General features: G+C 57.9%; 90 protein-coding genes and 1 pseudogene (2 of these 91 running past the window's edge). 38 read left to right on the top strand and 53 right to left on the bottom strand.

The window, feature by feature from the left end; genetic code table 11:
* Positions 1-1,001: the 5' portion of a sugar ABC transporter substrate-binding protein gene (locus ACR2R1_RS08635; protein ID WP_210023862.1), read on the bottom strand. Its footprint begins 253 nt before the window's first position; the window shows 1,001 of its 1,254 coding nt (coding positions 1-1,001); its start codon is at positions 999-1,001; its stop codon lies beyond the left edge, outside the window.
* A gap of 974 nt (positions 1,002-1,975) precedes the next feature.
* Between ACR2R1_RS08635 and ACR2R1_RS08630 the strand changes: the two genes are divergently transcribed.
* A complete protein-coding gene (locus ACR2R1_RS08630) occupies positions 1,976-4,237 on the top strand; it encodes a TonB-dependent receptor family protein (protein ID WP_077728878.1) in 2,262 nt (753 codons plus the stop codon).
* 732 nt (positions 4,238-4,969) lie between these two features.
* On the opposite strand, the gene ACR2R1_RS08625 is transcribed toward ACR2R1_RS08630, so the two are convergent.
* Both ACR2R1_RS08625 and ACR2R1_RS08620 read right to left on the bottom strand, forming a co-directional pair.
* Complete coding sequence (locus ACR2R1_RS08625; RefSeq protein ID WP_434113617.1) at positions 4,970-10,114, bottom strand: hypothetical protein; 5,145 nt, start codon at positions 10,112-10,114, stop codon at positions 4,970-4,972.
* A gap of 13 nt (positions 10,115-10,127) precedes the next feature.
* Complete coding sequence (locus tag ACR2R1_RS08620) at positions 10,128-10,817, bottom strand: hypothetical protein (RefSeq protein WP_077728880.1); 690 nt, start codon at positions 10,815-10,817, stop codon at positions 10,128-10,130.
* Between the two features lie 1,134 nt (positions 10,818-11,951).
* On the opposite strand from ACR2R1_RS08620, the gene ACR2R1_RS08615 reads away from it, so the two are divergent.
* The 7 genes from ACR2R1_RS08615 to ACR2R1_RS08585 all read left to right on the top strand — a co-directional run bounded on the left by ACR2R1_RS08615 (position 11,952) and on the right by ACR2R1_RS08585 (position 20,002).
* Positions 11,952-12,491 carry a copper resistance protein NlpE gene (locus ACR2R1_RS08615; RefSeq protein WP_077728881.1) on the top strand — a complete coding sequence of 180 codons (540 nt, stop codon included), beginning with the start codon at positions 11,952-11,954 and terminating at the stop codon, positions 12,489-12,491.
* A 614-nt stretch (positions 12,492-13,105) separates the two neighbouring features.
* A complete protein-coding gene (locus ACR2R1_RS08610) occupies positions 13,106-14,221 on the top strand; it encodes a TolB family protein (protein WP_434113613.1) in 1,116 nt (371 codons plus the stop codon).
* Between the two features lie 928 nt (positions 14,222-15,149).
* Positions 15,150-15,458 (top strand): hypothetical protein, encoded by a 309-nt coding sequence (locus ACR2R1_RS08605; protein ID WP_077728883.1) that lies wholly within the window; start codon positions 15,150-15,152, stop codon positions 15,456-15,458.
* Between the two features lie 112 nt (positions 15,459-15,570).
* A complete protein-coding gene (locus tag ACR2R1_RS08600; RefSeq protein ID WP_139841096.1) occupies positions 15,571-15,936 on the top strand; it encodes a hypothetical protein in 366 nt (121 codons plus the stop codon).
* A 1,006-nt stretch (positions 15,937-16,942) separates the two neighbouring features.
* The gene (locus tag ACR2R1_RS08595) at positions 16,943-17,662 is read left to right on the top strand and encodes a TorF family putative porin (protein ID WP_156880432.1); all 720 of its coding nucleotides are present in this window, start codon (positions 16,943-16,945) and stop codon (positions 17,660-17,662) included.
* A gap of 328 nt (positions 17,663-17,990) precedes the next feature.
* The gene (locus tag ACR2R1_RS08590; protein WP_434113608.1) at positions 17,991-18,698 is read left to right on the top strand and encodes a zf-HC2 domain-containing protein; all 708 of its coding nucleotides are present in this window, start codon (positions 17,991-17,993) and stop codon (positions 18,696-18,698) included.
* Positions 18,695-20,002, top strand: coding sequence for a S8 family peptidase (locus ACR2R1_RS08585; protein WP_077728887.1), 1,308 nt, complete (start codon positions 18,695-18,697; stop codon positions 20,000-20,002). The genes ACR2R1_RS08590 and ACR2R1_RS08585 overlap by 4 nt, the downstream gene beginning before the upstream one ends.
* Before the next feature lie 71 nt (positions 20,003-20,073).
* Here ACR2R1_RS08585 and ACR2R1_RS08580 read toward each other — a convergent pair whose 3' ends face one another.
* The 3 genes from ACR2R1_RS08580 to ACR2R1_RS08570 all read right to left on the bottom strand — a co-directional run bounded on the left by ACR2R1_RS08580 (position 20,074) and on the right by ACR2R1_RS08570 (position 24,467).
* Complete coding sequence (locus ACR2R1_RS08580) at positions 20,074-20,703, bottom strand: RNA polymerase sigma factor (RefSeq protein WP_434113605.1); 630 nt, start codon at positions 20,701-20,703, stop codon at positions 20,074-20,076.
* Positions 20,704-21,358: 655 nt separating this feature from the next.
* On the bottom strand, positions 21,359-22,408 hold the full coding sequence (locus tag ACR2R1_RS08575; protein ID WP_086134540.1) for a hypothetical protein: 1,050 nt from the start codon (positions 22,406-22,408) through the stop codon (positions 21,359-21,361).
* Positions 22,409-23,567: 1,159 nt separating this feature from the next.
* Complete coding sequence (locus ACR2R1_RS08570; RefSeq protein ID WP_086134539.1) at positions 23,568-24,467, bottom strand: LysR family transcriptional regulator; 900 nt, start codon at positions 24,465-24,467, stop codon at positions 23,568-23,570.
* A 136-nt stretch (positions 24,468-24,603) separates the two neighbouring features.
* Here ACR2R1_RS08570 and ACR2R1_RS08565 point away from each other — a divergent pair, with 136 nt between their 5' ends.
* The 4 genes from ACR2R1_RS08565 to ACR2R1_RS08550 all read left to right on the top strand — a co-directional run bounded on the left by ACR2R1_RS08565 (position 24,604) and on the right by ACR2R1_RS08550 (position 27,705).
* Positions 24,604-25,149 (top strand): carboxymuconolactone decarboxylase family protein, encoded by a 546-nt coding sequence (locus tag ACR2R1_RS08565; RefSeq protein WP_086134538.1) that lies wholly within the window; start codon positions 24,604-24,606, stop codon positions 25,147-25,149.
* Positions 25,150-25,297: 148 nt separating this feature from the next.
* Complete coding sequence (locus ACR2R1_RS08560) at positions 25,298-26,581, top strand: pyridoxamine 5'-phosphate oxidase family protein (RefSeq protein ID WP_434113600.1); 1,284 nt, start codon at positions 25,298-25,300, stop codon at positions 26,579-26,581.
* A 13-nt stretch (positions 26,582-26,594) separates the two neighbouring features.
* A complete protein-coding gene (locus ACR2R1_RS08555; RefSeq protein ID WP_086134536.1) occupies positions 26,595-27,200 on the top strand; it encodes a glutathione S-transferase N-terminal domain-containing protein in 606 nt (201 codons plus the stop codon).
* A gap of 31 nt (positions 27,201-27,231) precedes the next feature.
* Complete coding sequence (locus tag ACR2R1_RS08550) at positions 27,232-27,705, top strand: DUF1348 family protein (protein WP_086134535.1); 474 nt, start codon at positions 27,232-27,234, stop codon at positions 27,703-27,705.
* Between the two features lie 668 nt (positions 27,706-28,373).
* Here the strand turns inward: ACR2R1_RS08550 and ACR2R1_RS08545 are convergent.
* Positions 28,374-28,844 (bottom strand): hypothetical protein, encoded by a 471-nt coding sequence (locus tag ACR2R1_RS08545; protein WP_434113037.1) that lies wholly within the window; start codon positions 28,842-28,844, stop codon positions 28,374-28,376.
* Positions 28,845-29,189: 345 nt separating this feature from the next.
* A complete protein-coding gene (locus ACR2R1_RS08540) occupies positions 29,190-30,146 on the bottom strand; it encodes an IS110 family transposase (protein WP_434110321.1) in 957 nt (318 codons plus the stop codon).
* A gap of 936 nt (positions 30,147-31,082) precedes the next feature.
* Here ACR2R1_RS08540 and ACR2R1_RS08535 point away from each other — a divergent pair.
* The 5 genes from ACR2R1_RS08535 to ACR2R1_RS08515 all read left to right on the top strand — a co-directional run bounded on the left by ACR2R1_RS08535 (position 31,083) and on the right by ACR2R1_RS08515 (position 37,389).
* Complete coding sequence (locus tag ACR2R1_RS08535; RefSeq protein WP_434113595.1) at positions 31,083-32,831, top strand: hypothetical protein; 1,749 nt, start codon at positions 31,083-31,085, stop codon at positions 32,829-32,831.
* A 30-nt stretch (positions 32,832-32,861) separates the two neighbouring features.
* Complete coding sequence (locus ACR2R1_RS08530; protein WP_434113592.1) at positions 32,862-34,271, top strand: APC family permease; 1,410 nt, start codon at positions 32,862-32,864, stop codon at positions 34,269-34,271.
* 522 nt (positions 34,272-34,793) lie between these two features.
* Entirely contained in the window at positions 34,794-35,675 is an 882-nt protein-coding gene (locus ACR2R1_RS08525) for a PEP-CTERM sorting domain-containing protein (RefSeq protein WP_168175353.1), read from the top strand.
* 25 nt (positions 35,676-35,700) lie between these two features.
* Positions 35,701-36,372: a phage tail protein gene (locus ACR2R1_RS08520; RefSeq protein WP_240502412.1), complete on the top strand. Its 672-nt coding sequence runs from the start codon at positions 35,701-35,703 to the stop codon at positions 36,370-36,372.
* A gap of 6 nt (positions 36,373-36,378) precedes the next feature.
* Entirely contained in the window at positions 36,379-37,389 is a 1,011-nt protein-coding gene (locus tag ACR2R1_RS08515) for a tetratricopeptide repeat protein (protein WP_434113588.1), read from the top strand.
* Positions 37,390-37,793: 404 nt separating this feature from the next.
* On the opposite strand, the gene ACR2R1_RS08510 is transcribed toward ACR2R1_RS08515, so the two are convergent.
* On the bottom strand, positions 37,794-38,744 hold the full coding sequence (locus ACR2R1_RS08510; protein ID WP_434112355.1) for an IS1595 family transposase: 951 nt from the start codon (positions 38,742-38,744) through the stop codon (positions 37,794-37,796).
* An 841-nt stretch (positions 38,745-39,585) separates the two neighbouring features.
* Between ACR2R1_RS08510 and ACR2R1_RS08505 the strand changes: the two genes are divergently transcribed.
* From ACR2R1_RS08505 to ACR2R1_RS08495, 3 genes are read left to right on the top strand one after another with little or no spacing between them, the layout of a single operon-like run.
* The gene (locus ACR2R1_RS08505; RefSeq protein WP_434113585.1) at positions 39,586-40,179 is read left to right on the top strand and encodes a TetR family transcriptional regulator C-terminal domain-containing protein; all 594 of its coding nucleotides are present in this window, start codon (positions 39,586-39,588) and stop codon (positions 40,177-40,179) included.
* A 58-nt stretch (positions 40,180-40,237) separates the two neighbouring features.
* On the top strand, positions 40,238-40,495 hold the full coding sequence (locus tag ACR2R1_RS08500; protein WP_434113582.1) for a hypothetical protein: 258 nt from the start codon (positions 40,238-40,240) through the stop codon (positions 40,493-40,495).
* On the top strand, positions 40,492-41,679 hold the full coding sequence (locus ACR2R1_RS08495) for a YncE family protein (protein ID WP_434113580.1): 1,188 nt from the start codon (positions 40,492-40,494) through the stop codon (positions 41,677-41,679). The genes ACR2R1_RS08500 and ACR2R1_RS08495 overlap by 4 nt, the downstream gene beginning before the upstream one ends.
* A gap of 260 nt (positions 41,680-41,939) precedes the next feature.
* On the opposite strand, the gene ACR2R1_RS08490 is transcribed toward ACR2R1_RS08495, so the two are convergent.
* On the bottom strand, positions 41,940-42,665 hold the full coding sequence (locus ACR2R1_RS08490; RefSeq protein WP_077728905.1) for a S1 family peptidase: 726 nt from the start codon (positions 42,663-42,665) through the stop codon (positions 41,940-41,942).
* A gap of 1,276 nt (positions 42,666-43,941) precedes the next feature.
* Between ACR2R1_RS08490 and ACR2R1_RS08485 the strand changes: the two genes are divergently transcribed.
* The 6 genes from ACR2R1_RS08485 to ltrA all read left to right on the top strand — a co-directional run bounded on the left by ACR2R1_RS08485 (position 43,942) and on the right by ltrA (position 50,992).
* Positions 43,942-44,139, top strand: coding sequence for a hypothetical protein (locus ACR2R1_RS08485; RefSeq protein ID WP_086133405.1), 198 nt, complete (start codon positions 43,942-43,944; stop codon positions 44,137-44,139).
* 11 nt (positions 44,140-44,150) lie between these two features.
* The gene (locus tag ACR2R1_RS08480) at positions 44,151-45,023 is read left to right on the top strand and encodes an EcsC family protein (RefSeq protein WP_077728908.1); all 873 of its coding nucleotides are present in this window, start codon (positions 44,151-44,153) and stop codon (positions 45,021-45,023) included.
* 632 nt (positions 45,024-45,655) lie between these two features.
* Positions 45,656-46,273, top strand: a complete 618-nt coding sequence (locus ACR2R1_RS08475) for an ATP-binding cassette domain-containing protein (RefSeq protein WP_210023880.1) — start codon at positions 45,656-45,658, stop codon at positions 46,271-46,273.
* Between the two features lie 11 nt (positions 46,274-46,284).
* On the top strand, positions 46,285-47,523 hold the full coding sequence (locus ACR2R1_RS08470; RefSeq protein ID WP_347258822.1) for a hypothetical protein: 1,239 nt from the start codon (positions 46,285-46,287) through the stop codon (positions 47,521-47,523).
* 776 nt (positions 47,524-48,299) lie between these two features.
* Positions 48,300-48,833: a hypothetical protein gene (locus ACR2R1_RS08465; RefSeq protein ID WP_077728911.1), complete on the top strand. Its 534-nt coding sequence runs from the start codon at positions 48,300-48,302 to the stop codon at positions 48,831-48,833.
* 824 nt (positions 48,834-49,657) lie between these two features.
* A complete protein-coding gene (gene ltrA, locus ACR2R1_RS08460) occupies positions 49,658-50,992 on the top strand; it encodes a group II intron reverse transcriptase/maturase (RefSeq protein ID WP_205780748.1) in 1,335 nt (444 codons plus the stop codon).
* A 682-nt stretch (positions 50,993-51,674) separates the two neighbouring features.
* On the opposite strand, the gene ACR2R1_RS08455 is transcribed toward ltrA, so the two are convergent.
* Entirely contained in the window at positions 51,675-52,487 is an 813-nt protein-coding gene (locus tag ACR2R1_RS08455) for a hypothetical protein (protein WP_434113573.1), read from the bottom strand.
* 449 nt (positions 52,488-52,936) lie between these two features.
* Between ACR2R1_RS08455 and ACR2R1_RS08450 the strand changes: the two genes are divergently transcribed.
* Positions 52,937-53,917: a fascin domain-containing protein gene (locus tag ACR2R1_RS08450; protein WP_347259209.1), complete on the top strand. Its 981-nt coding sequence runs from the start codon at positions 52,937-52,939 to the stop codon at positions 53,915-53,917.
* Between the two features lie 593 nt (positions 53,918-54,510).
* Here ACR2R1_RS08450 and ACR2R1_RS08445 read toward each other — a convergent pair.
* The 31 genes and pseudogenes from ACR2R1_RS08445 to ACR2R1_RS08295 form a co-directional block, all read right to left on the bottom strand.
* The gene (locus ACR2R1_RS08445; RefSeq protein WP_434114315.1) at positions 54,511-54,687 is read right to left on the bottom strand and encodes a hypothetical protein; all 177 of its coding nucleotides are present in this window, start codon (positions 54,685-54,687) and stop codon (positions 54,511-54,513) included.
* Between the two features lie 127 nt (positions 54,688-54,814).
* Positions 54,815-55,303: pseudogene (locus tag ACR2R1_RS08440) on the bottom strand (isochorismatase family protein); the annotation flags it as partial.
* A gap of 254 nt (positions 55,304-55,557) precedes the next feature.
* Complete coding sequence (gene epsL, locus ACR2R1_RS08435; RefSeq protein WP_347259015.1) at positions 55,558-56,772, bottom strand: XrtB/PEP-CTERM-associated polysaccharide biosynthesis outer membrane protein EpsL; 1,215 nt, start codon at positions 56,770-56,772, stop codon at positions 55,558-55,560.
* 148 nt (positions 56,773-56,920) lie between these two features.
* Positions 56,921-58,126 carry a glycosyltransferase gene (locus ACR2R1_RS08430; RefSeq protein ID WP_077728916.1) on the bottom strand — a complete coding sequence of 402 codons (1,206 nt, stop codon included), beginning with the start codon at positions 58,124-58,126 and terminating at the stop codon, positions 56,921-56,923.
* Positions 58,127-58,136: 10 nt separating this feature from the next.
* Positions 58,137-60,146, bottom strand: a complete 2,010-nt coding sequence (locus tag ACR2R1_RS08425) for a heparinase II/III domain-containing protein (protein ID WP_434113567.1) — start codon at positions 60,144-60,146, stop codon at positions 58,137-58,139.
* Between the two features lie 16 nt (positions 60,147-60,162).
* On the bottom strand, positions 60,163-61,545 hold the full coding sequence (locus ACR2R1_RS08420) for a polysaccharide pyruvyl transferase family protein (RefSeq protein WP_434113564.1): 1,383 nt from the start codon (positions 61,543-61,545) through the stop codon (positions 60,163-60,165).
* Positions 61,542-63,005, bottom strand: coding sequence for a lipopolysaccharide biosynthesis protein (locus ACR2R1_RS08415; protein WP_434113561.1), 1,464 nt, complete (start codon positions 63,003-63,005; stop codon positions 61,542-61,544). The genes ACR2R1_RS08420 and ACR2R1_RS08415 overlap by 4 nt, the downstream gene beginning before the upstream one ends.
* A gap of 9 nt (positions 63,006-63,014) precedes the next feature.
* Positions 63,015-64,271, bottom strand: a complete 1,257-nt coding sequence (locus ACR2R1_RS08410; protein WP_434113558.1) for a glycosyltransferase — start codon at positions 64,269-64,271, stop codon at positions 63,015-63,017.
* Positions 64,268-65,410 carry an esterase-like activity of phytase family protein gene (locus ACR2R1_RS08405; RefSeq protein ID WP_168175422.1) on the bottom strand — a complete coding sequence of 381 codons (1,143 nt, stop codon included), beginning with the start codon at positions 65,408-65,410 and terminating at the stop codon, positions 64,268-64,270. The genes ACR2R1_RS08410 and ACR2R1_RS08405 overlap by 4 nt, the downstream gene beginning before the upstream one ends.
* Positions 65,411-65,418: 8 nt before the next feature.
* Positions 65,419-66,321, bottom strand: a complete 903-nt coding sequence (locus tag ACR2R1_RS08400) for a glycosyltransferase family 2 protein (protein WP_434113554.1) — start codon at positions 66,319-66,321, stop codon at positions 65,419-65,421.
* On the bottom strand, positions 66,318-67,532 hold the full coding sequence (locus ACR2R1_RS08395; protein WP_434113551.1) for a glycosyltransferase family 4 protein: 1,215 nt from the start codon (positions 67,530-67,532) through the stop codon (positions 66,318-66,320). Before ACR2R1_RS08395 ends, ACR2R1_RS08400 begins: the two co-directional genes overlap by 4 nt.
* A 77-nt stretch (positions 67,533-67,609) precedes the next feature.
* Positions 67,610-68,080, bottom strand: coding sequence for a DapH/DapD/GlmU-related protein (locus ACR2R1_RS08390; RefSeq protein WP_156879756.1), 471 nt, complete (start codon positions 68,078-68,080; stop codon positions 67,610-67,612).
* A gap of 59 nt (positions 68,081-68,139) precedes the next feature.
* Entirely contained in the window at positions 68,140-69,333 is a 1,194-nt protein-coding gene (locus ACR2R1_RS08385) for an O-antigen ligase family protein (protein ID WP_139841059.1), read from the bottom strand.
* Positions 69,334-69,374: 41 nt separating this feature from the next.
* The gene (epsG, locus tag ACR2R1_RS08380) at positions 69,375-70,250 is read right to left on the bottom strand and encodes a chain length determinant protein tyrosine kinase EpsG (protein ID WP_086134096.1); all 876 of its coding nucleotides are present in this window, start codon (positions 70,248-70,250) and stop codon (positions 69,375-69,377) included.
* A gap of 114 nt (positions 70,251-70,364) precedes the next feature.
* Positions 70,365-71,771 (bottom strand): chain length determinant protein EpsF, encoded by a 1,407-nt coding sequence (gene epsF, locus ACR2R1_RS08375; RefSeq protein WP_077730538.1) that lies wholly within the window; start codon positions 71,769-71,771, stop codon positions 70,365-70,367.
* A 67-nt stretch (positions 71,772-71,838) separates the two neighbouring features.
* On the bottom strand, positions 71,839-72,636 hold the full coding sequence (gene epsE, locus ACR2R1_RS08370) for a polysaccharide export protein EpsE (RefSeq protein WP_077730539.1): 798 nt from the start codon (positions 72,634-72,636) through the stop codon (positions 71,839-71,841).
* Between the two features lie 84 nt (positions 72,637-72,720).
* Positions 72,721-74,100, bottom strand: coding sequence for an undecaprenyl-phosphate glucose phosphotransferase (locus tag ACR2R1_RS08365; RefSeq protein WP_156879760.1), 1,380 nt, complete (start codon positions 74,098-74,100; stop codon positions 72,721-72,723).
* 50 nt (positions 74,101-74,150) lie between these two features.
* Positions 74,151-74,687 (bottom strand): hypothetical protein, encoded by a 537-nt coding sequence (locus ACR2R1_RS08360; protein ID WP_434113546.1) that lies wholly within the window; start codon positions 74,685-74,687, stop codon positions 74,151-74,153.
* A 111-nt stretch (positions 74,688-74,798) separates the two neighbouring features.
* Positions 74,799-75,734, bottom strand: coding sequence for an EpsD family peptidyl-prolyl cis-trans isomerase (locus ACR2R1_RS08355; RefSeq protein ID WP_086134097.1), 936 nt, complete (start codon positions 75,732-75,734; stop codon positions 74,799-74,801).
* 1,020 nt (positions 75,735-76,754) lie between these two features.
* On the bottom strand, positions 76,755-78,548 hold the full coding sequence (gene aspS, locus ACR2R1_RS08350) for an aspartate--tRNA ligase (protein WP_133718126.1): 1,794 nt from the start codon (positions 78,546-78,548) through the stop codon (positions 76,755-76,757).
* Positions 78,549-78,615: 67 nt separating this feature from the next.
* Positions 78,616-78,903, bottom strand: a complete 288-nt coding sequence (locus ACR2R1_RS08345; RefSeq protein WP_077730544.1) for an FmdB family zinc ribbon protein — start codon at positions 78,901-78,903, stop codon at positions 78,616-78,618.
* Positions 78,904-79,068: 165 nt separating this feature from the next.
* Entirely contained in the window at positions 79,069-79,302 is a 234-nt protein-coding gene (locus ACR2R1_RS08340; protein WP_077730545.1) for a DNA gyrase inhibitor YacG, read from the bottom strand.
* Positions 79,303-79,311: 9 nt separating this feature from the next.
* Entirely contained in the window at positions 79,312-80,106 is a 795-nt protein-coding gene (zapD, locus tag ACR2R1_RS08335; RefSeq protein WP_347257479.1) for a cell division protein ZapD, read from the bottom strand.
* Between the two features lie 120 nt (positions 80,107-80,226).
* Positions 80,227-80,820 carry a dephospho-CoA kinase gene (gene coaE / locus ACR2R1_RS08330; RefSeq protein WP_156879762.1) on the bottom strand — a complete coding sequence of 198 codons (594 nt, stop codon included), beginning with the start codon at positions 80,818-80,820 and terminating at the stop codon, positions 80,227-80,229.
* Between the two features lie 9 nt (positions 80,821-80,829).
* Positions 80,830-81,711, bottom strand: coding sequence for a prepilin peptidase (locus tag ACR2R1_RS08325; RefSeq protein ID WP_347257478.1), 882 nt, complete (start codon positions 81,709-81,711; stop codon positions 80,830-80,832).
* A gap of 16 nt (positions 81,712-81,727) precedes the next feature.
* Entirely contained in the window at positions 81,728-82,942 is a 1,215-nt protein-coding gene (locus ACR2R1_RS08320) for a type II secretion system F family protein (protein WP_077730547.1), read from the bottom strand.
* Positions 82,943-82,947: 5 nt separating this feature from the next.
* Positions 82,948-84,663 carry a type IV-A pilus assembly ATPase PilB gene (pilB, locus tag ACR2R1_RS08315; RefSeq protein WP_077730548.1) on the bottom strand — a complete coding sequence of 572 codons (1,716 nt, stop codon included), beginning with the start codon at positions 84,661-84,663 and terminating at the stop codon, positions 82,948-82,950.
* 113 nt (positions 84,664-84,776) lie between these two features.
* Positions 84,777-86,273, bottom strand: a complete 1,497-nt coding sequence (locus tag ACR2R1_RS08310; RefSeq protein ID WP_434113539.1) for an HDOD domain-containing protein — start codon at positions 86,271-86,273, stop codon at positions 84,777-84,779.
* A gap of 14 nt (positions 86,274-86,287) precedes the next feature.
* A complete protein-coding gene (locus ACR2R1_RS08305; RefSeq protein WP_434113536.1) occupies positions 86,288-89,140 on the bottom strand; it encodes a valine--tRNA ligase in 2,853 nt (950 codons plus the stop codon).
* 91 nt (positions 89,141-89,231) lie between these two features.
* Positions 89,232-89,672 (bottom strand): DNA polymerase III subunit chi, encoded by a 441-nt coding sequence (locus ACR2R1_RS08300; protein ID WP_077730551.1) that lies wholly within the window; start codon positions 89,670-89,672, stop codon positions 89,232-89,234.
* On the bottom strand, positions 89,669-91,156 hold the full coding sequence (locus tag ACR2R1_RS08295) for a leucyl aminopeptidase (protein WP_156879765.1): 1,488 nt from the start codon (positions 91,154-91,156) through the stop codon (positions 89,669-89,671). The genes ACR2R1_RS08300 and ACR2R1_RS08295 overlap by 4 nt, the downstream gene beginning before the upstream one ends.
* 89 nt (positions 91,157-91,245) lie before the next feature.
* Between ACR2R1_RS08295 and lptF the strand changes: the two genes are divergently transcribed.
* The gene (lptF, locus tag ACR2R1_RS08290; protein WP_077730553.1) at positions 91,246-92,388 is read left to right on the top strand and encodes an LPS export ABC transporter permease LptF; all 1,143 of its coding nucleotides are present in this window, start codon (positions 91,246-91,248) and stop codon (positions 92,386-92,388) included.
* A complete protein-coding gene (gene lptG, locus ACR2R1_RS08285) occupies positions 92,385-93,455 on the top strand; it encodes an LPS export ABC transporter permease LptG (RefSeq protein WP_077730554.1) in 1,071 nt (356 codons plus the stop codon). The genes lptF and lptG overlap by 4 nt, the downstream gene beginning before the upstream one ends.
* Positions 93,456-93,469: 14 nt before the next feature.
* Here lptG and ACR2R1_RS08280 read toward each other — a convergent pair whose 3' ends face one another.
* Positions 93,470-93,982, bottom strand: a complete 513-nt coding sequence (locus tag ACR2R1_RS08280) for an NUDIX hydrolase (protein ID WP_347258381.1) — start codon at positions 93,980-93,982, stop codon at positions 93,470-93,472.
* 121 nt (positions 93,983-94,103) lie between these two features.
* On the opposite strand from ACR2R1_RS08280, the gene ACR2R1_RS08275 reads away from it, so the two are divergent.
* The 4 genes from ACR2R1_RS08275 to ACR2R1_RS08260 all read left to right on the top strand — a co-directional run bounded on the left by ACR2R1_RS08275 (position 94,104) and on the right by ACR2R1_RS08260 (position 96,615).
* A complete protein-coding gene (locus tag ACR2R1_RS08275; protein ID WP_434113530.1) occupies positions 94,104-94,847 on the top strand; it encodes an ABC transporter ATP-binding protein in 744 nt (247 codons plus the stop codon).
* Between the two features lie 20 nt (positions 94,848-94,867).
* Positions 94,868-95,659, top strand: a complete 792-nt coding sequence (locus tag ACR2R1_RS08270) for an ABC transporter permease (RefSeq protein ID WP_205780779.1) — start codon at positions 94,868-94,870, stop codon at positions 95,657-95,659.
* A gap of 71 nt (positions 95,660-95,730) precedes the next feature.
* Entirely contained in the window at positions 95,731-96,225 is a 495-nt protein-coding gene (locus ACR2R1_RS08265; RefSeq protein ID WP_156879767.1) for a low molecular weight protein-tyrosine-phosphatase, read from the top strand.
* A 222-nt stretch (positions 96,226-96,447) separates the two neighbouring features.
* Positions 96,448-96,615: a hypothetical protein gene (locus ACR2R1_RS08260; protein WP_166642625.1), complete on the top strand. Its 168-nt coding sequence runs from the start codon at positions 96,448-96,450 to the stop codon at positions 96,613-96,615.
* Between the two features lie 274 nt (positions 96,616-96,889).
* Here the strand turns inward: ACR2R1_RS08260 and malQ are convergent, their stop codons facing one another.
* Together malQ and glgC are read right to left on the bottom strand one after the other, a co-directional pair.
* Positions 96,890-98,392, bottom strand: coding sequence for a 4-alpha-glucanotransferase (gene malQ, locus ACR2R1_RS08255; protein WP_434113526.1), 1,503 nt, complete (start codon positions 98,390-98,392; stop codon positions 96,890-96,892).
* Positions 98,393-98,818: 426 nt separating this feature from the next.
* The gene (gene glgC, locus ACR2R1_RS08250) at positions 98,819-100,090 is read right to left on the bottom strand and encodes a glucose-1-phosphate adenylyltransferase (protein ID WP_077730559.1); all 1,272 of its coding nucleotides are present in this window, start codon (positions 100,088-100,090) and stop codon (positions 98,819-98,821) included.
* A 167-nt stretch (positions 100,091-100,257) separates the two neighbouring features.
* Here glgC and glgB point away from each other — a divergent pair, with 167 nt between their 5' ends.
* From glgB to ACR2R1_RS08235, 3 genes are read left to right on the top strand one after another with little or no spacing between them, the layout of a single operon-like run.
* A complete protein-coding gene (glgB, locus tag ACR2R1_RS08245) occupies positions 100,258-102,444 on the top strand; it encodes a 1,4-alpha-glucan branching protein GlgB (protein WP_077730612.1) in 2,187 nt (728 codons plus the stop codon).
* Positions 102,441-103,922, top strand: coding sequence for a glycogen synthase GlgA (glgA, locus tag ACR2R1_RS08240; RefSeq protein ID WP_434113522.1), 1,482 nt, complete (start codon positions 102,441-102,443; stop codon positions 103,920-103,922). Before glgB ends, glgA begins: the two co-directional genes overlap by 4 nt.
* A gap of 15 nt (positions 103,923-103,937) precedes the next feature.
* Entirely contained in the window at positions 103,938-104,756 is an 819-nt protein-coding gene (locus tag ACR2R1_RS08235; RefSeq protein ID WP_133718142.1) for a hypothetical protein, read from the top strand.
* A gap of 6 nt (positions 104,757-104,762) precedes the next feature.
* On the opposite strand, the gene ACR2R1_RS08230 is transcribed toward ACR2R1_RS08235, so the two are convergent.
* The 4 genes from ACR2R1_RS08230 to egtB all read right to left on the bottom strand — a co-directional run bounded on the left by ACR2R1_RS08230 (position 104,763) and on the right by egtB (position 110,688).
* Positions 104,763-107,270 carry an FtsX-like permease family protein gene (locus tag ACR2R1_RS08230; RefSeq protein WP_434113519.1) on the bottom strand — a complete coding sequence of 836 codons (2,508 nt, stop codon included), beginning with the start codon at positions 107,268-107,270 and terminating at the stop codon, positions 104,763-104,765.
* The gene (locus ACR2R1_RS08225) at positions 107,267-108,010 is read right to left on the bottom strand and encodes an ABC transporter ATP-binding protein (RefSeq protein WP_434113516.1); all 744 of its coding nucleotides are present in this window, start codon (positions 108,008-108,010) and stop codon (positions 107,267-107,269) included. Before ACR2R1_RS08225 ends, ACR2R1_RS08230 begins: the two co-directional genes overlap by 4 nt.
* Before the next feature lie 411 nt (positions 108,011-108,421).
* The gene (gene egtD, locus ACR2R1_RS08220; RefSeq protein ID WP_434113514.1) at positions 108,422-109,393 is read right to left on the bottom strand and encodes an L-histidine N(alpha)-methyltransferase; all 972 of its coding nucleotides are present in this window, start codon (positions 109,391-109,393) and stop codon (positions 108,422-108,424) included.
* Complete coding sequence (gene egtB, locus ACR2R1_RS08215; protein ID WP_434113511.1) at positions 109,390-110,688, bottom strand: ergothioneine biosynthesis protein EgtB; 1,299 nt, start codon at positions 110,686-110,688, stop codon at positions 109,390-109,392. The genes egtD and egtB overlap by 4 nt, the downstream gene beginning before the upstream one ends.
* A 175-nt stretch (positions 110,689-110,863) precedes the next feature.
* On the opposite strand from egtB, the gene ACR2R1_RS08210 reads away from it, so the two are divergent.
* Positions 110,864-111,385 (top strand): helix-turn-helix domain-containing protein, encoded by a 522-nt coding sequence (locus ACR2R1_RS08210; RefSeq protein WP_434111134.1) that lies wholly within the window; start codon positions 110,864-110,866, stop codon positions 111,383-111,385.
* Positions 111,382-111,921, top strand: a complete 540-nt coding sequence (locus ACR2R1_RS08205; protein ID WP_434111136.1) for an IS630 family transposase — start codon at positions 111,382-111,384, stop codon at positions 111,919-111,921. Before ACR2R1_RS08210 ends, ACR2R1_RS08205 begins: the two co-directional genes overlap by 4 nt.
* Before the next feature lie 364 nt (positions 111,922-112,285).
* Here ACR2R1_RS08205 and ACR2R1_RS08200 read toward each other — a convergent pair whose 3' ends face one another.
* The 4 genes in view from ACR2R1_RS08200 to ACR2R1_RS08185 are tightly spaced (each overlapping or abutting the next) and all read right to left on the bottom strand, a layout consistent with a single transcriptional unit that may run on beyond the window.
* Positions 112,286-113,431, bottom strand: coding sequence for a hypothetical protein (locus tag ACR2R1_RS08200; protein WP_434113508.1), 1,146 nt, complete (start codon positions 113,429-113,431; stop codon positions 112,286-112,288).
* A complete protein-coding gene (locus ACR2R1_RS08195) occupies positions 113,421-113,690 on the bottom strand; it encodes a phosphopantetheine-binding protein (RefSeq protein ID WP_077730566.1) in 270 nt (89 codons plus the stop codon). The genes ACR2R1_RS08200 and ACR2R1_RS08195 overlap by 11 nt, the downstream gene beginning before the upstream one ends.
* Positions 113,666-114,199, bottom strand: a complete 534-nt coding sequence (locus ACR2R1_RS08190; protein WP_133718148.1) for a GNAT family N-acetyltransferase — start codon at positions 114,197-114,199, stop codon at positions 113,666-113,668. The genes ACR2R1_RS08195 and ACR2R1_RS08190 overlap by 25 nt, the downstream gene beginning before the upstream one ends.
* Positions 114,177-115,343: the 3' portion of an amino acid adenylation domain-containing protein gene (locus ACR2R1_RS08185; RefSeq protein ID WP_434113506.1), read on the bottom strand. 438 nt of this gene lie beyond the right edge of the window; the window shows 1,167 of its 1,605 coding nt (coding positions 439-1,605); its start codon lies off the right edge, out of view; the stop codon is at positions 114,177-114,179. Before ACR2R1_RS08185 ends, ACR2R1_RS08190 begins: the two co-directional genes overlap by 23 nt.

The raw sequence follows: 115,343 nt of genomic DNA, 5'->3' as shown, positions 1-115,343 counted from the left end.
GCGGGGAGGTCGCCGGTCAGACGGTAAAAGGCAAGCTGTTGTTCGGGTTCGGAGAGAAATTCGATCAGCTTCCAGGCTTGATCTTTACGGCTGGAACTTCGGGCGATCGCGAGACTGGCGCCGCCGGCCAGTGAAACGCCGGGATAACTCTCATCGGGAGCCGGCATCGGCGCGGTGGCCCACCGGCCTTGCATGGACTTCGGAAGCCGGTGTTCGAACTCGACGATATTCCAGGGCCCGGTGACATACATCGCGAAATAGCCGCTGGCGAATTCCTGATAAAGATTGGCGATCTGGGCTTCCGATACGGCGGGTGCATACCCCCGGCGGAAGATGTCGAGATAAAAACGAAAAGCCTGGCGAAAGGCATCGCTCCGGAAATTGCCGAACCGGGCCTCGTCGCGGAGCAGTTCTGACCCCATTTGCAGCGCGAGGATCACCGGGACCTGCCATTCGTTCATGGGCAAGAGCAGCCCGTAGCGGTCTCCACCGGGCAACGCCGCGATTGCCGCCATCGCCGCGAGCCATTCGTTCCAGGTCTTGGGCGGCGCCGAAAAACCGGCCTTGACCAGAATATCGGTACGGTAGAAGAGCAGGCGGGTATCGACATACCAAGGCAGACCGTGAAGCCGTCCGTCGATTTCGTTGGTTTCGATGATGCCCTCGAAATAATCCTCCCGTTGTTGGGCCGTCAGCCTATTGTCAAGACTGTCGACGGCTTTCAGAACGACGAATTCCGGAATCCAGGTATTGCCCAACTGAAAGACATCGGGCATCGCGTCGCCCGCATAGGCGGTCAACAGCTTTTCGTGAGCCGCGCTCCAGGGAATTTGCTGAACCTTGACTTGAAGTTCCGGATGGAGCCGCTCGAATTCGGGCATCAGAGACTGAACCACCTCGCCTTCTTGCCCCATGGCCCAGAATTCGAGAACGGTTTTTTCCCTGTCCCCACCGCACGCGCCAAGCAGGGCGGGCATCAACAAAAAACCGATCAGGCGCACGTAAGGTTTTCCGGCAGGTGTCGAGACACGGTATTCATTGTTTGTTTATTTATCGCGGGAAAACCCCCGGCTCTGCCGCAATGCCATTAAGTTAAGCCGTCATTCCGGCAGGGATTGCCGAAATCCAGTGCACAAGGAAGTGAGAGGCCTTTGCCGTCCTTGGCGTCTGGACCCCGGCATTCCCTGCCGGGGTGACGTCATTCGTCTTAACTTAACGGCAGTGCGGCTCTGTCGGGGGACTCGCAGAGTTTGACATTTCCGGGAGTCAGGTATTGTCCCAATTTCGCTGGGCCGTCATTCCAATCGCAAACGGGCGTTCTGGGAGCGCCAGAACGCCCCTTCCGGCAGGGATTGCTCACCCCGTCCTTGGGGTTCGTCCTTCGGACCGTGCTGCGCACGTCCAAATTTGCTCCGGGCAAATTTGTGCCGGACAAACCGGCAGGACAGCCGGTTTGCACGCATCGCGCCCGAAGGGTGCCGGGCAGGATCGCCCGGCATGAATCCAGTTCACAGGGATTGTGAATGGTCGAAACCATCCGTGGTCACTGGACCCCGGCACTCCAATCGCAAACGGGCCTTTAGTCGACCCCTTCCCTGCCGGGGTGACGACATGGCTTTTGCCCGATGGCGGTCAGGCCCCTTTGAGGGGCCAGCCGTCGAAAGCCACCGGCTTTGCCGGTGGATCGTTACTTTTAGAAAGCAGCCGATCGTCAATTTACCACAGCACCAGGCCCGCACGGCGAGACGGTTTGCCCCCGACAACTTGCCGAGTTTCGGCATAGCCCGCGCGTGTGCCGATTGAGGAACGAGGCCGGAAAAAGCCCCCTTCTCCGATCAGAGATTGATTTACTGTTCAACGTCGTAATAGTTCTCAAAAAGAGATTGATTATCATTAATCTTAGATATACAGTGAAGCCATGCCGTTTAAGCGAGTTTCTTAGCGCAGGCACTGATTAAAACCTTTGGGGGAAGGTATGTTGCTATCCAAGCGAATCGTTGGGCCATTGTCATTGGCCTGTCTTTCGGTGAACCTGGCGTCACAGGTTCAGGCAGATGATCAAGCTGCGCCACCGGCAAGCCTCGGCACGATCCAGGTCGTAGGCAGCGAGGAGCAAGCCAGGGATATGCCGGCTTCAGCGCAATACATCGACACTTCGGAAATTCGCGATCAAAGTTACAGCGACGTCAACCGCATTTTACGTCGCGTGCCCGGCGTCAACATCCGGGAGGAGGATGGTTTCGGATTATTTCCCAACATCAGTTTCCGCGGCGTCGACACGACCCGAAGTGCCAAGATTACCGTGATGGAAGACGGTGTCTTAACCGCGCCGGCACCTTATTCCGCACCCGCCGCATATTTTTCGCCCGCTGCCGGACGCATGAGCGGAATTGAAGTCTTGAAAGGCTCGAGTCAAATCAAATACGGTCCGCATATCACCGGCGGGGTGCTCAACTATTTGTCAACTCCGATTCCGGACAGCGGCAAGGCCTATCTGAAATTTCTCTACGGCAGTTATAACGAAGTCAGAACGCACGGTTTTGTTGGCGATACCTTGAGCACGGAAAACGGCCGTTTCGGTTACTTGGTAGAAGGCTTTTACCGCGGTTCGGACGGGTTCAAGACTATTGATGAAACACCCGATTTCCGCAATGGCGACGAAACCGGATTTCAACAGGTCGAGCCGATGGTGCGTTTGTCCTGGGAACCCAACACGGATATCTACCAAAAGCTCGAGGTCAAGTTCGGCTATTCGAATATGGATGCCGATGAAACCTATCTCGGCTTGAGCGACAACGATTTCAGGAAAGATCCTTATCGGCGGTATTCGGCCTCGCGCTTCGATAATATAGAAACCGAGCACTTTAGAGGATTTGCTCGTTATTTCATTTCTCCGACCGAGAATTTGGATATTGTCACGACGGCTTACTACAGCGAATTCAACAGGAATTGGCAAAAGTTGAACGATCTCAGGGGCGGGGTAACGGGCAATATGGATCTATCCGCCGCCCTGGCGGGCGCCAGGAACGGTCTGGGTCTCGACTGTTTGAAAGGGAACATCGCGTGTAATTTGAGAGTGCGTGACAACAACCGCAGTTATTATTTGGGCGGTGTTGAAACAGTTGCGAATTATCGTCTTGATTTAGGCGCCACACATCACGAGCTCAGTGGGGGATTCCGTTATCACGAGGACCAGGAAACCCGGTTTCAGCACGATACTCTCTATAACCAGGCGGCGGATGGAACGATTATCGGCAAGACCGTCGGTGCGCCGGGAAGCCAAGACGACAGAAAAGGCTTGACCAATGCTTATGCCTTTTTCCTGAAGGACCGCATCGAGTGGGGGAAATGGGGTTTTACTCCGGGTATCCGTTACGAGCACTTGTATCAGACATATAAGAACAACCTGTCGCCTGCGAATAACGGCAGCAGCTCTCTCGATATGTATGCCGGAGGCGCGAGTCTCGATTATCGTTTTAACGAAGACTTCATGATGTTCACTAGTGTTCATCGTGGGTTTTCGCCGCCAGGTCCCCAGGATGCCGTGGTTGACAAGCTTAAGGAAGAAACCAGTAACGCCTATGAACTCGGTGGACGCTATACCCACGGTGCGTTCTCCGCCGAAGTTATCGGATTTTATACGCAGTTCGAGAATTTATTGGTTATCGACAGCATAGGCGGCACCGGCAGCGATGCGAATCAAAACTTCGGCAAAGTCGACAGCCGCGGCGTCGAACTGGCTCTGAATTTCGATGCCGGCGACGCTTTCGCATGGGGTTTCCGCAATCCTTACTTTTTGTCATTCACTTATACCGACGCGGTGCAGCTGAACGATGCCGCCTCTACCAACCCGGAATCGATTTTCAGCTTCGGCAAGGAAGGCAACCGCGTACCCTATATTCCCGAGTACACGCTCAGCTTCGGCAGTGGCCTGCACTTCGACCATTGGGGGGTGGACGTCGTAGTTAACTATGTCGGCGAAACATACACCAGCGCGAGCAACACCAGCGAACAAGTCAACGGCGCAGGCCAACCGGATGCCCGCTTCGGCAAGACCGACGACTTTGTCCTTCTCGATATCTCCGGCTACTATCAACTCACCAAGGGCGTAAAGGTGTTGGCAGGCGTCCAGAATGCGACGGACGAGGAATACATCGTGTCACGACAGCCGCACGGTCCACGCCCCGGCATGCCTTTATTCGCCTACGGCGGCTTCGAGCTGGATTTCGACATTTAGAGCATTTTGCGGTTCGGTGTGTTAGCAGGCCGGGAAGCCTTTTCCGACGAAACCGAGCTTCACAGACCCGCGCATTGGCAAGGGATTGCCGGCCTACTGCTTATTCCTGCCTTCATGTTTGTGGCGCGGGGGAGTCTTCGGACCAAAAGGATGCCATAGGGGGTACGCAGAGCGGACATAACGACGGGATCCGTGCAGCCTGCCGCGAAATCGCGGCAAACTGGCTTGAATGCCCCGCCGTCGCTTCCCGTCAAAAGTACAATGAATCGCGCATCCGGCGGCAATTACTCCGCCGGGGTCTCCATTGCCACGGCTCGTTCGCTTACAGTCAAAGTCCAGCGAAGGGGGAGTCGTAGGTTTATCTCCGAAGCACGCCAAGGCCGTGTCCGAGCCATCGCAGGTGGTCCGTTTCCCAAGCTCCGCGGCAGGGGGTAATGCCAATGCATCACGATCCTGCCGCTATCCCGCGCCATTTCGTCAAACTCCTTTCCGCTGCCACGACCGCTCCTTAGAGCGTTTTTCATCCCGGTGTACGGCTTCGTGTCGGGCGGGAAGAACGTAGGTCGGCAATCCCTTGCCGACTTATCGGCTCGGCAAAGGATTTTGTTGGAAGGGTCGCGACTAAAGCGACCGTTTGCGATTGGAAGGGTCGCGACTAAAGCGACCGTTTGCGATTGGGAAGGGATTGCCGACCTACCTATCGGGCGCTCTGACACCGAATCGGAAAATGCTCTAGTCCCTGACCACCAGCCGCCCCCAGGTACCCCCGGCGAACAGATGAGCCGGACCGTCCCGATAGAGCCAAATTCCGGGCTTCGCGCGTTCGACTTCCGCCGTGAGCGTCACCCCGGGCGTCACCAAGCGCGACCAGGGGGAACCGAAATTCGGGACGTCGTCCTTGAACGAATGCCCGTACAGTTGGAAGCTGTGCTGACGGGCGCGGCCGGCCGGATGGACCACGTGGAAACGCAAGCGCTCATCCGCTTTGGCTTCGAAATCGACGAAGGCTAAGGGTTGCCGATCATCGGTGAAGAAGTCGTTCGCGAAGACGTTGTCATTGAGGTCCTGGGTTTCCTGACCATGCGCATTCGGGTGTGGATCCAGTCCCATGCGCACCCAGAAAGGCGCACTGTGGTAGTTGATGCCTTGCTCGCCGAGATCATAGGAATCGTCGCAGATGCGGCAGTCGGGAACGGGCTGTCCGTTCTTGTGCAGATTCAGCCCGTCTTGATAGACCACGACGAATTCCCGCGCATAGTTCTTGGTGTCATCCTCCCAGACCACGGCCGAGAGACCGGAGGCTCGTTCGAAAGGAATTTCGGTACCGTGGGGCCGGCCTCGCGAGTCCACGTAAAAATCCTCGGGGTCGAACAACTTGGCGTCGGCCGGTTCGATAATGAGCGCGCCGATCAGACCGTGCGTGCCATGGCCGATGACGTCGCCGTGGGAATTCAATCCCGCCGCGAGCGGTTCATTGAAGGGTTCGATGACGAGGCTTTCGACCTTGCCGCCCTTCCGGTCGATATTCACCCGGCCCGCGAACCAGTTGTAAGTTCGCGTTTCGCCTGGGACCGCCAGCGCTTTATCGATGCGGTTGAAACCCGCGACTGCGCCGTTTCCGGCATTGACGTCCACGGCCACCAGCTGCGGATGGAGCGAGACACGGTTTGACGGCGGCGCGTCCAGCAAGCCCTCGTTGTGCTCGTCCACATTGATTTGAGTGATGCGCGGCATGAGTGCGTCGCCCGGACGGTCCGACAGGCGCGTCCCCAGGTGATTGGTCAGCTTCACCACCGCGCAATGTCCTGCCTTGACCCGAAGCACGAGTGGCGTCAAAGGCTTGCCGTTGCGAATCGCTTCGACATCGCCAGCCGGAACGAAAACCAGACCGTCCGGGTCATCCAGGCCGTGGACATCGTCGTAGCGCATTCCCCTCTCGCCCAGCAGGTCCTTCACTTGCCAAGCTTCTATAGCGTATTCAGACCGCGGTGCATTCCGGGGACAACCGTCACCGGCCACCAATTGTCCCGCTTGGGGATCGCTTATCCTGCCGTCGGTATTGTCGTCCAGAACCGCCAGCGCGCAATGATCGTCGCTACGCCCGCCGTCCGGGCAACTGTTCGGCCCGTCGAGGTGCTGCCGCGCGACCGGCTGGGCGGCGCAGCCGGCCTGCCGGAGTTTGTCAATGAAGGGCTTGCGCTGTGCCGCATCCTTGTCCGGCGCGCTGGCTTCGAGCAAATCGACTTGTCCGACTTTCAGCACGCCATGCTCGTCCTCGCATGCCGCCGGGTCGAAAACTTCAGGGCTGGCGAAAGCGCGCAACAGTCCCCAACTGCCGTTCCACAAGTCGTCCTGAGTGCCGAAGTGGAAGAGGTAGTCGGCGGTACCGAGTCCGGCGCCGATGTTAGCCAGATTGACCGTGTCCATCTCGAAATGTTCGGAAATTCCGATTTCCTGGGCATTGATCCAGGGGGCAGTCGGGTTCTTCGCTTCCCTTCGCCAGGCCAGCCCGTGTACGGTGAAACCGTGCTGGACTTCCTGCGCCCCCTGGATTACGCGCAATTGAACCCGGTCGCCCTCATAGGCCCTGAAGGGCTTCAGGAAGGGATCGCCATGCGGTGCCGAGGAGCTAAAGACATAAGCCAGATCGCTGGGGCGACACAGCGCCGGGCGCGCGCTTTCGGGGTCGTCCAGATGCCCTGCGCATTCGCCGGGCTTGAGCTTTGAAAAATGACTGCCGCTTGCGGGGCTGTCGCGTTCGCCGATACGCAGCGGGATGGGCTCGTGTTTGTAATTGACCAGATAGGGATTGTGGTGGTCGGTGGAAATCGCCTCGGGCATGGCCGGCGGATCGACGGGATAGCCGTGCAGCTTGCGGTAGGCGACGTAATAGTCCTCCACCGTGGTGTTCACCTTGCCCGCCATGCCTTCCGGCAGAGCCGGACCTTGCGTTTGCCCGGCATCGTAGAGCAACGCGAAATCGGCGATGGCCAGGGCGAATTCGCGCGTGTCGGGATGCTTTTCCCTGGCTTCCGCCTTGACCACCATGCCGCGCGAGCCGACCGCGAAAGATTCGCGGCATGTACGCTCCGGTTCGGTGACGGGGGCGCGGCAGGCAATATCGCGGCTGGCGCCGGCGACGTTCTGCTCATTTCCGCCGGGTAATCGCCGCTTGCCCGTTTTCATGTCGGTACCGTCCGGGGTACGCCAAACCGAGCCCTTGGGTTCGACCAGCATGGCGTTGTAAAACCCGTGATGCTGAATCGAGGACGGCGCGAAGTGATCGTGCGTGAATACCGTGCCCAGCGTGCCGTCGCCGTCCTTATGGTCGTGGGCATCCGCCCACCAGCGCTGGATGGTGGTCTGAAACACCGGACGGCCCTGCTTGTTGGTCTTGGCGCGAGGCTTAGGCTTGATTTGGCCGAGGTGATCCTTCACCACGCCGAAGCGGCTGGCTTCGGACAGCTCCTTGATCGCTTCCCAGGCCAGTGTGCCATCCTCGTAATTGAAGCCGTTGCCCGAGCCGTCCGCAGCGAGGACATCGAATTTGACCAGATGGATGTGTTGACCGATGGTGTCGGTAGGCGTGGCGACCTGGAAATCGTCGCGTCTCACCGTGGCACCGGCACGGTTGGTATGCAGGAACTCCACGCACTCGCCCGATTCCACACGGAAGAAGAATGGCTCGGCCGCGGCGGTTTTTTTGCCTTCGTAACGAGCAACGTCCCGGTCCAGAACATTGATGCGTGACTGCGGGTCATGCCAGCCGTGTTCGTTGGTTTGAATGTCCAGATCGATCACCGAAGCGCGGTAACGCCGAATCGGCGCCGTGGGATCCTCGCCGCACGGGTCGGCGAAAGGCGCGCCGGGCCGCCGCGCTTTGCCGTTGACCCGGAATACCGCATCCCGGCCCTCCGGCGTCCGGCTCGGGTAACCGGCGGCGTGTTCATGGAAAGCCATCGCCGCTTTTTCCAATGCGGTGCCCGCTTCGGGCAACAGAATTAGATTCGCGCGGGTGATATGCGCGGTCATGTCGGCGTTCGCCAACTGTTCCGCGGCGGTTCGCCCGCCGTTGAATTCCCGCTCGCCGCCGGTTACAAGGTGCCGCCCAAGACCGCCGTTTTCGACGATGTCGAGCGGAGGCTGCGGCGCACGGTGTCCGGCCTGACCGGGAATGTAAAAAGGGAAGCCTGGAAAGGATTGGGCTATGCGCTTGCTCGGATCGGGATCTTCCGCATAAGTCGGAGCGGGCGCGATGGCGAGCTCAGGCAAGGGAATCACTGCCGGAATAGGGGTGCCGCCCGTGGCGACGCCGGTTCTCGGATCGGTGCCGGGTCCCCGTTCTCCATCGGGCAGACGGCGCGTGCCGTCCTCGAAAACGTCGTGGACGCGCCACAACCCCCACATGCCTTGAGCGAAATGCGGGTAGAGATGACAGTGGAAGATCGAATCGCCCGGCGCCAGATTGCGGTTGCCGCTGGCCTCGTGCGCGATGGCGTAGGCAAAGCTTTGTTGCGGTGCGATGGTCTGCGAATCGAGATAATTGGAATACCCGCTTCGACTGGATTCCCATTGATGTGCATGCAGGTGGAACACATGGGTTTCCTTCGGGCCGGCGTGCGAGTTGCGGAACAGCACGGGATCGCCGAGATAGCTGTGATGGACGTTGGACGGATCGTCCTCGTACTGAGGCAGCAGCGCGGGATCGCCGTTTGCCCAGGATTGCAGGAAAAATTCTTCGTAAAGGCAGTCGACGCAATCCTTGGCCGGTCCTTTGCCCAGGCGGTTGGCCAACAAGATGGTGCCCATGCCGCTCGCGCCGTAGTTGATGGCAAATCCGTCTCGCACCCCCGCCAATTGCGGGTTGGTGGCGAGAATGCGGAAGTCCTCGGGATAGACGGTCTTCAGTTCATCATGGAAGGTGACCGTGAATTCGCGGCCGCTCTTGCCGCTGTCGTGATCGACGATGATGGCGTCCAAGGGACTGTGGATCAGTTCGAACCGGTCGTTGCCAAGCGGCTTGAGCAGGTTCAGGACGGGATCGCCGTGCTCGTCGAGCGCTTCATACTCGATCAGCGCGGGTGCCTTGGCCTGCCGTTTCGCTTCCTTGAGTTCGTCGGCGCGGACCGCGCTGCGATACCAGGTGCTGCGTTCCGGTTCCACCGTCACCGTGCCGAACAGGCCGTGTACCAGCGAGCCGCCGTCGCCTTCGCCCCCGGACGGCGCGGCGAGACTGGCGAACAAAAAGGTGCCCTCGCGCTCGGCGCGCCAACGGTAGGTGATTGTGGCCCCCGGAGGAATGCCCTGCAAACCGGTTGCGGCAGGATCGTGGCCATCGGCTTCGACCCGCAGACCCGAAAGTGCGATGGAGGCGCAGCGGGTGGTTGGGGTATTCCCGTGCGGCGGCGGCGTGCCGGCTGGCGCGCACGGGTCGGAATCAGTCCGATGCGCCGATACGACCTGGTTGGCCGCATGGCCTTTTTCCTCGATCGCCTCTTCCTCGATATCGTCGGGATGTCGCTTGGGCCGTTCGGGGCTCAGCAAATTGGTGAAGGTCACTTCGAGAATGTCTCCCTTGTGCGCCCTAAGTGCCAAAGGCCGGGCCCGCTTGACCGACTTCAGCCTGACCTTGCCCGGCCGCAGTTCGGGCTGTCCATCGCTGCTTTCCACATCGCGCTCAAGGGCGTAAATCATGCCGTAGGGGTTGTGGGAACCGAAGCGGTTGTACTGGATATCGTGCTCGATTGCGACGACATCGGCGTGGATGACTCGGGTGTGACGGGCGTCCCCGCCGTTGTCTTTCGCGGGGCGGCAACCGACACCCGCGAGGGTGGTCAGGATGAGAGCGAAAATTGTGATAACGCGTCCGACTTTCATGACGGCATCCCCCCTAAATCAACCAAATTCCGTCTACCAGCAACCCGCTGGGGAACGCTCGCCCTTGCACTCTCTGCAAGGGATCGGGGCCGGACAGGGGATTGAAGGTGTAGCCGTTGCTGACGACGATGCGAAACGTCACGCGCACGGAGCTCGACGTTTTCCAGGAATAAGGCATCCAGCCGCTCGACCAGCGGATCGAGCCGTCGGGACTCTTCAAACCTTGGCTTTGCACCAGGAGTTTTTGTTCAATCGTCTGTCCGGTTTGCTCGTCGATCAATTCGGCCAAGGCAAAGTCGTTGATATCGTCGCGCTGGTCGTAAACCAGAAAATTCCAGCGCGTCATGATGCCTTCGCCGGGCTTGAGGCTGATGCCCTCCACCGCAAGACTGGCGCCGTCGATACCGCGCGTTTTCTGCGACAGCAGATCGATGAAATCAAGGTCCGAGGTGTCCAGTGGATCACGGCTGGCTGGCGCGGTCAGATCGGATGACAGTATTTGGCTGGGCGGCAGGCGGGTTCCGTTGGAGAGATCGATAAGATTCGGATCGTCGAGGATGGCGAAATGCTTACCAAGTCCGGGCGACACCGAGCGGTTTTCCCAAGCATGTCGAAAATCCCGATCCACTCGCGCTCGCCCGCGGACGGCGAAACCTTCGAATGTGCCCTTTTGAAAGATGTTGTTATCGGCTGGAAAGGACATGGCGCCTCCTCGTTTTTGTTATTACGTTGTTGTTAAGGGCGTGAGCAAACTGTTTATCCGCAATCCAGGATGTTTTCCCGCTATTCTCCGCTCGGGTATGCCTATGCTGTCAAGTTAAACCTTGAACTGTTTAATAGTATTGAAAAAGCGGTTCTTAATGCTCTTCAACGCCAGAATCTCTGGTGCCGATATTCAGCCGCATTTGAGGCAGAATTTCTAGAGAGGCGGCAAATTCAAAGAAGTTTTCGATAACCCGTGGTTCGAGATAATCGGCATGAATTTGAATCGACTCGATTTGGGTTACATAAAACCGATTATACTTTCGATCCCCTCTGTCGAAAGGTTATACGGCGCTTATTCATCAACGGGTTATTGCCAATCACTGCTTGCAAGGTTGCCGTCCACTCTGTGCTGAAGGCGCAATGTATTTCATACGACACAACAAATCCTTTTCAGCACATCACAAAACCGATTTGAGCAATAAAGTAGAACGGCTACGAGATTTTGTCGGCAAAATATAAAGTCTGACGAAATATCCGGGCGAGTCTTTTAGGTCTTCAACCAAAGAACTGATCCGGCACTCAAACTCTCAAATTCATTCCTCTTACCTGGGAGGAAGCCAGTCCTGCAAAATCAAGCCATGTGTATTATTTGCTAGCCATGAGCCTTGCTACGAAGTGAATCTTCTGGATATACGTTAAGCCGAGGTCCGTTTGTATTAGGCGATAGGTATCTTGTGCCGGAGCGTGCACGCTCCGACAAGGATTCGTCTGTGAAAAATTACCCTGGCACGTACAATTTGTCCCTTGTTTGGTTTCGAAGCGGTTAACTGTGTTGGAATGTAAGAACTGCCCCCCTTTCGCCCGTGCTCAAGATTCGCCTCGATCGTCTCAAGATCGGCCTCAACGGGCGTTCACCTCTGCCGATACCGGCCTTCCCGAGCGTCAGCTCTCTTCGAGACCGAATCGGTGGTTCGTTCCCAAAGGCGCCATTGAATACGCGATTCCAGTTGCCGGCACACGACAAGACAGAACGTGAAGTCAAATTAACACGCCCTCGGTGGCGTACAATATCACACGCATATCCGCCTCATGGGCTACGCTGGTTTCGGACATAGAACACGAGAAATCCCTTATGAAAGCATCGAACAGGAAAATGACTCAAAAGGTGTTAGTCATTGTTTTCGGCGCATTGCTGTCCTCGCTTAACCCCGCTTGGGCAGAAACCGATAAGGAAATCCAAGAGAAAGCGCTCAAAGCTCGCGAACAGAGCCAGCACGGTGCCATGGATCATTCGGCTCATGCCAGCCCCGAGGGAGCGGCAGGCAAATTTCGGGGCGTCTTTTACGGCTACCTGCCGTGTCATGAAGAAGATTGCAACGGTCTGAAAATGACCCTGTCCTTGAATGCCAAGAACAACTATCTTTTGGTCATCCAACCCGCAAAGCCGCAAAACCGAGAGTCCTTCGAAAAAGGAAAATACGAATGGAACGACACCAAAGGTGTCGTCTTGTTGACCCCCAACAAAGAGGCCCCTCAGCGTCGGCTCGCCATTAAAGATGAAGGCACTTTGCTCTATCTAAGCGACGACGGGGCGCCATTGCCTGGAGACCAGGACAGGTATCTGCTGCAACGGAGCGACAGGGCCGGCAATCGGGAAATGCACATCCATTGACGAATACTGCGCCAAAGGACAATTGGCGAAGAATTGAAGTTCAAACGAGCTCCGATAGTTTGTTTTCGGGTGGGTAGTTTTCGGCCTCAACGGCCATTCGTCCTTCCAAGGCCCGCCATTCCTGAGCGGCCGCTTTTCCAAAATCGAGCGAGTCGTCAGTGCCCAAAGCTACCGGTCGCCACTCTGCGGATTCAAGGGCGGGTTACCGAGTGGAGTGGTCATTCGCGTCCACAAGCCGACAGGCTGCTGAGGCAATGATCGACAGTGACTCTCGCCGAGATCCTGCACGCACGAGCGAGCTTTGCGGAAAGCGGCCGCCCCACACATGGATGCTAGGTGTGGCGACCTGAAATCATAAAGCGCTGGAAGAGCAAGCGGCTGCATTCGTACCCGGGCTATCAGAGCTCGGATCAATTTGAGATAAATGGCCGAATGGCCAAATGGCCAATGCGGCTTGACTGGGGTGTCCCTTTCTACTTGACCATGTCAAACATTAAAACATTAGAAACTTCTCATTGACCACGTCAAACATTAGACATAATCTGACGCCGCAACGACAGATAAGGAGGGGCTTATCGCAAAAATTGCGATGCGGTGTAGCATAAGCTTTGTTTATGAAAAACAGTACGAAGTATTATCCATCTGAAATGACGGGGCGGGGTATGAAAGAGAAATGCCTTATTCTAAGGCTCTGTTCCGTGGCGCCGGTACTCATCCTGGCGCACGGGGTTTGTGATGCGATGCCGGGTATGGACATGCCGGGTAACGAGAGCGCCAAAGCGATTCCGCCAATATCGAAAAGTATGGGCGAACCACTCAACTCGGCTGGTGCGGACTTCGAGATCACCTACAGCGCCGACGGGAAAACCGCCGTCTTTACCTCCACCCGTCCGGGCAGCGTAGAGTCGTCTGGGACCCCCTACAATTTCGACATTTGGATGTCCCACTATGAGAATGGCGCCTGGCAGGAGCCCGTCCATTTGGGACCGGAGGTTGATCCCGCTGTAGGGCCGAACATCAACACGTCCGCCTGGGAACTGGAGCCGAGTTTCTCCGATGACGGAAATGTCATTTACTTCACGAGATACGAGCCGGGTAATCTGTCCACCGGCGATCTCTACGTCACTCAAAAAGTCGATGGCGTCTGGCAGCCGGCCAGAAACTGGAACGAAGTTCCCGAGCTGCCGCACATCAATACGCCGACTGGCGAGGAGCACTGCCCAATCATCGCTTCCGACAGCCTGATTTACTTCAGCTACCAACAACCGGGAGTAACGCAAGATAGCGACATCTGGAAGGTTGAGAAGAAGGACGGCGTCTGGCAGAAGCCGCAGAGCCTCGGTCCGAGGATCAATTCGCCGTACCGCGACCACCTGCACTGGACCGGACTGTCAAAGGACGGCAAGAGCATAATCGTTACCAGCACGCGGCCTGACCTCGGCTCGCGGGGCGGACATGATGAGTGGATCGCATACCAGAATCCGAAAGGTGAATGGCAGGAACCATTGAACCTCGGTGATACCATCAATACCGCCGGCGAAGACATGTGCTGGAGCTTCACGCCCGATGGCGAGAAGTTCACTGGAGGTTGGGGGCAGCCGGGTACCTACGATCTTGACCTCAGGTGGGTCAACAAGGATGACATTCCTCTGCTGAAGAACTTCAAGCCGATCGGTCCGCCGCCCAACCTGCTCGCCAGCAGCAGGACAAAGCAGAAGAATATCAGGTAATTGCTGTAGCCCTATATCAAGAACCAGACTGTCTCAGCGGCGCATTCTCGAAAAGGACAAAGGGACGGCGGTTTGCCTATGAATATGAAACGGAGAGGGTCTGCGAGAATCCTCTCCGTTTGTTTTTTCCTTGAGTTTCGACCGCTTGGATTATCGGCTGGGTGAAATCGGCGCATGTGAAAGCCGATTGCCATTTGAAATTGCGCCCTGGCACCAATGTGGCGCTGATCAATGCCTTGGCGCGTGTGATCGTTACCTATAAGGACCGGCGAATGACGCTTCGCGCTGGAGCGCTTCGAACCGGCCTCCTACGAGAAATGGCAGGCGCTCGTCAGCGAAGAGCGTGATTCGCCCGAGGCTACCGAGTCGGTAACCGGGGCAGACCCAACACGCCTGTCGCCGGCCGCCATTTAAGCCTGTCGATTGTCGCTCCGTGCCGGTTCCGATCATTCACTCAGGGCGGCCACGGCGACCGGAATTCGGCCATTTCTGCCATTCGCACTTATTAACCCGGCCTATAAATATAGGCCGGGTTAATCCGGGGCAGGGATGCCCCGGCGCGGCGACAAGCCGCGTGAGCCCAGGCCGGGCGTGTACCGGCCTGGGCGGCGGCCCGAAATACCAGGAGGGAATTTACGGGCCTGATTAATAGTTTTCAGCGGGCTTGGAATGTCGGCTTCATGGAACCATGATCGAATTGGTACTTTGGCCGATCTTAAGACCGTTGGGACGCGCGCCGTGAGCGTCCGCGGCTGGCCGCTCGCCGCCGGACCGTAGAAGGCAGAGCCTCCTTTTCAGACCGCCGCGACATCCCGCGGCAAAAAATCCTGACGGCGGTGAACCTTTCCGAATTTCCCGACATTTACAGTAAAAGTAAGGAATGCGATGGTAGGGGAGGCGTTAACCCTGTAACACAAGGAGTTCGATCATGAAATCTTATGCAATAGCGGCAGTACTATCTTCGGTGATGATGGCCGGGCCTGCAATGGCCGATAACGACTTCCGGGCATTGGGCAAGGTGTCCAGCTTGAAACCGATGACCGAAGGGCAACTCTCTGCTGTCGAAGGCGGGATTTTGTTCCCGTTTAAGAAAGATCACGATCGTAAATTAAACGTTGGTAACGTTAACCAGAACATAGCCGTAACCACGATAACCGCGGTCAACCTAGCCTTGGGCAAGGGCGGCGCCAATCAGAATATTGTGGCGGTCACGCAGCAGAGCATTGGCGGTAAATAACGCGAAGCCCATGGCCCATATCGAATGCTGATGAGGGCCGGAGAACCAGGCGGGGGAACGGTCATACGATCCCCCGCCTTTTTGCTTCAATCAGAAAAGTATGGAGCGGCCGATGAAAACATCATTCACATGGGGCGGTCTGCTACCGCTCGCTCTCTTATGTATGGCTGCGGCCTCCGCTGATTCCCAGTTTCACGCCTTGGATAATCTGTCCCAGCAAGAAACGGGTACTGCGTTGTCTCGGCTGGACGATAGCGCGCTCGATCGAGTGGAAGGCGGGCTGGATATTGCGTCCGGTTCGGTCGATCTGGCATCGCAACAAGCCGTGATGCAAGCGGTGGTGCTTGAGAGCACAATGCAAGCAGCCAATGGCACTGTGACTGAAAAGCGGGTCGATCGCGCGACCTCGCTGTTTCAGGTTTGCAGCTCGCCACCCTGTACCCAAAGTTGGCATCTTACGACGTCTTCGCATCTTTAAAATTGTGTCATAGCGATCGACGTCCGCCGGCGTATGGATTGAGGAGCATGGATTGGCGCATCAATCCGTACACCGGTCGTCAGTCGGAAACAGTTTTCAAACGCGGGAAGGGGGGCTGCGAAGCATGGGAGAAATCATGGTGATCCGAATAAAGCCCTTTGAGGCGGCGGAGTGTATCTCGCAATCTTTGCTCAAAAGGTATCGACCGCGATAGGCCGGGTTGCGGCTCTTCACCCTCTTGCCGGCGTCGTAACTCGCGATTTCCTCTTTTTTGCACAGTCCTGGCAGACAGCTTTTTCGGCCTTGTGCTTCCGGTTCCGGTCCGCGTGTGTGGGGCGGTTAGAGACACCCAAGGTCAGATTTCTCGATACCAGCCCGACACTGTCAGTAGAAAACCTTCTTTGCCCTCGAACACCCGTCCTAGTCGCATGAACCGAATACGACGAAAGTCGATAGGATGCTTGAGCGGACGGGAGGTTTTACAAACGACGGACTGCCTATAGCTCGGGAAAGGTGTGCCGTGCTGACTCTTTCGGGCTTGCTGTGTATCCTTCAGGTTGAAAGGTATCCGCCGCAAGAATCTCGGAGGTGGGTTGAACTTTCCAATATTTGGACCGACTCCAAGTAGTATTCCTGGCGGACCGCCGTTATCTTTTTGGTTCCACAACTTGGCATAGCCAGTGGATAGGCATTTGCGCGACTCGATCGCCCAACTGACTCAGGAGGAGTTTCCTATGACAGCCCAACGCCCAACTCCCGGAACCCGCGCTGCTCAGCCCCCGTGCGAGCCTTCTGCCGTGCGCCTTCGCTATGCGCATCACCGGAGTTCCGTCCCTATCCGAGGCCGGACGTGTGAACGCCTGCCGTCCGTCGTCAGCCGAAGATGTGTCGGTCGGACGAATTCTCTCATGGCGAGCTGAGTTCACGCTTGTCGACATCGGATCTCTCCTGATCGTTCCCGGAGAGAATGCGGTGATATCCCTTGCCGAAACCGATAAGAGCTTTCATGAATCGTAGGCTTTCGTGGCTACTGCTCGCCTTGTTCAGTGTTCCGGCGCTTGCCGACTTCAAGGGATCCGTGAGCTTCGCAACGGATTATGTTTATCGGGGCTACACAAAGAGCAGAAACAATCCCGTCGGCCTGGGGAATCTGGAATACGAGCATGAACTCGGCTTGTATGCCGGCCTCTGGGTGGCACCGGTGAGTTTCGACGATGAATACTATGATGACCGAGCCCGTGTGGAAATCAATCCTTATCTGGGTTGGGCGACCAAGTTTGCCAAGAACTGGAAGCTTGATCTCGCGGCTAGCCGGTATCTATATGATGGCAAAGTGTTCGGCCAGGACTCGGACTATAACGAACTCTACGGTTCGCTCCATTACCGCGATCTTCTGAGCGCTCGGGTGGCTTTCGCCTACGATACCTATAACCGTGGCGCCAAGACCTTGGCCTATGAACTGGTCGGCCGCTATAGCCCGGTGGATCGGCTGCAACTGTCCGCGGGCGTAGGCTTTCATCAGGCCGGCGAACTGGCGCACTACGACTACTTTTTCTGGAATGCCGGAGTGACCTGGTACGTGAATCGGTATATTTCGGTCGATTTGCGCTATGTGGATACCAAGTTGCCTTATTACGAGCATCACGAGGACGAGCCTGAGAATGGATCGATATATCTCCAGCCGCTGGATGACCGCTTTCTATTTTCCCTCTCTGTCGGCTTTTAGTGAACTTTTGGCCTGGCCGCGGAATAAATAGAGTAGAACCGCGGATTGACAGGTCCTCTTGTAGGCGATTTATCGCTTACTAGCCGGATAGCCGAACGGTCAAAAGAGCACGGTCGACCTTGTCCGGGTCCAATGGTTTTGTAATGACGACAGGTCGAGTTTCTTTTGAAGGACGCCCCCTAGAATGCAGGCTTATGGGCTAGACCTGTTCGACAGTGGTGTAGCGTTCGAGAAGCGCTGAACGTATGTCTCACATTTGCAAATAGCTCGAGCTCTTCTTGGATGATGGGATGCCTAAGTTGGATGCTCTTATTGTTGGAGAAGCGTGATGAATCTGAGTAAGCCATGCCCGCCGGACCGTGAGCACGATGATGTGTTTTCACTGTTGCCCTGGCATATAACCGGAACCCTACAGAGCGAAGAGCAGGCGCGGGTGGAGGCGCATTTGAGCCGTTGCCTGATTTGCCGACGTGAACGGGTGAAGCTTTACGCGCTTTCGGAGCGAATCTCTCACACGCCTTGTCCGAATCTGGATCCGCAGGCCGGATACTCTCGCCTGCTCGCCACCATTCGGCAGCGTGAACGATCCGAATCGGCGGCGTTGCACTTCGATCGATTTGGCCGACTTCGAACCTGGCTCCGGCATTTTCCGGTCATCGTAAGCAAGCCACTGACCCGCGTGGCTCTGGCGGTGGTGCTTTTGCTGCTGATCGTCCCCTTGAGCTGGCGCCAGTGGGATCAACTAACGGAGCCCCGGTTTCGAACTTTGGCCGACCCCGCTTCGACCGCAGCCTCGAATCAGGGGGATCTGCGCCTGGTGGTCGAACCGAGTCTTGGCGCCGAACATGTTGATGCGCTCTTGAAAGCAGTCGACGGGAGCCGAGTCGACATGCCCGGTTCGGCGGACGTTTATACGGTCCGACTGGCCGACGGCAGAGACAAGAATGCGAGGATCGAAGCGGCCTTGGCCTACCTTCGGCGCCAACCGGGTGTATTGCTGGCAGAGCCGACAACCGGGCCTTCTTCGGCGCCATGACGTTCAGCTTGATCGCTTTAGTCTTGGCGCTCCTGTTGCAACTGACCGGATGCGTGACGGACCGTGATTTTCCAAGCATCGGTCCCACGGCCGATCCATCGATTGAAGAGCGGCGCATCCTGGTGACTTTCACCGATTCGAGCATCGGACGCAAGGTGCCGGACAATATTCTGGATCGTTATCGCGCACATGGCCGTTACATGAGTTCTGCCTGGAGCACCCGCGTCGCGGTAGATTTGGCGGAGCAGTACGGGCTGAAGCTGATGGCGGAATGGCCTGTTACCATTTTGAGAGTAGTGTGCGTGGTGTACGAAATTCCTGTCGGTCAAATCCCCGCCGATACTATCAAGACCATCGCGCAGGATCGCCGGGTCGAATCCGTACAGATCATGCGGACCTTCCGGGCTTTAGTAAATAATGCGTCGGCTTCCTTCGGCAGTGATCCTTATTTTCGACTGCAAAAAAACTTACAGCGCATGCACATCGAGGAAGCCCATCGTCTGACGACCGGACGGGGCGTTCGCATCGCGCTGGTCGATACCGGTGTGGATGATACCCATCCCGACCTCAGGGGCCAAATCGCTGTCTCTAAAAATCTGGCATCATCGAATCACGATAAACCGACCGATGATATCCACGGGACGGCTGTCGCCGGCATAGTCGCCGCTCACCGTGGAAATGGAATTGGTATTGCGGGAGTTGCGCCCGATGCCAAAATCTACGCGCTTAAGGCGTGTTGGCCGGAGCGCTTCGGTTCCGTCGCTGCAGTGTGCAACAGCTTTACGCTCTTGGCGGCGCTCAATGAAGCCGTGCGTCTTGGCACCCATATCATCAATCTGAGCCTGACCGGGCCTGATGATCCGCTGGTCGGACGGCTTCTTCGGGCGGCGATCGATCAGGGTATCCTCGTGGTCGGCGCGGACGCCCGTGAAAACGGATCGATCGCGGGCTTTCCCGCCAATCAGACCGGAGTCATTGCGGTCCGAGCCGCCCAGGTGGATCGCAAGCCGGAAGCGGCCGCCAACGATGGGATCCATGCCCCCGGTACCGATATTCTTACGACACTGCCGCACGGGAGGTACGACTTCGTGTCCGGTAGTTCCTTCGCCGCTCCCCATGTCACGGGCCTGTTGGCCCTGATGCGGCAACTCAAGCCCAGCTTGACCTCGCCTGAGGCTATAGAACTCCTACACGCGTCGGCGGCGACCTCCGCGCAAGCTCCGAATCCATTGGACCGGATCGTCGATGCTTGCCTTGCACTCGCGCGATTGCTCGGTATCCCTGATTGCGGAAAGCCTTCGTAGCCGATCTTCACGTTCCCGAACCGCCGCTTCATGACTAGGTGGAGAGCTTTCTATCGCGCGAGCAGCCGGCGTCATGACATATCCTCTTCGGAAGGATCCATGAGCTCCGGTGTCAGCTCGTTAAATAAGGTCTGAAGCCTCTTGCGTGCATGAAACATCCGTGTTTTCACCGTATTTTCCGGACAGTCGAGGATGGCTGCGATCTCCTGATAACGAAGTCCATGGCCAAAGGTCAACTCGATAACGGCGCGTTGCTCCTGCGGGAGCGAGTCCAAAGCAACGGAGAGCAGATCCTCGCCTTCCACCTGCCGTGCCGGTGACGCTCTGTTATCCGCCAATTCCTCTCCGAACTCGTCAATAGGCACGGCATGGGCGGATCTGGCCTGCTTCGCCGAGGCCTTAAGCGCCTTTCGATAAGCAATACCGAAAATCCAAGTTGATACCTTACATGTGTAATCAAAGGTCTCGGGCTTTTCCCACACGACTAGCATCGTTTCATTGATCACATCCTCCACCATATCCGGCTGTCGCGTCGCCTGAAAAATAAACCTGGACAAGCGATGATAGAAGGCCGAATACAACATCTCGAAAGCACCCACATCGCGCGCCTGGATACCGGTCATCAGTTCCCGATCCCGATGATCATCGACGCATGAGGCGGTTTGTCTATCAGGCAGGATTAGCGTGGGATCGACGGTCATAGGCAATGAATCGGTACCATGGTTGGTTTTTCCGAAGCAGGAATAATCCGAGTCTAATCTGTAGATTTCGGGAAATTCCGAAAAGGTTCACCGCCGTCAGGATTTTTTGCCGCGGGATGTCGCGGCAGTCTGAAAAGGGGGCCGCTGCCCAATAAGGAGCCGGTCGAACCCGATTTCTGGGTGACAACTCACTATCCTTGGGCGGACAGCCGCCTCACAAAAAAGATTCGGGCGCTGACACTACAGCAGACTCTTCAGCGGGCTAGAGCATTTTCATACCGACTGTACGGGCACTCACGAGTAGGTCGGGAATCCTTTCCCGACGCCACGTCTCGGCCGCGCATCTTCGTCGGCAAAGGATTGCCGACCTACGAATGCTTGAATCCATTCACCCGAGCCGAAGGCGCCAACGACTCCTGCCAAGCCGGTTTTGCCGTACGAGCGAGATGAAAACGCTCTACGTACATTCAGGGAAGTCTTGCGGCATAGGCAACCTGCAGGACAACCCCGCCAATCAAGCCAATCAGTCGAGATTCCGCAAATATTTGCGGAATGTACTTAGTAGTAGCTCCTTCGAACATTTGAGGGACGTCGCTCCACGCGACGCCCCTCCCGATCGGCGAGTGTGCGATTGGGTTGGCACACTCGTGGGTTACTAGAGCTGGCCGATATTTGTATACAGCCAATGGTCGGTGCCTCTAACGCCGCACAATACCTGAGTGCTACCAACCAAAGTGCAACTGGGGTCGCCGTAAATATTCAAAAATGTTGTACGTTGATACCCGGTCCAGTTACTGCCGTTAAAGGTGTTGACGAACAGATTACTATCCGTGCCCTTAACAGCGCAGAGCGCCCTTGGGGTTGCTGACAGCACGTTGTAAGGCGTGCAACTTGGACTCGAAGTCAGAATGCCTCCGAGGTTTTCAAACGCGCTCCACGCGGAGCTATCGAAGCGAGTGACGTAAAGGGCGCTGTTCGTGGCTCTGACCCCACAGATAAACTGGTTCTCATCGACAAAAGTACAGCTTGGATCGGCTGTGATGGAGCCATCGGCGCTTAGGATCGTTTCCGTGCCCCAGCTCGTGCCATCAAAGCGTAATACCCGGAGCTCGCCCGTCGTGGTAACCGCACCACAGAGGGCTCCGCCTATAAAATCGTCGGTGCAAGTCGGATTGAATATGTGCGCTCCACCGAGGCTTACAAACCCGGTCCAATTGGTGCCATCGAAGCGATTCGCCATAAGGGTACCGTCCGCGTCGATGATGGCGCAAATAGCCTGATTCGTCCCAAAAATCCCCGTACAAACCGGGTTGGAAATGCTGACACCGCCTAACTGTTGGAAACCGCTCCACGAGGCACCGTTATAGCGATTGACGAAAACGGTGCTATCCGTGCCGATCGTGGCGCATAACGCCTGATTATTGCCCACATACGTGCAACTGGGTTTTCCTATGATTATCCCGTCCAGTTCCGTAAATCCGCTCCAGCTGCTGCCATTAAAGATGTTGACGATCAGCGTTCCTGCGCTGCTCACCGTTCCACAGATAGCCTTGCCATCTAACATCAAGCTGCAACTGGGATCTGAAACCACGACTCCACCCTGATTCTGGAATCCGCTCCATTGCGCTTGCACGGCTGTCGGTGGGCAAAGCAGTGAGAATGTGATCGCTGTCGCGCTGATCAATGTTCTGATTGAATTTGTCATGTCAAAACTCCTTTTCGATGTCGGGGGAGCTCCAGATATTAACCAGGCCCGTAAATACCCTCCTGGTAATTCGGGCCGCCGCCCAGGCCGGTACACGCCCGGCCTGGGCTCACGCGGCTTGTCGCCGCGCCGGGGCATCCCTGCCCCGGATTAACCCGGCCTATATTTATAGGCCGGGTTAATAAGTTCTCTCCTTTGGGGCCAAATACGCCGGGAGCGAATCTGGCCTAGCGGAACTCACCCGGGGATGTCGGACAGGAAAGCCCGATGACATTGGGTGAGGGTCTTTTAGCTGAGACAGTTACCCACATCATTTAATCCGAACACGGAGATGTTCGAGTAATCACACTTGATCGCGTGTTCAAGCGTGTATTCACAAACCAGCATTCCCTTCGCCGCACCTATCGACTCGGCAATATGCACGGACGTGGAAAGGTGGGTTCAGTCGATGACGGGCCCGGACCACGCGCGATATGGAACCCATTCGATGTGGCGAACCAAGGCAACCTTGGTGTATCGGCGCACCGGGAATCTTCGGGCGGTGCGATTATTGCTTGGCCACAGCGACCGGAATGCACGGTTCGTTATCTCGGAATCGAAGTGGACGATGCCTTGGAAATTTCCGAACAAAACGGAAGTCTGATCGGACTCGATGACGTTTGCCTGAACGGTCGCTTAGGTCGGGCGTTCGGGCACTTTGTGGAGTACGAACGACCCAACTCAGCCGCCGGCCCCTGAAATATCATCTGGGGGCTTGCTGATTTCTTAGGAGTAGTCCCTTCGCGCTGCTCGAAAAGACAGAGTTTGGCCGATCGATTCGAAAACGACGAATGGGTACTATTCGGCCATACCGGCCATCCAACATTCTCGACACCAGTCATTCCTGAACGGCAGCTTCCTCGAAAATCGAGCGAGTTGTTCGTGCCCACTTCTGCAGATAGGCCAGACAGCCGATCGCGAGCTTTAGTAGCTGAGTCACCGGCAAACGATCGGGAGGGCTGAGCGATGACCCTGGCTGCCGGCGGCAAGGCCCATCTCGCGATAGTGTCGCTGGAGGTGAAGGCGGATAAATGTGCAGCGAGGCAATGGATGGAACTCAACGACTCAGCTCAGCCGGCGCCCGGCGCCGCGGCAGAAGCACCCGGCAGGCGCCAATCGATCAATTCAGTGACAACTCCGTCCGCAAACGCTCTGCCGTCATATCGACGAACGAACGGACTTTCGCCGACGAATGGCGACCTTCGCGGTGCAGGATATGGACCGGAACCGGTGGGCTTTCGAATTCGCTGAGAACGATTTTCAGCTTGCCAGTCTGTAGCGGCTCGGCAATTTGGTAGGACAGCAAGCGGGTAATCCCTAAGCCGGCCATCGCCGCACTGGCCGCCGAGTCGTTGTCGCTGACGCTCAAGATCGGTTGTAACTTGAGCGTCCGCGGCAGCCCGTCGCGCAGGAAGCGCATTTCATTATTCGGATTTAGGCCGCGCGCCAGGATGATTTGGTGCTTGAGCAAATCGTCCGGCGTGTGCGGAACGCCGTGCGTTGCCAGGTAGTCCGGCGATGCGCACAGTACCTGTCTTACCGAGCCGACTCGCAGTGCCCGGTACGATGAATCGGGCAATTCGGCAATCCGGATCGCCACGTCCACGCCTTCCTCCAGCATGTTGACAACCCGGTCGACGAACAGCGCATTGACTTCCACCGCCGGATAGCGGCGCAAATACTCGACGATGCCCGGCATCACATACAAGCGGCCGAACAAAACCGAGGCGGTAACGGTCAGTTGGCCGCGCGGTTCGGCGTTGATGCCCAGTGCAGCGTTGTCGGCTTCATCGGCCAAGGCGATGATGCGTTTGGCGTCCTCGTAGTATTTCTGGCCGGCCTCGGTCATCCGCACGTAGCGGGTGGTGCGGTTCAGCAATTTAACGCCTAATCGCTCTTCCAACGCCGCCACCGCACGCGTCACGGCCGGTGGCGACATGTGAAGCTTGCGGGCACCGCCGGCAAAACTTTCCGCTTCGACCACCGCGACATACACGGTCATTAAATGGAGACGATCCATTAATAATTCCAGTTAACGGAATTTAAAATTGATATTTTTGACGATTCTTTATTCTATCGCAACAAGACAGACTATATCCGCCTGCCGAATTTCACGCGGGCGTATGACAAACCCTTTCATCATCTGGAGAACCAACATGAGCCGTATCACCACCGTCAGCAACGAAAGCGCCAACACCGAACAACGCAGCCTGTTGGATGCGATCCAAAGCCAGTTGGGCATGGTGCCTAATTTCCTGCGGGTGTTCGCAAACTCGCCGGACGCCCTAAAAGCCTTCCTTGGCCTGCATCACATCGCCAACCACGGTTCACTGGACGCCGCCACACGCGAGCGCATCGCGCTGGCGCTGGCGCAGCAGAACGAATGCGAATACTGCCTGTCCGCGCACACTGCCATCGGCCGCAAAGCCGGTTTGAACGGGGCGGAAATCGAAGCCAACCGGGCCGGTTCCAGTCAGGATGCAAAGGCGGCAGTGGCGGTTCGATTCGCCCGCGCCCTGGCCGAGCACAAGGGCGAGGTCACCAACGCGGAACTGCAGGCCATGCGCGACGCCGGATTTAGCGAGGCGGACATCGTCGAGGTGATCACCCATGTTGGCATGAACGTGCTGACCAATATCCTGGGTAAAGCCAGTCGGGTTGAAATCGACTTCCCGAAAGTGGCCTTAAAACAGGCGGCCTAGTATTGACCCGGGCCAAGTACAAGGACGGACTTGTGCCCGGACTCTTGCGCTGAATGGAATAAAGTCTTGCAGATTACGGCTATTCAATACAGTTGGCGGCTGTGTCACGGTAAACGCCAATGTTTCCAACCCAATCAGGAGCAAGCTCATGGCCCGCGCTTTTGCCAAAATCAGTTTCACACCCGACGTGCAAGCGGTACAAACCGAAATGGGCAGCCGCACGGCCTATCGGGCGGCCGAGCTCGGCGAGGCCGAAGAGGTTGTACTGGGCGGCGCCGAGCAAACCTTTATTGCCGAGCGCGACAGCTTTTATCAAGCCACGGTGAGTCAAACCGGCTGGCCCTATGTGCAGCATCGCGGCGGGCCGGTGGGATTCTTGAAAGTGTTGGATGACCGTACCCTTGGTTACGCCGATTTCAGCGGCAACCGCCAATACATTTCGGTAGGCAATTTACGCGGCGACGACCGGGTTAGTTTGTTGCTGATGGACTATCCGCAGCGGCGGCGCTTGAAAATCTGGGGTCGGGCACGAGCGGTGGACGAACGCACCGAGCCGGCATTGCTGGCGAAACTGGAATCGCCCGACTTTCGCGCCCCCGTCGAGCGCGGCATCGTTATCCGGGTCGAAGCCTTCGACTGGAATTGCCCCAAGTACATCACACCACGCTACAGCCAACGCGAAGTCGAAGCGCTGATCGAACAAGCCCGCCGCCAACCCGTAGCGGTGGATAAACCAGTCCCTCGCTCATTGGGCACTGGCGCATTGCCCTTGACCATTACCGGGATTCGGCAACTGACGCCGCGCATTCGCGCCTATGAATTGCGCCATGCCGATGGCGAGCCCCTGCCTGGCTATCGGGCCGGGGCGCATATCCGCGTGCCGATTGAGCTGACCAACGGCGACATCACCAGCCGCGCTTATTCGCTGACCGACGCGCCGGACGATCCGGACTGCTACCGCATCGCCGTGCTAAGAGTGGACGCAGGAGAAGGCGGCTCGTCGGCATTGCACGCCGGCTGGCAACTGGGAACCCGCCTCAACCTCGATCCGCCGGACAACTATTTTCCACTGCACGACGACGACCGCCCGGCATTGTTGATCGCCGGCGGCATCGGTATCACCCCGTTAAAAGCGATGGCCGAGGCATTGGCCGCACGGGGTGCGGATTTTCAACTGCATTACACCGGCCGTGCGCCGCAGGAAATCGCCTTTGTCAAAGACTTGCGACGGCAGTTTCCCAATCGATGCCGGTTTTATTTCAGCCAGGTGCAAAACCCGACTCGGCTGGACGTGTCGGCCCTGCTCGCTAACGTCTCGGCCGATGCCGTCATTTACGTCTGCGGCCCAACCCGCCTGATCGACGCCGTGCGCCAAACCGCCCGCCAACTCGGCATCGCCGAACAGCGAGTGCAATTCGAAAGTTTCACTTAGCCAGGAGAGCATCATGATGACCCTGTATGACGTGCCGCTATCGGGCAATTGCCACAAGGTTCGATTGTTGTTGAGTTTTCTGTCGCTACCGTACCGAACCCAGGCGGTCAATCTAGTCGGCGGCGAACAACGCAGCCCGGATTATTTGCAACTCAATCCGTTCGGCCAAGTGCCGGTATTAGATGACGACGGCTTGACCATCCGTGACAGCCAAGCCATTTTGGTCTATTTGGCCAAACGCTACGGCGGCGAACAATGGTGGTCGGACGATGCCTTCCGCTTGGCGCAAATCGCCGCTTGGCTATTGACCGCCGCCAATGAAATCTTCCACGGGCCGGCCATGCTGCGCGTACACCACAAATTCGGCCGCGCCATCGATACGGCAAAAGCCCAGCAAACTGCCGAAAAAGTACTGGGTATTATCGACCGCCACCTGGAAAGCCGCGATTGGCTAGCCAGCGACACAGTATCCATCGCCGACGTTGCCGCCTATCCCTACGTGGCGCTGGCGCCGGAAGGCGGCATCGACATCGGCGCTTACCCGAAGATCGTCGCCTGGTTTCAGCGCCTTCGAGCCTTGCCCGGTTATGTTCCGATGCCGGGAATGTGGCAGGCTTAACTCACTCACCCTTCAGTGACGGAGAATAATCATGTCCGAGGAAATCAAACCGCCCGTTCCGCCATTTACCGCTGAAACCGCGGCGCAGAAAGTTCGCATGGCCGAAGACGCCTGGAACTCGCGCGATCCGGACCGCGTCGCACTGGTCTATACCGAAGACACACTCTGGCGCAACCGCGTCGAATTTCCGCGCGGCCGCGAGCAGGTGCGGCAATTTTTGCAACGCAAATGGGCCAAGGAACTGGACTATCGCTTAATCAAGGAATTATGGGCGTTTACCGACAACCGCATCGGCGTGCGCTTTGCTTACGAATGGCATGACGATTCCGGGCTATGGTTCCGCAGTTACGGCAACGAAAATTGGGAATTTAACCGACAAGGCTTCATGGAACGGCGCTTCGCCAGCATCAACGATCTGCCAATCAAGCCAGAACAACGGTTGTTCCACTGGCCTCTGGGCCCTCGTCCCGAGGATCACGCCAGTTTGAGCGATTTGGGGTTATGAATAGCGGCTTGGCGGATAACCGTCCGGCGCTGGACGGTTACGTAAAAATAGACTGTAGACGTAGACTGCTTCGGCCGCTCTGGCTTGCTGACAGAGGTTCTGGAACCGGCGTTAATGACTTAGGGGCCCCAGCACACGCGCGATAGGAAAAATATCGGCTTTCACGCCAGAAAATGGTCAAGCGCTCTGGGTCGATCACACTAAGCGGCCATTCGGGCAAATCAAGAAATGGCCACCACCGTCAGCAAAGACCGAAAACCACCCACTCGAAAACAAACTTCCGGAGATCGTTCTTGGCCGTCATTCAACATTGAAACAGCAAAGCGTCGAGGTAAAGGATCGGAAAAACACCGGCGAGTCCAAGACGGACCAGGCTGCCGCCGAACGTTCGGGTTCCAGACGGACTTCGGTGCTCGCGGATTCACGGGCAGCCCCAAACGAGGCGCTGCCCGTGACGTTTTTGCCGAATGGCGGCGAGGCGTCGTCCGGTTTATCCAGTCGGATCATCGACCGGTGCCGCCACCTTACAGCGCGCGACTACGGGCGTGAATCTCGTTGTCTCGCCGAACCGCGGATGGCCTCGGGTCGAGACTCAGCGGCTCGAACGCGGCCTCCGACAACAACCGCTCGATGCCGGAACGCCTATCGCCGCTCGGACGCAAGCCAGCCTAAAAATAAACCATCGAAGCCGTGCAGGCGAGATCGATGTATTTGGAAGGATTGACCACCCCCTCAAAGGGCGTGGGGATGAACGGCGTGTTCACCGTGGTCAGGATAAGCTGGCTCTTGAAGGTGACCGGCGACTCTCCCAACGAGACGGATGGAATCACCACGGACGCATGTTTAATGTGGAGGTCCGGTATGTGTTCCAACACCACCTCCCAAAGATCGCCAATCAGGGTTGACTCGGTGACGATGTCCGATTCCTGAAAGCGATAGCTTTTTTCGCCCAATTGCAGATTGAGGGTCGTTTGCGTTGGGAGAATGCCAACTTCTGCCTGGCTGCCCACCACCAGGGTAAGGCTGACGTGCCGGCCGGTGCACTCGTAGAAGTTGGGCGTTTGCGCGGCGTCTGCGACGGTCTGCAGCCCCAGTCCGAGCCCAATGGCTCCCAATAGGGACTTGTTCAGGTGCTTCATGCGAATATCCTCCTAAGTTGATGAGAGAGGGCGGTTTGAATCGCCGACCGAAAATGTCACCGGCCAAACCGTAAGATCTGCCTCAAATCGAGGCGGTTGCTATGATGAGGCGATAAGTCCATTCAGGCTGTTAATTAATTCACACGCTGGACACGGCCAGCGCTCTTCAAGATTTCGGTCCGTCGACGGTTCAGCGGTGACTCGCCGGTCGTCGGCCATTCCGGTCATTCGTCCTGACCGATACCGGCCGTTAACTTAAGACAGCATTCTGAGAATCTAGGGCGTTTTTCATCCCGGTGTACGGCTTCGCGTCGGGAAGGAAAAACGTAGATACCGTCTTAGAAATCACGATGCAAGCCCATGATTGGGATCGAACGGTCGGCCGGACTTAAGGACGCCGTAGGCCAGGACGAGGAGCTTGCGCATGGCGGCGCCGACGATGAGTTTGCCGTTCTTGCCTTGGGCTTTAAGGCGTTCGCAGAAGGCCCGGATCAGTGGGTTATGGCGCCAGGCGACGATGGCCGGCATATAAAGGGCCTTGCGGAGCAAGGCATCGCCGGTCTTGGACAGGCGGGTGTGGCCTTTCCACTTCCCGGACTGGTGCTCTTTGGGCGAGAGGCCCGCAAAGGCGGCGACGCTGCGCGCGTTTTCGAAGCGGTGAACGTCGCCCAGGGCGGCCAGCAGCACCGGGATGGTGGCGTCGCCTAAACCGGGGATGGTGTCGAGCAGGTCACGCCGTTGGCGGAGGTCCGGATCGTGGTCGATGTGCTCCCGGATGCGTTGTTGGGTAGCGGCGATCTCGGTGTCGAGGGTGGCGAGCACGGCTTCGATGGAGGCGCGTACGGTGGGGTCGGCCCCGTCCAGGCGGTTTTTTTCCATCTGCCGCATCTCGAGGAGGCTCTCGAGCCGACGCACTAAGGCTTGTAATTGGCGCACGGCCGGCGGAGGCGGCTGCCAGAGCAGAGGCCGTTGGCTGAGACAGAAGCGGGCGATGCGCTTGGCATCGCTTTTATCGGTCTTGGTGCGGCTCAGTTCGGCTTGGCCGAAGGCGTGGATTTGGGCGGGGTTGACCACGCTGACGGCGAGGCCGTGGTCGACCAGGAACAGGGCCAAGCCCTCACCATAGCGGCCGGTGGCCTCCAGGCATACGTGGGGCGTTGGGAAGGCTTGCAGCCAGGCCAGGAACGCCTTAAACCCTTCGGGCGTGTTCTGGAAGACCTTGGTTTTGTACTTGCCGTTGCGTAGCGCGGCGGCGTCGAACTTGGCTTTGGCGATGTCGATACCGATGGGGCTGAACGTCATAGGGTCTCCTGGGTCTGCGTTGACGATGGGGCAAAGTGCTGACCGATCGAAACCGCTCCTGCCGGGTTCAGCCTTATCCATCCAGGGTGTTGCCCAAGGCAGCCCTACGATACCGTTCGAACTCTATGGCGAGGAAGGGACGCTGGGGGACGATCTACGGCGCGGGCTTCAGGCCCAAGGTCGGCAACGTCTTGCCCAGCGTCTGGGTCCGATGATCAGTCGGAGATTCTGCCTCTTGTGGAATCCAGAATCGAGATATAAGGTCGGCAATCCTTTGCCGACACACCGAGTTGGCGAAGGGCTTTGTCGGAAGGGCAGCTCTGGCGCTCCCGGAGACGCCGTTTGCGATTGGAAAGGATTGCCGACCTACCTATCGGGCGCTCTGACACCGAATCGGAAAATGCTCTAGGGAATGAATATTACCGGCTTGAATTTGCCGGTGAGCGACAAACTCTCGAACCCGCTTAGGGCGATGCGATAGTGACATAATGAGCTCTCAGCGTTATAGATCATCCAGCGGGCTGGGTACTCCGTGCCCGCCTCGGTTAAGGATGCTGGTTCGGCATCGTGCTCGATTCAGCGGCGAACGACAGGGCCTCGTGTGGCCTTTCGGAAATTGGACAGCCGGCGAGTCCGGTACGTGTCCTCGGGGATCTCCACCGACGAGGAATGCCAGATCGCCCGGGAAACCTGGCCATCGTGCACGGCAGATCGGGCGGGGCGGGGCGGGGCAGGGCGTTAGGCGATACGATAGACAATGTTCTTATGCATATGGGTGCAGCATACCTAGACCCGAGTAAGGCGGCAGCAGTCTCCGGCGATGGCGGCGGAAGTGCCGGATGCGCTTTGCTTAATCCGGCCTACGCGTCCGCAGGGATATTTTTTCCGGGAAATCTCCTAAGGGGTATATTGCTTCTCGCCATCGGCATGGCAACGATGTTGCCGGCACTCTGCCGGGCACTGGACGGAGCAGATGCCGAGCCGTGCCCGGAGGGCGGGGCCGCGTCCGTTTGGACATCGCCGGAAAAGCCGGTGATCGGCGAGCCGCTCAAGCTCATGGTCGTGGCGACTGACGGGCCGGTGAGCGAACTGAGAGCCTTCGCGCCGGATGGCGCTGAACTAGCCTTGGCCGTCACCTGGCGGGGCGGACCTCCGTGGAGCGCGGCCTCCTTCATCGATCACGCCGTCCCTGGAGCCTACCGCATCGAAGCGCGGAGACAGGGCGAGATGGTCGCATGCCGCCGCCTGATCGTCGGCAACGACGCCGAGGCCGGATCGGAGCGCACCGGAGCCGAATGGGACCGGCGGCACGAGGGGCTATATTCCGCCTGGATCGAACGCCTTTTCGATGCGCCGATCGAGGAAAACTACACACTGCCCTCTCTCGAACCGATCCTCAGGAACCCGGAGCGGAACTTCCTTCACGATCACTTCGGCCAGGGCGAGGACGAGAGGCTTCCCGCCACGCCGGACTGCGCGGACCTCCCGTATTTCCTCCGCGCCTACTTCGCCTGGAAGATCGGATTGCCGGTGGCGTTTCGCGCCTGCGATCGAGGAACTTCGCTCAGGCCGCCGCGCTGTGGAACGGCCATCATCGACCAGCGCTTTTCGGCGAAATCGGCACCTGCTTCGGTCTTCAGAGATCTGTCCCGGCGGCTGATGGATACGGTTCACTCGGGGAATGCCCGAACGGCACTCGAAGACGACGGCACGGACTTCTACCCGGTCGAGCTCAAACGCGAAAACCTGTGGCCCGGCACGGTCTACGCCGATCCCTTTGGGCATATCCTGGTCATCGTGAAATGGGTCCCGCAAACGGGCGATCAGGCCGGATTGCTCCTCGCCGTCGACGCGCAGCCGGACAACTCGGTCGGCCGCAAACGCTTCTGGGAAGGCACGTTTCTTTTTGTCGATGACGTGAAGAGCGCGGGTCCGGGCTTCAAATCCTTTCGGCCGCTCGGGAGAGAGGGGCAGGGGCCTCTGCGCCTCCAGAGCAACGCGGATTTGGCGGAGCATCCCTTCATCGCACCCTATTCGGCGGAGCAGGCCGAGCTTCCGGCGGAGGATTTCTACGCGCGCATGATGCGGCTCATCGATCCTGAGGGGCTGGACGCCGAAAAAGCCTACGAATCCGTGCTCGACGCCTTGGTCGAACAATTGGAGACACGAGTTCACGCCGTCGAGAACGGCGAGAATTTTCAGAGGCATCATCCAGGGGCCATCATCCCGATGCCGACGGGGCCTTCGATCTTCGAGACCGTCGGACCCTGGGAGGACTATTCGACGCCCTCCCGGGACATGCGCCTCCTGATCGCCATGGACGTGCTGACACGTTTCCCGGAGCGCATCGTCCGTTATCCCGAGCTTTTCGTGCTCGGCGGACGGGTGCCGGAAATCGTCAGGGAAGAGATCGAGCAACGGCATCGGAAGCTGATACAAGAGCGGCAGGTTGCCTATACCCGGAGCGACGGTTCGACCTGGCGATTGACGGTCGCCGATATCCTGGCGCGGCGGCCGGCGTTCGAGACGGCTTACAATCCCAACGACTGTCCGGAATTCCGCTGGGGCGCCGAACCGGGAACGGCCGAATATGCCACCTGCGTGCGGCGTGCGCCGGCCGATCAGCGCAATCGCATGGAACAGTACCGTCGCTGGTTCCATGAAATGCGCAGACCTCCACGTTAAGGTTCCACATGGCGTTGGATACGGAAATCCATGAACCTCCCCGCTAGGCGCCCCGAACTGGAGCGGGGGATCGGATGGCTTGGCACGGGGGCGATCCTGGCGGGCACCGTGATCGGCACCGGCATATTCCTGGTGCCTTCGACCATAGCCCGCGAGGCGGGCACGGTCTGGGCGGTGTTCCTGGTCTGGCTGGCCGGAGGGCTCCTTTCGCTCGCCGGGGCGCTCAGTTATGCGGAGCTCGGCGCCACCTTCCCGGAAGCCGGTGGGGAATATGTCTTCCTGCGGCGTGCCTATGGCCCCTTATGGGGATTCCTCTTCGGCTGGCAACAGGTGGTCATCGGCAAGACCGGATCGATCGCCAGCGTCGCCACGGCGTTCGCCATCTTTCTCGGTTTCTTCATCCATGATCTCGATCAACCGGTTTGGGGGTCTTCCGTCGCCGGCCTGGATTTCACGCTCACCGGCGTCCAGCTCGCGGCACTCGCCAGTATCCTGGTCTTCACCCTCTTGAATTACGGCGGCGTCGTCCTGGGAAGCGAGGTACAGACCGTCCTGACGCTGCTGAAGGTTGGCGCCATCGTGGCCTTGGCGGCCCTGGGCCTCGCGAGCGGCGAAGGCTCGTGGGAACACTTTTCCGGTGCTGCCACGGCTTCGACCCGGAACGGCATCGAATTCTATGGCGCCGCGCTGGCGGCCGCATTGTGGGCCTACGATGGATGGAACAACGTGACCATGATCGGGGCGGAGATCCGGAATCCTCAGCGCACGATCCCGCGCGTTCTGATCTTCGGCATCATCGGCGTGATGGCCGTCTACCTCTTGATCAACCTGGCCTATTTCTATGTCCTGCCGCTAGCTGCGGTTCAGCAATCCGGGCGCTTGGCCCAGGACATGGCGTCCTCCGCCCTGGGGGAGTGGGGCGGCAGGGCGATCACGGCGGCGGCGATCGTGTCGACCCTGGCTACCCTGAACGGCGCCATCCTGAGTGGCGCCCGTGTGTCCTACGCGATGGCCCGCGACGGGCTGTTTTTCCGGCACATGGGGGAGGTAGATCCCGTGCATCGGACGCCGGCCAAGGCCTTGATCGTGCAGGGCCTCGCGGCGGGCGGCTTGATCCTGGTATTCGGTCGAGACGAGCGGGCCTTCGAGCACCTGTTCAATTACGCGATCTTCGGCATGTGGGCGTTTTACGGCATCACCGCACTCGCCGTGATCGTGCTGCGCCGCCGTCAGCCGGCACTGCCGAGACCCTATCGGACCTTGGGCTATCCCTGGGTGCCCTTGGCGTTCTTTCTGGTGGCGGGTGCATTCTGCACCAGCCTGGCAATGCATAATCCGCGGGAGACCGGGCTGGGCTTGGCGCTCCTGGCTGGCGGATTGCCTTTTTATGCCTATTGGCGGTTCAGAATGAACGCCGGTTCGGGCGCGGGTCTTGAGTGACGCCGGTGAGCCCGCTCATCCATACCAATGCGATGAACGAACATCATGAACGGATGATTGAAGACCCGGCCGATCTGCTGGGGCCTGGATCTCGTCTTGAGTCGACGGCCCATTCGAGCGCCGACATTTCCTTAATCCAGGAAATAGCCGCCGAAAGGTTCGGGTATGCGGCCCGAGGGCGGGGCAGTGTCAGATTTTCTTACACCTGATTGGGGGTACCAACGCAATAACGGTAATAATCGAGTTTTCTCTCAACTTTCTGCTTCTGTGGTCCCTAGGGATTAGGCGAAACGGAGCGCTGGGAGGGGAATGTCATAGTAACAGTGTCAGGAATTTTTACGGTTTCATCCCCGTTGGCGTGGGCGGGCGTAGGATTAGCGAGGACGGAATGAACGTAACTAATTGGTTGTGAAGATAATTCTTCCTGATGGACGTGCTCTTGAGATGATCGGCGCGAATATTGCTGCGCTCGAAGGTCGGCCATTCCGGTTGTTCTTTACCAATCCAGAGGAGAATAAGGACATGTTCCAGCATTCCGTCATGCGATTCCCGGCGGCAACCTTGCCCAGATTTATCGTGCTGGCTTGCTCCGTCGCGCTCTTCCTGAGCGGGGAGGCGTCGGCCGTACCGTTCGATCCCAACATTTCCATCACGGCCACGGTCGACTTGGATGGTCTCAGTTCTTCCGCGCCGGCGGGATCCACCCAAACCGGGACTTTTTCCCAGGTGATCGGAGGCTCCCTGACGACCTCGACCGTGGACAGCGGTCTCAATCTCACCGGAACCCTGCCCTTGGGCGGCGCCCTGACCGATATCAATGACAGCGTCGGCATCAGCTTCACCGGCACCGGCAACTCCGCTGGCGGCTCCGGATCCTCAGACTTTTTCGGAAATTACGGCGTTACCCTGAGCAATGCCTCGGCGACCGATACCTTCCAGATCACCCTCGGCCTCCAATTTACCAATCAGGTCGATGCCAATGGAGACGACGTGGGCATCGAAGGGGACATCTTTCTGAATGATGGCGTGACGGAAATCTTCTTCAGCGATCTGATTTCCGACACTTTTTTCGGCGACTCAGCCGGCGGCTCGAACGACGGGACCACAGTGGATACACCTTTCGGGCCATTGGGCACCTTCGGTGCGTCCTTGTCGGACAGCGGCACCGTATTGCTCGATTTCCTTCTCAGCCCGGGCGCCATAATAAATCTGACCGGAGAGAACAATATGTTTCTGGCTCTGTTCGATGGCACTTATAGCGCCACCGTCGAGAGCCGGCTCTTTGTCAGCAGCGTGGTGAACCAAACCACGCCGCCGGCCGTTCCCGAACCCGCCACGTTCTGGCTGATCGGAGCAGGCTTAATGGGACTGCGGGCGACACGCCGATCCATCAAAGCAGATTAGACACTCAATCCTGCGAGAACCAACGATGAACACTCTGCACAACAGAATTCGCTCGGTATTGAGAGTCATCCTGTTCGGCGGCATGCTGTCGACCGCCATTTCGGCTTCGGCGGCAGGATCCGAGGACTATCTCGGCTCCATCGACTTTGTCGGTTTCAACTACGCGCCACGGGGTTGGGCCACTTGCGATGGACAACTCCTGTCCATCGCCCAGAATTCAGCGTTGTTTGCGCTGTTGGGCACCACTTACGGCGGCAATGGCCAGACCACTTTCGCCCTTCCCGATTTGCGGGGACGAGTTCCCATGCATATGGGCCAGGGGCCAGGATTATCCAACCGCATTCTCGGTGAAAATGGAGGTTCGGAAGCGGTGACTCTAAACGTCGGCCAGATGCCTGCGCACAGCCACCCCGCAACAACGACAGTTGATACGTCCGGGTTGAAAATCCGGGCAAACACCGGCCAGGCCGCCACCCCCAACCCGGCAGGGAATGCTCTGTCGTCGACCGGCCGTAATAACACCTACAACACGGCCGCGCCGGATGTCGACATGGCGGCGAATTCCGTCGGGGGTACGGCATCCGCGACAACTACCATCGGCACAAGCGGCGGCAGCCAGCCGGTCCAGATCATGCCGCCCTATCTGGTGCTCAACTGCATCGTTGCCCTTGAAGGTCTTTTTCCTTCGCGCAACTGACGTCCGATGGACAGGCGATTCGTTTTCAAGGTGCTTGCAAAAACCCCGGTTCGCCGGGGTCTTTGCTTTGTGGCCGGGTGGTTGGCCGTTTCGACATCCGTTTCTCTCGCGGCGGCCGAAGACTGGTCGGCCCAACTGAAAAAGGCCCAGGAATTGTTGGCCCGGCAGGATTATTCAAGGGCATATGCGGAATATCGGCGACACGCCGAAAAGAAAAACAACCCCCTGGCTCAGTTCACCCTAGCGCTGTTTTACGATCTTGGCTGGGGCCGCCCCAAGGACGCCGCAGAGGCGTGCCGCTGGTATGAGCGCGCGGCCAAGGCCAGGCTGCCAACCGCCCAGCATTTCCTGGGCGACTGCTTGGTGAAAGGCGTTAACGGTCCGACCGACCCGGCCCGCGCGGCCGTCCTCTACGAGGATGCTGCCCAGGGCGGGCACTGGATTTCCCACTGCGCGTTGGCAGAGCTATACCTCCGCGGGACAGGTGTGCCCAAGGACCCGGCCAAGGGCGTCGCGTTGTGCGAACAAGTCGCGGCTCGAGGTATCGTCAAGGCGATGTACGCGACCGCCTTGCTTTACCTGGAGAGCGACCCGGCCGTGCAAGATTCCGCCAAGGGAAGGGCCTGGCTTGAGCAGGCGGCGCAACGGGGCTATGGGGAAGCTCAATATCGGCTCGGAATGATCGAACTCGCCGGCGGCCAGCAGCCAAAAAGTCCGGAGAAAGCCCGCTACTGGTTCGAATCGGCGGCCTCACACGGTTACGGCCCGGCTTACTTCCCAACCGCAGAATTGTATTTCACGGCGCCTCGCGACCCCGCCACCGGCAATTTGGCTCCCGAATTTCTCGCCAAGACGTATATGTGGCTTTCCGCCACCCTCCGGCGGGCGCCTGGTCCTGAAGAAGTGCGACGCGCTTCCGAGATGCTGGAGCAAGTGAACGCCGTTATGCCGGAGACATGGAAGCCCGAACTTGACGAGAAATTAGCCCGCCACTATGCCGCCTTTCCTCCCCCTTGAGTCGCCCGAGGGTAAAGCAGTCGTTCAGAAATGGCCGGTATCGGCGAAGGCGAATGACCGTTCAGGCCGGAGGCTGTGTGAAAACGCAAAAATTGAAAATCGGGTGGAGAGGTTCCGCCGAGTTTTGCCTAACGTTCCTGCCGACGTGGAGTTATCGATTCAGAATTTGCTTGTTAGTGACGGATGAATGGAGTGAATTCCATCTCGAGTCGGTTCGCTCGTGAGTTTTCACACAGCCTCGCCGAATTCCTGCCGTTGATCTGTACGAAGTGCGTGGCGGAAAGTGCGGCTCATTGCTGGTGGAATCAGTCAATCCGAGCGGGAAGCGCCCACAACGAGAATTCCGCGCGCCAAGTGCACGTCCTGAGCACGCTCTCGCCTTTGTTAACCATAACGCGTCCTGATTAGCGATGAACTTCAGCCAAGCGAATTTGCCACTCGGGTCGAGGCTTAGCGAACGCCGCGGCGCGCGCCAGCCGTTGAAGCAGGGTTTTGAGATTGAAACGCCGATTGAAGCGGTATTGGAACTCGGCCAGGTACCGCTGGGCGTATTTCTCGAATTTGAACGCGTGATAGGTGCCGGAAATGGCTGTCTTCAGGTTGCTCAACATCGTATTTACCCAATGGAACTCCGGATGTTGCGCCGACTGCCGCCCAGAGCCCAGGATCAGGCGATGATGGCAAGCGACGACCTGGTGCAGCCTCCGAAACCCGCTCAGGCCATCGGTGAGTGCGTAGGTCGACGGGGCCAAGGCGCGTTTGGCCCAGTCCGCGATAGCCTGCTGCGTGAACGGCAGGGGATCGACGCGCAGGAACAACGGACGCCCGTCGTCCGTGGTTTGCACCGCCATCACAAAGGCCGACTTGTTTTCGGAACCACGCCCCGGTTTCCCCGGCCGCTCACCGCCCAGGTAGGCATCGTCGATCTCGACCCGCCCGGCCAGCTGCCGATCCGTTTCCCGCTCCGCCATCACCTGGATCAACTTGTGCTTCACCAGCCATGCCGTGCGATAACACACCCCGAGATGGCGCATCAGTTCCAGTGCCGAGACATTGTTCTTGGCCTGGGTCAGGAGATACATGGCCAGAAACCAGGTGGTCAGCGGCAGCTTGGTCGCTTGGAAGATCGTCCCGGCGATCAGCGTCGTTTGGCTCCGGCAGTGTCCGCATTGCCAGTATTTCCGCCCGGTCCGTTCGAACACCGTGTGGCGCGCGCCGCCGCAGACCGGACAGCGGAAACCGTCCGGCCAGCGCAGGGCCTCCAGTGCCGCTTCGCACTGCGCTTCACTGCCGTATTGCGTCAGAAACTCGGCCAACGACAAACCCTTTTGAAATTGCACCCGGTTCATAGGCATGGGACACCCCGCTTGTGATAGATGCCCATAGTCTAAGGACCCTAGTGGCTCACTATGTGAGCCTGTACTGAACTTCGTCGCTAATCAGGTAACGCGTTGCTAGTCGTTTTCCGGTTACAGCCATTGCCAGGCGAATTTTGGGCTAAGTACATTCCGCAAATATTTGCGGAATCTCGACAGATTGGCTTGATTGGCGGGGTTGTCCTGCAGGTTCCCTATGCCGCAAGACTTCCCTGAATGTACTTAGAGCATTTTCATACCTATTGTGCGGGCACTCGCGCGTAGGTCGGGAATCCCTTCCCAATCGCAAACGGGCCTTTAATCGGCCCCTTCCAATCGCAAACGGCGTCTTCGGGAAGGGCGTGGCCGGCGCTCCCGGCCAGGCCGTTTGCGATTGGAGCTCCGAAGCCGCCCTTCCCGACGGTGCCGTTGGGCCAACGGGTTCGTCGGCAAAGGATTGCCGACCTACGACTGTAGCACCCTGTAGGTCGGGAATCCCTCCCAATCGCAAACGGCGTCTTCGGGAGCGCCGAAGCCCCTCTTCCCGACGCCACGTCCCGGCCGAGCGTCTTCGTCGGAAGGGTCGCGACTAAAGCGACCGTTTGCGATTGGGAAAGGATTGCTGACCTACGAATGCTTGAATCCATTTACCCGAGCCGAAGGCGCCAACGACTTTCGCCAAGCCTGTTTTGCCGTACGAGCGCGATGAAAACGCTCTAATGCTGCCGCTTGCTTCTGATCATCGTAAGCAAATCAAGCCTGCAAACTTGCCGACAGACGACAAAATTCCTCAAGAAGCCCCATTGACAAATAAGACGACCGGTCATATTGTTCATGCCCCATGAGAAAACGAGATTCCGCCGAAGTCCGAGAAAAGCTGCTCGACCATGGCGTCATGCTTCTTATGGAGCAGGGCTACCATGGCACGGGAATCCAGGAAATCGTCGAAAGCGTCGGCATGCCGAAGGGGTCTTTCTACAACCACTTTCCCAGCAAGGAAGCCTTCAGTGCAGAGGTGGTCCAGCACTACATCGAGCCGTTCATCAAGCAACTCGACGGACACCTAAATCGCAGGAATGTCAGTGCGGAGGCGGCGCTGAAAGCCTATTTCAAAGAACTCATGGAGGAGACCGAGCGCAGAGATTTCAAAGGCGGGTGTCTGCTCGGCAACCTCATCGGAGAGATAGGCGAAACGAGCGATCTTTGTTCTACCTCGCTGCGCGACGCCGTCCACCGTTATCGCGACAAACTGAAAGAAGGTATCGCTCGCGGGCAAGCGGAAGGAAGCTTCCGAAAGGACCTGACAGCCACGTTCATGGCCGACCTGGTGCTCAATCTCTGGCAGGGCGCTTTGCTTCGCATGAAAATCGAACGTTCGGTTCAGCCTCTAACGCAGGTCTTCGAGTTTCTCCTCGACGATTACTTCAAAGCCTGATTTTTTTGCCCGTTGAAAAAACGACCGGTCATCTTGTTTTCGTGTCGAGACTGAGAGAATGGAGAACCGAGATGCTTTATTGACTGATCAAAAGAGAAATGCGCAGAGCCCGAAAACGTTTACCCGACGAGAGTCGATCGATGTCGAAGAAATCCCGCTCCGTCATCCGAAATCTCGGCCCCGATCCGTGACGGGCCCGAAGCCATTGACCGGCGACACGGTCCATGGCGTCTGCATCGCCTTAGACGAAGAGATCGTGCGCAAGCGATGCCCAGCCGAACACATGATGAAAAATTCACAGGAGAAAAAAGCATGAAATGCCATCGCTTCACCCGCGCCTCTTTACGAGCATTGAGTTTGAGCGCCCTGAGCGCCCTGAGCGTCTTGGTACCGGCCACGGCAAGCGCTGAACTGCTCGCCATGCTCAACTATGAAAGCAAGGTTGGGCAGCCGAATCGCAGAGAGGGTATTGCGGTCATCGATGTGGACCCGAACTCGCCCACATTCAACCAGATTGTCAAAGATACGCCCTTGCCCCCGGATTTCGTGGCACATCACATCTATTACAACAAAGACGTGACCAAGGCATATGTCACGTCCCTCGGGCATACCGAGCTCTATGTTTACGACCTCTCGAAATTCCCCGAAGAAAAGACCGTCGTAGCCGTCCCGGATTGCAAGGTGGGAGAGGACATAACGTTCTCGGACGATCGCAAGCACTGGTATCTCAGCTGCATGGGGTCCAACAACGTCATCGTTGGCGACGCCCGGTCGGATAAGCCGATTGCAACGATCGGGAACGACGGAGCTAGCGACAAGTTCATAAAGTATCCCCACGGCGTGATGCTCAATGACGAGCTCGACCGCATCTTCGTGACAAGCACGGTCAACCCCAATGATCTGAACGATGCCGGCGAGACGGTCTCCGTCATACAAGCGTCTACCCGGAAAATTCTTTCGACCCACAAGCTTTCGTATAAACCCTCGCCTTCCGGGGAAGCGCCGGTCGAAATTGCCTTCATCCCCCATCGCAAGCCCCAGATAGCCTACATAAACAATATGAATGGCGGAGCCTTGTGGACTGCGACCTGGCGTTCGGAGACCGAGGACTTCAGATTTCAGAGGGTATTTGACTTCGCGGAAACCGGCCAAAGTATCCCGCTGGAAATGGGCTTCAACGAGGAAGTCGACCGCCTCTATATCACTACAGCCAAGCCCGGCGCTTTCAACATTTTCGACATCGCCGATCCTTATAAGCCAAAACTGCTGTCGACGATCCCGACTGCCGGCGGCGCGCACCACTTCGTGCTCTCGCCCGATCATCGCTACGCCATCGTTCAGAACAGCTTCATCAATTTGCCGGAGATGGACGACGGTTCGGTGAGCGTTATCGACTTGCACCAGAACAAGGTGGTCGCGACGGTCGATGTCCTCAAGAAGGCTGGCCTAACGCCGAACTGCATCATCGCGATGCCCAATTGGTATAAGAGCGATCACTGAGACGAATACGACGCAACTCTATGCGGATGGCCTATTCCGGGGAATATGACCGCTAAGCAGACGCGGACATCCGAATGAGGTTTAACCGGGGAGAGCCGTGGGTTCTCCCCGTTCCATACGGGTAGGCGAGGAGAGGAGGGACATCGGGGAGCAGTCCTCGCGCGCCGACACATGCCGGAATTCGAGAACTGCCCCCATTCACCTGCGGAGGAAGAGATCGACCGTCAAGGCCGCAAACCATGGGCGCGCCTGATTCGCCTTCAGCGGGATTGCGGAGGCGAGCTCGGCGCAGCGGACCGGTCGCCGTTTCTTTTCAGAAAATCCGGGAGCGCGGAGGTGTCTTCCCAAAACAGCAAACCGGACAAGGGCCTGATCGGCTGGGGGTCTGAGGCCATGAGACCCGGGATCCAGTCCGCGGGAATGGCATAGTGTCCGGTCTTGCCGCCCGCGGAGAAGAATGTGGCGAGACCGACCAGGCGGCCGTCCTGGTCGAATATCCCGCTGCCGCTCGCGCCCTGGACGAAACCCGCGGTGGTTTCGATGACCAAGCTGCCGTCATAGGGATGCAAGCGTTCGACACGGCCCTCGGCGAAAGCGATGCCGATAGCTCGGGGATAACCGTACATATAGATCGTTTCGCCGACGGAAAGTACCGATGTGGTGCCCAGACTCGCAACCGGTAGCGACATTCCCGGCGCTTCAAGAATGCACAAATCGTGTTTCAAATCGGCGCGCTGGCTGGCTGCGCGATAGCGTAAAGCGCCTTTCCCGACGACGATCGAATCGGCGTGCCGCGTGACATGGCAGTTGGTCGCCACGCGATCGTAATCGACGACGACACCGGAGCCGACAAAAGCCCTGCCGTCCCTTGGATAGGCCTGGACCTGAACGACGCTGAGCGCAAGCGTGTGATTCACTTCTGCCGCCCAGGCGATGTTTAACATCCAAGGTCCGAGCACGGTAACGATTAATGTGATCTGGCGCATGGGTTTCTTCCTGTTTCCCAGTACTCCGAAGGGAGCCTTTCTGTTTCGAACGTTCGAGCGTACCGGAAGTTTATACGGTTTCCTTTGCCTTTATATCGCCAACGGTTCCCGTGACGGCGACGCGGAAATCGCGTGATTTGGCTCCGAACAGGGGACGATCGTGGCTGCGCTGTTCCAGCGGCGCGTTTCACTGAATGTGGGCTGCGACATCGTTACGCGCTTCGGCATATGCCGGCAAGCTGCCACTCCCTCGCCGGAGGCGCACCAGCAAGTAGCCCGGATGAAACGCAGTGGAATCCGGGAGACTCGATGCACCGATCGTCCCGGATTCCGCAAAGCTCCATCCGGGCTACGCCGGCATCACCAAAAGACGGGAAGCGGGGTGACGAAGGAATGCTTGACCAAATAATGAGAATCATTATCATTCGTATCATGGAGGATGCGTCATCATGGGTTCCATAACTCCCCCGTTGAACGAGAAAGACAGCGTCAGGCTTCGAATCAGCGTCGACAAGCTCTCTGAGCTCATTGAAACAGGGAGCCTTTGTGCGACCGATTTTTCCTGTCTCGATCACCAATCCAAAACCACGATACAGGGCTTATTCCTGCGGTTCTGTCTGCATGGATGTCACGCCCATCGAAACGTGCGGGTTGGCCGACCGCCACCCATGACCGATTCGCCCAGTTGAGTGCCGGTCCCGGCAGACCTCGGAAACCGTTCGACCGACGTGTTCCGAGCGAAGGTGAGGGCTTGGGGGAATGGTCGAGCGTGATCGCCCGCAAATGTCCGGGACACGACCAACTTTGGCCAAAGCCGGGGCCATTGCGATAGAGATCGAGATTTGCGCCCGCTTTTACACATGAACGCCCGTGCGTTCCATAACTTGAGGAGAGACCCGTGCAACGAAAAGCTTGTAATACCGAAACCTTGGCCCGGAGCGAAGTCTGCTCGGTCGAGTACTGCCGGAGCTGCGCCGTGTTCCATGTCAATGTCGGCCCCGTCACGGTGCATTTCCGGCCGTCCACTTTCCGAATGTTGTGCACTACGCTGAACGCAGCACTCGCCCGATTTCGACACGTTCGTCCGGTATTGTCGTCCTGTACCGCAAATCAAGACGAGATCATCGATCGTAGTCCGTGAGGAGCAAGCAAACAATCAATACGAAGTAGCAAGGGCGGCGAGAGGAGCGCCATGGACGAAACGATGAGCGGAGTAGGGGCGACTTGGGCGGACGCATCCGTGCTGGAAGGCGTTCGGCGGTAGAGAGCCGAGCCAATGCAGCAGACCGGCACGGACTTCGGCGCCGCCGTCATACACCACGTTCAGCGAACAAGTCCGGCGATTGGTCCGGACCGTCCTCACCCCGTCCAGATCCGAGACACGGGCTTCGAACTCATCGACGGCGAAACAAGGATGCGCAAGCCGGGCGAGCCGCAGCCGAAACCGCCGGTAGGTATTTTCAAGAACTTCTAGGTGACACGACAATGAAGCTTGAACACGACTCATCTTCGCCCGGAGCGGGCGTCATCGAACTGGCGGATGAGGACCGTCGCCGACTGCGAGACGCTTTCCGCCAGCTCGAATATCCCAGCTTTGCCGCCCATCTGGCCCACGCCGTCGGCACTCCCGTCGACAAGGGGCTCAAGCTGATACCGCCGCGCTGGCATCGTCGCTTCTCCGGACACTTGCAGGCGGGCATCGGCCGGCTTCTGGAAGCCGCGGTCACCCGCCTCGGGCAGGGGCAGCCTCGCAGCGAACGCTTCTACCGTCGCATGGCGCGGAGCACGGGCGCGATTGGCGGATTGTTCGGCGGTTCCGCATTGCTGGTGGAACTGCCGCTCACCACGTTGATCATGCTCGCGGCCATCGCCGAAATCGCCCGCAGCGAAGGCGAGGATTTGAACCGGCCGGAAACCCGTCTGGCCTGTCTCGAAGTTTTCGCTCTGGGGGGACGCTCGAAGGCCGATGATGCCGCCGATACCGGTTATTACGGTTTGCGCCTGGCTCTCGAAGCCGCCGTCAAACAGGCGTCACGCCACATTGCCGAACAGGGCTTGAGCCGGAACGGAGCGCCGGCCATCAGCCGCATGATAGTCATCGTATCCGAGCGTTTCGGACTGATACTGTCGGAGAAAGCCGCCGCGGAAATGCTGCCCTTCGCCGGCGCGGTCGGCGGCGCCTTCATCAACGACTTGTTCGTCCGGCATTTTCAGAGCATGGCCCGCAGCCATTTCGTCATGCGCCGGCTGGAACGCCGCTACGGGCGGCATTACATCGAGGCCGAGTATCGGAAGCTGAAATCGGTTCGGCATGAGCGCCGGGCAGACCCGCCGGCCATGATGGCGCGGTCCGCATGATGCCAATGAGGACGATTCTCGGAAAATGGTCAAGCATTCCTTCTCGCGCCCGCTTTCCGGTCTTTTGGCAGAGCCTATCCCGGTAAGCCGTTCGCGCTGAGCCCCGTCGAAGGGCCTGTCCTGAGCGGAGTCGAAGGGTTTTGGGACCTACTGAATTCGTTCTACCGGGACCACGTTAGGTGCACCTGAACAGGGTCAAATCGCAAGCCCGCCTGCGGTATCCGATCCGGCGATCAAGGTAACGGCAACCGTTTTTTCGCCGAGTATCATCGGAACCTGTCGATCTTCCGTTGTATGCCCGTTTGGGTTATTCACTCTCGGTGCTCACGAGGACCAGTTTTCGGCCGTTCCGGTCATCCGGTCTGACCAAAATCCGCCGTTCAGGAATGCTGCTTTCTTCAGAGGCGGGGGAGTAGTCCGTGACCGAAGCGGACTGTCGCAAGCAAGTCAAGTTATCGACCGCCGCCACACTGTTACATACCTGTCCATGCCTCAATTTAGTCTGTGCTATCTGGGCTTCATTGCGCACTGAATTCCGCATCTTTTATCCTTTCGCCAGCATACTACCGGCGACATCGCCTCCGGTCGCTGCGAAATAGGTGGTGCCACTTGCTCACAGGATATACGACAACGTGCTGACAGCAGTCGAACTCTCCAAGCGATACTCCGGTCGGCCGGTCATAGACGGCTGGTCGTACGAATGGCCCAAGCCGGGCGTCCATCTGATCGCGGGTGCGAACGGCGTGGGTAAATCGACTCTCCTCGGCATGCTCGCGGGCGCCCTGGTTCCCGATGCCGGTGAAGTTTGGATCCGCGGCGTGAGCCTTAAGGCCCGACCGGCCCGCGCCCTCCGTTGCTTGGCTTATTGCCCGGCGGATTGTCCGGTCTTCCCCTTTCTGACTGGTGAGGAGTGGCTGGCCTTCGTCGGTTCTGTTCGGGGCGGCTGGGATACCGAGACCTTGGATCAGCTGACCGAATCGTTTCGGCTACACGCGTATTTGAAGACGAACTTCGGCCACATGTCGTTGGGTACGGCAAGGAAGTTTCTGTTGCTTGGCACTGTCGCCGCGGAGGCGGATGTCCTCATCTTGGACGAGCCCAGCAACGCGCTCGACGCCGCCTCGCTTGCGGCCTTGCAGGCGACGCTCCGGCGCCTGGCCAAGACGCGGCTGATCCTGATGTCTTGCCACGAGACCTCGCGGCATGCGGCCTTCGGCATACGGCCTGAAAACACCGTGACATTGACTTGAGAGGCTGTCACGTGTCTCGCCATCCACCGTTGGAAGTGTCCCGATCGCGCCTGTTTTTCCGCCTGCTCGGCTGGCGCTTGCGCCATTACGCCGACGCGACCCTGAAGCTTTTGCTCCGCCGCTGGCAATCTGTGCTCTTCGCACTTTTAGTCGTTTCGCCAGCCGCCACGCCACTTGCCGCACAAATCGACGCCGTCGGGACGCCGGTACGCAAGATTGTGGAAGGCGGCAGTCCGGCTTACGCGCTGACCGCCTGGCTGACCCTGTCACTGCTGGCCATCGCCTGGGCGGCCGTGCAAGCCGATGCCTTGCGAGGAGGCGCGCCCTGGCGATATCTGCGCACGCTGCCGGGGCTATCTCGCTTCGAGACCGGGCTCGACCTGACGCTGCTGCTAATTGCCGATCTCCCCCTGCTATTGCCCTTCGCCGCCTACGGGATCACTCTGCTCGGACCCGCCCGCAGTGGCGGTCTGGAGCATGGACTGCTGGCCTTGGCCCTCGGTACCCAATGGCCCATCGTGCAGCAACTCGTACTGCGTGGATCGTGGGCCGCATTGCTGGTCGCTGCAAGTGCGCTGATCGCCATGCTGGCTTTGTGCGTCGACGGGGCACGCGAATTTGCCCTTGTCCTGCTCACGGGCGGACCGATCGCGGCCTTCCGTCTGCGCAGGCGCCTGACGGGAGTGATGAAGACCGGATCTTGGCGGATCGGAAGCAGAATCGGCCAGCATCTACACCCTGTGGTAAACCTTGCGGCCATGGACGCGCTGGCATTGATGCAATGGAGCCAGTTGCCGGCGCGAGTGGCGCTGCTGGCTTATGCGGGTATTCTTGGCTGGTTCGGGACCGGCTGGGAGGCTGTCGGATTTCAACCGCAGGTGGCGGTAGGCCTGCTGCTGGCGGGATTCGTTCCGCTGATATTCCAGGTGGCTGGACTGGCGTTGACCCTGCGTGCCGAGCGCGCGCCCATGCGCCCCCTGCTGGCATCGTTGGGGATAGGAACAGCCGCCACGTTCGTGGCCGACCTGCTGGTATTGGTAGCGGCGTTCTGTCTGCTCGCGTTCCTGCCTGTCGCCACGCTTTACCCGCTCGCAGGTTCCTACGCCTTCCTGATACTACCCTTGGGAAGCACGGCAGTCGCCGTGACGCTCGCTCTTTACTCGACTATCGACGCAACGCGGTTCTGGCCCAAGTTGGTCACCGCAGCGGCGTTTTGGCTGGCGGCATGGCGGGTGGTCATGTTTCATTAGGAGCATCGGTTCGGGACCTGATACGGGCTGGAAGACCTTCATATCGAGATTCTCGAAGACCGCACGGCCCTCTACGGTCTTACCGCAAAGGCAGTCGACCGGATCGATCGCCAGTTCGAAGACACTCCATAAAGCAGCCGTTCGAACGAAATTGTTAAATAACGACGAACGGCGGGTATGGCCGAATACTGAACAGATATCGGGATCAGCCTAACAGGCTCCAATTGGCCGGCTACTGCCAGTGGTGCGGTCTGTCAGCTGGCATTCGGGTATATGTTGGCTTTCAGTTTCGCCGAAAGGCCATTCCGTACCCGATGGGGACTGTGGCACCGTGTATCCAAGGTCTGCATACGATAGTGGAGCGGAGGGGGCCAGCAGAGAAATGACTACGTGACCGACCCTCCAATGGCCTACGAACCCTATGATCTCCACGATTTAAGAAAACATGGAGGCTGAATTTATTCGTGCCGCTATCGTCGAATTAAACGGGTGATGTGTGAAAGCCCGCAGTGAGCGATTCAGAAGGAGAGTAATTCATACGGGCAGCTACTGCTCAGTGAGCCGCAGTTGTTCAGTTATTAATCAGGCCCGTAAATACCCTCCTGGTATTTACGGGCCGCCGCCCAGGCCGGTACACGCCCGGCCTGGGCTCACGCGGCTTGTCGCCGCGCCGGAGCATCCCTGCCCCGGATTAACCCGGCCTATATTTATAGGCCGGGTTAATAATGCTCGGTCTCGGTACATGGTAGTCCCTTTAGAAACTCATGGAGTTCCTTATGAAAAACCTACTCACCGCAACTTCACTATCCATTCTTGCTGTACTGTCGAGTCAGGTTGAAGCGCGAACTATCGTTTCAGCCGACACTCGCTGCTTTCAAATCGGCGATGTCATACCCGGTGGTTGGGATAGAACGCTGAAAATCAAAATGCAACAGGCGCTCAGTGATAAACCCGGTCAAATTGTCCATGTCGATGCGCTGGAGCTGGGGTTCAAGGCCACCAACCCCCCGATTCAGTATGCCAACCAATTGACGGGCTCGGCCACGATTGCCCCGCCCAACGATCAGCTACCTGGCGGCGACCAACTTCAGATCAGCTTGGTGGGGACCAGCTATGGCAACAGGGAGGATATCAGCAAAAATGGCGTGTTCAGTTTTGATTATGCGCTCAGGCTTGACCCCAAAACCCTTGCTGGGCCAATAACCGGTTATCAGATATTCACCCCCTTCAGTAACGGGCAAATTGATGCGCCTATCTCTCAGGCTCCGCTGGATACGCAACTGCAACCCATATCGTGCGAGGGCCGATAGCTGAATTCGGTATGCTGGTCTTGCATTGACGGCCGCCCGACGAGCAACCCTCAAAATCGATAACGATTACGCATGGGCCGCTCGCACTCGGGGGAAGGGGCGAGATTCACAAGGGCAAGAAAGCGGAATCGAGCAGGGTGGCCACGGCAGCCGGTTTTCGGCCTGAGCGGCCATTCGACCTAACGAATGTCTGCCGTTCTCGAATGGCTGCTTGAGTCAGATCCGATAGATCTTCGACAGGATTTTCATGGGGTTAAGGCTTAACGTGGAGGTAACCGGCGCGGAGCCGCATCGCGGCGGAGGGTCCGGTTGACCGACGTGTGTACGCCCGACATGGGCATGAACTGATGGGGTGAGAGTCCCCTGTAGGAGTACCTGTAATGCCCATTCTTTGGGCCAATGTAACTACTAGCCGACGGCAAGGGCAACTCCGCGAGGAGTGGTCTGAAGGAAGCCCGAGCGCAAAGGTGCGAGCCGACGAACAGAAACCGCATAGAAGGCTCAGTCTCCGGGTGAGTCAGCACATGATGACGAAACCCGCCGGGTACGGGAGATAGGGTAAATGCGGCGGTTGTGCGCTGAAAGCTCATGTTCTTATTCGGGGAGATCTGTCCGGCGAGCGGCTGGGATAGGTTATGGGAGTCGGACTGAGGTCCAGGGCGAAAGCCTTGGAATAGCCACCGGACCCTACGACCTGTCTTTGGCAGCGCGTTCTGCGGCAACGCAGGGTGTGACCGGGCAGAAGTCAGCAGAGGCCATACTAGCCGCATCGGCCTGGAAGACCGGACGGTGAAGGGCCGAACACAAGAAGACAAGGAGGAGCCGTGAGCGACTCGGTATCGACGATGAACCCGACCGGGGGAGCCGATGTCCGGCGTGGCGTCACGCAGCCAGCCTTGCACGACGATCTGATGGAGCGGGTGTTGGACCGTGCGAACCTGCGACGGGCCTGGAAGCGGGTGAAGGCCAATCGGGGTGCGCCCGGCATGGACGGGATGCGCATCGAGGACTTCGCCGAGTTTGCGCGCTCGCATTGGGCCGAGATTCGCCAGCAACTGGCCGATGGCAGTTATCAACCCCAAGCGGTACGACGGGTGTCGATCCCGAAGCCGGGAGGGGGCGAACGACTGCTGGGTATCCCGACCGTCATGGACCGGGTGATCCAGCAGGCCATCGCGCAAGTATTGACGCCGATCTTCGACCCCGGCTTTTCGGAGTCGAGTTTTGGTTTCCGACCGGGACGCTCCGCCCATGGAGCGTTGAGGCAGGCACAAGGTCATCTTCAGGCCGGCTACCGCATCGCCTGTGACCTGGACTTGGCGAAATTTTTCGACAACGTCCGGCACGATGTCTTGATGGCTCGTGTGGCCCGCAAGGTTGGCGACAAGCGGCTGTTGGCGCTGGTTGGCCGGTATTTGCGGGCGGGTGTTCTGGTCGGCGAGTCCATCCAGGTAACGGCGTTGGGGACGCCGCAAGGCGGACCGCTGTCGCCGTTGCTCGCCAACATCCTGTTGGATGACTTGGACAAGGAACTGGAAGGGCGTGGCCACCGGTTCGTCCGCTATGCGGACGACCTGCTGATCTTGGTCAAAAGTCAGCGGGCCGGCGAGCGGGTGAAGGATAGCGTCACGCGCTTCCTGACCGGCACGCTCAAACTGGTGGTCAACGAGCAGAAGAGCCGGGTGGTCAAAACCGACCAGGCCAAGTTTCTCGGATTCAATTTCCGGGGAACCAAGCTGCGTTGGGGCGACCGGGCATTCGAGGACTTCAAACACAACATCCGGACACTGACCGGGCGTAGCTGGGGTGTCTCGATGGCTCACCGGTTTTACAAGCTCGCCCAGTATATCCGCGGTTGGATGGGCTACTTCGGCATTTCGGACTACTACCGCCCGATCCCCGAACTCGACCACTGGCTTCGACGCCGGGTACGCATGTGCTACTGGAAACAGTGGCGCTACGTGCGTACCAAGGTCAAGAACCTGTTGGGTTTGGGGACGAGCAAGCGCCAGGCAATCCTGACGGCGATCAGCAGCAAGAGCTACTGGCATCTGTCGCGGACGCTGGCGACGCAGACCGGGATGACCAACCAATGGCTGAAGACCCAGGGGCTGATCACTATCCGTGATCTTTGGATGAAGGCCCATGGCTACACCTGACATCGTCGTGTGCTCCCTTTTCGTGAACCGCCCGGTGCGGACCCGCATGCCGTGGTGGTGTGGGGACTGGGGGTTAGAAACCCCTGGTTACCCGATTATGCGGGTTCATAGCTTTCGCGCCTCCTCCCACAAACGTTCCTTCCCCACCTTCTGATACCAACCCTCAAACTCGGCCCGATGTTGCTGCCAGGGTTCCGAAAGCGGCCGGCGTGGATCTTTGCTGAGGGAGTACGCCATGCCTTCGATGAACCATTCCGGGCCAAGCCATAGTGTGAGAGCACCAAGCTGCTCTGCCTGAAGGTGGTGGACCATCTCATGGCGCACGTAATATGGTGTCCAACCTCTCGGACTGATGACTATTCCAAAGTTCCCGACGGTGCTTGCGGAAGCCTTTATGAACCCAAAAGACCGGAAGCAATCCTCCGTAGAACAGAATACAACGCGTGGATTGTGTTGAAATGGACCAACAGCCGAGGCGACGAAACGTAGAGCTCCCTCGTACAATTCGGATGCTTCCCGATACCGCAATGCATTATCGATACAGATCCTGGAGCTGACACAAGAGATATCGCCCGCCCATTCGGGCGCCAAGACCCGTATCGGCTTGAACATCGCCCATGCGATAGCAGGACTTGCTAGCAAACAGACGATCAGCGATGGTTTCAAGATCTGTCGCGGCACTCTATTTTTTCTCCTCGATAATTGCCCTCAGTGCGGCATTGAGTTCAGTTCCGGCCCACTCAGCGGGCCTGAGATTGAAAGGCCCTCCGGTAGATCGTTTAACGCGCATATCCGCAAGTACAGATCCCGATTGTACAGAGAGAGTCCTGATGCGAAAGTCCGCTTCGCTCGAACCAGCCCACAAGAACGGAAGTGAGTACGTAACAAATATCCGCGGGGTCAACTCTTCGATGCGCACCAAAATGACGGTATCAACGCCTTCCTCGGAAAACTTCGACAACAACTCCGACTCCGGCCTGCCGGACCAGTCTGAAACCTGCCTGATGCCGCCAGGAGCTGCAATACTTCCACAGGGAATTTCCCGGAACGCCCGCTCAATCTCTTCCAATGCCATTTGTTCACGTTTCTCAGGCTCCTTTTGATCATTCCGCCATGCCATTTCCGGCAAAATGGCAACGTGCCCGAGCGAGACTCCCCGTTTACCGCAAACTGCTTTGTCCCCGCCTGCGTGATAGGTTTGCATGGTCGTGCTGGCGCAACCAGAACTCATGAGCCCGACGAAAAAGCTGAACAGAATGCCGTTACGTTTCATGTTGCCTCTTGTGAACTGCGATGCATAACGCCGCTCATAACCGGCAGCAAAAAGTGGCGCGACGAAGGAGCGGCGCTTTTTACCGTCCGAGTTGATGGGATTGTCGTGCGTCGTCTTTTGGCTTTGGGTTATCGATTTTGACGCCAAAATTCGCAACCCTCCGGGCGTTAAATTCGCTCCCTTTGGCAATTCGTTGCAGGGCTTCTGTGGCTTTGCCTGCAATTTGTTTATTCCGCTCCGATGCATTAGCAAGTAGCCCGGATGGAGCGCAGTGGAATCCGGGAGACTCGATGCACCACTCGTCCCGGATTCCGTAAAGCTCCATCCGGGCTACGCTGGCCTTCATCCTCGGCATCTAAATATATCAATGATTCGTCCGCAGCACCTGCGTTAGTCTGTCACTACAGCAAGCCCGATTCTTACATCAAATTCGCAATGGCGAAGCCGCTTCCTGAATGTCCTGTTCTTTAGGGGAGCAATCTGAGAGGTGTAGCATGCGAACACATCGATTGCCATCACTCCGGCCCATCGCTTGTTTTCTCATGAGCCTGGCGGGCCACGTCGCGGATGCGTCAGCATCGCCATCCGATCCTCTAACGTCGTCTAGCGTTGTCGAACAGGGTCAAGGCCAGCCGGCCTCTGGTGAAGTCCAGGAGGGCGGGATTGCCCCAATGCAGAGTCTCACTGCCTTATTGCCGTGGCCGGGGGAATTCGCGCTGCGGACTTACAAAGGCTTTTATGTGACCGCGCTCGATGGGGGAGGAAGAATAGCCGAACCTGTCCTCCTGACGACCGCGACGACAGCCGGGCCCTGGGAAAAGTTCACGTTTGCCGTGACTTACCCCGACACGCCTCATGACAAGAGCATTCAGACGTCCCGCGGCTATTATTTGACTGCGCTGAACGGAGGGGGCTTGACGGGTGGCGCTTTTCATACCGACGCGACGCAAGCCCTAGACTGGGAGCGGTTTCGGCTGCTCGACCTGAGCGTCGGCAACTTCGCGCCGAGTTATTATGCGATCAATACGATAAAGGGGTTTTATGTCACGGCAGTCGGAGCCGGCGGCAAATCCGCAGATGCCTTTCATACCGATGCGACGCAGATCCAAAATTGGGAAAAATTTCGGATCGTCAAGTGCGGCGACGTGGGATCGGGATTCGAGTATGGCATTCTGACCGCGGACGGCACATTTCTGTCCGCCGAGTTGCCGGGAGGCCGGTCATCGCAAGGGGACATAATAATAGTCGGACGGGCAGAACCGGAGTCGAGATTTAAATTCATCCGACAAAGCGACGGTTCCCATGCTCTGCAGACTTCCAATGGCGTGACCTTCGTTACCGCCCTCGGTGGTGGGGGACTCGTGCAAAAATATATCGACTGCGACCCGGGCTTTCCAGGCGCATGCATCAGTACCACATCGACCATCTTCCACACCGATGCGACACAAGTCCTAGCCTGGGAGAAATTCCGGATCATCGATCAGGGCAACTGCACCTATGCGCTTCAAACCTCGAGCGGGTTCAATGTGGGAATCTACCGAGACTCAGCTGGACACACCTTGCTCACCACCCGCCGCGACGGCGTATCGACATCGAACGAATTGTTCCAGCTAATAGTGTACGGCTTGGCTTCACCAGTGGTCCTGCAATGAGAGGGCTACACGCCCGCATAAGTACTATTACCCCGGCCTATAAACAAACATGAGCCGGGTTAATTCGGGGTGGGGATGCCCCACTCGGCGGCAAGCCGCGTCAGTCAAGGCCGGCCGTGTACCGGCCTTGGCCTCGGCCCGAAGTGCCAGGAAGGGATCGACGGGCCTGATTCACAATTAACAACATCTATCGGCAGATGGCCGCGCCCAAGATTTTCCGCGACAGCAGACAGCCGCTTCCCCCGTATCCGGAGTCGAGCGCCGTTCAGCGAGGCGGGCGCGAGCAGGCCGGCGTCGATGTTGCCGATGCCAAGCCCCATTAAGGGTGGGAATCCTTTCCCAATCGCAAACGGCGTCTTCGGGAAGGGGCTGGCCGGCGCTCCCGGCCAGGCCGTTTGCGATTGGAAGGGTCATCCCAGCGCTCCTGGGATGACCGTTTGCGATTGGAGCGCCGAAGCCTCCCTTCCCGACGCCATGTCCCGACCGCGCGTTTTCGTCGGCAAAGGATTGCCGATCTACAAATGGCTGAAGCAATTCACTCGAACCGAAGGCGCTAACGATGTTCGCCAAGCCTTTTTTGTAAAGCCCAGAATTCAAGCTGCCAAGTCGACGACCGGCGCCCTGGGTCGGTCCAGTGCCCGCGCGAGGAAGGCGGCGATTCGCTGCCAGTGGACCCGAAGGGTCACGTCGTCGTAGTTTTCCGGACGGCCGTGGAGGTCGAGGACGATCGCATCGCCGCGGGCCATGAAGCCCGCCGCCAGGTCTTCCACCGGCCCGGCCGCGAGAGTCCGGGTGTTTGCGCGGCAAGGGCCGAACCGGCTCGGCGGCTCGAAGGGCGTCGTTGGTTCCGCAAACCCGCGCGCAACGGCCAGCGGCGTAGCGCAGCGCCTGCTCGTGATCCTCGCGCGAGAAATCGGCGAGTGCGTCGCCGATCAGAAAAGGCTGGATGTCGAGCATGAAGGCTTCCGCCGCGGTCATCAGGCAGCCGATGTGGGCGTACACTCCGCAGATCAGCAACTGGTCGCGGCCCGTTCCGCGCAGCCGCGCTTCCAGGTCGGAGCGCTTGAACGCGCTGTAGCGCCATTTGGTCGGCACGGTGTCGCCGGGCTGGGGCGCGACCGCGTCCACAACGCGCGTCGATTCGGGCCGGTCGGGAATGCCGTCGCCCCAGAAATCGTTCAGCAAGGCACGGTCCTCGGGCGCCTGCCCGCCGGGCTGCGCGGTGTAGAACACCGGAATGCCGGCCTTTCGGGCCGCAGCGATCAGGCGGGCGCAGCGGTCCAGAAGCTCCTGAATGGGCGGCTGTGCGGGATCGTAGAAATCCAGGAAATACCCACATCGGATTTGTCGAACGAAACCCTGGATATGCACGGGCCATCGAATCATTGAAGGAAGAACTGGAAGCCGTCGACTGATACAACCAGCGGGTCGATGCCTGCAAGGACCCCACCTTTTCCAAGGAGCTCCGCGATTACTTGTTCACGGATAAGCCTTTGGCGCACGAATAACGGCCATCGAGCGATTTCTCGATGGCAATCGGGTCGGGGTCGCGGGACATCGCCCGTTACCCTCGACCGAATCGCCGGACGACGTGGTGTTCGGACAGGGCCAGCTCCGTTGCCGGTATTTGGCGCGGACGATCAAAACTTCAGAATGGCGTTTGCAAAGACCGTGTTGTATTCGTAGTCGGCAAACACCCGGCTGGAGCTACGGTGTCCTTTCTCATAGACGATATTCAGCTGGCCGTGATCGGCAAAGTCGTAGGAAACCGATAATCGGCCGGTTAGGATCGTGTCTTCGTCAGTCTTCGCATCGATGCGTAATTTCGGGTCGCCGGCGTACTGCCACTCTTCCCAGCTAAATTTCGCTTGCAAGTCGATCTTTGGCGTTACCGACCACGTGGGGCTGACGCTCACGCCTTTAGTGACGACATAGCTGGCCGCGATATCCGAGGTTCTGTTCAACAAATCTCCCCAACCCGACAAGGTAATCACGGTTTTTCCTGTCGGTGTCCATTGATAATTGAGCCGCCATGCCTCGCCTTGATAATCCCGTTGTGAAAATTGCTTATGATTGCGGATGCGATAGCCGATGCGCCCCTCTACCAGCGATTTTCCGGTAATCTGCCATTTGTAGAGTGCACTGAATTCATGTTCCTGGTAGCGGTTATCGATCAGCGCGGACAAAACCCGCTCCCGATTCGGCAGGCTGGCATCCGTGTGTGTGTACTGAATGCCGATCGTATTCTGGTCGGGAGATTTATAGTGCAGCCCGATGATGCCGGTATCGCTGGTCAGATCCAGAAACCTACGCTGGGGCGCCTCATGCTCGCTGTTCAGCCACCGGTATTGTCCGTTCAATCTCCATCGTGGATTGAACTTGTAATTGACATCGACCAAGGCCGTATTGTCCGTGATGAGATCCCTTCCGAAAAACCCCGTGTTGGTAAAACCTCCCAAATACTGCCTGTAGCCATAGCCGAGTATTCCGCCGAAGGAAGTTCCCGCTTGCCATTTCCATGTCCCTTTTGCCAGGGACGATACATGGTTAAGCTCATCGTGGTTGGCGTAACGATTGTCGTCGACCTTTCCCTCGAGCTGAAACTCCTGCCGGCTCACCGGAATATAGGTTCTGAGCCCCGCGGAAAGCCGGTTGATCAAGTCCCAGCGTTCCGATTCGTTTATCGGTGCGTTCGGATTGGTCTTGCTCGGGCGACGGAAAAGATTGTCATCGTAGGTCAGCGTCTCCGATAAATAAGGCTGAAAAGTGTCAGTAGGATCGGCGACGCCGAAAGAGGCTTCCGTCCACACCAAAAACGCGAGGGAAATAATAGTTTCCGCTTTGGGCTTATACATGAACCGCTGATGCTTGCGTCTTGAACGTAGCGCTTTCAAATGCTTGCGCAAACCTTTTGTATCAGCCTATGCGGCGAGACTTTCCGTACCGCCGAATTCCGATAGCGACTAGCCCGATCGTGTTATGGCTATACACAACGGCACGCCTTTAGCGAAAGAGGACCGGCAAAATGTCATCGATCCGCTTTGCACGAAAATAAGACCGCGCCGCCGCGCGGCTCTCCGAATCTGCGATACGGCCTGCGGCCGCAGAGCTCAGGCCGTCGAGGATCGCGGACGCGAATCCGGATTCATCTTTGCTGACTCGGAAGCAATTCTTGACCTCATCCGGAAGTCCAGCCAAGCCCTGAGGCGTACTGATCAATTCGGCGGGGGAAAAAAGCATTTCGACGGACTTGATATTGACTCCGCTACCCGCAAAGACAGGGTTGATCAAGATCTGCGCGTCGCGCAATATCGAGACGGCGTCTGGCGGATTTTCGATCAGTGTGACTTCGGGGCGCGCAGCGAGCGCCGCTCGTATCTGATCCGAAGGCTGGCTGCCGGCGATGAACAGGCGCAGGCCGGGCCGTGCATCGAGAAGCCGCGGCGCCACCTTCTCCAGAAACCAAACCAAGCCCTGGACGTTATTGGGCATGAACAGGTTTCCGAGATAGCCGACGTCGAATCGGGGGGGACCTTCCCGCGGCGCACTGAGGCGTCCCGCAAAAGATTCGTCCACCAGCGGCGGCAGCCAATATCCGGACGTAAACCCGAGCTTCTCCCAATATCTAAGGTCATCGACGGAGATATCGAAGAACGCGGAACTCTCCCTGAGAATTCCGTGCTCGTAACGGCGCAGGTTGAACAGGCTGAGTGTCCACTGAAACCGTTCTCGCGCCGTTCGGGCGATTCTGGCCTGATGTAGTGTGTACCGATGTTCGATGTTGTGAGAGCGGTAGAACAACGGCAGTTTCAGCTCGTGCGCCAGACCGCGCGCCACCTCGCCACCATAGACGGCGTCCAGCCAGATTGCCTGGCTGTCGAATGCGCGCTGCGCCTCCAGCAGGGAACGAAACTCGGCGGGCCTCAAGCTACGGGAGGCCACTCGCCAAGGCAGCCGCCACAGGTGGACAGTTCGCTTGATGCGCGAACGCCAGGTTCGTTCAAACGGAAAGACGTACAGATCCTCCACGACCTCCCGCACCTTGTCGAGATGTTCCGGTCGCAGCGCGCCGGCGGCTCCGCCGCCCCAGCAGACGAGTTGGACGCGGACGCCCGCCGATTTCATGGCGCAGAGCCGGCGCCACACGTCGACCAGACCACCATGTCCGGGAGGGAAAGGCAGCTCGTTACAGATCATCGTGATGCGCATCGGTTGGTCCTTATCTTGCTCTGCGCGCTTTGTGTACGGATGCCTGTGGCGAAGCTAGCGGGCGGAATACCAGGTAGAACTGCGTCTCCGTTGCCATGGCTTCGAGGTAGATGCCCCGGCGGGTGTACGGCGCGGCGGAATCGGGGACGGTGCCCACAAACACCCGCTGCAGCTCGGCGCCGGCGATCGCCAGGGCAAACCGGCGGCCGGCGCAGTCGAGCGTGCCGCTCCAAGTGCCCGCCGCCGCATAGGCGGTCCAGTCCTTCCAGTGGCGGAAGGCCGTCGCATTCGGCAGCGATGCCCCTTCCGCGACAGACGGCCGGTCGGCGGTCACGGCACAGGGTGTGTTCAGGACCACACCGATCGCGTGCGGCGTGTCCGAGCCGGTGGTCACCCGCACCTGATCGATAAAGTCGCCGGCGCCGATGGCGAGCCGCCGGGTTGCGGTTACGCCCGGACGATAGCTCGGATGGGACACCGCCGCGAACGAGCCGTCCGGCGCGACCTCATCGAGCTGTCCCTCGGACGGCCAGGGATTTTGCCCGTCGCCGTCGACCAGCGGCACGTTGTGCGCCGGTGCCCGGCTGAAATAGCCCTTGTGCAGCGGCGAGCCGTAGCCGACCGTGCCGGCGTCTTTGAGAAGCCAGGTGTCGCCGTATTGCAGTTCATAAGTGAGGGCTTCCTGCTGGGCATGAAACCGGGCTTTCTGGCCATAGCGCAACAGGGCATGCCAGCCGTTCTTCACGAGCTGAACCGCATCGAGACCCGGCACCGGTCCCGACGCCAGCTCGGGCAGTAGGGGCATCGAATCGACCGGCTTGGGCGGATCGAGCAGGGTGTCCCAGCTCAGCTGGCCCTTCGCTTCGTCCAGCCCGAGCCAGGTCGGCAACACCCGGCGGGAGGCCGCCCACAACTTGCGGTTCGGCGCCTTGCGATTAGGCGGCGAATCGTTGAGGGTCGGGGCGTCTTCATTGGCAAAGCGCACGGTCACCGGAGAAATCATCAGGTTCTGCGCGATCCAGAGTTCCCGGGCGAACTCGGCCAGCCGCCCGCGCAACGAGGCGCCGACCAGCAGCTCCACCAAGGCCTGAACCGTATACTCCTGATAGGACAGGGAGTGCTCGTACCAGAACCAGTCCGGCGACACACCGGTCGCCAGGAGCGACGGAAGACCTAAGGCCGAATGCTTGCCGAAGCCGATCAACTCGGGTTGTTCGAACTCGAGTCCGATCAGCGTCACGGCCGCGGCATGCCAGACGGCGATGTTGTGGACCTCGCGCGACGACGCCATCACATTGGCCGCCAACGGCAGGAACAGCCCCTCGCGCCAGTGGTCGGCGCGGGCCGCCGGGACATGGGGTTTCAGCAGCCGGACCGCTTCGATCAACACCAGGGCGCGGGTCGCTTCGTCCAGACTCTGATTCATCAGCTGGGCTCGGCCGTTCCAGGTCTGCAACGGGAAGCCGCGGTAGGCGTCGGCGTAGAAATCGAGCTGCGAAGCCGCCCAATCCAAGTAGCGCGTATCGCCGGTCAGGCGGAACAGTCGGGCGGCGTCCAGCACGCGGTCGATGTTGTAGATCCGATTATGGGCGATCCAGGCGGCGCGCAGCTTTTCGTGGCCGGGCTGGTCGGGCGGTATCGGCTGATCGGGGGTCCAGTGGAGAAAGGCGCCCGTCTTTAAATTCACGTAATTGTGCAGCCAGCCCGCGGCCCATTCCGGGTGATCGCGGGGTGTGGCCATCCACTTCGTGACCCGACTGGTTCGCTCCTGCAACCAAGCCGTCCAGCGCGGGTCCTGTGCCACGCGCTGGCGGGCCGCGTCCCAGTACTCACGGGCGGCACGGGCCGGTGCATAGTCGTCTTCACCCGCTTTCAAGGCGGTAAAGGCGGCTTTGATGGTGTCGTTGCCGGGCAGGACTGGGGCCTTGGACGCCGGTTCAGTTTTGCCGGCGGCTATAGGTTCGAGGACTGCTCCTGCCAGCATCAACGCCACCCCGCTCCATAATCGCAGATCTCTCATCGTTGTCCCCTTATCGTCATGGATTAGAAAACACGGCATCGGATGACGCGTTGGGAGCTACTTCCTTCACCAGGAAGGGCTCGATATTGAGCAAGGCACGTTGTTCAACCCCGGGCCAAGAATCCGCAACCCGGGAGGCGAGGGCTTCGCGAGATGAAATCAGTTCGTCGATCAGCGGTGCCAGGCGGGAGGGATCAAGAATCGACTCGGGCGACACCGCCAGATGTCCGGGAAGTTCGAAATGTCGAAAGAGTCCTTCGAATTTGCCTTGATAAGTGACGGCGACGATGGGCACACCCTGGCCGAGCGCCGCGACCGCCAAATGCATCCGTCCGGTAAAAACGGCGTCCGTTAGGCCGGCGATCGCCTTTAGCTCCTTTGCGGAGAAATGATTCTTCCAGTAGCGAATTCGCTCGCCCAACTCGTCCTGAAGACCTTCGAAAATCGGTCCGAGCATGGCTTCATCGCCTAGCGGGCCACCACGAAAATCGTGCGAGATGAACAGATAACTCACATCATTCCGCGCCGCGACGTCGCGCAGTGCTGCTACCGAGGCACTGATCATCGCCGAGCGTCGGGATTGATCGCCTTCCTTGATCAGCATCGGGTGGAGATTGAAACCCACCACGGTACGGCCCTTCGCCCGCTGCGAATCGGCCCAAAGACGAACGACCTCCACTCGGTCGCTGAACGAGGGCCGTAACAGAAAGGCCGCATCGGCGACTAGCCTCGAATTAGCCTGGGAGACTCCTTTAAAGCGTTCGAGAGAAACCTCGTCCCGGACGGAAACGACGAAACGCTGATCGAGGGAGCCAAGGCAGCGCCGCAAACGCGAGGACGGTTTCTCGTTGAACGAAAATCCCAGAGTCGCGCTTCGTTTTCCGAGCCGCGCAGCCATATCGCCGACCACCCACAGGCGCAGAGCGGTCAGCGGAGTGTAGTATCCGTCCATCACATCGCCACCGACGATCACCAGTCCTTCATAGCGGGACATGGTCTGGATCAGCCGGCGCAGCGACCACTTGGGATTTGCCCAGACCGGTTCGAGGCGTACGCCGAGATCTGCCAGTGTCTCGGGAACTTGGTCATGGTAAGTCAGCAGCCCGAATTGGCAGACGGGATTGAATGCGCGGATCCGCTCAACGAACGCCGTGATCATGGCCTCGTCACCCTTGGAGCCGGCAACCGTATCCGGATCGCAGGGAGCGATCAGAATCGAGTTACAGGCTTCGAGCAGATCCGGATAGGACGGATTGACCAATTGCCCCTTTTCGCGCCGCCATTCCCGATACAGCATCGGCACCCGCAAGAACTCTCTCAGGCGGCCTCGAACCCCCTTCGCTCGAACGTTCTTGATCTCAATCGGCTTTTGGGGCTTATCGGAACCTTGTTCAGTCATCCACGCCTCATTGATTTGATGGTTTGTATTGATTCGATCAGATGGCGGCGGCCGAGAAGCGCAATTCCCATGGCGTAGACCGTTATTCCGGCGGCAAGCTTCACGGCGAGGTCCGACAGCTGATTCAGGCCGAAATCGGAGAGTGCGGGGCCGATCGCTCCGACGGCGAAAAACATCATCGCCGCCGAAAGGGCGAATGGAATAACGCACCGCAGGATTCTGCGAACGGATACGCCCAGGTACCTTCTTCCGAGATAAAAGCTCACGGGCGTCGCGACGAGTTGCGCCAGCACGTAAATCTTGACGGTTATGTCCAGGCCTTGCCCTTTGGTCGCCACCAGGGCGGCGCCGGTAGCCGCCGCCTTGACGATGGCGATCGCTAGCGCGGTAGCGGACCGGCCGATGGCGTTCAGTCCTGATGCGTTGTAGTACTGGAGCGTCTGAACGGCCCCGAGGAGGGCGAGCGGAGCCAGAATGTCCGCGGTGTCGGCCCATTTGGCGCCGAATACCGTCATGCAAAGCTCCGAGGCGACCGCGGAGACGAGCACGAAGCACGGCATCGCCAGGGCGGCGGTCGCGGTCATGGCGCGGTAATAGGCCTGGGCCAGTCGTTCTCGCTCCCCGGCGATCCGCGAGAAGCCCGAATGGGCCACGTCCATGACCACCGAACTGAGGAGCTGCATCATGATGGTGTAGATGCGGGAACCGACGGCATAAAACCCGAGCGTGGCGGCGCCGAGCCACGCGCCTATGGCGAGCTCGATGGCGCGGGTATTGGCGAAATCCAGCAGGCGCATGCCGAGGACATTGCTTCCGTAGCGGAGGAGTTGACCGAACCCGACGAAACTGAACTTCAGTCCGGGCTTCCAGACCGGCTTGAGCCAGAGCAATATCAGATTGACCGAGGTACTGGTCAGAAACTGTCCGACCAGACTCCACACGCCGAAGCCGGCGAGCGCCAGCCCGACACCCACCGCGCCGCTAACGACGGTCGCGGCCACGGTTCTGAGGGCCAGCCAGCGGTACTGGAAATTTCGCCGGAACAGGGCCTGCTGGCAGAACCCGAGTGAACTGATCAGTATTCCGAGGCACGACACTCGCAAAATTTCGGTCAGGCGCTCGATGCCCATTACCGAGGCGATGAGCGGTGCCCCCAGCCAGGTCGCCGTAACCAAAAGAGCTGCCACGATAAAATTGGCCACGAAAACCGTATTCAACTCTCGCGGCCCTATCGTGGGACGTTGCACGACCGCGTCGGCTAGGCCCTGTTCCGCAATGATCTCGATAAAGGCGAGCACCGCGATGGCGGCGGCGAATACGCCGAATTCATCCGGCGACAGAATTCGAGCAAGCAGGAAAAATACGGCGATGGTCGCCAGTCGTCCGCCCCAGTTACGGACGGCCGACCAGATCAATCCGGACAGAACCTTATTGCCCAGCGAAGGCGTGGTGCTGCTCATGCTTTACGCCTACCGGTCCAAAGCGGTGTCCAAGCGCGCAAAAAAAGCGTCTATCGAAAAGCGCTCCACGTACCGACGGGCGTTTTTGCGAAGATGCTCGCGCAGTGCCTGATCGCCACCCCATTGCAGAACGGCCGCCGCGAAATCGACAGGGTCGTCGCAAATTTCGAGGGGGCTGTCGTCGGTCGGGGGAAAACCTGCGGCTCCCACGCTGGTCGTAATGCAGGGCAGACCGAACGCGAAATAATCCAGCATCTTGATCTTCATGCCGCTCCCGGCGCGCACCGGATTGATGGCGAAAAGCGCGGTTGCGGCGAGTTCCGAGAGGTCTTGAACGCGGCCGTGCAGAACCACGCCCGGAATGCCGGGCTTGAAGGCGAGACACGCCTCGCCCGCCACGTCCAGGATGAAATCGTTCCGCACCTCGCGCACTCGCGGCCAGACGTTCTCCAAAAACCAGCGGAGTCCGTCCACGTTGTGCGGCGCATGGCTGCCGAGATACAGAATGCGGGACTCCGGGGCGCCCCGAGGCTTTATCGGCCTCGCGTCAACCGGCGCCGGAAGAGCGACGATCTTCGCTATCGGCATCAGATTGCCGAGGTCGAGGGCGTCTTCGTCGCTGATCGCGAGCAGCACGTCAAAGCCTCCGAGCATGGCCTGCTCCTGTTCCGGGGTCACCGGGGGAACGGCGGTTATGCCGCGAGCCTGCAGGGACTGGCAGCGCTTGTAAAAGACGTCGTGGGCGATCAACAGCGTGCGGGTGCGGTTCGGCAACCAGTTCACGATCCGCGCCCGGAAAATGGTATCGACGAAGACATAGTGGGGAGCTAGTCGGGCGAACAGCGGCGCCAATCGGCGCAGATCCGGTTCGCTCAGGCAGCGGCCGATAAAGACGGCTTTGCTCTGCGATGCGCCGCGCCAGTTCGCCAGCCGTCGGGCCCATGCGCCGCCCACGCTATCGAGCAGCCAGCGGTAAACGGACCGAATCAGGGCCCGTGGGTGTGTGACAAGGCGCCACTCCCCCAGCCGAACCGTTCCGGGCACGTGAATCTGGAGTCTTGTGCAACCCAATCGGCGCCGGGGGCGGAATATCGGCGCCGGCAGGCGCGGTCCGCTGATTACCAGATGCGCCTCGAACTCCCGTGACTCCAGGTATTTCACGAAAGCGTGGTTGTAGGTGGAATACCCGTTCAGGCCCGGAACCGGCAAATCCTCGCACAGAAAAACCGCGACCGGACGCAGACGTTCGGTTTTAGGCGCGCTCATTTCAATTCCCACTGCAGCAGAAGCTTGCGTTGGACCGGCAGGAAATTGTCGTCGGACACCGCCGTGACGACGGTGATTCCGTTTTCGTCGCGATGGGCGGCGATACCTTCCATGTTGTCGATCTCGTGAAATAGCCGATTGGCTTCCAGAACGGGGGAGCCGTCCGAAACGGCTCCGGGCCGTATGTCGGTCGCCGGGATGCGGCGAAGACGCATCTTGAAACCGCCGAGCAGCGATAGCCGCCGCTCGAGCAAGAGCAAATCACCTTCCGGGAGAAAGACGGCGTCGCTGATGTCGTAGCCGTCGGTCAAGCGGACCTTGAGTTCCAGCGCCGTCCCTTCCTTCAGAATCCAGGCCGGAGCCATGTCGCGACCGGTTCGGTCCCGCTCGGCAATGGCGAGGAGCGCACCGCCGAAATCATGTCCGGCGGGAATCGCGACCAGAGCTTCCAAGCCGCGACCTTTCGGCAGTGCCACAATGTCCGGAGGAACCGGCAGGAGCCGACCGTGGCGCCGGAGCAAGTCGGATGTCGGCTGGAAAACGGCTATCCCGTTGCGGTGCCCTTCGAATCCCAGGTAAGCGGCCTCGGCGGTCAGCTCGAGAGACTCGATGTCGCCCTTGCCGTTTTCTCGGAGTGGTTTTCCTTCGGGCCCAAGAACCGACGCCATCACCACATCGGCGACGCCGCTCGGACGGCCCCGGTCGTACAAGAGACGGCCTTGTACCCAATAGCCGGCATCGGTGACTGCCGCAAACCCATGGCCGCGGTCCGTCATCCGCAGGCCGGAAATTCCGCCGAAATGCGGGGCGCCGGATTCGAGCACCAAGCCGCCCCGAAAGACCAGCGGCGACGCTGCGGTTTCCGCGATCTCGATTTTTGAAAACTCGGCGATCGGGTGCGCCTCGACCGGGATAGGCGTAAGACCCGGCAAGGCTACCGTGGGTTTAAATCTCAGAAAGCCGGCCCAGGCGATCGCGGCGGCCAACACTGAGGCCGCCGCGGCCGTTACCCACCATCGCCACCGCCGTGCGACGCCGTATCCGGTTCGTGGAGAAGCTTGCGTCGGACGGCGCGTATCGCGAAGCCGGTCGCCGCTGGGCACGATTTCCGTTACAGCCGCTTCGAACCGTTTTCTCATGGGCTTCGTCACGAACGCGCCGGTTGGCTGCATCGGGCCGCCTGGGCGAGTCTCAGCGCCCGTGAAAAAGCGGGCCAGGCCAGTTCGCGGCGAAGCAGCAGATAGATGCCCACCAACACTTTTCGCACCGCCTGCAAGGCGACCGCCCGGCTCGAGGCCGCGCTTCGAGACAGCGCGTACAGGCTGCCGGCATAGTAATGTCCGATCAACCAACAATGAGGGTCGCGGTGCCCGACCAGAGAGGCGTCGAACCAGACGGCTTTTTCCCCGGCGGCGACATAGGCGCGCAGGGCGTAATCGAGGTCTTCTCCGCCGTTGATCGGCGCTCCGACCCCCAGGGACTCGTCGAAATACCCCGTTTGCGCGGCGCGAGAGGCGCGCATGAACAGCGTATTGGACGAGGCATTGGCAACGAACTTCCCGGTGCTCACCGGCCGCGCGGCGCGCAGCTCCAGCGGCAGGGCGGAGAGCGTCGAAGGCGTGGAGGAATACCGGCATATCGCGAGATCGAGCGAGGCGTCTCCCCCGAACAAGGCCAGCATGGCTTCCAGCGTGCCCTCCGGGTACCAGGCGTCGTCGTCGGGGAAAGCGACCATCAACGATCGCCCGAACATGCCGTCTTCGCGCGCCGAGCTCAGGAGGAGATTCCGCGCCTTGGAGAGCGAAACTCGATCGGGAATGGTCGTTACCCGGATATAGTCCGGCAGAGCGGGCAGCGGCTGGCCGGGAGCGTGCCGCTGCAGCAACAGGTATTGAACGACCCGAAGGCCGGACGTCGCTATGGCGCGCTCTACGCTCCGGACCATACGCTCCAGTTCGTCGTGACGTCCGCCCGCACTATCGTTGGTGGTGAAGAGCAGGGCGTCCACCTCCGCGTAGCGCCCTTGCTCGGTCGCGGGAACGGCGTTCATGAGCGCTCGCTCCGGAGAGTGCGCGCTTCGCTGGACGAAGCGCGCCGACCGGCGCGACGCATCAGCGCGCGATCATAGGCGGCCAGAAGGCTGGAGACCTGGTCGGGCCAGCGAAAGTGCGTGCCGGCCCGCTCCAAGGCGCGCTCGGCATGGTTCCGGCGCAAGGACTCGTCTTTCAGGAGCGCCGCCAGGGCGGATGCCAGCCCCTCGGGCGTATGGTCGGGCGCGTAACGGGCCGCATCCCCGAGGAGGCGCTTGGTCTCCGCTAGTTCGAAGGCGACGATAGGCATCCCCAAGGTAGCGTATTCGAACACCTTGCACATGCTGATTTTGTCGTTGTATGTGTCGTAAGGATCGGGAATGACGCCGATGTCGAAGCTGGATAGGGCGGCCAACAGCGCTTCCCCGGACAGGAAACCCGTGAATTGGCAGACGTCGGCTACGCCCAACGACTGGGCCAGTGCTTTCAGCGAGGCAAGCTCGGGGCCGGCGCCGACGAATCTGCAAGTGAATCGCGGCAGTCCGGATTCGTTGCGCAGCGCCGCAACGGCACGAATCAGGTTGTCCACCCCATCCTGAGCGCCCATGACCCCTACGTATCCGACCGTGATCGTGTCTTCCACGTCGGTTTTCGGCACCCGTTTGAACTTAGTAAGGTCCGGCACGCCGTACACGGTAAAAACATCGTCGGGATACTTGCCGCCCCGATTTATGGCCAGTTCCTTGAACGTTTCGTTGGCCGAGATGACCACGTCCGAAAACCGGAAGGTCAGTTTTTCGAAGAGTCGCAGCAGGGCGTGCATCGGGCCGCGTTTCTTGAACTTGGATTCGTAGAGCTCCGGACAGATGTCGTGATGATCGAAGATCAGCGGCCGGCCGAGCGCTTTATAGGGCAGGGCAACCAGGAACAAAAGATCGGGCGGATTGGCGATGTGGATGACGTCGAAACCGTGGCGTCGAAACACTTTGAAGGCCAAACGCGTTTCGTGGAACAGCGCCGCGCCGTATTCCAATAAGAAGCCCAATGCGCCGCTGGCTTCCAGGGGCAGGGGATGGCGGTAGACCCGGATGCCGTCGATCACGATTTCCCGTTCCGGGTGCCTTTCGGTGGCCGGGCAGATCACCGTAACCTCCCAACCGGCGTCGCGCAGTGCGGTCGCCTCCTGCCACGACCGCCGGTCCAGCGGCAGCGGAAGGTTTTCGACAATCATTAGACAACTTGGCATTTAAACCCCCGGTGAATGGTCATTTTTTCGCTCCTCTCGAATGCGATCTTCGTTTGCGGTCGTTAAGCGAAATCGTTTTCCGCCATCATGCGACCTTGCCTTGCGTCGGCCCCTTCCAGGCGACCGAAGGGACCTGCCACCACGATGTCGGTTTTGATGACGCGGGCCGGATTGCCTGCTACGACCGTCCGGGGCGGCACGTCGCGCGTGACCACCGAGCCCGCTCCCACGATGCTTTCGTCCCCGATCGTGATCCCAGGCAGAATGATGCTTCTCGCTCCCACGAAACACCGGCGTCCGATCCGGGTGTGAGTATGAAAGCCGCGGGTCAGGTCGTGCGCGAGAATGGCGACGTCGAAAGCGATGTAGGACTCCTCGCCCACGTGGATCCCCTTGGGATTGGTCAGATCGAATTTGGTCGACAGCGAAAACTGGCTGGATGGATGGATATCCATGCGAAAGACCTTCACTAGCCAAAGGCGCTTGAATTTGACCAGGTACAATCGGACCCATCTGAGTTTGCCGAGATTCATCTTTGACGTTTCTCCTGGATACTTGCTTTTTTGAGGTGAAACTTTGGCGATGTCCTGGGTCAGACCCTGTGCGGCGGGTCGAGGGCGGGCTCGGCCGTCCGAAACGGTTGAGGACTGTACGATTCGGGAGATGGCGGAACCGGTTCGCGGCGGTCGCAGGAACCGAAGAAGGCAACCACCAGCGCCATGAAGATTTGAGGCACGCTGAATGTGTTGTCGGTTGACGAATAAACGAAGAAAGCCGCAGCGACCATCAGAAAAGCCCACTTTTTCGTCACAAGAGGGTCGCGCAGCAGGTTCACCAGCATGGCTATGAAGGCGCAGCCCATGAGCAATGAGCCGACATAGCCGACCTCCACGGTGAACCGAAGATATTCGTTGTGCGCGGCGACCGTGTGCGTCGTGGTGGACGTTCTAGCGGACAGGATATCCATCTGGTGTCCCAAGCCGACGCCGAAATAGGGAAAGCGGTGTACGTAGGCTTTCAGTTCGTTCCAAATGATGTCGCGGCCGCTCATCGCCTCGGACGACACGCGGGTCATCAGTTGGTCTCCCATGAGGTAGAAAAGTCCGGCTACCACGACGCAGCCGTAAAGAACCATCAAGATTCTGAACACCGCGGACCGGCTTTCCATGAACAGCATCGCGCCGGTAACGCCGAGCGCGAGCGCCGACGGCATACGGGAAGCCGTGAGCATGGTGATTCCGGCATTGACGAGGGCAAGCAGGAGATAACGCGAACGCTGCTGCAGGGCGAGGTAACTGGCCGCCACGGCGCCGGTAACGCCGGCTCCCCCGAGAAATGCCGGTCCCATGTTGCCGGCGAGCCGACGGGTGCCGAGATAATCCGTCATCCATAGATAACTGATGCCCACTGCCTCGTAAATCGTTCCGAGCAACACCGAGACCGGCGGAATGAGGGCTGCGATCAGCAATATGAACTCCCGGTCTCGCTGTTCCGGAAAAGCCGTAAAAAAAAGCAGAAAAGCGATGAGACTCACCAGGCTTCGCGCGTATCGGTTCCAGGAAAAGGCGTCGAACTCGCTGAGAAGACCGCAGACGAAGCTGACGAGGATGATGAAGCCCATCAACACGAGGTTGGCCGGAATGCGCTTGCGGGTGAGCGTGAAAACCAGTCCCGCCAGGATTAAAAACAGTTTCTCGACGGGATTGGCGTTGGCCAGGCCGAGCAAATGTCCCATATTGAGGACCAACACCAGTTGCGCGAGAAGAAACATGCGTCTAAACGCCATGTTCGGCTCCCCTCCCGTCCGGCGTTCGGCGCAATCGATCTTCAAAACTCATTGAGTACCGCGCCCACGATCCGGCAGCCGACGGCGGTCAGCATTTGCCGGAGAAAATCGGTTTCGGAGAAGGGGGTTACATGCTTTCTCACGATCAGCAGGGACGCGCCGGCGCGCGCGGCGACCGTTTGGGCGTCGCTGCTGGCGATTCCGCCGGGCGTATCCAGAAGAACGATGTCGTATGCCGCCGAGAAGTCCCTCAGAAGCGCATCGAATGCGCCGCGGCTGAGCAATTCCAATGGATTGGGCGGAAGTGTGCCGGCCGGAAGCACCGATAGATCGGCGAATTCATCGATGCGGCGGATGCATTCGCCGCCGCCGCGACCCACCAGCAGATCGGACAAGCCCATGCCGTTGCGGCCCAAAGCGAAAATGTCGTGCTGGCTCGGGTTGCGCAGATCGGCATCTACGAGCAGCGTTCGCTGTCCCAGTTGCGAAAATACGACGGCAAGGTTCGACACGGCATAACTGCGCCCCTCTCCGCGACGAGGACTGGTTACGGCCAGGGTTTTGCTCCCATCGCCGTGCCAGCGCAGCATCAGCTGACTGCGTATGGCGCGGAACACCTCCATCTGGTGGCTGAACGGCTGATACGCGGCAATCAGTCGAGTGCTGAAATTTCCCTGTCCCGGCTTCAAATAGCGGTAATCGAACTGTTCCGAAATCGCTCGGTTGATGTCTTCTTCGGAAATCAATCCAAGCCGCAGTGCGGCCTCGCCGAAACGCAGCCCGGTTTCTCTCTGGAGATGCAGCACCCGTTCCGCATCGAGCGGCGAGAGCCTGCCCGATTCCCGCAGGATTTGTCCGATCCGGCGTTCGGCGCCGATGGGTTCCGGGTTAATCTTGAGCGCCGGGGTTTGTGTCATAAAAAGATCTCGTTGGGCAATGAGAGATGGGCGTTTCGTCCCTGCCATCGGGGCGACGGCTGGAAGATTTGCGTGCGGCCTTGGCAATCGAAGCCTACCGGTTTCATGGCGGCTTCAGACCGGAGTTTTGGAGAAAGCCAAACGCCATTTCGGATGGCGTAATTTCGCATCGGTCAAAACCCCTAGCACGGGGAGTCCGAGTGTGATGCTCAAGTCTTCCGGGGAGCGCACGCGGCGATCGAGCAATTCCAGCAGCAAAGCGAAGCTGACCGCCAGAATGACGCCTAGAAAAGCCGCTACCGCGACGTTCAGCAGCACTTTCGGCCGCGACGGCCGCAACGGCGGTTTGGCGGGATTCAAGACGGCGACATTGGTTTGGTTGGCCTCGCTTTCGAGGCGCGTCTGATTGAACCGTTGCAAAGCGGCTGTGTAAGACTGCCGGGCATGTTCGACTTCATGGGTCAGTACCGCGAGTTCGTCCCGCTGCTTGTTGAGTTCCAGTACTCGTGCCTTTTGCGCGCCGAGCGCCGTTCTGAGCTCGTTTTCGCGCATGCGCGCGATGTCCACCGCGGTATTCAGGCTGTGAAGGATGGTTTTTGTCTCGGCTGCCAACTTGCGTTTGAGGCTGCCGGCTTCGGCCACGGCTTGCTGATGGATGGGATGGTTGATGTCGTATTTCTCTCCGATTTCGGCAAGTCTGGTCTCGGCTAGCGCCAGTTTCGCCTTCAGATCCTGAACCACGGAATTGGCAAGCACATCCGGTAAGGTTTCCGGCAAGAAGGCGCTGCCTGCCGCTTCCAATTGATTGCGGCGGGAGATCAGATCGTAGGTGTGCGACTGAGCGGCCACCAGCTGCTTGGAGAGCTCTTCCAGCCGGCTGTTTTCTACGTCCCAGTGTTGGTCGAGAGCGACGATGCCCTTTTCCTGCTGGTATTCGGACAGACTGGCCTGGGCTTTCTCCAGGTTTTCCCGCAAACCCTTGATTTGCTGCTCGAACCAAGCGGCATTCTGGCGCGCCGGCTCGGTCTTGAGTTCCAGGTTGGTCGCGATGTAATTTTCCGCGAATGCGTTGGACAGCGCGGCGGCGAGCGTCGGGTCGACATCCGAATAACTTACTTGAATAACGCTGCTCTCCCGCGACGGTTGAACCTCCAGTTTTTTCAGCAACTGATCGGCCAGCCAGTCGCGAATGTCGCCCGTTCCCTTCGCTTCTTGTTCGAACCGTTCCTTCGATTCCGGCAGATCGGCCAGCTTGAGTCGATCGACGACCTTGAGCGCCACGTTATGGCTGCCGATGATGTTGACTTGGGTGGCCATGTAACCCGGCATCAGCTGCGCCGGCACCGCGATGCCGGTAATGGGGTCCACGCCCTTGTAATCGACGACGAGGGTCGACGTGGCGGTATACGCCTTCGGCAGTATCAGGCTTATCGCGAGGACCGTCAGGGCAGCCGCCAGCGGCGTAAGAACGAGCACCCACAGCCGTGCCCATAGAATCTGCAGGAACTGATTCAAATTCATATCTGGTTACCAATCCATGAAATCCATGCCGAGGACGAAGGCATGCCTTTGCTTCCGGGAAGATTCGCTAAAACCATCGTTCGTCCACATAGATCACATCGTCCTTTTCGATCAGTTCATCCAACTCCGCATCGAGCGTCGTCAACTGATCTTCCGAGGATCTCCGCTTGATCGTGATGCTGCGCAGGCTGCCGCGAGGAGTCACGCCTCCGCCCAATGAAATCGCTTGAGCGACGGACATGTTCCGCTCCAAACGGTATGCGCCGGGGCGCTGCACTTCGCCGTGGATGTAAAAAACCGGGGCACGCGGCACGAATATGACGTCTCCGTCTTCGGCGAAAATGTCTTCCGACGCTTTTCCTTCCTCGAGCAGTTCTTTGAGATTCAGCTCTTCGCGGTAGGTTTGCCCATTCCGAGTTCGGGTCACGATGGTCCGATCGTCTCCTTGCGGATTCACGCCTCCCGCCAGCGCGATCAACTGAGTGACCGTGCTCGCGGTATCCAGGGCGAAACGTCCGGGTTTGTTCACGAATCCCAATACGGCCACTTCGTGACTGCGGTATTCCTGCACCGTGATGTTTACCTGGGGATTGCGTACGTAACCTCGTTCTGAAAGAAGGGTTTCGACGCGAGCTTCCGCTTCTCCGACGGATAAACCGCCCAATTCGATTTCCCCGAGGAGCGGAAACGTGATTTTTCCGCTATCCGAGACACGGGTTTCGGTGGCGAGATCCTCGTTGCCGTAAACCGCAATGCGTACGACATCGTTGGGGCCGAGCAAATAATCGGCCTGCGAAGTCGATAGGATCAGCAAACCGATCAAGCCGATAAAAAAATGCGGGCAAATACCGAAGGGTCTGAACATGTTTTAGTGAATAAAGTTCGAAAATAAGGCTGAATCCAAAAGTCCAAATAATGAGAATCTACGCGCGCCCTTATATTCTTCCGATCAGTAAGCGGTGTCCTGTTTGAGAAAGACACCGGCGGTTCTCAAAATAATCCACAGGTCCAGAGACAGCGACCAGTTCCGCAAATAATCGAGATCGAACTCGATTCGGGCTTTCATTTTCTGCAACGTGTCGGTTTCTCCCCGGAAACCATTGACCTGCGCCCATCCGGTAATACCCGGTTTTACCTTGTGACGGATCATGTAACCTTTGATTTGAGTGCGGTACAGTTCGTTATGAGCCACGGCATGCGGACGAGGCCCGACTATACTCATACGCCCCTGCAATACATTGATAAATTGCGGCAATTCGTCCAGAGATGTCTTACGCAGAAATCGGCCGAAACGGGTAATTCGATTATCGGTCTTACTCGCCTGTCGAACGTTATGACCGTCCTCGCAGACCGTCATCGTTCGGAATTTGTAGACTTTGATTTCCTCGCCGTCGAGGCCGTAACGACGCTGCTTGAAAATGACGGGACCGGGCGAACTCAGCTTGACCCCGATGGCTATCGCAAGCATCAATGGGGAAATCAAAATCAGAATGATCGATGCAAAAAGGATATCGACGATACGCTTCATGACCCGGTTGACACCATAAAACGGTGATTCGCAGACAGCCACTACCGGAATGCCGTTTATATTCCCAAATCGTGCTTGAATGAGATCGAAGACAAAAATATCGGGAACGAAGTAAATGGATGCCGTGGTATCTCTGAGTTTATCGAGAAGATCGAAAATCCGCGGCTGAGCCATCATCGGTAACGCGATATAGATGAGGTGAATGGATTTAGTTCGGACGAACTCCGCCACCTCGTTCATCTTTCCCAATAGATTGATGTGGCTCACGCCTAGACGCTCCGGACTCCTGTCGTCGAAGAAACCGGCGAAGCTGATTCCCAAATAAGGCGCGGACTCGAACTGTCTCGCTAATTTAAGGCCGAGCTCGTTTACCCCGACAATGATTGCTCTGCGTTGGGCATCGCCCTGCGAGACCGCCGATTGCAATGCACGACGAGCCAATAGTTGTACCGCAATGAGCACCAACGGCGTGGCGACAAACCAAGTCAACAGAAGCTTTCTCGAAAAGTCGTCCGACATTTTTGCGGCAAAACCCAATATCGCCAGGAAACCGAATAAAAAGGTCCAACGAGCGAAAATATTGCCGAACGAACGCAAGAGACTCGATTTGAAGTCTAGTTCCAGGTCTATTTCGTCAAAAATTAGCGAGGCGATCAAAAATGTTATTACTAATAGCAAAAAGTAATGCTTTTCGATCTTTAATCCATAAAAGTGGATCGTCAAGATAAAACACCCGACGATCACAATTGGATTTAGAAGACTCTTGACTAATAGAACTGAAGGTCGGTCGATTGCCTGCAAGCCTTTTTCTCCTAAGATCAGCGAAATAGGGTAGCTGTCGTAGGGTGACGTTAATGCAGAGAAGAATAAATGGGTTCGGCTTTCTTGTTGCCGCGTATAACCTGCAATCCGATCAAGGTAATTCCGACCAATATCATAAGCCAGGTTTCTGTGTCGGGTGCGGGCGAGGCATAACCAGCGTACATGTCCTTTTTTCGATTTTTCTTGTAGCGGTCGACGGCCATGGCATCAAGAGAAAGCTCTTGCATTCCTTGGAATGTTATTTCAGATTCATTCCAGCCGTTCTTGGATTTTCGGCCCGGTATGTCAAGGGCAAAGCGGATGGCGTTTACGTTGACAGAAGATAGGAGGCGATAGGAGCTTTTGGCTATGCCGAAGAAGGAGGTTTCAGCAAAGCCTGCTTTACCGGAAGGTGGTATATGAGCGCTAGACTTATCGATAGCGTGGTTCCTTTCTTTGTCATGATAAGGCGTGCCGAAAGTTGAAGGATAATCACTGAAGTTCTCCGCAGATGCTCCTTTAAACCAGATGAACAACAGGCAAAAAATTATTCTGTAAGAGACGTTTAGAATCTGTCTTAAGCTCATATAAAACCCCCATGTGATGCGTCTAAAGAAAACAGAACTGGATGCTCGTATTCTTATGAAATCCAATATCGATCAGCTAGGCGAAGCGTAAGTTGGCTTATTATCAGTCCATTATTGGGTTTTAAATGGAGGAATGTTATTCGATATAAATTCAGCGCCGCTGTCGGTGGGCGATAGGGTATTGCCGGAAGGTTCCATGCCGCCAAAATACTCTACGGTTGCAGTCTCCCGGAGCCGGCTCAATTCACGGTTTATCTGCGTTATCCGCCGCTGGTTTGTGAGGAAGGACTCGATCAGGGGAGTGGCCTTATCGTGATCGAGGGGAGCTTCTTTGACCGTCAACAATTGCAACACGAGAAACTCATCTCCTGCCTTGAACGACACGGCATCTCCTTTGTTTAGGCGATCAAATTCGTCTAGTTTCTCCAAGGGTAGATGTTCGGCAGGACGTATTACCGTTTGTAAGGTATGGGGAATATTTTGCTCGTGCAGCCATTTTGACAGGGCGTTGAACCGCACGGGCTGCTTTAGGCGCGAGTCAATAAGCTTGTTGTTTTCAGGCGTTAGGGGGATAGATATTTGCTGGAGTTCGTAGATCTTGCGCTTTTCGAACAGTTGAGGATGGGATTTGTAAAAAGCGCTGATTTCAGCGGGGTCCGGTTTGGCAACCGCTTGAGCAATATGATCGAGGTAGGCCTGTGCGAGAACCTGACGCTCAGCCATCGCTGTAGCAAGCGTGACACGGGGATCACGGTCAAGATGCTTTTCGATCGCTTGTTTTGAAAGAAGTTGTTGGTTTATCAGGCTGTCGATGCTCTTCTCCCAAATGCTTCCGACTTCACTATCGGGGCGCGTGGCCGAACCAGAGAGGAGAACATCGAGCTGACCGACGGAAATGTCATCTCCGTTAACACGGGCCACGATTTGGGTCGTTTTGTCGGACGCGGACTGACTGTCGCATGCACTCAACAACGCCAAAATCGCGTGCGCACTCAGCGGCAGCGATCTCAACCAAATCTTTCTATCCACAATTCTCCGTAAAATCATGAACTCCTAAACTCCTAATCCTGTTTCCAGCGGGGTCGAAATATTTACCGTGTACGAACCATGTAAAGCAAAACCTGGACCATCATCGTTTTTCGGTCCAGTCCTGCGAGGAATGCAGTCTTTGGACCTACGCGCAGAAAGGCCGTGATTACAGCGTATACCGCGGATACCGTCGCTTTGAGCTTCGGGGTTGGGAGTCTGGACACAGCTCTTGAATCGATGGGAAAGGGTTGCGACGGTACGGTGTCTTTGTTTGATTACGCTCAAAAAGAGGTCTTCCGGCAGCGGATTTGTTCCAGTTTCGCTCGTTTTGGAAAGCGTTGAGTCGCTGCAAGACGACATCGCTCGTGAGAGCAGGCTGCAACCGGTCGAATGCGCTTGAATCAACGCGTTTTTCTGTCTAGCGTGCGTCCGAACGCGTTTTCGTCGGGGCAATGGGAGAAATCGTGCCGTCCCTCAAGCGTAAAGGTCATCGGTAGTGTCACAGTTTTGCGACAAGATGGGGCTGTTAATTGGATGCGTATGGCTTCGGCCATCACTGTGAAGGGTTCATGCCTTCGGCGCGAGCGATGCGAGTGTATTTGCGGAAAGTTTTGGTGGGGGCTTGCGACAGAGTTAGCTCCAGGAGTAACCACGACGAACGGGTATTCGATGGAGCCGAGGGTTTAGGTGTTGCCGGACGGCGATAGGACAATGGATAAGTTGTACCTGGAAACGGCAGTTGGAGCTGCGGACCGTGCGTTAGGCCGGTTAGATGGCCTTGCCTGTCCTCAGCCCCGTCGGAAGGGCCTGCCCTGAGCTCGGTCGAAGGGGCACGAAGACGGTGGGCGGCGCGGGCGGCTCAGCCGCGAACCGGCCGGCGAGCGTAAGGAAACAGGTCGCGACTAAAGCGACGTTTGCAATTGAAGGAGCAACGCCGCCTCGGTCGGCTTTTGCAAGCGAAACCCAGGGCGTGCTTCGGCGCGACAGCTCTGCCGCTATTCGGGGGTAATCCCGAACGCCTATCGCGCCTCCTTGTTATTAAGTCGTTTCGCCTTTTTCTCCCTCTTGCGGACGGCGAAGGCGTATACCGAGTTCGCGGAGCTGAGCGTCGGTGACCATGGCCGGAGCGTCGATCATCGGGCACCAGGCCGATTGAGTTTTGGGGAAGGCCATGACTTCGCGTATCGATGTCGCGCCGCTCATAAGCATAACCAGCCGGTCCAGACCGAAGGCCAAGCCGCCATGAGGCGGCGCTCCATACCGGAGCGCATTGAGCAGGAAACCGAATTTTTGCTGAGCTTCCTCGTCTCCGATCCCGAGCAGCTCAAACGCGGCTTTCTGCATGTCGGTACGGTGGATACGTATGGAGCCACCGCCGATTTCAGTGCCGTTCAGCACCATGTCGTAGGCTCGGGAAAGGGCGCGGCCGGGATCGGACTGAAGCTCCTCGAGGCTGCATTTCGGAGCGGTAAACGGGTGGTGCAGTGCGAACCAACGGGCTTCCTTTTCATCCCATTCGAACATGGGAAAATCGACCACCCATAGCGGCTTCCAGCCTTTGTCCACGAGTCCGCGGTCTTGGCCTAGCTTCAGGCGCAGGGCGCCTATCGCTTCGTTGACGATTTTGGCTTTGTCGGCGCCGAAGAAAATGATGTCGCCGGTTTCCGCCTCGACTCGATCTAGGATGCCGCGCACGGCTTCCGCAGGAAGGAATTTGACGATCGGCGATTGCAAGCCTTCGACTCCGGCGCTGCGGTCGACGACCTTAATGTAGGCTAGGCCCTTGGCGCCGTATATGGCGACATACTGGGTCAGATCGTCGATCTCCTTGCGGGACAAATTGGCGCCGCCGGGGAGTTTAAGCGCCACGACTCTCCCATCTGGATCCTTGGCGGGACCGGCGAACACTTTGAATTCCGCTTGTGCGACCAAGTCCGCGATATCGACCAATTCGAGCGGGATGCGCAAATCCGGCTTGTCCGAACCGTAGCGTTGCATGGCTTCCGCATAAGTCAACCGGGGGAAGGGATTGGGCAACTCGACGTGCAAAACGTCGGTGAACAGCTGCCGAATCATGTCCTCCATGAGATACATAATCTGGCTTTCGTCCATGAAGGAGGTTTCGATGTCGAGCTGCGTGAACTCTGGCTGGCGATCGGCGCGAAGATCCTCATCCCGGAAGCAGCGTACCACCTGATAATAGCGATCCATGCCGGAAATCATCAGCAGCTGTTTGTACAGCTGCGGAGACTGCGGCAGGGCGAAGAAGTGGTTCGGGTGAGTTCGGCTCGGGACCAGATAATCCCGCGCGCCCTCCGGGGTCGCTTTGGTCAGGAAAGGAGTCTCGATTTCGTAGAACCCGTGATGATCGAGAAATTGTCTGAGAAAGCGTACAACGTCGCGCCGCATCTTCATGCGATGCTGCATCACCGGACGGCGCAAATCGATGTAGCGGAAACGCAGACGGGTTTCCTCGCTGACTTCGATTTCGCTTTCCAAGGGAAACGGGGGCGTTTCGGCTTTGTTGAGGATTTCCAACCGCGTAGCCAGAACCTCGATTTTGCCCGTCGGCAAATTCGGGTTTTCCGTGCCGGCGGGGCGGAGGCGAACCGTGCCGTGCACTTTAAGCACGTATTCGCTGCGAACCGTCTCTGCCAGCTTGAAGGCTTCCGCATAATCGGGGTCGAATACGACCTGAACAAGGCCTTCTCGGTCGCGGAGATCGATAAATATCACGCCGCCGTGGTCGCGGCGGCGGTGAACCCAGCCACAGAGGTCCACGTCCTGATTCAAATGGCTTTCCGTCAATTCTCCACATCTGTGGCTACGCATTGCTATATCTCTAAATTCGAACAACAAAAAACGAAAATATTACGGGTCTGGCTATCGATGTACAAGTTTACGAGGCCGCATCCGCAGTCGACTTTTGGGTTTCCTTCTTGGCCGTCGACGAATCCGATTTACCGTCGGAAGTGTCGCCGGCCAGGTTCTTTTTCTTGTCTTTTCCGCCCTTGAAGTCCGTTTCATACCAGCCACCCCCCTTCAGTCGGAAACCGGCGGCCGATACCAATTTATTCAATTCGAGATCGCCGCATGCGGGGCATTCTTTCAAAGGATCGTCGCTGATTTTCTGGATGGCTTCGAATTCGTGGCCGCACGATTTGCATTGGTATTCATAGATAGGCATGGAAAACTCCTCGTTTGATCTGAAACAGGCGCTTGTAATATGAGGGTTTAGGACGAGTTTTCAAGGACAATGTTCCATGATCCGGGAAACGGCATTTGACCGCTCAGGTGCCCCCAAAAGCCCGATGAATACGGCCGTTTCGCGGATGATAGGCTGTCCGCAAGATTATGGATCAGGCAGGTAACCCGAATAGTCGCTCGATAGCGGTGTTTCCGTGTCCGGCGAGTCGGGATCCGCCGGCTCACCCGCTATGGCATAGGACGCTGAGGCCCATTCGCCTAGATCGATCAATTTGCAGTACTCGCTGCAAAATGGCTTAAACCGATGGGTTTCGCTCCAGGCGACTGGCTTTCGACAACGAGGACATTTAACGATTTTATATGAAAGTGCGTCGGACAAACTCGCTCGTCACAATAAGCAGCAGGTTAACTGGAAAGTAATATCGTCTTGGCATTGGGTCGGCCGTTCAACCGTGTCGGGAATCATGAAGCGCACGGTGAACCGGTGCTTGCCTCCGCTGATTTCCGCAAAATAAGGTTGCGAACGCCTCACGCCTACGCGTAGCAGTTGAAACGGCAGGGTGTGGTCCAGGCTTTTCTGAAAGAAGCCGCCGCTAGCCTGTTCATCGGTCGGTGCGGCGCTGGTCCGTATGAAATTCAGCAAAATATCGATAGCCGAGCGTATGAGACGAAACGGCTCCAACCAACTTTCGAGATCGTGCCGGCGTGTGTGGTCGTCGAGTTTAAGCCAGTAATGAAAGGCCGGTAAATCGAAAGAACAAGTTCCGCCCGGAATGGTGCTGCGCTGAGAGATGCTCTTGAAAAGCTCGTTTTCCATCAGAGAGAGGCCGAGCTTGCCGGGAACCGCATAAAGCTCTTTGCTTAATTTATCGAGCTTCGTCAGGACCTTATCCAGCTTAGCGTGATCGATGTCTTGATTGTGCGCCATTCGCGTCAGCACCGCAGCATGGCGATCCAACTCCTTTAATGTTTCCGACTTCAGATCATTGCGGCTAAAGAGCGTTAGGACATCCAGCAGCGTTGAAATGACTGCCCGACTGTCCCAAATCGAATTGCCGGCCATGAAATGGTCAAGCTGCTGAAAGAGTTGCTCAAGCCTCATGAATACGCGTATGCGCTCATTTAGCGGGAACTCGTAAATAATGGAATCGCTCAAGGCGGGAATTTCGGCAATCGATAGCATAATAAACAATCCGATCCAGGATTTATGAAAGGGTGTCCGTTGGCGGACACCATTTTCGTTTATCCCGGAGATTAGTCAATACTACCTTTTGCGCTTGCTCTTGTGTAAGAATTATTCGGATTACTGCCCACCGAGTGCGAGATAGAGTTGGTGTAATTCTTCGATACGGTCCGATAGAGCAGCTTCATCGACCATGTTCTCGAGCACGTCGTCTGCTGCTTCCAGCCGTTCGGCGCGGCTGGCTTGGGACGCCATGATTTTCTCGATTTCCCTATCGCTCAATCCATCGCGGAGCCTGACGCGCTGCCGTTGCGTTTCTTCTGAACAATCGACGACCAGCAATCTATCCACGAAATGCCTTTGGCCGGTTTCCAGAAGCAGGGGAACGACCACGATACAGTAAGGTGCCGAAAGAGTCGCTATTCGTCGGCCGATCTCGGAATACACCAGGGGATGCAGCAGTGTCTCGATCCAGCGTTTTTCTTCGGGATCGGAAAAGACGAGTTCTCGCAATCTTGCCCGATCGAGACAGCCATCTCTTAGAATCGCCGCCCCGAAGTGCTGCTTGATCGCCTCGAATGCCGGTCGATTCGGTTCGACCAACTCGCGGGCGATGACGTCCGCGTCCAGAATTGGAACGCCCTTGGCGGCGAATAATCTGGCAACCGTGCTTTTACCGCAACCGATTCCGCCGGTCAAACCGATGACAAGCATGATGGGGGCTCAGCCGGAAATTCCCGCGAAACGCATATAAGCGGCGTTTATGTCATGGCCCCACAGCAGGGCAATCCATCCGGCAATGGCTAAATAAGGGCCGAATGGTATGGGAATGCTGCGGTCGTGCCTGAGAACGGCGATCATGGCTATCCCGATGATGGCCCCGACCAAGGATGAGAGCAGCACTATGGTCGGCAAAAGGCTCCATCCCAACCACGCGCCGAGCATGGCGAGCAGTTTGAAATCGCCGTATCCCATCCCTTCTTTGCCGGTCGCGATCCTGAACAAGTGGTATACCAGCCAAAGGCTTAGATAGCCGAAGATGGCCCCCAGTATACTCGAGGAGCTGTCTGTAAAAATGTTGAACAGGCTAAGAAACAGTCCTGCCCATAGGATAGGTAAGGTAATCGCATCGGGAAGCAGTTGACGATCGAAGTCGATAAAACTCAAGCAAACTAGACTCCAGCTGAGGATCAGTGCCGATGCGGTTTGCCAAGTGAAACCGAAGTGCCAGGCAACGGCGACAGAAATCGCGGCGGTCAGCGCTTCGATGGCCGGGTAGCGAAAGGGGATTGGTATTCGACACCCGGCACATCGTCCTCTAAGCAGTAGGTAACTGACGACCGGGATGTTTTCCCAAGCGCGGATCGGCCGATTGCACTGTGGACAACGTGAACCCGGAACGAGCAAATTGTAGGCCTCGTCCGGCTCCGATTCGGGTTCGAGATCGAGATAGGTTTTACACTCCCGCCGCCAGGTTTTTTCCAGCATTATCGGCAAGCGGTGAATGACTACGTTCAGGAAACTGCCGACCACGAGCCCCAGAACGCCGATGACGGTCAAGAACAAAGCTGGATTTTCGGCCAATAACTGGATGAGTGGCGCCACCTCGGAATTTCCTCGATCAGACGACTGAGCCGAGCTTGAATATCGGCAAGTACATGGCGACCACCAAACCGCCGACAACGACGCCCAGGAACGCCATGATCATGGGCTCAAGAAGGCTGCTTAGCGAATCGACGGCGTTGTCCACTTCCTCCTCGTAGAAGTCCGCCACTTTGGCGAGCATGCTGTCCAAAGAGCCGGATTCCTCTCCGATTGCGACCATTTGTATGACCATGTTGGGAAACAGGTTTGCCTGTCGCATGCTCAGTTGAAGCTGATGTCCGGTGGCGACTTCGTCTCGCATCCGAAGGACGGCATTGGAATAAATGATATTACCGGTAGCACCTGCCACGGACTTCAGTGCCTCGACCAAGGGGACGCCGGCTGCCGACATGGTGGCCAAGGTCCGGGCGAAACGGGAAATCGCCGCCTTATGCAGAATGGTGCCGATCGCCGGTATGTGCAGGGAAAATCTATCGAGGGCCTGATTGAACGCGGCCGAGCGCTGTTTGAGCTTCACGAACACAAAGCCGACGGCAACGAGAACTCCCAATACGATATACCACGATGCCTGTAGAAACCGGGACATCTCGATGACCATTTGAGTAAATGCCGGGAGGTCCGCGCCAAAACCCTTGAACAATTCCTCGAACGTCGGTACCACGAAGATCAGCAGGATGGCCGTTACGATACAGGCAACCACGATGACGGCTGTGGGATAAGTCAAGGCTTTTTTGATCTTGGCCTTCAGCGATTCGGTTTTTTCCTTGTATTCCGCTATCTTGTGCAGCAGCGTTTCGAGAACGCCGGCTTGCTCGCCGGCATGCACAAGGCTGCAGAATAGCTCGTCAAAATAAATCGGATGCTTTCCCAAGGCTTCGGCAAGCGGACTGCCTCCTTCGACGTCGGCCTTGATGCCCATGATCAGTTCCTGCATGCTTGGATTCTCGTGGCCACGCCCGACAATGTCAAAGGCTTGAACCAGCGGTACCCCTGCACTCATCATCGTCGCGAGCTGTCGGCTGAATACGGCGATGTCTTTGGTCGTGATTTTCTTCTTTCGCGCACTGAAGAGCGGTTTGGGCTTTTTCTTGATCTTGATGACTTTGATGCCCTGGCGTCGGAGTTCGGCCTTGGCCGTAGTTTCTGTGCGCGCGGACAGTTCCCCTTTGATTCGCCCGCCGGTACGGTCGGCGCCTTCCCAAATAAACAGAACGAGTTCTTCTTTTGCCATAAGACTTAATCTCGCGTGACGCGGTCGATTTCTTCCAGACTGGTAATGCCCGACTTGATTTTTCGAAGCCCCGATTCCCTCAGGTCCGCCACACCCTCCGCTTTCGCTTGTTCGCCGAGCTGAAGGACGTTCCCGCCCTCCAGAATGATGCGGTTGATGGATTCGGAAATGGGCATGACCTGATAAATGCCGACGCGGCCCTTGTATCCCTTTACGCATTTATCGCAGCCGACCGGTCCGAAAACCGTAAAACTGCCCAGCTCTTCTTCTCGAAACCCGGCCTCCAGCAAAACCTCCGGAGGGAGGTCCTCTTCCTTCTTGCAATGCTCGCAAAGCCGCCTGGCCAGCCGTTGCGCCATGATGAGCAACACCGAGGAAGCGATGTTGAATGCAGGGATGCCCATTTGCATCAAGCGGTTGAGCGTTTGGGGCGCGTCGTTGGTGTGCAGGGTGGAAAGCACCAAGTGGCCGGTTTGTGCGGCTTTGACCGCAATCTCGGCCGTTTCCAGGTCGCGAATTTCGCCTACCATGATGACGTCCGGGTCCTGCCGCAGGAATGCCCGGAGCGCCTCGGCAAAAGTCAGGCCGGTTTTGACGTTGACATTGACCTGATTGATGCCGGGCACGGTGATTTCCACCGGATCCTCTGCCGTCGAGATATTGCGGTCGGCCGTATTCAGGATATTGAGCCCGGTGTAGAGACTGACCGTTTTACCGCTCCCGGTGGGCCCCGTAACCAGAATCATCCCATAGGGCTTATTGATGGCGCTCAGGAAGTTTTGCTGCTGCTCCGGTTCGAAGCCGAGCTTTTCGATTCCGATTTGGGCCGCGGTCGGATCGAGGATACGGAGTACGATTTTTTCGCCGAATAGCGTCGGACAGGTATTGACGCGGAAATCGATGGCGCGAGTCCTGGACAATGCCATCTTGATGCGGCCGTCCTGAGGGATGCGCCGCTCGGCGATGTCCATTCGCGACATGACCTTCAGGCGCGCCGCGACCCGCCCTGAGAGGTTGACCGGAAGGCTTGTGACCTCGTGGAGCATGCCGTCGTGACGAAAGCGGACGCGGAAGTTTTTTTCGTAAGGCTCGAAATGGATATCGGAAGCGCCTTTCTTGATGGCGTCGAGGAGAAACTTGTTGACTAATCGGACAATCGGGGCGTCATCGATATCCGAGGATTCGCCTTCGGAGGGCTGATCGATTTCATCGCCGCCGGTAATCCGGAGATTGTCGAGATCGGCATCCACCAAGTCTTTGAACGAGATGTCGGCTGCTTCCAGGGCCTGGTCGATCATCCGCGTCAGTTTGTCTTCCTCTACGATGACGCTTTCGGTGCTGGACCGGGTGTGAAATTTGATCTCGTCCAGAGCTTGGAGATTGGTGGGATCGGCGAGCCCGAGATACAGGCGGTTCCCGCGCTTGAACAGCGGCAGGACATGGTGCTGGCGGATCAGCTTCTCGCTGACGGCCCTGGTCGGCATCATGTCCGGAGATATCGCATCCAGGTCGAATAGAGGAATTCCGTATTCTTTGGATGCTACGCATGCAATGGATAGGCTATCGAGAATCTTGTTGCCGACCAGATAGCTTACGAAATGGGTTTTTTTTTGAAGAGCGCTGTCGAGATGAAGATGTGCATCGGATTCCGTCAACAGCCCTTCCTTGACCAGGCTTTTGGCCAGTCCGCTGAGTTGCAATTTCGTCGCCGTGATTGCCATGAGATTTAATGCTACGGACAGCTATGCATCGCATTGTTGGAAAGCCTCGATAATATTAGTCGATGCATGGGCTTTATCCAGTTTGCTCGGACGGAGCCGCTTGATGGTGAGGATCAGCGCGCTTGAAGAAGCTTCAAGGCAATATTGGCCTGCATGGTCAACTGACGGAAACTGTCGAAAACCTCACGGGTAATCGGTTCTTTGCTGAACGCGCGGTCGGCATAGAAGAGTCCTATGACCCGCTTGTCGTAGCTGACCGGGGAGAGGCAGCAGTCGTGCTGGCCGAACTGCGCAATGACCTCTCCGGTAAATAACCGCTGTGTTTCGGTGTCGGCACCGTGAGCCCAAAAATACTCGTTCTTCTCCAGCACGTTCGAAAAAATGTTGGGCGACGAACCGGCAATGCCGATTTGCAGTTGTCCGCGCGATTCAACCGACGGCCAGCCGAGCGCGAACTTTTCCTTGAGACGTTTGCGATCGGGCGTTAACAGCGCGAAAAGGACCCGATCCATGCCTAAAGCCCGATAAATTCCCTCCATGATCATTTCGAGAACCAGGTTCACGTTGAACTCGCCGCACAAGAGATTGGTCACGTCCTGCATGATTTGTATCAGGCTGGTGTCGTCCCTCGGCGCTAGATCATCGGTCTGACGCTGTTTGCCCGTTGGCCCCCGATCTGTGCCGGGGATATAGGGTGTGACTTGATGGGCTCCGGATTGCTTGGCGAGTCTTATCGCACTTTCCGCGTTATCCTGCAATATCGTGAGCAAATGGCGTTCCGGCTTTCCCGTCAGCTCAGCCATTCGGTAAATGCAGCGCCTGATTTCTTCGGTGTTCCACCCTTGCGGTGAATTTCTGGCGACTTGATAACCGAGCTTGACGTACTCCGTGCGGGGTGAGTTGCCGGAAAATGCCTCTTCGATCAACCCGCCAAGTCCCCACGTTTTGCTCAGCGAGGCGCCGAGATGAATGAGTTGAAATCCTAAAACGGTTTTTTCGGCTTTTTCGGCAGGTATTTTTTGCTGTTCCGTCAGTACCTGAATTTTTTCCCCGGTATCGTGTTCGAAGCACCAAAAGCCGATGTGGCCGATGTTGTGCAGCAGGGCAGCGACAAATACTTCCTCTGGTCGTGGATCGTTAAGCAAGATCGCGAGTGATTTCGCCTGTACTGCGCTGTGCAAGGCACAGGCGATTTCCCGGTTTACTTGGTGTTTGCGTTGTTTGGACAGAACCGTTTCGATGAACGAGCAGGCTAGTGCCAGTTCGCGGATGACATTGAGTCCCAGCAACACGATAGCCCGTGTAACGGTTGCCAGACGGATGCCGCTGGGGTTGTAGTGAGGACTGCTGGCGAACTTCAGCAGCCTGGCCGTGAGCCCCGGGTCTTCGAGAATGATCTTCGAAAGTTCGGATACTCCCGAACGTTTATCCTCGATGACTTGATTAAGACGCTGCGCGGTACGGGAAAAAATAGGCATTTCCTTGTCGCGCAGACAGTTGGTCCAATCCTCCAGAGTTGTCGGGCTTTCTCTTACGTTGGCCGCCGACGTTTCGCTGACTGACGCCTTTGCACCGTCTTCAGGTGTTTCTGCGGCCGGATCATCGCGCATGACGACAGGTACCCCTATAAAGCACGGATTTTTTCCGCCTGCGCCTGCAACTCCACAAGGCTAACGCGAATCTCTTGAAGGCGCGCTTGCTCCTTGGCGACGACTTGAGGGGGGGCTTTCTCGAGAAAGCCGGTGTCATTCAGCTTGCCCTCGATACGCGGCAGGTCTTTGGACAAACGCTGGATCTCCTTTTCCAGCCGCGCCAGTTCGGCATCCTTGTCGATCAATCCTTTCATGGGAATCAGAACTTTCATCTCGCCGACCAGCGCGGTGGCGGATTCCGGAGCCGCTTCGGATTCCGAAAGCCAGGTTACGGTTTCGACGCGGGCCAGCTTTACGATGAACTCTTGGTTGCGGCTCAGCCAAATCCGATCCTGTTCGGAGCCATTCTGAATCATGATCGGCAGAGGCTTGCCGGGCGCGATGTTCATTTCGCCGCGGATGCGCCGAACGCCCAAGATGATATTCATGACCCATTCCATCTCGGCGATGGATTCCGGATCGATCCAGCTTTCGTCGACCTCGGGATAGGCTTGCAGCATGATGCTCGTGCCTTTCCTGCCGGCCAAAGGAGCGACGCGCTGCCAGATTTCTTCGGTGATGAAAGGCATCAGCGGATGAGCCAGGCGTAGAATGGTTTCGAGTACATGGACCAGCGTCTGGCGCGTTCCTAAAACAGACTCGATCGAAGTCGATCCCTGGCTGTCAGGGGATTCCGCGCCGTAAAGCGTGGGCTTGGACAGTTCCAGGTACCAATCGCAGTACTCGTTCCAAACGAATTCATAAATCGCTTGGGCCGCCAGGTCGAAGCGATAGTTCTCGATGGCGTTGCTGGTCTCTCGTATCGTCAGCTGCAATCGGCTTCGAATCCATCGGTCGGCCAAGGTGAACTTAACGTTGGCATTATCCAGTCCGCAGTCCTTGCCCTCGGTGTTCATCAGCACGTAGCGCGCCGCGTTCCACAGCTTGTTGCAGAAATTGCGGTAGCCCTCGACCCGGCCCATGTCGAATTTGATGTCGCGCCCGGTGGAGGCCAGGGAGGCGAAGGTGAAGCGTAGGGCGTCGCAGCCGTACGCGGCGATGCCTTGCGGGAACTCCTTGCGGGTCCGCGTTTCGATTTTCTGAGCCATTTGCGGTTGCATGAGGCCGCTGGTGCGCTTCTGCACCAAATCCTCCAGGCTGATGCCGTCGATGATGTCCAGGGGATCCAGCACGTTGCCCTTGGATTTCGACATTTTCTGGCCTTCCGCATCGCGCACCAGACCGTGCACGTAAACCGTCCTGAACGGCACTTGCGGGCTGCCGTCCGGGTGTTTCATGAAGTGCATGGTCATCATGACCATGCGCGCCACCCAGAAGAAAATGATGTCGAAGCCGGTCACCAGTACGTCGGTGGGATGGAAGGTCTTCAATTCCGGCGTCTGGTCCGGCCAGCCCAGAGTCGAGAACGTCCAAAGGGCGGAGGAGAACCAGGTGTCGAGTACATCCTCGTCCTGGCGCAGTTTCAGGCCGGCGTCCAGGCTGTACTTGGAGCGCACTTCGGCCTCGTTGCGGCCCACGTAGACGTTGCCGTGGTCGTCATACCAGGCCGGGATGCGGTGGCCCCACCACAATTGCCGGGAGATGCACCAGTCCTGAATGTCGCGCATCCAGGAGAAATAAAGATTTTCGTATTGCTGGGGCACGAAGCGGATGCGGCCGTCTTCCACCGCTTCGATGGCGGGTTTCGCCAGTTCCTTGGCGCTGACGTACCACTGATCGGTGAGCCACGGCTCGACGACTACGCCGGAACGGTCGCCGCGCGGCACTTTCAGCGTGTGCGGCTCGATTTTCTCCAATAGCCCTGATCGGTCGAATTCGTCCACGACTCGCTTGCGCGCTTCGAAGCGGTCCAGGCCGGCATAAGCTTCCGGAGCTTTTTCCCCGTGCGCGCCGGCATAACCCTCGAAGGTGAGCACGGTGAATTCGTGCAGGATTCGGGCATCCTTGTCCAGTACGTTGATCAGCGGCAGGTTGTGGCGTTTGCCTACATCGTAGTCGTTGAAGTCGTGGGCCGGCGTGATTTTCACGCAGCCGGTGCCGAACGCGGGGTCGACGTATTCGTCGGCGACGATGGGGATTTCCCGGTTCGTAATCGGCAGCCTGACAGTCTTGCCCACCAGGTGCTTATAACGCTCGTCCTCCGGGTGCACCGCCACGGCGGTATCGCCCAGCATGGTTTCCGGCCGGGTGGTGGCGACGACAAGATGACCCGAGCCGTCCGCCAGCGGGTAGCGGAAGTGCCATAAGCTGCCTTTTTCCTCCTCGCTCTGCACTTCCAGGTCGGAGATGGCGGTATGCAGCTTGGGGTCCCAGTTCACCAGGCGCTTGCCGCGGTAAATCAATCCGTCGTCGTAGAGGCGCACGAAGGCTTCCTGCACGGCGCGGGAAAGTCCCTCGTCCATGGTGAAGCGCTCCCGGCTCCAGTCGACCGACGAGCCCAGCCGGCGCAATTGCCGGGTAATGGTTCCGCCGGATTCGGCCTTCCATTTCCAAACCTTTTCGAGGAACTTCTCGCGGCCTAAGTCGTGGCGAGTGAGGTTCTGAGCCGCCAATTGCCGTTCCACCACCATTTGCGTGGCGATGCCGGCGTGGTCGGTGCCGACCTGCCAGAGGGTGTTGTAGCCTTGCATGCGATGGTAGCGGATCAAGGCGTCCATGATGGTGTTGTTGAATCCGTGGCCCATGTGCAGACTGCCCGTCACGTTCGGCGGCGGAATCATGATGCAGTACGGCGTTCCGTTCCCGCTGGGCGCGAAATATCCGCTTTCCTCCCAGAATTTGTACCATCGCGATTCTATGGAATGAGGCTCGTAGGTTTTATCCATGACGTGTTCTGTTGTTTAGGGATGGCCAATCGCGGGATTGGCGCAAGACGATCGATCTCGAATTATATTGAAAACTTAGCTGATCGAGGCTTCAGTCGGAGCTATCCAAGCGATGCGTCTGAATGGTATGGCCTTGATCCGTATAGAACCGGTATCGACGGCGTCCTGCCTGTTTTACCGTTTCGTCCTGGTCGACAAGTTCGACCAGACGCTCGAATCGGTCGAGATCGGGCGGTATTTCGGCACTCAAATTGATCAGTACGTTCTTGGCAGCCTGCGGTGAGCTCCGGTGTCCGATGAGCACCGGCGTTTCGGCTTGGGCTGCGGAGGCATCGAGCCGTTCGTGGGCGACGAAACTGCCTTGCCGGAATGTCCATAGCAAATCGTCTAGCACCCGTTCTTCCTCTTCCGAAGCGGCATAAACGAAAACCGTCAGGTCTTGCTTGATGGCCTTCTCGGTAAGACGGCAGGCCATCAAGCGGCGGCTGTGAGCATCTCCGGTGGGCAGCACGTAGAAATCGATCCGGGTCATCGCGCTTGGTCGATCAGATACTGCACCAGCAGCGGCACAGGGCGTCCGGTCGCGCCTTTTTCATTGCCGGTTCTCCAGGCGGTTCCGGCGATGTCGACGTGAGCCCACGGATAGTCCTTGGCGAAGCGGGACAGGAAACAGCCGGCCGTGATCGTGCCGCCGTCGGGGCCGCCGATATTCGCGAGATCGGCGAACTTGGACTTGAGCTGCTCCTGATATTCGTCCCAAAGCGGCAGGCGCCATACCCGGTCCCAGGCTTTTTCGCCGGCTTCCGTCAGCGCTTGGGCTAGACCTTCGTTATTGCTCATCAAGCCGCTCGGATGACGGCCCAAAGCGACGATGCAGGCTCCGGTCAAGGTCGCGACGTCGATCACGGCGGCCGGCTCGTATTTCTTGGCGTAGGTTAGCGCGTCGCACAGCAGCAAACGGCCTTCGGCATCGGTATTCAGGATTTCGACGGTAAGGCCGGACATGCTGGTGACGATGTCGCCCGGCTTATTGGCTTTGCCGTCCGGGAGGTTTTCGGAAGCCGGGATCAATCCCACCACATTGAGCGGCAATTCGAGCTCGGCTATCGCCGAGAGCGCGCCGATCACGCTCGCGCCGCCGCACATGTCGTATTTCATTTCATCCATGTTGGCGGCCGGTTTCAGCGAAATGCCGCCGGCGTCGAAAGTGAGTCCCTTGCCGATCAGAACGAAAGGCTTGGCTTTCGACGAAGCGCCGGAATATTCCATGACGATGAGCCTGGCAGGCTGCTCGCTGCCTTTGGAGACGGACAGAAAGGCACCCATGCTCAAAGCTTCGAGATCGGACTCGTCGAATATTCGCACCTTGATTTTCCGGCTTCTCCCGATTTGCTCGGCTTGTTCCGCCAGATAGGTCGGCGTGCAGATGTTGCCGGGCAGATTGGCCAGATCCCTCGCGATGTTCATGCCGTTGGCGATGGCCAAGCCTTGTCTGATGCCCAGTTTGGCTTCGGCCGATTGATCCTCGCTGTCGAGCAGGAATTGGAGTTTGGATAGGCGTTGCGGCTTATCGTCCGCCTCTTTTTTTAAGCGCGTGAATTTGTATAGGTTTCCTTCCAATACCTCCACGGCTTGCCGGATTTTCCAAGCCAGATCGTACCCTTCGACCTCGGCTTCGTGGAGAAGGCTCACGGCAAGTTTTGCCCCCGAATCTTTCAGCGATTTCGCCGCTGCGGCCAAAACCTTGCGGTAGGCGGCGGGGGCCAATTCTCCCTTCTTGCCGAGACCGACGAGCAAAATACGTTCTATGTCGCTTTCGGGGATATGGTTTATCAATAGAACGTCGCCGACTTTTCCTTCGACGTCGTCGCGCTTGAGGAGCCTGGAGATCAAGCCTCCCAAGTGTTCGTCCAACCCGCTGCCTGCGGCGGTCAGTTTTCGTTTCTGGTGGAAGCCTAGAACTGCGCAGTTGGCGCTAAGCTTGATGAGCGATTCACATTTTGCCGAATAGTCCATGGTAGAATTTGTGGCTTGTTGCTTAAGGGATGGATTGTCGTAATTGACCGCAATTTTCAAGGGAGGGCCTCGAATCGTTAAAGCTTATTATGAAACCCCACCCTTTTAAACCGCTTCAATGGAGACGCCCTCCGATCATCTCGGTGCTCGACCGGATGGTGGCGGCGGAACTCGCCAAGACCTTAGGGGCCGTTCTCGGCGTTTTGGTCACGATCATCGTCAGCCGCAAATTTCTGAGTATTCTCGCCAAAGCCATCGAAGGCGAATTGTCAGGCGAAACCATATTTCAACTGCTCGGGCTCAAAATCCTGTCGGCAACCGCCCAGTTGCTTCCGGCTTCATTGTTCATGGCAACCTTGACTGTGTTGGGGCGCATGTATCGGGACCAGGAGATGTCGGTGCTGGCATCGAGCGGGGTGGGGTTGAGCCGCATTTATCGGGCGATGAGCTGGATGGTGTTGCCGGTGACTCTCATTGCCGCCGTATTGGCGCTGCAGGTCATGCCGTGGTCCGAGCGACAGGCCCAGGCGCTTATGAAGAAGGACGAGAAAAGTGCCGACATACGCGGTATAAAACCGGGACGTTTCAACGAATTCAGCCAGGGCGACGTCGTGTTGTATGCGGAGGAGTTGAACGAAGACAACTCCATGCACAAGATCTTCGTGCAAAGCCGGCAGCGGGACAAAACCGGCGTAGTGATCGCCGAGAGCGGCCATCTAAGAAGAAACGAGTTGAACGAGCATTTCGTCGTTTTGCAGCAAGGCCGCCGTTATCAAGGAATACCCGGACGAGCTGATTTTATTATCAGCGAGTTTGAGGAATACGCGGTGCGCATCGATGGTCCAGAGGGTGAGACGGCATCGCTCAAGCGCGAAGCGTCGGATAGCATGGTGCTGTGGTATTCGCATACGCCACGGGAGTTGGCGGAGCTGCAGAAACGTTTGGCAGTGCCGTTCGGCGTGCTCTTTCTGAGCTTTTTGGCCGTTCCGCTCGCGAAAATCGCGCCGCGTAGCGGTGTCTACGGGAACGTGTTTACGGCCTTTCTGATTTATATCGTTTACGAGAATGCTCAAAAGATTACTCAGGGTCTTCTGATGACCGAGAAGATACCGCTTTGGCTGAGCTATTCCGGCGTTTATTTCTTTTTGCTCATCATTACCGGGGTCTTGTTCATTCGAAATCTCGGCTTTAGCTGGATCGTTCAGGTAGCCAGGGAAAAGGTCGGGTTATGAGAACGCTGAGCCGATATATTGCAGGAGAAGTGGTCAAGGGATCGCTGATCGCCGTGTTGATATTGTTAGCGCTCCTCAATTTTTTCACCTTTGCGGATGAATTGGGCGATCTGGGGCAGGGGAATTACGGCTTGGCGAGTATCGTTCAGTATCTGATCCTGACCTCGCCTCGCAATTTTTACGAGCTGATGCCTTCCGCGGCATTGGTCGGAAGCCTGGTAACCTTGGGAGCCTTGGCCAACAATCGGGAGCTGGTGGCCATGCAGGCCGCTGGAGCCTCACGTCTGCACATCATCGGGGCAGTGCTGGCGGGGGGCATGATGCTGGTTTTCATTTCGCTCGGGATCGGCGAATACATCGCTCCGGTAGCGGAGCGCGCGGCGCATACGCTTAAGGCGACCGCATTGCAAAAGCAGATCGCATCGAGAACGAAGTATGGATTTTGGGTGCGGGACGGTGATGTATTCATCAATATCCGCCAAATCGAACGGCCCGAAAACTTGGGCGATATCAATATCTTCAAACTGGATGGGACAGAGAAACTCCATTCGGCCACGCATGCCGACAAAGCCGTTTACGATGGGAAGCAGTGGCGATTGGATAATATTTTCGAGAGCCAATTTCTAGCCGACGGAATCGTCACCGAGCAAAAGGCGTATGCTGATTGGTCTTCGGTGCTAGCACCGAATCTGCTGAATGCGTTCGTGATCAGTCCGGAAAACCTATCGGCTTACGAACTGGCGAGATACATCCGGTATCTGAAGGAGAACGAACAGCAATCGGCGTTCGTCGAACTGGCATTCTGGGGAAGAATCGTGAACCCGGCGGTTACTCTGGTCATGCTGCTCGTAGCCGCCCCTTTTGTACTGCCGGTGCGGAGAGAAGTCGGCACGGGGCAGCGTATCGTGGTAGGCGTCGTCATCGGGTTGGGTTTTTATCTGTTTGACCGCACTTTCGGTCACTTGGGGCTGATTTATGAGATGAATCCGATATTTGCGGCTTTCTTTCCGACAGTGCTGGCGCTCACGGGTGCTTTGGTCGCGATTTTCCGGCTTCGCCTAACTTAGATTGGAGATGTGGGTTAGATAAAGGGCAAGAAGTCGCGGCCGCTTCCGTCGGCATCGATTAAGCCCACAGCGAAACCGGAGTGTAAGCTATCGAGGGCGATTCGAATAACCCGTTCCAGACCTTCCACCAGGGAATAGTGCTTCAAATCGGCGACTGTCACCCAGCGGGCGTCGGAAACATCGGTGGCGGGCTTTGGTGTGAAGCTCTCCGGATTTTTCAACGTTGCGACAAAATCGACGATGACATAATGAAACTCGCCGATCATCCGCTCGACCAGAGCAATTACGGGGCCCAGCTCTGCCTCGATCCCGGTTTCTTCCAGTATCTCGCGCCGGCAGCATTGGACGAGCGTCTCGCCGGGTTCCTGTTTACCGCCCGGAATCGACCACAGTCCCAAGGCGGGTTGTTTTCCTCTGCGGATCAGAAGAACTCGCTCGGATGCATCAAAAACGACAGCACCAACGCCGACGGCCGATTGAGGTGGTCCGCACCTTGTAGAGGTGATGTCCGGCTCCGGGGGCGTCATTCTAGCGGTAATGCGCTAAAGTCCGCGTCCGAGGCGTTGGCGAACCGGCGAGTAGAGCCGGTGCGTATCGATTAGGCGGATTCATTGTGCGATACGGGATCATTCGGTAGAGGAGAAGTTTATGCGGGCTCCCGCCATCGAGGTTCGTGGTCTTAACAAGCGCTTTGGCTCGGTAATGGCTGTGGACGGAATTTCTTTCGCGGTACCGGAAGCAAGCACTTGTGCCTTACTCGGCGGCAATGGAGCAGGAAAGACGACCACTCTGGCGATGTTGTTGGGACTCTTGTTGCCATCTTCTGGGAGTATTCGGATCATGGGCGTGGATATGATCAAGAATCGGTATCCCGCGCTGTCCCGCATGAATTTTACCTCTCCCTACGTCGATTTGCCGCATCGGCTTACGGTGAAACAGAATCTCGACGTTTATGCCCGTCTCTACGGCGTTCGGCATCGAGCCGCGTGCTTGCGGTCTCTTGCGGAGCGTTTCGATCTAGAAGCATTGATGAACCGCGCCTACGGTTCCCTTTCGGCCGGGCAGCGTACCCGCGTCGCCTTAGCCAAAGCGCTCTTGAACGAGCCCGAAGTGTTGCTGATGGACGAGCCGACTGCTTCCCTGGACCCGGCTTCGGCGGACACGGTCCGAACCTTGCTGAAAGCCTATCAGGAAAAATCCGGGGCCACAGTCCTGCTCGCTTCCCATAATATGCAGGAGGTGGAGCGGCTATGCGATAACGTCTTGATTCTCAAACAAGGGCGTATCGTGGATCGGGATACGCCCGCGATGCTGGTGCAGAAATACGGACGAGACAGTTTGGAGCAGGTTTTCATCGACATCGCGCGCGACCAAGATCGCCAGTCAGCTTAGTGTAGCGTGTATACATGTATATGAGCTTGCAACGTGTTTTCGCCTTGGTCATGCGCTATCTGTATTTGATGCGCAGTTCCTGGCCTCGGTTGATCGAGCTCATTTATTGGCCGACCATGCAGATGATTTTGTGGGGGTTTATCAACCAATTCTTCGTCGGCCACAGTGAATGGGTGGCCCAGGCTGCGGGATTGTTGATAGGCGCCGTTCTACTCTGGGATGTGTTGTTTCGTGCCCAATTAGGTGTTTCCGTAGTCTTTTTCGAAGAGATGTATTCCCGAAACCTCGGGCATTTGTTCGTCAGTCCATTGCGTCCTTACGAATTGGTCATGGCCTTGTTGACGGTCAGTTTTTTAAGAACCTCGATTGGCGTCGGGGCGGCAGCGGGTCTGGCGGTCGTTCTGTATCGGTACTCGATTTTCGATATGGGGCTTCCGCTCGTGGCGTTTTTTGCAAACCTGCTCGTCATGGGATGGGCTATCGGGTTGATGGTGGTCGCACTAGTATTGCGTTACGGACTAGGAGCGGAAAGTTTGGCTTGGGCCGTGATTTTTGCAGTTGCGCCGCTCAGCGGGATTTATTATCCAATTTCCGTGCTTCCCGATTGGCTGCAAAAAATTGCTTTGCTGTTACCCTCCAGCCATGTCTTCGAAGGTATGCGTGCCGTTGTGCGAGATCATGTTTTTTCTCTCGATTCGTTTTGGATGGCCGTTCTGTTGAACCTGATTTACCTCTTGATCGGTTTCGCTCTTTATCTTTTCGCCTTTCATGTCGCCCGTAAACGCGGCCTATTGTTGCAAATGGGGGAATGAGTGGGCTGTCGCGATAGCCTGGAACCGTCCTAAGTACCTGAAGCTCCATTTTTCCGGAGCGACCGCAAACAATGAACAAAGTCAACGTCCTGTTTTGTTGTATGGCTAATATATGCCGGTCTCCGATGGCCGAGGGAGCCCTAAGAGAACTGGTGAAGAATGCCGGTTACACGGACAAGATATTCATAGACTCGGCCGGAACCCATGCTCACTATTTGGGGCGCCCACCCGATCCGCGAGCTCAGCGGGCCATGTTGGAGCGGAGGATCGATATCAGCGGTTTACGCTCAAGGAGGATTTTGCTCGCGGATTTTCAGAGGTTCCACCACATTTTGGTGATGGATGCAGAAAATTACGACGCGCTGCGGTTTATTTGTCCGAGAGCCCACATCCACAAGATTCGGTATCTTCTAGACTTTGCGCCTCAGTTCAAGACACGTGATGTTCCCGACCCATATCATGGGGAAGAAATCGTTTTTTACCGGGTGCGAGAGATGATAGAACAGGCAGCGGAGGGAGTATTCGCGTACTTACACGGGGCTTTGAACGACAACAAAGTTACGTAAAACGAGAGGGTTGAAAGCCTAATTCGTTTTACGCCCCTAAAAAGTCAAGGCTACAATCTTGAACATCATTATTAACGCTCATAGAATAGTGTCCCGTTGCGTGGGAATCGGCTCTAGGGAGGGTTTCCACCAGCGGGCGTAACCGAGTTACGTCCTCATGGACGCTCTTGATGTCAGGGAGCGTTGTGTCACAAACCAAAGAGTTTTGTTGAGGTAAGAAAGATGGAACAAGAAAAAGACAATTTCTGGCTCTACATCGGCGGTATCATCATAGCGACTGTTGTCGGCGTTTTCCTGTTGAAGAGCAGGGAAATGGAAAGCGTGCCCGCCAAGGCCTATGAGGAAACAAAGGCACAAATCGAGAAACAGATCCAGAACGCAAAACCCTAGGAAATTTTGCCGTTGAAGCAGGAGCCAATACCTGCAAGGCAAGCGCTAAAACCGGAGGAAAAAATAACGGCTCGGAGGAGCATCTGATCGCTAAGCTTTGTTGCGTAAGGAGGTTGAGAAAATCAGCCGTAGTTGCGGCCTAGCCCTCACCGGACTTATGCAACAAAGCTTCTTTTGGCCATTTTCAAACCCGTCTACTTAATCTCTCGTCGCGTACAATACGTTGCGCGCGGGGCGTTGTCGGTCAACTCCAAATCAGCTTTGTGTCGGACGGCTAGCAGCAGCGCCCGTGATCGCGGACCCACTCAGCCAGTTTTTCTGCCTTACGCTCTGTAAGCTGCTCCCAAGAAAAACGCCATTGCCAATTGTCGGCGATCGTTCCGGGCGTATTCATGCGATGTCCATGACCCAATTCCAGGACATCCTGCATCGGTATTACCGCTAATCTCGCCACAGACGCGAGCGCGCATCGAACAAGGCTTTGCGGCATTCCCACTTTGTTATCCCCGCAATGATCAAGTAGGTATTCGCAAACACGATGACGCTGTTCCTCCGACAAGTTTTCGTACCAGGATAACGTCGTGTCGTTATCGTGAGTCCCCGTGTAGACCACGTTGTTCTCGGTGTGGTTATGGGGCAGATAAGGATTATCGTCGCCCCCGTCAAAGGCGAATTGCAGTATCAGCATGCCCGGAATATCAAACCGGTTGCGAAGCGCTTCCACCTCGGGTGTGATAATGCCCAGGTTCTCTGCAACCAAGGGTAAGCCCGAGCCGTTGAGCGTGGCGAATACCGTTTTCAGCAGGGCGTCGCCCGGAGCCTTCACCCAGCGGCCGTGAATCGCCGTTTCGGATTCGGCCGGTATCTCCCAGTATGCTTCGAAACCTCGGAAGTGGTCGATGCGTACCCAGTCGTAAAGCGCCAACTGACTCCGGAATCGATCCAGCCACCAGCGGAAGCCGGTCGCTTTCATGTGCTCCCAGTTATAGTGAGGATTTCCCCAGCGTTGGCCGGTAGCCGAAAAATAGTCGGGCGGCACTCCGGCCACGACGCGGGCATAACCGGTCTCGGTCAAATCGAAACATTCTCGACAGGCCCACACCTCGGCGCTGTCGCCGGCGACGAATATCGGCATGTCGCCGAACAACATGACTCCTCTCCGCTTGGCATAGCGTCTTAACTCCGTCCATTGCTCGAAAAAAACGAATTGCTCGAATTCAACCTGAGCGATGCGATCCGCCAGACGTAATCGGGCAGCTTCCAGCGCGGCTGGCTCTCGGTCCCGAATGGCGTTGGGCCATTCCTGCCATGCCTTGCAGCCGAGTTCCTCGCGTAGAGCAATGAACAGCGCATAATCCGATAGCCACCAGTTCTGCTTTTTAACGAATTCGTCATAAGCAGTGCGGTATTCGCTTTGCAAGCATGCTTGGAAGGAGTCGCAGGCCTGTTTTAGGCAACGAAATCGATAATCGGCGACCGAGATTTCGCCGATAGAATCCGGCGGCGCCGGTAGCCAGCCGCGATCAGACAGCCATTTAAGATCTATCATCAGCGGATTGCCGGCATGGGCCGACAAGCACTGGTAGGGTGAGCCATCGGCATGGGTCGGATTAATCGGAAGCGTTTGCCAGACGCTTATGCCGCAGTCAGCCAGAAAATCGACGAATCGATAAGCGTTTTGACCCAAGTCCCCGTTCCCGAGACTGCCGGGCAGGGACGTGATATGCAGAAGAATGCCGGCCCGACGCCGGTCCAATATGCTGTGTGCGTGCGTCAATTCCCCACCTTAACGACTATGAGTTGGGACTTTCCCAGATATGCTTTCGCTAGCGCTTAACGGGATGTTTGGAGATTTGGAGCGTCTTTTTCGCGGATATTGCTGGACGACAGTGGTTTGATGTCAAGAGACAAGTGCAAGTTAAAAGGCGTATCAAGCTGATTTGTTCCTTGCCGGGATTCCGGCAAATACGTTTTCGAGGACGGCTGTGCAATCCACCCGACGGGCGCCCGGGATTCGCCGCGGGTGTTTTGAGGGCATTGCGCGCGCAATTTTTCGATCACACTAGCTGGCTAAGGGGGATCTCGGAGAGATCGAGCGAAATAGCGATGTGGGCGCCATTCAAAACGCAAGAGCTTTTTTTATCAAATAATTTTCGATGGCGCTTTAAGCGCCAATGCAGAAAGCCGGAAGATTAACCGAGCCTCAACGGGCGAAATGCAGCCGCTGTCCGAGAGCGTCCGGAGTCACCAGAACCACGCCACCCGGACTGACATAGAACCGTTTTCGATCTTCTTCCGGATTCTCCCCGATCACGGTATTCGGTGGAATATGGCAGCCCTTGTCGATGATCGCTTTGGTAATGCGGCAGTGCCTGCCGACGTTAACATCCGGCAATATCACTGAATCCTTTACCTTGGAGTACGAGTTCACGCGGACATTGCTGAACAGCAGCGAGTGCCTGACTTCGGCGCCGGAGATAACACAGCCGCCGGATACCATGGAATCTACCGCCATTCCACGGCGATCGTCGTCGTCGAACACGAATTTGGCGGGCGGGGTTTGTGCCTGATAAGTCCAAATCGGCCAATCCTTATCGTACAAGTTAAGCTCGGGATCGATGCCGATCAGCTCCATGTTGGAGGCCCAATAAGAGTCCACAGTACCGACGTCTCGCCAGTACGCTTGTACGCCACTTTGTACATCGCGGAATGGATAGACAAATACTCGATATTTTTTAATTACCGCGGGGATGATGTCCTTGCCGAAGTCGTGACTCGAACCCGGTGTGTCCGCATCTTTGATGAGCTGTTCGAACAAGAAGCCGGTGTTGAAGACATAAATGCCCATGGACACCAATGCATGATCGGGCCGATTCGGCATGGGCGGTGGATTTTCCGGCTTTTCGACAAAGTTGGAGACGCGTTTGTCTTCACTGACATGCATGACTCCGAACGCTTTCGCCTCGGCTAGCGGCACCTCCATGCAACCGATGGTCAAGTCGGCCTGCATTTCCACGTGGTAGGCCATCATCAAGCCGTAATCCATTTTGTAGACATGGTCGCCGGCGAGAATCAGGATATATTCAGGGTCCCTTTGGCGGAAGATATCCAAATTCTGGTATACCGCGTCGGCGGTCCCGGCATACCAAGCTTCCTGAAGGCGCTGCTGGGCAGGCAGGATATCGACAAACTCGCCCAGTTCGGCTCGTAAGAACCCCCAACCCTGCTGAATATGCCGAATTAACGAGTCCGCTTTATATTGCGTTAATACGCCAACTTGTCTGATGCCCGAGTTTATGCAATTTGAAAGTGGGAAATCGATAATTCGAAATTTGCCTCCGAAAGGCACGGCCGGTTTGGCTCGCCACTCGGTCAGCTTATGTAATCGTGTTCCGCGGCCTCCAGCCAGAATAAGAGCCAAAGTATGCCTAGTAAGGCGGCTGACGAAACGGGACGCATGCATCGACTCTGGCATGAAAGGCTCCTTTAGACTGTGCCATCCACTGGGGGCGCAAATTTGATACCATAACGCCCAGGTGTTTCGGGCATTTGCCAACGGCTATATTTTACTATCAGAGGCCAAATAAAGTGAACTCGACCGACACACAATCCGCGAACGAAGCCGGCGGCGTTTTGCCTCAGATGGATTCTGAATTGCAGCGGATCGTTCTGGCGCGCCACCACGATCCGTTTGCGGTTTTGGGTCGGCATCGGACCGAGGGTGGCGATGTCATCCGGGCGATTGTTCCGCAAGCCGAGACGGTGCGGATCGGGGAGCGAGGCCCGGACATGCAACGCATTCCCGGCACCGATGTGTTCGAATGTCATCTGGATCATGATTCCGTTCCCGAGCATTACCGCCTGTTATGGACGGACAAGTCGGGGCAGCCGCAAAGCCATATCGACCCGTATACGTTTCCGCCGCAGCTTTCCGACTTCGACCTTTACCTTTTCGGCGAAGGCAAACATTGGCATATCTATCGTATCCTCGGTGCCCATCCGCACACCGTGGACGGGATCGACGGCATCCTGTTCGCAACATGGGCGCCGAACGCGGAGAGAATCAGCGTGGTGGGCGATTTCAATGCCTGGGACGGGCGGCGGCATCCGATGCGGGTCCGGGGCAACAGCGGAGTGTGGGAACTATTCATTCCCGAGCTCGAACCCGGAACGCTGTACAAATTCGAAATTCGCAACCGCCAGCAGGGTACCGTTCTTTTAAAAACCGATCCTTACGGCCGGCAGTTCGAGCTACGCCCGAATACCGCTTCCTTGGTCGTGCCCGACCGGGCTTACGATTGGAATGACGACGATTGGATGGAACACCGCGCGAACCGCGATTGGCTCCACGAGCCCATGTCCGTTTATGAGGTCCACTTAGGGTCTTGGCGGCATGATGCCGAAGGCGAATTTCTAAACTACCGGGAGCTGGCCAGGCAACTCGTGGCCTATGTCAAGGAGCAGGGCTTCAGCCATATCGAATTACTGCCGATCACCGAGCATCCTTTCGATGGATCGTGGGGTTATCAAACCACCGGCTATTTTGCGCCCACCAGCCGTTTCGGTACTCCGGAGGATTTCCGCTACTTCGTAGATTACTGCCATCAAAACGGAATCGGTGTCTTTCTGGACTGGGTGCCCGCTCATTTTCCGAAGGACGCGCACGGGTTGGCCTGGTTCGACGGTACGCCGCTATACGAACACGAGGACCCGCGGCTCGGCGAACATCGCGACTGGGGTACGCTGATCTACAACTACGGCCGAAACGAAGTCCGCAATTTTCTGATCGGCAGTGCGTTATTCTGGCTGGAAGAATTTCACCTCGACGGACTTCGCGTCGATGCGGTCGCCTCGATGCTTTACCTGGATTATTCCCGTGAACCCGGCGACTGGATCCCCAACAAGTACGGCGGCAACGAGAATCTGGAAGCGATCGCCTTTCTGCGCGAGCTCAATACCGTGACGCACCAGCAATTTCCAGGCACGCTTATCATGGCCGAAGAATCCACCGCCTGGCCGCAGGTGACCCGTCCCACCTGGACCGGGGGGTTGGGCTTTTCGATGAAATGGAACATGGGCTGGATGCACGACACCTTGCTCTACATGAGCAAGGACCCCATCCATCGCCATTATCATCACGATCAGCTGACCTTCGGCTTGCTGTACGCGTTCACGGAGAATTTCATACTGCCGTTCTCCCATGACGAAGTCGTCCACGGCAAGGGTTCGATGCTGCAAAAAATGCCGGGAGACGATTGGCAGCGTTTCGCCAATCTGCGTTTGCTGTACACCTTCATGTTCACTTATCCGGGCAAGAAGCTGCTGTTCATGGGCTGCGAGTTCGGTCAAGGCGGTGAATGGAATTTCAGCAAGGCTTTGGACTGGTATGTACTCGCGTACCCCAATCACAGCGGACTCAAGCAACTGGTGAGCGATCTCAACCGCCTTTATCGGGAAAACCCGGCGTTACATAGGTTCGATTTCGAACAAAAAGGCTTCGAATGGATCGATTGCCACGATGCGCCTCAGTCGACTCTGAGCTATCTGCGACGGTCCTCCGACGAGTTCGCGGTCATGGTGTTCAATTTTACCCCGGTGCCGAGGCAGAACTATCGCATCGGCGTGCCGGAGCCCGGCGTCTACCGAGAGATCTTCAATTCCGACTCGCGTCATTACGGCGGGAGTAATATCGGCAATAGCGCCGTGACCACGGAAGCAAAGGAATGGATGGGAAGGCCGTATTCCATCAGTCTTACACTGCCCCCTTTGGCCGGAATCGTTTTGACTTGCGAGGTTCTTAAGGAGGATGAACCGGAACCTCCCGAATGAAGAAAATACTCTTCGTCACCAGCGAGGCGTATCCGCTCATCAAGACCGGGGGGCTCGCCGACGTCTCGGGAAGCCTGCCGATAGCCTTAAAGGGCCTAGGCCACGATGTCCGCATACTGCTTCCGGGATATGCTTCGGCCATGGCGGCAGGTCATTTCGAACAGGTCCGACTGCTGCACGGCGATGGCGAAATTGCCATTCTGGAAGGCGTTCTGCCCGGTTCGACGGTACCGGTTTGGCTGCTCGCCCATCCCCAGTACTTCGGGCGGTCCGGCAATCCATATTTGGGGCCGGATGGAAAACCCTGGCCCGACAATCCCGAGCGGTTCTCGTTGTTGTGCCATGTTGCCGTGGAGATGGCCATGAATCGGCTGGGACTCCGATGGAAGCCCGACATCGTGCACTGCAACGATTGGCAAACCGGTTTGGCACCCGCGTTGCTCAGCGACGAGCCGGGACGGCCAGCCACCGTTTTCACGATCCACAATCTCGCCTATCAGGGAGTCTTTCCTCACGAAACCTTCGTCAAGCTGCGCTTGCCGAATCGATTTTGGTCCAGTCAGGCGCTGGAGTTTTACAACCAGTTGTCCTTCATCAAAGGAGGATTGGTTTTCGCCGACCGGATCACTACCGTGAGCCCTCACTATGCCGAGGAGATTCAGGGAGAGGAGTTCGGTGCCGGACTCGAAGGCTTGCTCAAGCATCGCCGGGAGCGGCTCAGCGGCATACTCAACGGTATCGATGCCGACGCTTGGAATCCGGCCACCGATCCCTTCATTGGGACGAATTTCGACATCGATTCGCTGGAAAAAAGGCCGGCCAACAAAGCGGCGTTGCAGCGGGCGTTCAAGCTGGCGGAGGATGACGGGATCGTTTTGATGGCTTGGGTCGGGCGCTTGGTTCAGCAAAAAGGCATCGATCTCGTGATCGAGCTTCTGCCCAAGCTGATTCGGATGCCCATTCAGCTGGTCATCGTGGGCAGCGGCGAAGCCCGATACGAGCAGATTCTATTGCACTGGGCACGTCTGTATCCCGATCGTATCGCGGTCAAGCTGGGTTACGACGAGCCGAGCGCGCACCTAATCGAAGCCGGTACCGACCTATTCCTGATGCCTTCCCGGTTCGAGCCCTGCGGTCTCAATCAGATGTACAGCCAACGCTACGGGGCCGTGCCGGTCGTACGTCATGTGGGCGGTTTGGCGGATACCGTGGACGATGCCAACGCCACGAATCTGACGATGGGCCGGGCTACCGGGGTGGTTTTCCGCGATGCTGCCGCCGATGATTTGTTCCACGCCTTGAATCGAGGTTTCGTGCTTTGTCAGAATAAGGTGCTTCGGGAGAAGGTCCAAAAAGCCGGTATGAGCAAGGATTTTTCTTGGCGGCAAAGCGCTCAGCGTTATCTCGATTTGTACGATCGGGCCATGGCCGATCGCCTGACTGCCGACAGCTTGCTGCGTCTCGACGTGGAAACCTAAGCTTTTCGTGCCGATATGTGGCTACGTCTCGCCTTCATCGCAATCGCCATCGCGGCCTGGAATGCCCCGGCCGCCGCTCAGGATTTGTCGACCATCGAGCTGTTCCACCGTCCGTCGGATGAGATGGTGCCGTTGATCCAGCCCTTGCTGGGGCCGGGCGATGTCGTGATCCCCGCCCGCGATCGGCTTATTCTGAAGGCCGACCCCGGAAAGGTCGAAGAAATCCGCGACTTGGTTCGGCAGCTCGATAAAAGTTCGCACAGACTTCTGATCACGGTCACTCAAGGCCGTGATCTGTCCACGGAAACCTTGAATGCGCAGGGGCGTTTGCGCGGACGGATCGATCTGAACCGTCCGGCCGATTCGGATATTCGTATCCGCGGGCATCTTTATCAGTCGGAAGGCCGCGATTCAGCCGGCCACACGCAACAGTTGCAGACTCTGGAGGGGCGATCCGCCTATATCGAAGTCGGAGAACAGATCCCTGTTCCGACTCAATCCTATTACGGCTATGGGTACGGCTACAGCGAAAACATCGAATACCGGCCGGCAACCACCGGATTTGCGGTAACGCCCAGATTGTCCGGCAGCGAGGTGATCATAGAGCTGTCGCCTTGGTCCGACCGGCTCAGCCGGGACCGGTTCGGCGTCATCGACACGCAAAGCGCACACACGGTAATACGGGCCGCGCTCGGCGAATGGGTCGAGATCGGCGGACAAGTGGAAACGTCCGTCCGCGAAGAAAGCGGGCTCGCCAGCCGAAGCTATTCCACCCGCAGCCAGCAAAACAGGATTTTTCTCAAGGTCGAGGATTTGGACGCGGGTAAGCCTTGACGACCATTATTCCTCCCTCAACGCCAAGGCCGGAGTTAGTCTGCTTGCCCTCCATGCCGGATAGAGTCCGGCGATCAATGCCGCGGTAATCGAAAGAAGCGGCGCTTGCCACAGCTCCACGCCGGAAACCGCCAAATCCATGCTCCAGCCGAAAGACCGAAGGTTGATGACCTTGACCAGTGCCATGGCCAGGGCGAACCCCAGGGGCAGTGCAAGAACCCCGGCGCAAAGGCCCAGAAAACTGGTTTGCGTGAGCACGAGGCCGATCAGTTGCCGCGGCGTCATTCCCAGCGATCGCAGCACGGCGAATTCCCGCGTCCGTTCGAGCTGTATCGCCAGCAGCGCGCTCAGGATCCCGATCAGCGCGACCCCGACGGCGAGGAGGCGCAGCACATGGGTGACGGCGAAGGTGCGTTCGAAAAACTCCATCGAGGCTTGCCGGATTTCGATATTCGAACGGATCAGCACGGTGCCGGGTTGCCGAGTCAGGTCCTGTATTTTCGCTTTTACCGCTTCTGCCGTAATCCCGCTTGCGAGATAAAGGCCGAGCGAGGTTACGCCGGTATCGTTCCAAAGGTTCGCATACAAGTCCCGTCGCAGGACTGCGAGTCCCTGATCCGAGCGGTAATCGAAAAAGACTCCGGCGATGACAAACGGCTTCGGACCTCGTGACGTGCTCAACATTAAGGAATCGCCGGCTCCCAGCCCGTGCCGCGTGGCAAAAGGTTCGGAAACGATGACGACCGGCTCGGCCATAAACCGCTTCCAAACCGTCCGATCGTCGGCCGATTTGAAACGGAACGCCGGCCGCTCCGGGTAAGCCGGCTGAAACGCCAGGAGCTCGATGCGGCCGACTGAGGATTCGGCGAAGGTCCGGCGTCCGAGGCTGAAGCCCGCGATGCCGGGCAAGCGAACGGCGTCCTCCAGCAGGGATGAGGGCAAGGGTTCGCTCGCGATGCCGGTTTCCGTGGGACGGGCCACGTAAAGATCGGCCTGAAGCAGTTGTTGCAGCCAATCGGCAATGGTGAAGCGAAAGCTCTCCACCATCATGCCGACGCCGATGGCGACGGCTACCGAAATGCTCAATGCCGCCGTCGCCAAACCGGTTCGGCTCAAAGCGGCGGACGTACCTCGGATGGCCAGGCGGACGATTGGCCTGGCGGTGCGCGGACACAGTCTGGTGAGGCCCAGCATCGCTGCGGGGATAAAGAGCGCATAAGCCCCCGCCAGCAGGAAGATCCCGACTATCGCCGTAATCAGACCGGCCGCCGGCCAGTTCAGGAGGAAGACTCCGAGGATTCCGCTTGCTATCCCCAATAAAGTCAATTTCGGCAGCCACCGGCGCACGCTCTGTTCCAGGCCGGAGCGGCGCTGGGCGCGGACCGGCCGGGTCGAAGCCGCATCCAGGGCGGCGGGCAATGCCGCCAATACCGAGGCCGAGATTCCGATCGACAGGCTGCGCAGTAAAGCCGCAGGAGAGACCGAAAACTCCGTCACCGTGACGACGAAATACATATCGCTGATGGTGCGGGTGATTTGATCCAGAAGACCGCGAGCCGCGACCAATCCCAGCATCAATCCCAGCAAGCTGCCGAAGAGACCGAGCAGTCCGGATTCCAACAGGATTTCGCTCATGACCTGTCTGCGAGTGACTCCGACGATGCGGAGATTGGCGAGCAGCGGGCGGCGTTGCAGCACCGTGAAGGTCATCGTGTTGTAGATCAGGAAAAGGCCGACCAGCAGCGCCATCAGACTCATGGCTTTCAGGTTGATTTCGAAGGCATGGGCCATGCGCGCGGTTGCGGTGTTTCGTCCCGCGGCATCGATCAGCGCGGTGTTTTCGGGCAGCATGCCGCGTAGCTTCTCCAGTTCGCGGGATTCGTCGGGCAAGACGAGGTCGATGCGGTCGAGCCCGCCGATCTTGCCCAGTATCTCCTGGGCCGTGGCGATGTCGGCGAGCAGCAGGCCTTCCAAAGCGGGATCGGGCTTTTCCTCGGGATCGACATAGCCGACCACGCGTACCGTCCGCGGCGTGCCCGCGATCTCCACGGTCAGGTTGTTGCCGGGGCCGATGTTGAGCCGCTGGGCGGTGACACGGGAAATCAGCGCCGTATCGGGCTCCGTCAGAAGATCGACCAGCGCGGCGAACGATGATCGAGTGAGCCCTTGCCGTATCGGGCTTTCAGTGAAGGGGTCGAAGCCGGCGAGTCGCAGGGTCTGATCGTGCGCCGCGACATAGCCTTCGACGACGGGCGCCATGGGCACATCGCCTAAATCCCGTCTGAGCTTGGGATAAAGCGTCTCATCGAGGAGTCCGATCCCGGCGACGATGTGATGGGTAGTCTTGCCGGTCAGCGCGCTCATCGACAGCTGAAAGGCGCGGCGCGAACTCTCTACGGCCAAATCCACCGAAACCAGCATCGCTACCCCGAGGGCGATCCCCAGAATCGCCAGCACGAGCTGTAGCGGATGCCGGTAAAAGTGCCGGCGATTGGCTTTGTTCAGCAGCGTCATCGTGACATGAGCCTGCCGTCCCGCAGCTCCCACACCGCATCGGCGCGCTCGGCCACTTCCCGGCTGTGGGTGGCGACCAGCAAGGTTTTGCCGCGCCTTCTGACGGCGTGATCGAGGAGATCCAGAATGTGCCGCCCCGTCGCGCTGTCCAGATTGCCGGTCGGCTCGTCGGCGAGAATCAACGAGGGATCGTGCACCAGCGCCCTAGCCAGGGCGACCCTTTGTTGTTCGCCCCCGGAAAGCGAATCCGGATAGCTGTCCTGCCGGTCGGCCAAACCGACTTCTTCGAGCAGCGTAACAGCCCGGCGCCGGGATTCGTCGGCGGAAAAGCCGTTCAGTTCGGCGGGCAGGGCGACGTTTTCCAGCACCGTCAAGGTCGGCAGCAGATTGAAGAACTGATAGACGAAGCCGATATGGCTGCGCCGGAACAGGGTTCGCGCCGGTTCGCGTAGCCGGTTCAGATCGAGATCTCGAACAATGATCGATCCGGAGTCTGCCACGTCCAGACCTGCGATCAGATTCAGGAGAGTCGATTTCCCCGATCCGCTCTGTCCCAGCAAGGCCACGAAGCGCCCTTCGCCGATGTCGCCGTCGATACTCTGGAGCACCGGACGCAGTCGGTCGCCTTCCCGATAACCATGAGTCACGCCGCGCAGCATCAGCAGCGGTCGCTCGGAATGGATGGCGGCGGGGGCTTCGGTATGCAAGTTGCCTTTGGTACTGTTCGTGACGAAACTCAAATCACATCGTCACCCCGGCATGGAAGGGGCCGACTAAAGGCCCGTTTGCGATTGGGACTGCCGGGGTCCAGGTTACAAGGACGTAGACGCCCCGCCATCCTCGGCCTCTGGATTCATGTCCCACAGTCCCTGTGCGGCACCCTGCGGGCGCTTCGCGTGCAAATCGGCCTCGCCACGCTACGCCGTCCCGCTTCGCTCGCGAGTCCTGGGCAGTCCTTCCCTGGCCTGCCCGCTCGCCGCATTGCGCCTCGCCCTGCCGATTTGTCCGGCACAAATTTGCCAGGAGCAAATTTGGACGTGCGCAGCACGGTCCGAAGGACGAACCCCGGGGACGGGGTGAGCAATCCATGCCGGAATGACGAGCAATACTGACATTTCTTTCTTTGCGTGCGGTAAACGGCCGACACCGCCCTAAGACGGTAAGTCGAAGTAATGGATGCTGAACAGATTGCAGTCGTCCAGCCAACATCCTCGGACCCCGAATCCCGCCGTCCGGGCCAGCCTTTGAAATTCTTCGACCGTGTACTTGTAGGAATTTTCCGTGTGCACCGATTCGCCGTCGGCAAATGTGAGGACTTCTCCGGCCAGGTGAATTTCCTGCGCGCCGCGGCTGATCAGGTGCATCTCGATGCGGCTTTCTCGGGCATTGTAGAAGGCGTAATGATAGAACCGGCCAGGATCGAAATCGGCGTCCAACTCGGTGTTGAGGCGGTGCAACACGTTCAGGTTGAACTCACGGGTCAGTCCTTGCGCGTCGTTGTAGGCCCGGTGCAGCACCGCCGGATCCTTCTTGAGATCGACGCCGATCAGCAAACCGCCGTCCGGTTCCACTAGTCGAGCGACCCGTCGAAGAAAAGCCAGAGCCTCTCCGGGCTCGAAATTACCGATGGTCGATCCGGGGAAAAACACGACTTTTTTCGATTCGGCTGATGCCGGAGGCGGCTCGAACGGTTCCAAGCCGGCGGTATAGTCCATGCACATCGCGTGCACCCGCAACCATGGGTATGCGGCTCCCAGCGCCTGCACCGAAAGTTTCAGATGATCCTTGGAAATATCCATCGGCATGTAGGCGGCGGGGTGCAGGGTTTCCAGCAGGAGCTGCACTTTTTGGCTGTTGCCGCTGCCCGGCTCGATGAGGATGCAGTCCTTGCCGATGGTTTCCGCGATCTCTTGAGCGGAGTCGCGGAGAATGCCGATTTCAGTGCGGGTCGGGTAATACTCGGGCGTCTCGCAAATGGCCTCGAACAATTCGCTGCCCCGCTTATCGTAGAACAGTTTCGGGGGCAGCCGTTTTTTCGGGCTGAAGAGGCCGCTCAATACCTCGTCGAGGATATCCGCCTGCGCCGGCTCCCGGTCCGTGAATCGGATGCGCCGAGCGGTCATGAGCCATCCTCCGCCAAGCGGATGCCGGTAAACTGCCAGCGGTCCGGCGGATAAAAAAAGTTTCGATAAGTGGCGCGGATGTGCGACTCCGGCGTCGCGCACGAACCGCCTCGGAGCACCATCTGATTGCACATGAACTTGCCGTTGTATTCGCCGATCGAGCCGGCCAGCGGCTTGAATCCGGGGTAGGGCGCATAAGGGCTCCGGGTCCATTCCCAGACGTCTCCGAAAATCTGCGCGATATCGCCTCCTTCCGTTTCCGAAGTCGCAGCGGGATGATAGCGGCCCGATTCGCGGAAATGACCCCGAATCGTGCAACGGGACGCGGCGCATTCCCATTCCGCTTCGGTCGGCAGGCGTTTGCCCCGGAAACGGGCGTAGGCGTCCGCTTCGTAAAAGCTGACGTGGCAAACGGGCTCGTTCTCGTCGAGAGGGCGCATTCCCGACAAAGTCATCAGCCACCATTCGCCCTCGATGTTCTCCCAGTACAGCGGCGCCTGCCAGCCACGCTGCCTGATCGCCGCCCAACCGTCGGAAAGCCACAATTCCGCCCGCCGATAGCCGCCGGCCTCGACGAACTCCAGGTATTCGCCGTTGGTGACGAGGCGCGAGGCGAGGCGGTAGTCCCGGAGGTAAACCTTGTGGCGGGGTGTTTCGTTGTCGTAGGCGAAGCCCGAGCCGGCATGGCCGATCTCCCTGAGACCGCCGCCGTAGTCCAGCCATCCCAATGCCGACGCGGCCGGAGCTTTCGGATGGTTCGCGTGGCGATAGACCGGCCTCAGGGGATTGACGGCAAAGTTGTATTTGATGTCGGTGAGGAGAAGTTCCTGATGCTGCTGCTCGTGATTCAAGCCGAGCAGGAGGCGCGAAGCGATTTCATCCTTGTCCGACGGCGGCGGGGCAGTCAGCAATTCAGCCATGGCTTCGTCCACGTAAGCGCGATACCGGTAGATCTCCTCTACGGTGGGCCGCGCCAACAGGCCCCTCTGAGGCCGTGGAAAGAAGCTTCCGACGGTTTCGTAATAAGAGTTGAACAAATAACCGTATCGTTCGTGAAAGAGCCGGTAAGGTTTCAGGTAAGGGATCAGCAGGAAGGTTTCGAAGAACCAGGTGGTGTGGGCAAGATGCCATTTCGGCGGACTGACGTCGGGCATCGCCTGGATGACGTAATCCTCGACGGCCAGCGGCGCGCACAAGGTTTCGCTGTCCCTGCGAATGGCCTGGTAGTCCTCGAGCAAGGCATCGGTCGGATTCTCTTTGCGCGCGAAGCGAGCGGAACGATCGGCTTGTATCATGTGTTACCTCCCTGGATCGCAGGGGGCATTCTAAAACGCCGAGCCTTTCAAGGCTAACCGTAGTGTTACTACAAGGAGTAATCCCATTCGGGATTCGAGTGAACATTACGTAGATGGTGGATTCGCCCCTAAGTACATCCCATAAAGTTCTGCGGAAAGGGCGTACACTGGTGGCATGAAAGCCATCCTGATCCCCCCGTTGGGCAAAGCGCAACAGAGTGAGTTAGACACCCTGTATCGAAAGACCAAGGACCCACGACTCCGAACTCGTGCCCAGATGGTCTTGCTCTCGGCCGAGCGGGGTCTCAAAGCGCTGGAGATCGCGGGGATCGTGCGGGAGAGCGAGGACACCGTGGTGCGGTGGCTGAAACGGTATCAGAGCGAAGGCGTGGACGGGCTGAAAGATGCGCCGCGAGCGGGACGGCAAGCCAAAGTGACGGCGGCGTATCGGGCCGCCCTGGTGGCGGCGGTACGGCGCCGTCCGCGCAGTTTGGACCTGCCGTTTTCCATATGGACCCTGCAACGGCTGGTGGATTACCTGGCCGAGCAAACCGGGATTCGCATCGCTCTGGAAACCCTGCGCCAAACCTTGAAGCGCGAAGGGATTGTGCTCAGTCGTCCGCAGCATAAGATCAGCAGCCCTGATCCAGACTATGCGGTGAAAAAAAAGCGGTCGAAGACACCCGCGATCACTTGAAACCGGGCGATGTGTTTTACTACGCCGACGAGTTTAACCTCAGTTGGCTGCCTACCTTGACGGCGTTGTGGAGCCCGGTAGGCCAGCAAATTATGATTCCGACCCCAGGTCAGCCTAAGAAGCGCTATGGGTTGGGAGCGGTGAATTACCATACCGGTGAAACCGTGGTCTTATTCAAACGACACAAGCGCCGTCGGGAGGTGGCCGAACTGCTGCAAGCCATAGTGGACCAGCATCCCACGGGGACGATTTACGTCGCGTGGGACAATGCCGACACGCATCAAGACGACGAGATCGAAGCGGTCGTGCGCGGAGCCGCCGGGCGACTGGTCCTGCTGTACTTGCCGACCTATAGCCCTTGGCTCAACCCGATCGAGATGCTGTGGCGCCATTTCCGCCGCGAAGTGACCCATTGCGAACTCTTCGAGACGGTGGCCGCCTTGCTCCAAGCCGCCCGCGAGTTCTTCGACCGTCACAACCGCTCTCCACAGCTGGTGCTCTCGATTATCGGTTCCTATGCCGCAAAAGTTTCATGAATGTACTTAGTCTCCGCTCGGGACAGGCTCCGCGTAACCCACCGACCCTTCGACTTGGCTCAGGACGGGTCCGAGGTCGCTCGGTGGGTTACGGCGCACGCGAAGCACAGTGATCGGCGATCGGTCAGTGCTGACGTGCGCCTAACCCACCATCGATGGGTTTCGCTTCGCTCTACCCATCCTACAAAATGAATGCCTGATTGAAAGCGATTTGGAAGAAATTCCGGCACAAGAGGAGAATCTGTCAGAGCACTTTGAAACAGTGCAGTGCTTGACGGAAAGCGATCGTTGTCAGAATGTCAGAACAATAGCTTTTTTCCGTCCGAATCGATTCATATTCGATTATCGGAAATTCGGCGTCGAATCAGAACTGTTCACGAAACCCGGTCCACCACTCGCCGTCAGCCCGTGTCAAGAAAGCTTGACCTGCATGAACGGCAGCCGTCACCTCGCTTCTGCGGGCATGCACCAAAGCCAGCGTCGGCGCCCGGTGATAGCTGCGGCACCGGTTGCGATACAGCGGATCGATAAGCCAGGCTTCCAGCCGGCCCTGCACGGCCGTCGCGCCGCGGCGGTCGGCATCGAGCAGCAGGGATGCGAAAATTTCGTTCTCGTTACTTTCGTCCGCGACGATCTGCATCACCTCCGCGATGCGGCTGGGCGAAAGGTAATAAAGATACCAGCCGGACAGCTTACCGTTCGAATCGCGGACCTGCCGTCCGATCAGCTGACCCCGCGAGGTCACGCTCGACATCTCGTCCAGCAGCCAGGCCAGATAGGATTTGCCGTAATCGGGGTGAAGACGCCAGCGCGCCGAGAGCCTAGGCCAAGCCGCCGCCATGGCTTCCGGCGCGAGATCTTCCTCGACAAGCTTTTCGGTGGAACGTGCCGGACGCAACATGCCGTTTTTCAAGAGACTCCGTGCCGCACCGTCGAGCAGCACCGAAAGCGGTCGGGACATGCTTACGACCGGCCTGAGAGCAGGATGCTTCCGGCCGATGTATTGGCTGGCGAATGCCGCCGGCCGGAGTAACCGTATCCAGCCCAAGGAGTGCAGGTGCGCGGTCTGTCCTCCCAGTTGCTCCCACAAATAACGCCCCTGGTCGTTTGCGCCGTCGGTAATCGATAAATCCTGAGGACCGCCGAGAAAGTGCCGAAGCAAGAATACGCCGGCGCCCTTGGCCCTTGCCTCCGGAAGTGTCGCGAACGGTCCGCTGCACGCCATGCGTATCGGCCGGCCGTCGAAGATCATCCGCTGCACGCTCACTCTCAGAAATCCGCCGATTCGGCCTTGAGCATCCTCGTAGACCAGCGACGGAATCTCGGGATCGTAGCCTGGCGGATCGAGACACATGCGGCGTACATAATCGGCCAGTCGGTCCGGTGCCGCGGAGCGATCCGAGCGGAATACCCGTTCGAGGACTGCCGCTACCGCCGCGATGTCATTAGACGTGAGCGGGCGAATGGACTGGCGCCGCAGAATCCTGACTCGCGCCGGCTCAAGCGACATCGGTGAGATTCCGCCGGCTTTCGATATAAGCCGCAATTCGGCTTACCGAGCGAAATTTTTCCAGGTTCAGATCCAAGTCGTCGATCGATACCGAGATGCCGAACTCCCGCTCCAATTGAGCGATCAAGTTGACGAGCAGTAGAGAATCCAGCAATCCGGCGTCCACCAGATCGGTATCGGGCTCGGGAATTTCGATGTTGAGGCGATCGAAGAGGAGGCGCGTAACGGCTTGCATCAGTGACTCGGTGCTTTGAGGCATTTTGTTCTCCGGTGCTCATGGGCCAATAAATCGAATAGCAGACGGTCCAGGTATCGATCGCCCAACCGGTGACAGCGTCGTTGCCGCCCGATCGGTCGAAAACCGGTTTTCTCCAGAACGCGGATCGACGCGACGTTTCCCTCCACGGCCCACGCGTTAATCGCTTGCAGCCCCAAGCTGCCGAAGCCGTGGTCCAGTAACTGGCGGACTGCCTGGGTCGTATAACCGCCGGTTGCGTACGTCTTGTCGCCGAGCACGTACCATAAAGTGGCGGTTTTGAAGAAATCCGTGATGCTGCTGAGCCCGACGATGCCAATCGGCTGTTCGCTCTCCGGCGGCGCGAAAAGGCGTAAACAGTGGATGTCGCGCTGGACCATCACCTGCAACAGCATTGGCGTCAGGATTTGCACGTCGCCGCCGAAGTCCAGCCATCGATAGTTCTCTTCGGCAGCGAGCCAGTCGGCGGCGGTCGCCAACCACTTGCCGTCAAGGTTCCACAGCTGTGTCATGTTGAAAGAGGCTCCGCAAACGAGGCCGGTCGATTTTGCCGTTAGCGTTCTTGGGGAGTCGCTCCAGTGGCAGCCAATGCATCGGTAACGCATAGCCCGGGAGCAATCGAGACGCCTGCTCTCGCAAATGGGCTGCCGACACCGTTGAACCCTGCCGCGGTACGTAGGCGCAGCAGATGGCATTGCCCTCGAATCCGTCGGTCGGCATGGCTACTACGGCACATTCTTCGAGGCTCTCGATCGAATGGAATGCCGCTTCGACTTCTCCGAGCTCGATCCGGTAACCACGGCTCTTGATCTGGGTGTCGGCGCGTCCGACGAAATAGAAAAGGCCATCTTCTCCCCGTTTCGCCAAATCGCCGGTCCTGTAGATGCGATCTTCGGGATTTGCCGCGCGGGGATGGGGCAGAAACGCCGCAGCGGTCTTTTCGGGGGCTTTCCAGTAACCGGGGCTCAGACCTGCTCCCCCGATGTACAAATCGCCGATTTCGCCGGGCGGAACTTCGTTCAGTTTCGAGTCCAGCACCAGCAACTCTTCGCCGGCGCAAGCGGTGCCGATCGGAATAGGCGACAGCTCGCTCCGCGGGCATTCAGGTACGGTGTAATAACTGCTCGCTATGGTCGTTTCGGTCGGACCGTAAAGATTGGTGAACCGGACATGCGGCAGTCGCTGCATGAAATGGATGAGGGTCGGAGTGGGCAATACCTCGCCGCACCACAACATCCGTTTGAGCATGGGAAAGTCGTTCTGCGTCACGATGCCGTGCTTGGCCATAAGGTTCAGTACCGACGGGACCGAAAACCATTGGGTCAACTCGGCCGAGCGGATGAATTCGGCGAGCTTGTGGGGTAACAAATTGAGCACGGGCGGGACTATGTGCAGCTCGGCTCCCGCCGAAAGCGTGCCGTAGATGTCGAACATGGAGAGATCGAAATGCAAGGGAGTATGGCCCGATATCCGGTCGCCGGGTTCGATGCCGAAGTAACTCCGTGCCCACTCCACGAAGGCGATCACGTTACGATGAGTGATGACCACGCCCTTGGGGACGCCCGTCGAGCCGGAAGTGAATAGAATGTGGGCGATATCGAGCCCGCTGTTTTCGGCCTCCGGCGGTACGGAAGGATAGGTATCCACCTCGGTCAT

It is taken from the genome of Methylocaldum sp. GT1TLB (genome assembly GCF_051027445.1).
GTDB lineage: Bacteria > Pseudomonadota > Gammaproteobacteria > Methylococcales > Methylococcaceae > Methylocaldum.
Note: the sequence above shows the minus strand (reverse complement) of the source record. Positions and strands in the feature narration are given on the sequence as shown.

Excerpts from the sequence above, each read along its gene's own strand:
- ACR2R1_RS08510 (WP_434112355.1), bottom strand. The coding sequence starts at position 38,744 with ATGCCTATGAACCGGGTGCAATTTCAAAAGGGTTTGTCGTTGGCCGAG.
- ACR2R1_RS08560 (WP_434113600.1), top strand. The coding sequence starts at position 25,298 with ATGGCCCGCGCTTTTGCCAAAATCAGTTTCACACCCGACGTGCAAGCG.
- ACR2R1_RS08585 (WP_077728887.1), top strand. The coding sequence starts at position 18,695 with ATGACGTTCAGCTTGATCGCTTTAGTCTTGGCGCTCCTGTTGCAACTG.
- glgC (WP_077730559.1), bottom strand. The coding sequence starts at position 100,090 with ATGCCAGAGTCGATGCATGCGTCCCGTTTCGTCAGCCGCCTTACTAGG.
- ACR2R1_RS08430 (WP_077728916.1), bottom strand. The coding sequence starts at position 58,126 with ATGCGCATCACGATGATCTGTAACGAGCTGCCTTTCCCTCCCGGACAT.
- ACR2R1_RS08605 (WP_077728883.1), top strand. The coding sequence starts at position 15,150 with ATGAAATCTTATGCAATAGCGGCAGTACTATCTTCGGTGATGATGGCC.
- ACR2R1_RS08550 (WP_086134535.1), top strand. The coding sequence starts at position 27,232 with ATGTCCGAGGAAATCAAACCGCCCGTTCCGCCATTTACCGCTGAAACC.
- lptG (WP_077730554.1), top strand. The coding sequence starts at position 92,385 with ATGAGAACGCTGAGCCGATATATTGCAGGAGAAGTGGTCAAGGGATCG.
- coaE (WP_156879762.1), bottom strand. The coding sequence starts at position 80,820 with ATGCTTGTCATCGGTTTGACCGGCGGAATCGGTTGCGGTAAAAGCACG.
- ACR2R1_RS08540 (WP_434110321.1), bottom strand. The coding sequence starts at position 30,146 with ATGACGTTCAGCCCCATCGGTATCGACATCGCCAAAGCCAAGTTCGAC.
- ACR2R1_RS08210 (WP_434111134.1), top strand. The coding sequence starts at position 110,864 with ATGAAAGCCATCCTGATCCCCCCGTTGGGCAAAGCGCAACAGAGTGAG.
- ACR2R1_RS08530 (WP_434113592.1), top strand. The coding sequence starts at position 32,862 with ATGAACCTCCCCGCTAGGCGCCCCGAACTGGAGCGGGGGATCGGATGG.
- ACR2R1_RS08500 (WP_434113582.1), top strand. The coding sequence starts at position 40,238 with ATGGAGAACCGAGATGCTTTATTGACTGATCAAAAGAGAAATGCGCAG.
- ACR2R1_RS08625 (WP_434113617.1), bottom strand. The coding sequence starts at position 10,114 with ATGAAAGTCGGACGCGTTATCACAATTTTCGCTCTCATCCTGACCACC.
- ACR2R1_RS08400 (WP_434113554.1), bottom strand. The coding sequence starts at position 66,321 with ATGAACGCCGTTCCCGCGACCGAGCAAGGGCGCTACGCGGAGGTGGAC.
- ACR2R1_RS08490 (WP_077728905.1), bottom strand. The coding sequence starts at position 42,665 with ATGCGCCAGATCACATTAATCGTTACCGTGCTCGGACCTTGGATGTTA.
- ACR2R1_RS08305 (WP_434113536.1), bottom strand. The coding sequence starts at position 89,140 with ATGGATAAAACCTACGAGCCTCATTCCATAGAATCGCGATGGTACAAA.
- ACR2R1_RS08190 (WP_133718148.1), bottom strand. The coding sequence starts at position 114,199 with ATGACACAGCTGTGGAACCTTGACGGCAAGTGGTTGGCGACCGCCGCC.
- ACR2R1_RS08495 (WP_434113580.1), top strand. The coding sequence starts at position 40,492 with ATGAAATGCCATCGCTTCACCCGCGCCTCTTTACGAGCATTGAGTTTG.
- ACR2R1_RS08425 (WP_434113567.1), bottom strand. The coding sequence starts at position 60,146 with ATGAGAGATCTGCGATTATGGAGCGGGGTGGCGTTGATGCTGGCAGGA.
- ACR2R1_RS08515 (WP_434113588.1), top strand. The coding sequence starts at position 36,379 with ATGGACAGGCGATTCGTTTTCAAGGTGCTTGCAAAAACCCCGGTTCGC.
- ACR2R1_RS08570 (WP_086134539.1), bottom strand. The coding sequence starts at position 24,467 with ATGGATCGTCTCCATTTAATGACCGTGTATGTCGCGGTGGTCGAAGCG.
- ACR2R1_RS08355 (WP_086134097.1), bottom strand. The coding sequence starts at position 75,734 with ATGATTTTACGGAGAATTGTGGATAGAAAGATTTGGTTGAGATCGCTG.
- egtB (WP_434113511.1), bottom strand. The coding sequence starts at position 110,688 with ATGATACAAGCCGATCGTTCCGCTCGCTTCGCGCGCAAAGAGAATCCG.
- ACR2R1_RS08415 (WP_434113561.1), bottom strand. The coding sequence starts at position 63,005 with ATGAGCAGCACCACGCCTTCGCTGGGCAATAAGGTTCTGTCCGGATTG.
- ACR2R1_RS08615 (WP_077728881.1), top strand. The coding sequence starts at position 11,952 with ATGAAAGCATCGAACAGGAAAATGACTCAAAAGGTGTTAGTCATTGTT.
- ACR2R1_RS08260 (WP_166642625.1), top strand. The coding sequence starts at position 96,448 with ATGGAACAAGAAAAAGACAATTTCTGGCTCTACATCGGCGGTATCATC.
- ACR2R1_RS08295 (WP_156879765.1), bottom strand. The coding sequence starts at position 91,156 with ATGGACTATTCGGCAAAATGTGAATCGCTCATCAAGCTTAGCGCCAAC.
- ACR2R1_RS08200 (WP_434113508.1), bottom strand. The coding sequence starts at position 113,431 with ATGTCGCTTGAGCCGGCGCGAGTCAGGATTCTGCGGCGCCAGTCCATT.
- glgA (WP_434113522.1), top strand. The coding sequence starts at position 102,441 with ATGAAGAAAATACTCTTCGTCACCAGCGAGGCGTATCCGCTCATCAAG.
- ACR2R1_RS08395 (WP_434113551.1), bottom strand. The coding sequence starts at position 67,532 with ATGATTGTCGAAAACCTTCCGCTGCCGCTGGACCGGCGGTCGTGGCAG.
- ACR2R1_RS08300 (WP_077730551.1), bottom strand. The coding sequence starts at position 89,672 with ATGACCCGGATCGATTTCTACGTGCTGCCCACCGGAGATGCTCACAGC.
- egtD (WP_434113514.1), bottom strand. The coding sequence starts at position 109,393 with ATGACCGCTCGGCGCATCCGATTCACGGACCGGGAGCCGGCGCAGGCG.
- ACR2R1_RS08420 (WP_434113564.1), bottom strand. The coding sequence starts at position 61,545 with ATGACTGAACAAGGTTCCGATAAGCCCCAAAAGCCGATTGAGATCAAG.
- ACR2R1_RS08485 (WP_086133405.1), top strand. The coding sequence starts at position 43,942 with ATGCAGCAGACCGGCACGGACTTCGGCGCCGCCGTCATACACCACGTT.
- epsL (WP_347259015.1), bottom strand. The coding sequence starts at position 56,772 with ATGTATAAGCCCAAAGCGGAAACTATTATTTCCCTCGCGTTTTTGGTG.
- ACR2R1_RS08265 (WP_156879767.1), top strand. The coding sequence starts at position 95,731 with ATGAACAAAGTCAACGTCCTGTTTTGTTGTATGGCTAATATATGCCGG.
- ACR2R1_RS08520 (WP_240502412.1), top strand. The coding sequence starts at position 35,701 with ATGAACACTCTGCACAACAGAATTCGCTCGGTATTGAGAGTCATCCTG.
- ACR2R1_RS08580 (WP_434113605.1), bottom strand. The coding sequence starts at position 20,703 with ATGACCGTCGATCCCACGCTAATCCTGCCTGATAGACAAACCGCCTCA.
- ACR2R1_RS08275 (WP_434113530.1), top strand. The coding sequence starts at position 94,104 with ATGCGGGCTCCCGCCATCGAGGTTCGTGGTCTTAACAAGCGCTTTGGC.
- ACR2R1_RS08310 (WP_434113539.1), bottom strand. The coding sequence starts at position 86,273 with ATGCGCGATGATCCGGCCGCAGAAACACCTGAAGACGGTGCAAAGGCG.
- ACR2R1_RS08620 (WP_077728880.1), bottom strand. The coding sequence starts at position 10,817 with ATGTCCTTTCCAGCCGATAACAACATCTTTCAAAAGGGCACATTCGAA.
- ACR2R1_RS08600 (WP_139841096.1), top strand. The coding sequence starts at position 15,571 with ATGAAAACATCATTCACATGGGGCGGTCTGCTACCGCTCGCTCTCTTA.
- ACR2R1_RS08575 (WP_086134540.1), bottom strand. The coding sequence starts at position 22,408 with ATGACAAATTCAATCAGAACATTGATCAGCGCGACAGCGATCACATTC.
- ACR2R1_RS08195 (WP_077730566.1), bottom strand. The coding sequence starts at position 113,690 with ATGCCTCAAAGCACCGAGTCACTGATGCAAGCCGTTACGCGCCTCCTC.
- ACR2R1_RS08555 (WP_086134536.1), top strand. The coding sequence starts at position 26,595 with ATGATGACCCTGTATGACGTGCCGCTATCGGGCAATTGCCACAAGGTT.
- ACR2R1_RS08610 (WP_434113613.1), top strand. The coding sequence starts at position 13,106 with ATGAAAAACAGTACGAAGTATTATCCATCTGAAATGACGGGGCGGGGT.
- ACR2R1_RS08505 (WP_434113585.1), top strand. The coding sequence starts at position 39,586 with ATGAGAAAACGAGATTCCGCCGAAGTCCGAGAAAAGCTGCTCGACCAT.
- epsF (WP_077730538.1), bottom strand. The coding sequence starts at position 71,771 with ATGAATTTGAATCAGTTCCTGCAGATTCTATGGGCACGGCTGTGGGTG.
- ACR2R1_RS08565 (WP_086134538.1), top strand. The coding sequence starts at position 24,604 with ATGAGCCGTATCACCACCGTCAGCAACGAAAGCGCCAACACCGAACAA.
- epsE (WP_077730539.1), bottom strand. The coding sequence starts at position 72,636 with ATGTTCAGACCCTTCGGTATTTGCCCGCATTTTTTTATCGGCTTGATC.
- epsG (WP_086134096.1), bottom strand. The coding sequence starts at position 70,250 with ATGACACAAACCCCGGCGCTCAAGATTAACCCGGAACCCATCGGCGCC.
- ACR2R1_RS08235 (WP_133718142.1), top strand. The coding sequence starts at position 103,938 with ATGTGGCTACGTCTCGCCTTCATCGCAATCGCCATCGCGGCCTGGAAT.
- ACR2R1_RS08480 (WP_077728908.1), top strand. The coding sequence starts at position 44,151 with ATGAAGCTTGAACACGACTCATCTTCGCCCGGAGCGGGCGTCATCGAA.
- ACR2R1_RS08230 (WP_434113519.1), bottom strand. The coding sequence starts at position 107,270 with ATGACGCTGCTGAACAAAGCCAATCGCCGGCACTTTTACCGGCATCCG.
- pilB (WP_077730548.1), bottom strand. The coding sequence starts at position 84,663 with ATGGCAATCACGGCGACGAAATTGCAACTCAGCGGACTGGCCAAAAGC.
- ACR2R1_RS08360 (WP_434113546.1), bottom strand. The coding sequence starts at position 74,687 with ATGAGCTTAAGACAGATTCTAAACGTCTCTTACAGAATAATTTTTTGC.
- ACR2R1_RS08450 (WP_347259209.1), top strand. The coding sequence starts at position 52,937 with ATGCAGAGTCTCACTGCCTTATTGCCGTGGCCGGGGGAATTCGCGCTG.
- aspS (WP_133718126.1), bottom strand. The coding sequence starts at position 78,548 with ATGCGTAGCCACAGATGTGGAGAATTGACGGAAAGCCATTTGAATCAG.
- ACR2R1_RS08545 (WP_434113037.1), bottom strand. The coding sequence starts at position 28,844 with ATGAAGCACCTGAACAAGTCCCTATTGGGAGCCATTGGGCTCGGACTG.
- glgB (WP_077730612.1), top strand. The coding sequence starts at position 100,258 with ATGGATTCTGAATTGCAGCGGATCGTTCTGGCGCGCCACCACGATCCG.
- ACR2R1_RS08525 (WP_168175353.1), top strand. The coding sequence starts at position 34,794 with ATGTTCCAGCATTCCGTCATGCGATTCCCGGCGGCAACCTTGCCCAGA.
- ACR2R1_RS08405 (WP_168175422.1), bottom strand. The coding sequence starts at position 65,410 with ATGAGAAAACGGTTCGAAGCGGCTGTAACGGAAATCGTGCCCAGCGGC.
- ACR2R1_RS08270 (WP_205780779.1), top strand. The coding sequence starts at position 94,868 with ATGAGCTTGCAACGTGTTTTCGCCTTGGTCATGCGCTATCTGTATTTG.
- ACR2R1_RS08410 (WP_434113558.1), bottom strand. The coding sequence starts at position 64,271 with ATGAGCGCGCCTAAAACCGAACGTCTGCGTCCGGTCGCGGTTTTTCTG.
- ACR2R1_RS08385 (WP_139841059.1), bottom strand. The coding sequence starts at position 69,333 with ATGGCGTTTAGACGCATGTTTCTTCTCGCGCAACTGGTGTTGGTCCTC.
- ACR2R1_RS08280 (WP_347258381.1), bottom strand. The coding sequence starts at position 93,982 with ATGACGCCCCCGGAGCCGGACATCACCTCTACAAGGTGCGGACCACCT.
- ACR2R1_RS08595 (WP_156880432.1), top strand. The coding sequence starts at position 16,943 with ATGAATCGTAGGCTTTCGTGGCTACTGCTCGCCTTGTTCAGTGTTCCG.
- ACR2R1_RS08630 (WP_077728878.1), top strand. The coding sequence starts at position 1,976 with ATGTTGCTATCCAAGCGAATCGTTGGGCCATTGTCATTGGCCTGTCTT.
- ACR2R1_RS08345 (WP_077730544.1), bottom strand. The coding sequence starts at position 78,903 with ATGCCTATCTATGAATACCAATGCAAATCGTGCGGCCACGAATTCGAA.
- ACR2R1_RS08320 (WP_077730547.1), bottom strand. The coding sequence starts at position 82,942 with ATGGCAAAAGAAGAACTCGTTCTGTTTATTTGGGAAGGCGCCGACCGT.
- ACR2R1_RS08535 (WP_434113595.1), top strand. The coding sequence starts at position 31,083 with ATGTTGCCGGCACTCTGCCGGGCACTGGACGGAGCAGATGCCGAGCCG.
- zapD (WP_347257479.1), bottom strand. The coding sequence starts at position 80,106 with ATGCTATCGATTGCCGAAATTCCCGCCTTGAGCGATTCCATTATTTAC.
- ACR2R1_RS08390 (WP_156879756.1), bottom strand. The coding sequence starts at position 68,080 with ATGAATCTCGGCAAACTCAGATGGGTCCGATTGTACCTGGTCAAATTC.
- ACR2R1_RS08465 (WP_077728911.1), top strand. The coding sequence starts at position 48,300 with ATGAAAAACCTACTCACCGCAACTTCACTATCCATTCTTGCTGTACTG.
- lptF (WP_077730553.1), top strand. The coding sequence starts at position 91,246 with ATGAAACCCCACCCTTTTAAACCGCTTCAATGGAGACGCCCTCCGATC.
- ACR2R1_RS08590 (WP_434113608.1), top strand. The coding sequence starts at position 17,991 with ATGAATCTGAGTAAGCCATGCCCGCCGGACCGTGAGCACGATGATGTG.